The organism is Ruegeria sp. AD11(2025) (assembly GCF_056542405.1).
Genome location: NZ_JBQFZU010000017.1, coordinates 1 through 94,382, shown reverse-complemented (window position 1 = coordinate 94,382; position 94,382 = coordinate 1). Strand labels below are relative to the sequence as shown.

Sequence of the window (94,382 nt, the reverse complement as noted above, 5' to 3'; positions counted from 1 at the left end):
TGCCTTGCCCCATCAGAACTTCAACCTGCCATAACTTCGAGGCAATCTCTTTGGGCTTCGGTCACTTGTTGGCCATCCTTGGCCCTCCGTTTTCCAAACATAACGGTGGACCAGTTCAGTTGGGGAGGCTCACGGTTCATCAAACGTCGGATCAGGCCCATGCCGGGTTACAAGTCTTTCGATTCAGCTGCATTTGTCCTTGCCGGTATCGAACTGGCACGAGTGATCCGCAAAGGTCAATTCACTCCTGGCCGCTCGACATTTCAGCAGTTTGCTCAACTGGCGGAATATACTGCCAAATAGTTCTGTCTATTCTGCTCTGAAGAAATTTTGCGACTTAACCTATTCAAACATATCTGCAGATATGGCGCCGTACCAATTCTCAGATTCTTCGTATGTTGATTTGCGTAGAATAGCGTCTTCGCCGACTTGACTGATAAAACCGTCAACGCGTGCTATTTTCTCTTCGGTCGCCTCATAGGTCGCACCGACTTTGACACCGTCACTGACCGCGATCAATGACCAGCATGTGTTTGCGTATCTTGGCGGGAATATCCGTGACCCGGTCAGCGCACCGCGGACGGCATTTGCGCAGACCTTGGCTTGCGAATTGGCCGAAAAACCGGATTTTGGCATGTCACCCTGTTCACTTGCGTCGCCCAGAACATAAACATCCGGGTCAGCTTTTGAGGACATGTCAGCCGAGTTCACCGGAGCCCACCGGTCATCCGTAACGCCTGCGAGTTCAGCAATGCGTCCGGCTTTCATAGCAGGAATGACGTTGCAAACGTCAACGGTCATTTCATCGCCGTCAATTGTCAGGGTCATCCGGTCCGGGTTGACCGAGACTTCCCCACCGCCAAATTCTTCGCCGATCCAGTCAATCATGCCAGGATAGTGCGTGGCCCAGCCGTCCTCGAATAGCGCCATTTTGGAGAATTTTGGCTTCGGGTCAGCAATGATAATTTTGGCGGTTGGGTTGGTATTCTTCAATACATGGGCGACCATTGAAATTCGCTCGTAAGGACCCGGTGGGCAGCGATAGGGGTTTGGAGGCGCGACCATCGCATACACGCCACCTTCAGGCATGGCATCAATTTTTGCGCGCAGCAGCTGGGACTGAGACCCCGCTTCATATGCGTGGGGCATTTTGTTCTGCGCAGATAGATCCCAGCCTTTGACAGACCCTTCAACGAAATCAATACCTGGCGCCAGTATCAACTTGTCATAGGGCAGCGCCTGCCCCCCCGCCAAAGTTACAGTCTTACCGACCCGATCAACCGCGATGGCCCAGTCATGGATGACATTGATACCGTACTTTGCGGCAAGCGCACCGTAGGTGTGCCCTATATCCTCGATCGTTTTCAGGCCACCAATATAAAGATTGGAGAAGAAGCAGCTGAAATAAACCTGTGACGGCTCGACTAGGGTAACATCAATTGCACCATCGCTATCCTTGGCAATGTAGCGGGCTGCCGTGGCCCCGCCGGCCCCGCCACCTACTACGACGACCCGGGGTTTTCCGCTGCTTTCCGCCAGAACTGCGGGTGCAGACAAAGCTCCTGTCACGGCACCCATAAACTTGCGTCTATTCCACGTCATCTGAACCCCTCCCTGCGGCTCTTGTCACTCCAGCACGTTAAAGTATGCCGCCAACGCTGCTATTTCTTCATCCTTCAGACGCCCGGCCATCATCTGCATGATCGGATGTTCACGCTGTTTGCTCTTATACGCCAGCATCGCATCCACGAAGACGTTGGGATCAAGACCGACAATCTGTGGAATACTGTCCGTCTCGGCATTGACCTGATGACAGGTCACACATTCCGCAGACAGATATGCACCTAGTTCGACATCTCCGTCTTCCTCCTCTGCCGTTGCCTCGGCGATGGACAAAACGCCAAAACAGGCGCAGGTGGCGAGGATGGCCTTCCTCATCGTTGTTCCACAGTTTTTCAACGCCCAAAGCTTGCGAATTCCGCGCGTGATCAGAACCACCACTTTCGCCAGCATCATGATACGACCGAGATCGCGCGGCTGTCGGTGTAGATCGCACCGTCATCGTCAAACCAACTGAAGGTAAAAACACCCGGACCCGGCACAATTGCCTGAAACTCGAAAAATGGGTTGGTCGATATACCGGGGCCGATGTCGAGGTCGACAACTATCTCTCCTTCGAACTCACACAGAAAGCGATGAATGATCGACCGCCGAGTGGGCTGGCCATCTGAATCAAGGCGATGACCGGATTCCATGCGGTGGGTGATCAGGGTCTTGATCGTGACCACGTCACCAGCGCGGGCCTGTTTGGGCAACTTGACGCGGGTTTTGACACCTGTGGCCATGTCACATCTCCTCTGTCATGCGCAACCGCCCACAACGACCGAGACCGCCCGTGTACCACGGCGAACACTGCGGTCTGGCAGACGCGCGAGGGCCAAAACCTCTTGGGATTGTCCCAGACGCATGCGCGTTGAAATGGCGTGCGCGCCAGCCAAAGGCCCGAACCGAGCCCTGAGAACCGGCAAAACCGGATTGCCGGGCGCGATCAACATGACTTCCTCTGCAGAGACAGCGTTAATGGTCACCGGCACGCGATAGCCATCTTCGGCAATGGCTTCCATATCAATGGAAACGCCGCTGTCCTCAATCAGTGCTTCACCAGCAAAACCAGCGATCAATTCTTCCAGCGTCGCGACGTTCGGCAAAGCCACCAAATCCTGCGCGCGCGCAGGCAAGGCAAGGCACATCAAAGCCCAAAGGCTCACCTGTAGTGCATCGCGCCGATTTAAGGACATTGCGGTCCTTTCTCATTGGTCTGACGCCGATATTACCTGCGCCATCACTGTTCGGATACATAACATATCCGTGAACCTTCACATACTTAAGTCGCGGTCGGGCCCAAGACAGGAAGGTTGAGAAACGCGACCCGACATTGCAAGCTGCGGTCAAGCCCCATGGTTCGGGACGGAGGAAGAATGTCAAATACGCGGCACTCGGCAAAAGCCAATCCCGGTCTCGTCGTACGCGAGTTGAGTTTTTATTATGGTGCCAAAGCAGCTTTGGATGCTGTCTCTTTCGAGGTATCAGCAGGAACTTTCTGCGGGCTGCTCGGCCCGAATGGGGCCGGAAAATCGACGCTGGTGTCCTTGCTGACGCGGTTGCTTGTGGCGCCGGATGGTAAAATCAGTGTTGCGGGTCACAATCTGCGCCAAGCCCCCCGCAAAGCGCTAGCTAAGCTCGGCGTGGTCTTTCAACAACCAACCCTGGATCTGGGTTTGACGGTGCGCCAGAACATGACTTATTTCGCCGCCTTGCACGGGTTGCAGCGATCGGAGGTTCCTGCCCGTATCGACACAGCACTGGATCGGTTAAACATGCGGGAACGTGCCGGGGAGCGCGTGCGTGACCTGAATGGCGGTCATCGCCGCCGCATGGAGTTGGCGCGTGCTCTGTTGCATGACCCTACAGTGCTGTTGTTGGACGAGCCAACTGTCGGGCTCGATGCCGCGGCAAGGCAGGCGATAACTGACCATGTGCACGATCTGGCGGCACAGGGACTGTGTGTTCTGTGGGCCACCCACCTGACAGATGAAGTGCGCGACGATGACCAGTTGTTAGTGCTGCATCGAGGTCAGATTCTGGCTCGCGGCCAGACAGGCGACCTGCGAGGTGATCAAACGCTGTCCGATTGGTTCCTGTCGCAAACCGAGGTCCCGGCATGAGCGGATTCTGGGGTGTTGCACGCGCCATCATCGGGCGCGAGTTTCTGCGTTTCATCCATCAACGCGAACGGTTTCTTGCGGCTTTGGTCCGTCCTATGGTGTGGCTATTGATTTTCGCGGCAGGGTTTCGGGCGGCCCTCGGCCTGTCGATCATCCCACCCTATCAGACCTACATCACATATGAGACCTACATCGTTCCGGGCCTCTGTGCGATGGTTCTTCTGTTTAACGGGATGCAAAGCTCGCTCAGCCTTGTCTACGACCGCGAAATGGGCTCGATGCGCCTCTTGCTGACCAGTTCGTTCCCGCGCTGGTGGTTGTTGTTCTGCCGCCTGCTGGGATCAACGGCAATATCCATTATGCAGGTCTACACATTTCTGATGCTGGCTGCGCTGTTCGGAATTGTCCTGCCACTCCCCGGCTACGTAGCGGTTTTGCCGGGATTGGTTTTGGGTGGCCTTATGTTGGGAGCGCTGGGTCTGGTGCTGTCCAGTTTCATCAAACAACTGGAAAATTTCGCCGGGGTCATGAACTTTGTCATCTTCCCGATGTTCTTCCTGTCCTCGGCCCTCTACCCCTTGTGGAGAATGGCCGAAAGCTCCCCTTTGCTGCGCGATATCTGCGCCTTCAATCCGTTTACGCATGTGGTCGAATTGATCCGGTTTCTGTTTTACCTGCAGATCAACTGGGGGGCTCTGTTGTGGGTTCTGGCGTCAACTGTTGTTCTGTGCACGATTGCCGTATGGGGATATGATCCGGCCCGTGGTCTGATGAAGCGGAAGTCATGACGACCAAACCCGAAACCACCAAACGCAGCCTGCTTTTGAAAACCCGTTTAGGCCTCGGTGCGGTTGTGCTTGGATCCGGAACCCTGTTGACGGCGGCTATCCTCTATTTCGGTATGCAAACCGTCGCCAGCCACCTGGAAACGGCGCTTGCTTCGGAAACCCGGATGGCACGCTATGCCGCTTTGTCGACCCAAGCCGCCACCTTTCTGGTGATCGCAACGGAATCGATCCAGACCGGCCAATCCGCCGAAACCCGACTGGATCGCCTTGCCCCAATTCGGGACCAGATCGGGACAACCTTTCTGCAACTTCGCTCTGATGTGGAGGAGGCCGTTGCCGCCGTTCAGTCGCTCGGGCTGGACGAGCAGTCCCGGTACGGTACCCAATCCCTTGGTCTGGCCAGAATGGAGGCGCTGCTAGCCAACACGCTGGACGGGCTTGCTGATACAGAAGCCGATCAGGCACGGCTGCGCGCCCATATCGAATCGTTTGCTTCGGCATTTGATCCCTTGCTCAGTCAGGCCGTGAATACCGAGGTTCTGTTTCGAAATTCCATTTTAGCCGGGATCGAAATGACGCGTTTGACGCTGACTTGGGTGGCATTGGCACTTGCACTATTCGCCTTGCTCAGCACGGCGTGGTTTTACTTTGGGCTGGTGCGACCACAATTCTCTCGTCTGGACCGGCTGCGCAACGCGGCAGTTCAGGTTGGCAAATCCGAGTTTGCAATTTCGCTGCCAGAAACCCGCAACGATGAGATCGGCCAATTGTATGGCGAGACCAATCGAATGGCGGATGCATTGAAAAAACGCCAAGAGGAGGTTGATGCAGAATGGACCGGATTGAACGAGACGATTGCTAAACGCACGCGGGAACTTCGTGCGGCAAACGATACCTTGTCCAAGATTGACGAGAATCGCCGCCGCTTTTTTGCTGATATCAGCCACGAATTACGCACACCGCTGACGGTTATCATGATGGAATCACAAATTGGCCAACGGGATAGTCAAACCGCGCCAGAGACTTTGGCGACGATCGAGTCTAGCGCAGCAAAACTGAACCAGCGCATTGACGATTTGCTGCGTGTTGCGCGATCTGAAACCGGGGAACTGGCTTTGGAACTGCGAAATGTTGCGCTGCGCACGTTAATGCAAACCGTTGCGCGTGACATTAAGCCTGAAATCGACAGCGCCAGCATGCATCTTGAAGTGGGCGAATTCCCGAATTGTACCTTGCATTGCGACCCGAACTGGATGCGTCAGGTCTTGCTTAGTCTTTTGCGCAATGCGATCCGGCACGCACGCGATGGCAAAGCACTGTCGCTTTCGGGTCAATCAGAAGGTGGGATTGTTCATATACAGCTAACCGACAACGGTCCGGGAATTCCCGAGGGTGCGCAAAGTCAGATATTTGAACGGTTTGTTCAGGGCGGAGCGGCGAACAGTCAGGGATTTGGCGTCGGGCTGGCTTTGGCCAGATGGGTCGTCGAGGCACATGAAGGATCGATCTCGATAACCAGCCCGGTCTTAAGTGATCGCGCTCTGGGTGCGAATGCCGGTACAAATGTCTGCATTCGATTGCCGTTGTCAGAGGCTTAGAATGATCCCATGGCCTCGAAACTGTTGATCATAGACGACGACCCGAAAATCACCTCGGCCCTTGTCCGGGGCCTGTCACTACACGGCTACTCGGCCGAAGCAGAGAACCGCGCCGATCAAGGGTTGGCGCAGTTGAAAAGCGGTGCATTCTCAGGTGCAATTGTTGATGTCATGCTGGGCGCCGACAGCGGTATCGAACTGGTCCGGTCTGCGCGCGAAGCTGGTGTCGCGATCCCTATACTGATGCTGTCGGCCCTCTCAGACGTCGACCACCGCGCGGCCGGGCTGGAAGCCGGAGCCGACGACTATGTCGTGAAGCCCTTCAGCTTTGACGAACTTGTTGCCCGGTTGCAGGTACAGGAACAACGCGCGCTTTCGCAACGTCCCGATCCCGCGCGGATATCAACACAGGACAGAACCCTCACCACACGAGAAACACACATTACGCTGACAGAACGCGAATTCGATCTGCTCGTGCTGCTCAACAGCAAAGCGGGAACGCCCATCTCACGCGGGGAACTGTTTGATACGCTCTGGTCGCAGGAGGGATCCAGTAACGAAAATGTGGTCGATGTCTACATTGGGTATCTGCGCAAGAAGCTGGGATCCGGTGATTTTGGATTTGAAATCATAACGATTCGCAATCAGGGCTTTTGCCTTCAAGGGGTGGCTCCATTGTCGGATGACACCTGAGTACCGACCAAAGTCTAAATCCTTCTTATGAATTAAGAGTCGCACGGGCGCATGAGACCTGCCACATTGATCCCTAGCACATCTTAAAGGAGGACCCCGATATGGCTTGGAGCAAACCTGTTATCCGCGAAATCGAGTGCGGCATGGAAATCAACATGTATGGCCCCGATCATGATGATGAGCGTGGCGGCGGCTTGATCTGATCAGACGCAAGCGCCAACATTAGATGACGTTGCGCGCGATAATACTTGGGGCCGCTGCTGGCGGCGGCCTTCCGCAATGGAACTGCGGATGTGAAAACTGCAATCTGGCACGACGCGGAGAAATTCCTGCGCAAACGCAGTCGTCGCTCGCCGTGTCCCCCGATGGCCAAAACTGGGCTGTCCTGAACGCTTCTCCGGATATTCGAACGCAGCTGGGCAATACGCCCCTCCTGTTTCCCACAGGGTTGCGAGAGTTGCCGGTTAAATCGGTGCTGGTGACAAACGGGGATATCGACCATGTCGCGGGCTTGCTCACGTTACGCGAGATGCAGCCATTCACGCTGTTTGCCACCAATAGCATTCATGGCGTCATTGGAGAAAACCCAATTTTTGATGCCTTGAATGCCTCTATTGTGAAACGCATGCCGATTTCGCTGAATGAGCCCTTTGAACTTGTTCCAAACCTAACGGCGACCTTGTTTCCAGTGCCCGGCAAGGTGCCTCTGTATCTGGAAGGGGACCATGTTCAAACCGATCTGGTGGGTGAACAAACTGTGGGTGTGGCGCTTCGTACGCAAAGAAAGACAGCCTATTATATCCCGGGCTGTGCTGCTTTGACGCCCGAGTTGCGCGCTCAGCTTGAAGGTGCCGACCTCTTGTTTTTTGACGGCACGCTCTGGCAGGATGATGAGATGGTGCGCGCAGGGCTGGGGCAGAAAACGGGTAAGCGTATGGGGCATATGTCGATGGACGGCCCCGACGGCTCGATCGCCGGGTTCGCTGATCTGCAGATCGGACGGAAAGTCTTTGTTCACATGAACAACACCAATCCGGTTCTGCGCCCCAACAGTGCCGAGAAAGCTCGGGCGCAGGCCAAGGGCTGGACGATAGGTGAGGATGGAATGGAGATCACGCTATGACCCAAAGCCGCGAAGATTTCGAAGCCCGGCTGCGCCAGATCGGAGCCGAGCGCTATCACGACCTTCATCCTTTTCATCATCGCCTGCACAGCGGCCAATGCACCTCCGACGAAGTCCGCGCCTGGGTTATCAACCGCTACTACTATCAGCATTCCATCCCGATGAAGGACGCCGCCTTCATGTCGCGCGTTGAAGATCCGGCCCTACGTCGCGCCTGGCGGTCGCGGATCGAAGATCATGACGGTACAGAAGAGAACGAAGGTGGCATCCGGCGCTGGTTGCGACTGGCCGAAGCGGTCGGTCTGGATCCGGAATACGTCGCCACATGTGACGGCGTATTGCCTGCCACCAAGTTTGCGGTGGACGCTTATGTACGATACGTCCGCGAAAAAACATTGCTAGAGGCGGTTGCGGCCTCACTCACTGAGCTATTTGCACCCAAGATTCATGCCAACAGGATCGAAGGTCTGCTTCAGCACTACGATTTTGCGGATGACAGCTCACTTGCCTATTTCCGCAACCGCCTGAAAGAAGCCCCCAAGGATGTGGCCTTTGGTCTGGCGTGGGTATTGGATCATGCCGACACCGCAGAAAAACAGGAAGCGGCGTCCAAAGCGCTGATATTCAAGACTGATGTCCTCTGGTCGCAGTTGGATGCCTTGTGGGGTGCCTATGTTGAGCCCGCCCGCATTCCTCCGGGTGCCTGGAAACCGGACACTGGTCTGCTGATGCGGCGGGCATCATGATGCTGGCGCAGGAGGTCCCCTCGCTCCCGCGCGGTGTCCGTATCCATTTCGATTCCGTACGGGAAAAATGGGTGCTGTTGGCGCCTGAACGGGCCGTAACGCTGGATCAGATCGGGCAAGCGATCTTGCACGAAGTCGACGGCCAGCGCAGCTTTGGACAGATCACGGCAATTTTGTCCAAAAAATACAGCGCCCCGGAAGAGCAGATCGCCGAAGACAGTTCAGGTTTTCTGGATGCCCTGCGGGCGCGGCGTTTTCTGGATGTGATTTGATGCAGACAAAGACCCCACCACCCATCGCCATGTTGGCCGAGCTGACGCATCGTTGCCCATTGTCCTGTCCTTATTGCTCCAACCCGGTCGAAATGGCGAAGCTCGACAGCGAGTTGGATACCGAGACCTGGGCTCGCGTTTTCCAAGAGGCTGCCGCGCTTGGAGTCTTACAACTGCATTTGTCAGGCGGCGAACCCGCATCCCGCCGGGATCTGGTCGCGTTAGTCAAAGCCGCGCGCGTAGCCGGGTTATACACCAACCTGATCACTTCGGCGATCGGCCTGTCCGAACGACGCCTGAACGACTTGGATGAGGCTGGTCTGGACCATATACAGTTGTCTCTTCAAGGCACCGATGCAGCGATGGCGGATAAAGTGGGCGGGTACCGGGGTGGGTTTGACCGTAAGATGAAAACGGTCGAATGGATCAATCAAATTGGGTTCCCGCTGACCCTGAACTTTGTCCTGCACCGCCACAACGCGCACCAACTGCCACGGGCGCTGGAACTGGCACAGGAAATGGGCGCTCGGCGGATCGAAGTTGCAACGGTGCAATTCCACGGCTGGGCATTGAAGAACCGGGATGCTTTGATGCCCACGCGGGAACAGGCGCAGCAGGTGACGAAACAGGTGGCCGAAGCGCGAAAAGCACTCAAAGGGCAGTTGGTCATCGACTATGTCCCGGCGGATTATCATGATGACTATCCCAAACGATGTATGGGCGGTTGGGGCACCACCGGGCTGAACGTGGCACCTGACGGTCAGGTTCTGCCCTGCCATGCGGCACAGTCCATTCCGCATCTGACATTTGATCGGATACAGGAAAAACCGCTTGCGGACATCTGGTACAAAAGTCGTGCATTCAATGCTTACCGCGGAACCGACTGGATGTCGGACCCCTGCAAAACATGCGAACGGAAAACCATAGATTTCGGGGGCTGCCGCTGTCAGGCCATGGCCATTATCGGAGACGCAAGCGCCACCGATCCGGTGTGCATCAAATCGCCCCATCATCAGGCTTTGCAGGATCAGGCAAACGAACATGCAGCCAAAGCGGATGCGCCCTTTGTCTATCGCGTCTCACCCGGGGCAGCGACTGAACCTGCGGAGTAACTCCTACCCTAAAACAGCACCGTTTTGCCCGGATATCAGGTTGAGTATCCGGTCGGAAAGTCGTTGCGCTTCGGATTTGGAATGGGTCACGAACAGGGTGGCTGGGCCATGCTGCGCGATCAGACCTTCGGTTAGAGTCAGCATCGTCTCGGATGTTTCGGCGTCCAGAGAAACAAAGGGCTCGTCCATAATCAGAAACTCGGGCTGCCCGGCAAAGGCGCGCGCCAGCGATAACCGACGCTGCTGTCCCAACGACAATTGCCCGGGAAACAAGTCCCCCTTTCCCTCCAATCCAACGTCGGACAGAGCGACGTCAGCATCGGCGCGGGACAAGCCCGGGTGGATCAGGATCAGATTATCAAAAGCAGAACGCCAGGGCAGCAAAGTGGGTTCCTGAAACACAATCGCCAGCCGATCCGGCCGTACGATTTGGCCGTCAAAGTCAGGATCAATACCGGCCACCAACCGGAGCAGAGTGGTCTTGCCGATACCCGATGGTCCGGTCAGCGCGATCGTTTCTCCCGCAGCGATATCAAAGGAGACGGGTCCCAAGACGACATCGTTGCCAAAGCGTTTCTGTCGGATGTCAATGCGGATCATGCAGCTCTCCACCGCCGTGCGTTACGCTCCCATGGTTGTAAAACCAGCCATTCGACGATCAGCATGACCGCAATGAAGGAAAACGCATAGACAAGCACCATCGCCACATCAAATAGCTGAAAATACAAGTGGATTTGAAATCCAACGCCAGATGAACGTCCCAGAAATTCGACCACAAGCACGATCTTCCAGATCAGGGAAAGCCCCGACCTTGCAGCAGCGGCGATAAAAGGGGCCAGCTGCGGCAGGATCACATGTCGCAGTCGCGTTTGCCTCGGCAGCCGGTAGACTTGGGCCATCGCGTCCAAATCCGGGCTCAGCGCTCTGCCGCCTTCGCGCAGGATCGTCGCGACATTGGGAATTTTGTTCAATGTCACGGCTGTGATTGCCGCTGCCTCGGTCAATCCGATCCAGAGATAGCACAGCACTATCAGTACCAACGCGGGCAGGTTTAGGAAAATGACCAACCACGGGTCGAGCCAGCGGTTCAGCGCCTCTGAACGCCCCATGGCCAGCCCAATAGCCGTTCCCAAGGTCATCGCCAACGCAAAGGCCCAGATCACTCGCAACAAAGTCGCACCAAGGCTTCGCAGCAATTCCCCCGAGACCAGTTCCTTCTGAAACCGGGGGATCAGATCCCAGGGCTGCGGCAGAATCTGCGGGTCTGCGGTCAGAAAGGCCGCAACAATCCAAAACGCCACAAGGCCCGCGATGGACATAAGCGGCGTGAGGCGTGTGTCTTGCATCAAATCCTATTCCACGTCAGCAAACAGACCTTGTGGCACTTTTGTTGCTTCACCGACCAGCTCGGCTCCACCCAATTCGGTCATCAGTTCCAGCATCTTGTTGGCGGCATCCGCGTCAACAGGGCTGCGATCAGGAATTCCTGCGATCCAATCGGCTTTGAGCTGTTCAAACTGCGTGTCGGATTTCGCGTTCATACGAGGGCGGATCGCCTCCCATGCAGCAGGAGAATTGGCCAGCAGGTCCTTGGCGTCGCGGCTGGCGGCGAACAGGTTTTGCGCAAGGTCCGGGTTTTCGTTTAGAAAGCGCTCCTTCAGGTAATAGCCCAACAGTGGCGTGTTTAAGTCGAGGCCAAGCGCCTGCCCGGCATCTTCGACCGAAATCAGCTCTTTCATGCCCGACGCTTTCATCTTGGCCAGAAAGTGCCAGAAATTGATCGCCCCCGCGTAATCTCCTCCAAGAGCGGATTTGAAGATCAGTGGCGGAGCGCCGAATACCTGCTCGGTGTCGGCTTTCAGATCCATGCCATATTCCTGCGCTGCATAGGCACGCAGGATCAGCCAGGATTTGTCCAGCGGTCCACCGGCAATGCCTATCTTGCCACCTGCCAAATCCTTCAAACTGGTCGCAGGGCTGTCAGCGGGCACAACCACCCCTCCGACAGCTTTGGAATAAGGGATAAAGACATAGTCTTTCCCAGCAGCCCTTTGACGCGCCACCCAAATCCAGTCAGCGACGGCCAGATCAGCTTCGTCACCTTCGACCGCGATGCGGGTTGCGCCATTGTCGGCAAAAGGCTGAACATCAAGAATGAAGCCATGTTTCCTGTCCAGACCGTTCTGGCGAATGGTCTCCAATTCCCAATTCACCGTCCCGATCTTGAGTACCGCAGCGCGAATGGTTGGTAGGGTATCGGCGTCCAGAGCGCCCGCCGTGAAGACCAGCGCAAGGCAGGCGGCAAATAGTTTGATCATGACTTCATCCCTTCACCCGCTACTCCGCCTTTCTGCTGACTTCATTCAGATCTTTATCCAGCTTGATGTCGAACTGGTTGCCACCCTTACAGATGACGTCGTCCAGATCATAACCGTCGTCTTCAGCTTCGATGTCATCCGGATCCATCTGACATTCGATGGACGCAAGATAGGCTTCGATCTTTTCGACAATTGCCGCGTCAATATCGTCGGCGAACGCTGGTTCCGCTATAAGTCCGGCGATCAACAAAACTCCCGCCATTCTCATCATGCTATCCTTTCTCTATTGAATACTGACTGTGATACGTTGCGAGTCACCTGTAGAACCGGGGATGCGAATTTCATGGCTGCCGGGTTTGATTGCGATAAACGACAGCTCCGCTACGCCAGCCTTGTCGAACTCGATGCTGTCCACCGCCATCGGGCGGATTTCGATCTTGTTGATCACGATCTCATTCATCCAGATAGCGCGAAAGAAAGATGGCCCCTCGATTGCCAATTCCGCGGAACCATCGGCGGTAATCTCAAGTTTGTAATACGCGCCGGATTGCAGAACCACGTCCTCACCCAGCGGTTGCCCCGAAGCGAGCGTCAGCTTGATGGTGTCACCTCGGTTGCATTTCGCCAGAAGACCGGCAAATCCCAGATCATCACAGAGCGGGGCCGCCGAAACTGGCCCGCCTAACGTTGCAACCATCGCGGCAATCATGAGTTTTTTCATTCACGTCCCTCCCAGAACTTCAGTCAATGGTCACCACGCCCCAGGGCTGTTGTCCGACCTGTACCGATTTTATGGCTTTCTCTGCAGCCACATCGATGACCGTGATGTCGTTTGAGTTACCATTTGTGGTCAGCAGGTATTTCTCATCCGGCGTGAAATCGAGCTGCCAGACCCGCTGCCCAACTAGGATGTAATCCAAAACCTCAAGGCTTTGTGCGTCAACGACGGCAACACGGTTTGCAGGCCCCAGAGCAACAAACAGGCGTTTGCCATCCGAGGTTACCTTCGCTCCGACGGGCTGCAACCATTCCGGTTGCACCCCGGGCACCTCGAAGCTGATTTTGCCAACAACTGTGGGCGTTCCGTCCTCGGCTATATCCATAACCGAGACTGTCCCACCGATTTCCGAGGTCACAAACAGGCGATTGCCATCGGCGGTATACTGCGCATAACGCGGGCGCTGATCGACCAGGACGTTGTGCTTGATGGTGTAATCCTCAGTGGAAATGAAATGCGCCATATTGGTGGTCTCAGAGGTGTTGACCACAAATTTGCCGTCCGGGCTCATCCCCATGCCTTCGGGTTCGACGCCGACCGGCACCTCGGCCAGAATTGTACGGGTTTCAGTATCAGTGACCGTAACCAGATTGTCGTCCTCATTGGCGATGTATAGCCGTTTACCCGAGGGTTCCAGGATGAAAAGCTCAGGGTCGGGGCCCGAGGGCAAGCTGGGCAGTTCCTCATAGGTCTCGGTATCAAATACTCGGATGATATTGTCATCCGAGGCACAAACATACAGCGTTCCGCCATCCGGGCTGACGGTGATGCCACGCGGGCGGTTGCCGCCGGGAAATTCGGTGATCACCTCCCAGGTTTCGGTATCCACCACGGTGATGGTGTTACCCCGCTCGTTCGAGACAAAGGCCTTGCCCGCCAGCGCAGGACCAGAGGTCAGCGCGGCACAGGCAACGGTCAACAATAGTCGTTTCATCAAGACCTCCGGTTATTCAAATGCCCGACAACTGGATTCCGCCCGATCCAAACCCATTGTATCGAGCGGTGAGATCTGGTGCAGGAACCCCTCCTGCGGGCTGACACTGACGGTGATCGACCCGTCATACAGAAGGATCGGCTGGCGCAGTTGCCCGTTCCAATCGCGGAACGTCACTTTCTGTCCTTTGAAGGCGGCAAGTTCGAACTGGTCCGACAAGGCATAGTCACGCACGCCGTCAGGTTCTGCCGTACTGGCGCGGGTTACCGCCTCGCCAATCACCCGCAGTGCAAGCCAGGTGTTGTAATCCTCAGGTCGAACATAGCGACCCGTCAGTTCCTCGAAACGGGTTTGGAACTGGGTTGCACCCCATGCCTCATGCGCGCCATGAAATGTTGTCGGGCGCAGGCCACCCGATCCCATCACCGGGCGCGGGGTCCAAAGGTGGTAAGACAGGTAACGCCCGAAGTAATCGGTTTCGTCTGCAGCGATCACCACATCATGATCTCGCACATCTTGTGTATCCAGCGGCAATTGGCGCTGAACCAGCACATGGCCGGAATCCGTCCGCCGAGAGCCTCCGGTATCCGCAAAAGTCCGATCCTCTGCAATCTTCGCACCAAACTTGGTGGCCGCGCGGCGATAGGCATCAGCCGATTTGATATCTTCAGGGTTTGAACCGGCCAGCAAGAACCATTCGTCCCACTTCTTCCAGACCGCAAACTGCGCCACTGCATCAGCTGTCATGGCACGGGACGGAGCAATATGCAGCAGGTTGCCGCGGCAATTTGCATCCCGCAATTCGGTATCCGGTGCCGACGCATTGAAAACCAGTACCCCAGCCTCCGCCGCCTTGTCCGCCAGGCGCAAAACGTCGGGGGCCTCGGCCAGAAGAACGATCAGGCGCACACCGTCTGATAGGATCTGGTCCATTGCAGCGTCGGCCTCTTCTGGTGAAACCGCAACGGTTGCAGTCTCGTAAGTATGTCCAAGAAATCCGCCGGTCGTGCTGTTATCTTCATCCCCGAGCGCGGCACCGGCAAAGCCCAGATCAGTCGGCTTTAGATCATATCGCGAGATCGGCAAAAGCGACGGGTAGTCGATCCGTAGCACCGCAGCTTTCACATCGATCGCCGCCGCGGTCACCGCAGACACACACCAGAACAGCGCCGCAAGCAGCGGCGGCACGCGAATAATCAAGATGCCCTCCCGTTGCCCGAGTGATCAGGCTGGCTCATCAAGGGCGAAACGCCCTAAGAACGGAACCGATACTTTTGGCCATGTTGTAAAACAAATCGTATCAGCTTCATGATTAAGCTCGATTCTTATTTTATAAGAATGCCCGTATGCGGTTGATCTTGCTATGGTTTCCCACGACCCCCTACGGTTTCGCAGGGGGTCGTAAAGGGAGACCTGTTTAGCGTGATTGCACGTCAGTTTTGACCGGGAACACGCGGTCGAGATGCCGTGCCAAATACCGCCAAGCGCATTCAGGGAGGATACTGGATGAATCGACGAACGCTTCTTGCGACAACCGCTGCGTTACTGGTTCCGGGCATGGTCTGGGCCCACGGGCCGACCCGGCAGAAAGTCACGCTGACCGCCGAAGTCGCGGCCTCGCCCGAAGAGGTTTGGGCTGTTGTCGGGAACTTTGATGACATGTCATGGCATCCCGCCGTGTATGCGACTGAAGGCAAAGGCGGCAACGAGATCGACGCGACCCGGTTGCTAACACTCGGTCAGGAAGATGGGCCGACGATTGACGAGATTCTGTATAAATACAGCGACGAAAAGATGAGCTATTCCTACCGGATCACTGAGGTCGCGGTTGAGGTGCTGCCTGTTACCAATTACTCATCGCACCTGACGGTCAAACCGCGCGACGGGGGCGGTTCGATCATCGAATGGCGCGGGGCCTTTTATCGCGGTTATCCAAACAACGATCCACCAGCCGAACTGAATGACGAAGCCGCCATCGCCGCCGTGACAGGGGTGTATCAGGCCGGCCTCGATGCGTTGATCGAGCGTTTTGGTGCGGCAAGCTAGCCGATCCTTGATATTGCTTACGGTGCTCTCTGGCAGCCCGGTGCCAGCAGAGACGGCGTTCATCACTTGCCAAAACGGTGAGGAACTCAGTCGCATTGACCTTTCCGAAATGCAGGAAACGGCCCGCTGGCCGCTGCCGGGCATGCCTGCGGGCGTGGCCGTAGGTTTGGACGGTACGCTGTTCGCCGTGTCCCCGGATAGTAAAACGGTGCGGCGTTTGTCTGCAGAAACGGGTGAGGCGATAGCGCAGGTTATGCTCGATGGTGGTCCCATCGGAATCGCGCTAGACCCTGCACGCGGGCGGGTATTTGTATCTGATTGGTTCAACTCTCGTCTTTGGGTTCTGGACAGCGAAAGTCTGGAGGTTCTGACAGAACTGCCAACAGGCACTGCCCCGGCTGGGATCGCGATTTCACCCGATGGACGTTTTCTGGCATCGGCTGACAAGGACTCCAATCAGGTTTCGGTTTTCGATGCAGAGACTCTACGAACACTTCACATCATAACCGTTGGCACCCGCCCCTTCGGATTGCGCTTTGCCCCTGATGGGCGGCTTTTTGTCGGCAATGTCGGCAGCAATGATGTCAGCGTTGTCGATGTCGAATCCGGCGCGGTCATAGCTACGGTCCCCGTTGGCGAACGTCCTTATGGAATAGCCTTTGCCCACGATCGTGCATTCGTCACGAACCAATATGCCAATACGCTCAGCGTTATCACTCTGGAGACGTTGGAGGACGAAGCTCTGCTTGAGGTCGGGGAATACCCGGAGGGCATCGACGCAACAACCGGCGAGGATCTGGTGGTCGTTGCAAACTGGTTCGACAACACTGTCAGCATCGTGGACCCTAAGTCGCTGTCCGTGGTAGAAACGATAGAAACCTGCGATGGGCCGCGTGCCTTTGGTAGATTTCTGCAAGGAGGAAGACAATGAAGGCTTCTCACCTGATTGCAGCCCTGTTCTGCGTGCTGGTTGCTCCGGCCTGGGCATCGAACGAGGCGTGGGACAATGTCCGCGCGCTTCTCTATGGCGACCGGCCAATGCAGAACGGCGACGCGTTGATCGCGATCGATGCTCCCTATCGCACACCCGATGACACACGGACCGAGCTTGCGGCTCAGGTCGTTGCCCCCAGAGGAACGAATGTAGCGAAAGTGACCTTGGTGTTGGATGAAAACCCGATGCCTGTTTCTGCTGTGTTCGAATTGGAAGAACCGCTACCGAGCTTCTACTTCGATGTGACCATGCGTGTGAACGGCCCGACCCCGATGCATGTCATTGCCGAAACCACGGATGGCCGCCTTTGGGTGTCGGAAACCTTCGTCAAAACTTCGGGCCTTGGGGCCTGCGCCGCACCACCCGGAACTGACCCAAAACTGGCGTTGGAAAACCTCGGAACGATGGAGGCCGAACTTGTCGGTCGTGTACCTGCGCTGGATATGCGTTCACGGTTGTCCAATCTAGGTGCGGATCGCGCCAGCAAGATGGATTTGAACATTGACCATCCGTCGCATTCGGGAATGCAGATGGACCAGATTTCCCTGTTGTTCATACCGATGCGCTACGTGGAAACTGTGGATATTGATCTTGATGGCGCGGGTTATGTTCAGCTGACCGGATCGATTTCACTGTCTGAAAACCCGAGGGTTGGCATATCTGTTCCGAGCCGGGCACAAGCAGTTGATGTAACGATGACGGATACAGACGGCACCGTCAGCCATTTGCACAAGAAGCTGGCGGGTTTTTGAATCATTCGCCCCCAGCGACGGGCTGACCTGGAAACGGCTCGACCCGTTCGAGTGGATACCCCCATAAGGCCCAGCCATCGGTGCCTTCTGGGAACCAATAGACGTTGACGTACCCCCATTCGATTGCGCGTCTGGCGGCATTCCAACTCATCCAGCAGTCTTCGAGGCAGAAGAACACAATACCATGCTCAACGTCGCCATTGGTGCTGGCCTCTAACCCGGACCGAAAATAGTCAGCCGTGACGTCTGCGATTGCACCATAGCCGACATTGGGTAGCCAGATCGTTCCGGGGATACTGTTGCGCGGCTTGTCTCGCCAAAGCGTGCCCTCGGGCAGATTGGCTGGCTTAGGTGGCTGAGGCAAAACGTCGATGAAAGCGGCGGTCTGATCTTGCCAAAGGCTGTGCGCATCTTCCGGGCCGATGGTTGTGCCGTCGGTTATCCGGTCCGGCACCGGCGCACGGTAGTGATCCATGCGGTAGTCACTGGGCTCGGGGACGGTCTGCGCCATCGCGGCGGTTGAGATGAACGCAAGTGCCATGAACGCGCGCATCATTGCGACAGGTCCAGCACCTCAGTCCCCAGATCATTCACAAGTGGAACACCGGCCTCGGCCAACACAGCATTTATCTCATCCTGATTGCGCCGGATCAGAGAATTCAGCTGCCGCTGCCAGACCTTCTCACCCTGCCGTACACCCATGGTGATGCGATAGAACAAACGCGGCGGCAGGTCTTCGTCGACAAGCGGGATCACCTTGAATTCTGGGTAGTCTGCCTTGACCAATGGTCCGCCCAGCGGACCCCAGAGGATGGCCGCATCAATCTCTCCCGATTGCAGGTCATCCAGCATATCGATAGCCGGGCTTTCCACGCGTCGATCGACGAAAAGGTTGTAAGGCTTGGCCTGTCCGATCAGTCCATTCCGCGCCATATGCGCCGCCGGCGGGGTACCCGCCACGATCCCGATCTTTCGGCCCTTAAGCGCGGGGTCATTCAACCGATCCACCTGAGCCAGATCGCTGTCCATCGGCACAATCAACGCATAGGCCGAGGTATAGTAGTGGTTGGTATTCTGCACCAACTCATGACCTTGCGCATAGCCGATCACGACATCACAACGCTTCGCAGCGAGTGTGTTTCGAATGAAGCCTGTCGCTTGCGGAAACCAGACATATTGCACCGGCAGTTCCAGCTTTGCGGCAATCAGTTCGGCCAGCCGGTTTTCATATCCAGATCCATCCTCGGACGATACGGGATAATTGGCAGGGTCAGCGCAAACGCGAAAGGCTGTCTTTGACACCAGATCAGAAGTTTGGGCCTGTGCAGGCTGCGCCTGACCAAGCCAGACGCCAAGCACCGTCAGAACAAGACAGGCCTTAACCCATGCACGCATCTTCATCCTCGCGGATCACGTCGGACTTCGCCTCTTTCTTGGGCGGGCGACCTCGTGGGATCGCACCGGATCCATGAGCTTTCAAATATACATAGATATCATCCAGAAAGCACATCACGTTCGGGTTGTCGCCAAATCCCGGCATCACCGAGTTTTCAGCGGCGTTCACCACCTGTCGACCATTCGTGACGATGTCGACAAAGTCATAATAATCCATATCCAGCGCTGACTCTTTTAGAGCCGGCGCATAGGTCGAGCCCTCACCATCCGGACCATGACAGACATGGCATTCCGCGTGATAGCGCCGGAAGCCTGAAAATGTCATCCAGTCCACAGTTCCATCCTCGGCCACGTTAAATGTCGGGATATCGTCTTCGGTGTAGTACCGCCCATCCTCGGAATAAGAGACCGCCAGATTGTCAGCAATCGCGGCAACGGGAAAGCAGGACAAAAGAACAGATGCCAGAAGACGTACAGAGTGGTTCATGGAAAGCTCGTTTTTTTACAGGTGAAAACCGGCGCGGTCCGGTCGGGTCGCGCCGGTCAGTTCTTTGGCTTAGTTCGGCAGTGCGAACACAGTCAGCTGACCACCCAGCGCAGTATAGTCACTGAGAGCGGCATAGCCACCCACGGCGCCCAGACCGTCATTTGGGTTAGTCAAACCAGCCGCCAGACCAATACCGGCCCAGCCACCAACACCTGACAGGATGCCGATATACTGCTTGCCACCTTGCTCATACGTCATCACGTTGCCGATGATGCCGGACGGTGTTTTGAACTTGTACAGCTCTTCACCGGTTTCAGCGTGAACGGCCTTCAGATAGCCTTCGAGCGTCCCATAGAATACAACATCACCCGCTGTTGCCAGAGCACCGGACCAGACCGAGAACTGCTCGGGTAGCGACCACTTGATGCTTCCGTCGGTGTTGTCCCACGCGATGAAGTTACCCATACCACCATGGCTATCCGGTGCCGGATACATCGCCAGAGTCGCGCCCACATAAGGCTGACCAGCGGTATAGGAAACGCGGAATGGCTCATAGTCCATGCAGACGTGGTTGGTCGGCACGTACATCAGCTGAGTCTTCGGCGAATAGGCCGCAGGCTGTTGGTCTTTGGTGCCCAGAGCCGCCGGGCAGATACCGGTCGAGTTCACGTCCTCGCCGTTCTGTTCCGTCGAATACTGAGCGACCACAGCCGGACGACCATAGGTCTCGCTGTTGGGATCCATGTCGACGCCCGTTGTCCAGTTCACAACCGGGTCGAACTTTTCGGCCACCAGCAGCTCACCCGTGATACGGTCCATGGTGTATCCCAGACCGTTGCGGTCGAAATGGGTCAGCAACTTGCGCTCGGTGCCATCAATTTCCTGTTCCGTCAGGATCATTTCATTGATGCCGTCATAGTCCCATTCGTCGTGCGGGGTCATCTGATAGAACCATCTGGCCATACCGGTATCGATATCACGCGCCATGATGGTCATGGACCAGCGGTTGTCGCCCGGGCGCTGCGCCGGGTTCCAAGTCGACGGGTTACCCGTGCCATAGTACATCAGGTTTTCGTCCAGATCCGCAGAATACCAGCCCCAAGTGGTGCCGCCGCCGATCTTCCACTGATCACCTTCCCAGGTATTTGTACCCGAGTCTGCGCCAACCGGCTTACCCAGATGCGTGGTCTTTTCAGGATCAACGAGGATGTCCGAATCCGGCCCCATGGAATAGGCTCGCCAGACTTGCTCGCCCGAGTTCATGTCATAGGCCGTAACCGATCCGCGCACACCAAACTCACCGCCCGAAATGCCAACAATGACTTTGTCTTTGATGGGCAACACAGTGGCAGTGTTGGTTTCACCAATCGCCGGGTCACCATTCTGGACTTCCCAAACAACGTCGCCAGATTTGGCATCCAGCGCCACAACTTTGGTGTCCGCCTGATGCAGGAAGATCTTACCATCCGCATAGGCCACACCCCGGTTTACGGTGTCACAGCACATCACCGGAATAACGTCCGGGTCCTGCTTGGGCTCGTATTTCCAGACGATCTTGCCGTCATTGGCCAGATCCAGAGCATAGACAATGTTCGGGAACGGCGTGTGAACATACATCATGTCGCCAATCACCAGCGGCGAACCCTCATGCCCGCGCAGAACGCCGGTCGAGAAAGTCCACGCAACCTGCAGATCACCAACGTTGTCGGCGTTGATCTGGTCCAGTTCGGAGTAGCGCTGATTTTTGTAGTCACCCGTTTGGATCGCCCATTGTTTCGAGTTCTCCATCTGGGCAATCAGGTCGTCATTGGCATATGCCGCAGTGGCCAGCGCAATGGCAATCCCGGAGGTCCAAAGCGATAGATTTTTCATTCAATCTCCTCCCTTTCGTGCAGCGTTCTCGCTGCATTACAACACCTCACCCAGGTCGGATTGCGGTGTCTGTTGATGCTCGCCCAGACCGGCCCTTTTGCGGTCACATCGACGGGCGAGCAATGCAATCTCTTACGACCCTGGCTCCTCAAAGGTTGCAAGATATGCGATGATGTTGATGCGATCGTCCTCTTTGCGCAGACCAGCGAAGGTCATCTTGATCCCCTTCGCATAGTCGCGCGGTTTCGTAAGAAACGCGTCCAGCTCCTCGGGTGTCCAGACCAGCCCTTCTTCGGACAACTCGATGAGGGTCGGGGAATAGCCAAACCCCTCAACGGTTGCAGCCTGACGCCCAACGATACCGTTCAGCATGGGACCTACTTTGTTTTCTGCTCCCTCGCCCACAGCGTGACAGGCTTTGCACTTGCGGAAGACTTTCTCACCCGCTTCGGGATCGCCTTCGGCACTTGCAAAGGCGGGTGCTAGCATGAGGCAGGTTGCCGTGATTACCGTTCTGAACACTATCATTCTTTCCTTGCTGTTTTCATTGGCTGAGACGTTCGGCGTGCCATTCGACATGATCACGCGCAAAGCTGTTCACGAAGAAATATGAATGATCATACCCTTCCTGAATTCTGATCTGTCCGGGCTGGCGGCGCTTGGCCATCATGTTGGCCAAAGCTTCGGGTTTGAGCAGATCGAGAAACTGATCATCCGCACCCTGATCGATCAGCAGATCCCCTTTCCAGCCGTGTTCTTCCAACAGCAATGTCGCGTCATGCTCGACCCAGGTGTTTTCGTCGTCACCCAGATAGCTGCTGAGCTGTTTGCGGCCCCAATCCGAACGTGTCGGGTGCGCAATCGGCGCAAATGCTGAAAGAGATCTGAATTTGTCAGCGTTCCGTATCGCGATCGTGATCGCGCCGTGGCCGCCCATGGAATGACCCGTGATCCCGTGACGATCCTGAACCAGAAAATTCTTCACAACTATGTCGCGCAACTCGTCAACGATGTAGTCATACATTCTGAAATGCGACCGCCAAGGATCACGGGTGGCGTTCACATAAAAACCTGCCCCCTGTCCCAGATCATAGGCATCATCATCGGCAACGTTGTCACCACGCGGAGACGTATCGGGAAACACAACCGCTACACCATAGTCCGCCGCCGCCTCCTGAAAACCGCCCTTGGTCATCGCGTTTTCATGAGTGCAGGTCAGTCCGGACAAATACCACAGAACAGGCACCGGCCCAGATCTGGCCTGAGGCGGCAGGTAGATGGCAAAGGTCATCTCGCAATCGCATGTCGCGGAGAGATGGGAGTAGACAGTCTGCTCCCCTCCGAAGCTGCGGTTTTGCGAAATGACCTTTAGATCCATGTCAGTACTCCACCACCGCGCGGATCGACTTACCTTCGTGCATCAGGTCAAAGCCGTGGTTGATCTCATCCAGCGTCAATTTGTGTGTGATCATGGGATCAATCTCGATCTTGCCGTCCATGTACCAGTCGACGATTTTCGGGACATCCGTCCGACCTTTGGCACCGCCAAACGCCGTGCCGCGCCACGACCTGCCGGTGACCAGTTGGAAGGGACGCGTCGAAATCTCGGCCCCGGCGGGTGCGACACCGATGATGATGCTTTCACCCCACCCTTTGTGCGCGCATTCCAAAGCAGTGCGCATCACGCCAACATTGCCTGTGGCGTCAAAGGTATAATCCGCACCCCCTCCGGTCAGTTCGACCAGATGCGCCACGATATCGCCGCTTACATTCGAGGGATTCACGAAATCGGTCATACCGAAATGCGTTGCCATCTCTGCTTTGCCATCGTTCAGATCGACACCAACGATCTGATCCGCGCCAGCCATGCGCAGACCTTGGATCACGTTCAGGCCGATACCGCCGAGACCGAACACAACGCCGCGCGATCCGATCTCGACCTTGGCGGTGTTGATTACGGCCCCGATACCAGTGGTGACGCCGCAGCCGATATAGCAGATTTTGTCAAACGGCGCGTCCTTGCGCACTTTGGCCAAGGCGATCTCGGGCACCACGGTGTGATTGGCGAAGGTCGAACAGCCCATGTAGTGATGGATCGGCGTGCCATCAAGCATGCTGAACCGGGTCGTTCCGTCCGGCAACAGACCCGCCCCCTGTGTAGCGCGCACTTTCTGGCACAGGTTCGTCTTGGGGTTCAGACAATACTCGCACTCGCGGCATTCGGGGGTGTAAAGCGGGATCACGTGGTCCCCAACCTCAAGGCTGGTGACGCCTTCACCGACCTCCAATACAACCCCGGCACCCTCATGGCCCAGAATTGCAGGAAAAATTCCTTCAGGGTCATCGCCCGAACGGGTGAACTCATCCGTATGACATAGTCCGGTTGCCTTGATCTCGATCAGGACTTCACCTGCCTTCGGGCCATCCAGTTCAACCTCCATGATTTCCAAAGGTCGTCCCGCCGCCACAGCAACCGCCGCGCGTGTTCTCATTCTGTCTGTCCTCCCTTGCAGCGGAATCATTCTTAGACCGACTGCTTGGTTAGAGTATGAGGGCCAGCCCCGTGTTCTAACAATTAAGACAATGGTGTGTATTGGGTTGAATGGACTTGGCGCGCAGATTTCATGCATACTATCCGCGTGGAGGAGAGCTGAGATGTCGAACGGCAAGCTAATTGTTATGGCCCTGGTGTGGCTCGGCACGGCTGGACCAAACTTTGCCGCAGATTTTTCCGATCCAACCTGGCCGTGTATTCAACGCAAGGTCGAAGATCTGTCACTGGGTCTTATGTGGCCACACCAGATCGCCGATAGTGAATCCGCCCAAAACGACGCCGACATTGACGAAATTGCCGGGCTGCTGGCCCTGAGACGAATTGAGTTGGAAGACCTTCAGCCCCGCGTTGCGGAATTTGCTGCGCGCTACAATGGGGATCCGGATGTTCTGGGATTGGTGTTTCAGCGTGTCTTCGACTCATTATCGAAACGGCGCAAGCACATAATAGCCGGGATAGGAGAGTTTTCGCTTAACCAGATCGAAATGGCCGAAAAGATTGATCTTGCCCGCGTGGAAATGGAGCAGGCCTTGGCTGCCGACCCACCGGATTATGACCGCGTTGACGCCCTTGAAGAACAGCTGGATTGGGACCAGTTGATCTATACAGACCGTCAGCGCTCGATCACCTATCTTTGCGAAACTCCGCAAATTCTGGAACGCCGTCTGTTTGCGATCTCGCAAATGCTTCAGCAATTGACGTCGGATCAGGGATAATTAGCCGGTCAACAAACGCAGGAGGGACGCATGAAACCCCTACTGATCCTCTTACTAACCCTTGCGCCTCTAACAGCCCTTGGCCAATCACCGCTGAGTGGTGTTGACATGACATTGCCCAAAATGACCGAGGCGCAAATGACCCGTGCCGACGTTGTTGCCCGGCTCGACGCAGCCACAACCGACACCCCCGCCGATTTTACCCGGGTCTGGCTCAACAATCTGGACCTGTCCGGACTGGATTTCAGCAATGCGACCCTGCGAGCGACCTCATTAAACGGCGCCAATTTGTCGGGTTCAAAACTGGACGGCGCAGTTCTGAGCCAGTCCTGGATGATCGGAGCGAACCTTTCAGGCGCATCGCTTGTTGGGGCCGAGTTATTCCAGACCCAGCTCAGCAAGGCGGACCTGACCGATGCCGATTTCACAAATGCCAGAACCGCCGCTGACTTCACCAAGGCCAATCTGACCCGAGCGGTGTTCAAAGGGGCAGATTTTTCCGCCGACATGCGCAACCAATCCATGGGCCTAATGCGTGGCGTCCTGACCTCGGCGTACGGGTCAGATGTGGATTTTGCCAATGCACAAATGTCGCGCGCCGATCTGGAATTTGCCAAACTGCCCAACGCAAATTTCACCGGTGCGGACATGTCGATGACCACATTGGGTGGGGCAGACCTGACAGGGGCCACATTGTCAGGTGCTGATTTTACGGATGCCGATTTGACCGCAACGCGGCTGACCGATGTTCAGGGCGCAGATCAGACCAATTTGAAAGCCGCAAAGAACCTGAACCGCGCCATTCGCTGACAGGGCTATTCCCATTCAAGTTCGGTAAATGCGACCGTGGCGTTGCGCGGGTTATAAGCGTCAAACAATTCCCATTGTTCCGCTTCACTTTGAGCGATTGTTTCAACCGCATCGCCCAGTCGCTGACCCGTGTCGATTGCGGCGCGTGTGTCAGTTTCCAACACATCCAGATAGCGCACCATGTCCTCGGCGCCTTCTGGCCAGGCCAGGATCGGGCCACCATGACCGGGCACGATTTGGGTAATATTCAGCTCGGTCATCTTTTTTAGAACACGCTGCCAGCCGATCAGCTGGCCGTCCAAGGCTGGGGTGTGCCGATGAAACACCAGATCGCCTGCGAACATAACGCCGGTGTTCACATCCTTGACCGTCAGGTCATTCCCGGTATGAGCTCTGGACCAGGCACGCAGGATCAGTTTGCGCCCACCCAGATCAATCTCTTCCTCGGATTCAACAGCGATATCGACAGTAATTGGCCCAACACCCACATAGGCGTCGGAACCGATAACGGCGCTCAGGCTTTCAACGTAATTGCTCAGTCGGTCCAGTAACGCTCTCTCCAACCCCACATGGCCAATTATCTGCGCCCCTGTCAGGGTCAGCGGCGCAGTTCCGAGAGTGTGATCGGGGTGCATGTGGGTCAAAATGACGTGACTGACGGGTTTGTCCGTCTCTGCCCGAACAGCGCGCCAAATGGCTTCTCCCATCCAGGGAGCTGTTCCTGTGTCGATCACTGCAACACTGTCTAGTCCGATGACAAATCCGAAATTCGACACGTCCCCCAGATTGTCCGCGTTAGGCTCTTCAATCAAACCGCGATGCACGAAAAGGCCGGGGGCAACTTCATCAAATTCCAATATCCTCCCAATGGCTTGGCAGACGGGTTCACCGCTGTGACCGTCGGAAAGCGACGGAGGTTGCGCCTTAAGTTTTTGTTCGCACTCAGCTTGATTTTCAGCCTCGTAGCCCGGCAAAAGCTGCTCTCTGCAGGGCTCGGTCGCAGCCTGCGCGCATAGCAAAATCACGGCTTCAAACATGGCAACTCTCCATCCCGAACCTTGGCACAGTTCACTGCCAGAACCACACCGCCTTTCGTCGGCATATAATTTCCTGGGGTTTTGTGGCATAATCCGCAGCACCGGTTGCCGGAGGAAAACACATGGCCAGAGCAATTGCACCCGCAGCGATCCTTTCACTTGCGCTATCCTTGCCCACTTGGGCGGAACAGCCGGTCAAGAATCCGCTAGTCGACAGCGAAACCTGGCACGACCTGCAATACGATGTGGTGGGCGATGTTCAAATAGGGAGTGCGGATACGCTGCTTTCATTGGACGCACCCTATAGGGCACACGACGCGGCAACGGTGCCCATCGTTCTGAAGCAGCTTGATCCAAATGTCAAAATCTCTGCCGCCACTGTGGTGATCGACGAAAACCCCGCGCCAATCGCAGGTGTCTTCACGTTTTCACCTGCCATGGGTGAGTTGGATTTCGAAATGCGAGTCCGCGTGAACCAATACTCGAATGTCCGCGTGATCGCAGAAACGCCGGAAGGTCTCCACATGACGGGCCGGTTTGTCAAAGCCTCGGGCGGCTGCTCGGCACCAGCCAGTAAAGACCCCGAGGTCGCTTTGGCGTCGATGGGTAAGATGAAGCTGCGCAGCTTTGGGCAAGAAGCGCAGATTTCAACACCACGCCGTGAAGCACAGATCATGATCCGGCACCCGAACTATTCCGGCTTACAGCGCGATCAGGTTACGCAATTGTTCATTCCTGCGCATTTCATCGACCACATCGAAGTCTGGCAGGGGGATGAGCTGTTGTTCACCATGGACGGTGGTATCTCGATCTCAGAGAACCCGGCATTTCGCTTTTCCTATAACGACGACGGCTCAACCATGTTGACGGTCAAGGCAACGGATACCGAGGGCAACACATTCGAGAAAGATCTGCCCAAGGCTGCGGCCAGCTAACCGGCTGGTCCCCGTTTCACTCAGAAACAGACAACTTCTGCTTCGGCCTGCGCCCGGCGCAGGTCAGCCACCATGTTTTCGGCCAGTACGGCGCTTTTGAAGAACGCCATTCGCTCGCCCCCGACCCGACGCATCGAAAGGACAGTCTCCGCCTGTTCGTATTGTTCATAAGGAAGAATTGAAGCGATCAGATCGATTGAACATGAGCACCGATCCAGCATCTCGCGGGTCTGGCCGTTGGTCACCATGCATGCGAATACGTAATCCGCGCGCGCAGCGGTAGGGTAATCGTTGAGCCGGTCGGCGACGCTTTGTGCTGACGCTGTGATCGGTGCAACCAGAACAGCCGCGACCATAGCTGTACAGGTCATGCGGATACTTTCCCACCTAAGGTCTAGGGCTTTCATTCGCGACCCTCCTGCACGCCTTCAAACTGCATCTCCGATCGATAGATTGCTGCGCCTTCGCCTTCCGGTGCGGCTTCTGCAACCAGGCGCAGATACCAACCCGGAACCTCCTCTGACACCGTAACGCTGAGGACGAGATCTCCGAACCCTTGCATCCGGTCCCGGTTAGGATCCTCAGCGAAAGGACGCATGAGGATGGTCTGTACGGAGATGGTTTTGCCGTCGACCACAGCCTCACCTTCGACAACCTCGGCAGGTTGAACCAGCGCATCTTTGACACGGTTTCGGATGTAGAATGGGCTGCCTCCGGCGGATTCAGCCATATCCCGGATGGCGCTTTCGTAAAAAACCATGATCATCGGATTCCCGACGCTGGCCGGGAAAACGCCCATAGCGCGGTGTTTGTCGTTTTGACGAAACTCCAGATGCGCCATTTCGGCCCCGTCTTCCCTGAAACTGAGAGCGATATCGCCGGTATCACGTTCGGCTGCATCGGGCCTGATCTGGTTCGTGACGGTGCGCTGGTAGATCAGTTCCTTATCCCTTGCGATAGTGTCCAGAACCCCATCCTGAAACAGCAATTCATAAGCCTGTTCTGCATCAATCGAGGCCGCAGACGCTGGATTTAAACTCCAAATCGAAATTGCGAGCCCGTATAGAAACACTCTCATGATCTTGTCCTCCCATTGAAGAGAGTATGGGCTAATCGCCCCATGTCACCGCCGACTTTTGTCGGTGTCGAGCGTCTTGGTAACGATGGCGCGCTGAGTCTTCCATATGATCAAAGACCGGAGCCGAGGCAGTTTTACCGGTTTCGTCATGACCGAAATCTCAAGCTGTAATCCGTCTTTGCGCAAGGCTTCACTGCGATCCGCGGTGATTAAGATTGCCGGAACCTGGGTCTGCGTCATTTCGCGTATCTGACGAATTGCGTTCACTCCGGTTTCACCATCATCCAGTTGATAATCCGCCAGAACGATATCGGGCGGCATTCCGATATCTCTTATGAATTGCAATGCCTCCTGCGGCGACCGGGCTGGCATAACGCTGGCACCATTTTGTTCCAGCCACTGCGTCGTGCCAAATAGAACATCACGATCATTTTCGATCACTAAAACGATGAAATCGAGCGGCACATCGCTCGTGTTCGCAAGAAGATCAAGGGGTTCAACGGCACTTTGTCCTGCTTCGACCCTGTCCATTTCAATGCTGAACACAGATCCAATACCAGGTTTTGACCGAAGCGACAGCTTATGGCCCAAAAGTCGGCAGGCGCGGTCTACCACTGACAACCCCAGTCCCATGCCAGACCCCAATGGCACATTGTCGGCCCGTGTGAATTCTTCGAAAACGCGTTCCTGATCTTTGAGCGCAATACCAATACCCGTGTCCCAGACTTGCAAGATGACCTTATGGCCACGCCTGCGACAGCCCACCAGAACTCGACCTCCGGGTTCGGTATATTGGATCGCATTTACCACCAGGTTCTGGATCGAGCGAAACAGATAGACCGGATCTGAGTTTACAGTTTCCGAGCACGGAACAACATCAAGCCTCACGTTCTTGGTCTCGGCAACCAGCGTCTGATCGCCTTGTATCCCCTCAATCATCGACGCAAGACTGACATCCGTGGGTGAAACCGTATCCGGATCAGTAGTTTCTAGCCTTGAGATATCCAGCAATGAATGCAACAACTGTTCGGTAGAGCCGAATGCACCGTCCAGCCGCTCCATCATCTCATACAGCTCGGTCTCACGCGTGATCTCCAGCAAGGTAGAAATCATCAGCTTTGCCGCGTTGATCGGCTGAAGCAGATCATGGCTGGCCGCTGCAAGGAATCGTGTCTTGGAAGATACTGCGGCTTCAGCTCGTTCCTTCGCGATCCGCAGTGCCTCTTCCACCCGCGCTTTTTCTTCGTACTCCTGAACCAGCTTGGCGTTTGCATGGGTTAATTCAGCCGTGCGTTCCATGACCCGGTTTTCCAGAGTTTCTGTCGCACGCGCTTCCAGTGTCACGTCTTTGAGTTCGACCAGAAAACCACCATCTGGCAGTTGGTTGACTTGTATGTCCAGAACCCGATCCGATCCGTCGCGCACACGTTTGCGCAGCCAACCCCGACTTTTTAGTTCGTGCTGCCACTTACCGATCCTGCGTTCATCATCGGCCTTGATCAGCCCGCGCGTCCGCATCAGATCCAAGAGCGTTTTCACAGGTACGTTTCCCTGCAACAGAGAGAGCGGCAGGTTCAGAATCTCTCGAAACCGCGCATTGTGCATCATGATCTGGGACTCTGACGAGAAAGTGCATACGCCAGAGCTCATGTTTTGAAAAACCGCCTGAAGGTAGTCTTCCTGTCGGTCAATCAGAGTCTCTTTCTCATCGCGGTTTCGACGCACAACCGAAGTGATATCGGTCAGCAAAATAACCACGTTCTGCGATGACGTGTATTGCGCGCTGAGTTGATACCAACGGTCGCCACGCAATTCGATCACGTCGCTTGACACCATGCCCGTGTGGCAATTGCGCTCCAGCGTATCCAACATGTTCGAGATACCATGGTCGGACGAAACGAACTCAGGGCTGCTTTGCACCAATAGAAAGAACCGTCCCAAGCTGAGACCCGGCCCGACAATGTCCGACATGTCCGGGAAGATCGCCTGAAACAGCTCGTTACACAGGTTCAACTCACCATCGGTGAACAGCGCAAACCCTTCTTCCATGGAAGACAGCGCTTTGACGAGACTCTTGCGGGTTTGCTCACGTTCGTATCTGGCGCTTTCAAGTTCGGTGGTTGCGCGCGCCAGATCACGGCTCTGCTCCATCACCTGCTGCTGCAACTCAATCGCGGACTGAAACGCTTGGAAGGCAGACGGACCTACATCTTTCTGGCGATTGGCGCGCCGTATAAGCGCATCAATTATCTTGGCTTGTTTCGAGACCTGGATCTCGAGCGGATCGTCTGGATTCAGCATGGTCAGCTCAGGTCCCGCTTCTCTGGTTCAAAGAAGGCGACCCCCACAAAGGTCTGGTTCATGTGTACACCGGATTGTTGCTCTCCGTAGGTGTTGAAACCAACAACCCGGTGGGATTGCAAAACGTCAGAGACCTGCTTGCTCAGCTGTTTCTGTTCGATTTCCAGTTTGCGCAGAATACAGTCAAACCCAAGGATGAAATCAGGTGCCGATCCGGCATTGTCACGCACATCAAGCCCGGCCTTGAGGGTTTCGATGATCTCCTTCCCGCGTCCCAAAGTCATGATTAGGCCATCATCAATCGCCGCGAGAAAGGACAGTGAGCCCCCCTCCATCGGTTCGCGAATGGCGCGCACGTAGTAGTTCAAGTTTTGCCGCAAAAGCAGCGGGTTTTCTGCAAAGACCAGCGGCGAAAGATCCTCGGCCGCGCAGCCGACTAGCCGCGCATATTCCTGTGCGGCCGGAGCGCCATTGATTTCATAGACCACGCGCTCTTCCGGATTGGCATCGGTGATAATGATCTCCGACCCGATTGGCAGGAAATGGTCAAAGCCGATGCCTTGAAAACCAAGGTTGGTCTCAATCAACAACAGGACGGCTGCATTGCTGTAGGCACTGCCGCCATGTAAAATAAACGTTTCTTCATATTGAAGGCCATCTCCGGCAGAGCCGCCAAAAATCGGCAATCCATCAAGAACCGTTTCCAGAGTTGAGACCAGCAGGTCTTCTTGCTTGGACAATCCATCTGAAAACACCAGCGCCAATCTGTTCCATCCAGCCGTATGACGAAACCTCTCGGCCTGACGTTGCGCGGTGGCTGCAATTTCCGTCGAGTCCAGCGGTCTGAGTTCCTCGAACAGAATGGAGGAGCATCGAAAGTTGGACTTGGGAAAGGCCAGCAACAACAGCGCATCCGATTCATAACCCGATCGCGTTATTTGCCCCGCAGTAGTGCAACCGAAAACTGGAACGCCCGCAAGCTTCCAGTTCAGGCGACGCGATATTTCCGCAGGATCATGGTTGCTGGGAACAAAGGCCAAGACGAAGCAAGATGAGAGACAATCAATGCCCGCGCAGGCTTCTTCAACGGCGATTGTCGGGTCCGAGCTAGTGGAGCGGCCAATAGCAATAAAACTCGGTCCATGTTCCAAATCCCGCATGCAAGCCCCCTAGTGTTGAAGAAAGGATTTGACCTCCGGCTCATGTCGCGCATGACGGGCGACAACCGAGTCGACCAGAACAGCAGCTTGGGTCCGATTGCGCACACCAAGGCGACGCAGCAAAGCGGTGATATGCGCTTTGACCGTCGCCTCGGCCAGCGACAGCTCATATGCGATCTGTTTGTTGGATTGGCCCACGCATATCAGCTTGAGAATTTTGACTTGCTGCGGTGTGAGCGACGAAAGTTCGGGACTGGATTGATAGACAATGCTTTCTGCTGGCTTTGTCTCTTCAACTCGGCTGAATTCGACAGGCACATACTTACGGCCAGCCGCAATCTCCTGGATCGCAATCTTGAGTGTTTGCGCTGGCGTATCCTTGGGAAGAAACCCCATCGCACCGTGATCCATCAAAGAGCGCACAAGCTCTCCGGATGCAAGCGACGAAATAACCAGAACCGGCACCTTCGGACAGCGCTGTCGGAACTGTTGAAAACCCGAAATACCTGTGACATCCGGCAATTTGAGGTCAAACATGATCAGGTCAGGTTTGAAGCCCTCGCCAAGTATCTCAAATGCCTGCGCAAGCGTGTTGGCTTTTTCAATCCGGCAATTCTCGAAATTCAGTTGCAACGCCGCAGCCAATGCGTCGCTAAACAGCGGATGATCATCAACGATAAGGACGCTGGACACTTGGTCTACCGGTTCAGGGCATCCCGCAATATGCATGGTTTCTCCTCCAATGGGAAAAGTACAGCATTTCCTGATCAGTTCAACTGTTTCATTTTGATACGAGCGAAAGTTGCCTTAGGTAACAAAAGCTTGATGACTCCGAGAGCCTAATTGTTGAGGAACTTCCTGGCAAATTCATTCAAATCAGGTGCTGCCGCCTTGGGATCGAATACCTGCCGGTCAAAGTCTCGTATTTGCTCAAGGCGTCCGGATGAGGATCCGTCACGACGTAAGATAGCAACAGCAGCTTGTCGCAGCCCGTCCGCACGACCGGCCTTGGCGCAACCCCGCAATTCTCGGACCAGTGGATCGAACACTCCAAATCGCTGCAATGCCCTTGAAGCGGCCACTTTGTGCCCCGACATGCCCAATACCAGAACAGCCAGAGAGACGACAACGGCGATTGCGAATACGGGCCATTCCAGCAACGTCACAGGGCGCGCTACCTCCTCGGGGCTGTCAGAGGGCACCGCTCCGGTGACCGTGCCGTAGGCAATGCGTTGAGGTGAAATCGTGACCTCGCGAGCTTCGCGCGCGAAGGTGTCGAAATAGCTGAATCGCAGGGGCACAACGATGCCCGACGTGTCGTTAGACGGGCGAATGGTCCAGCGCCAGAATGCGTAGGTCACTGGTCCTTCCGGTGTCAGTTCGACAAGACGTTTCTCAGGATGCGCAAAAATCAGGGCCGAAGGTGAGGTTAACTCCGGCATCGGCGGTATCATCTCTGGGGTGGCGCCCAACGCTTCCAGCCGGATAACGCGCAGGACACCCTCACCCGGAGCAAGTTGATCCGGGGCATTCGACCACTGGTCCGAGATTTGCAGTTTGCGCACCGGAAACCACCAATCCTTCGTTGTAGGGGCTTCTGCCACCTGAATGGTTAACGGCTCCGATTGAATCTCATGTTCGAACCAGTCGTCATTTTCGTCAGTCAGGGTCAGCCGGTGAATGAATGGACCAATCGCAAGCTCGCCAGCTTCGACCGGGTAGACCGCCATGCGTCGGGTAAACACTTTGTATTTCCGACCATTGATCCTTTCTTCGGACCAACTGTCCGGCCCCAGCTGCGCCCAACTGAACCCCTCAAAATCGGGTTGGACAAGTTTTTCCCGAGTGATGTGCCGACGGTAGACACCTCGGATCGTCAAAAGCACCATCTCACGAGTGAAGGGAACAGAGGTGTCGTCTTCGATGGTGACCTCTATCGATGCCTCGGACGGCAAAACAGTCTTTGACTGCGCCAGCACATGAACCGGGAAAGCGATAAGAAGTAAGACCAACCACTTCATTCCGGGCTCTCCGCTTCGGGAGGCGAAAGACCCAGCTTCACCCTGCGCTTGTGTTCCTGCGCAATCCGTGCCGCCATAAACTCACCAGGAACATCGGACAGCTGATTGAGCCATCGTTGGTCTGCAACCATGAACTTGTCATCAAAGATGCGCCGCACACCCAGTCGCCCGCGGCTGTCTAATTCTGCCAATCCCAGCATCGTGTTCGAATTCGTGACCTCACTCCCCGTTCCAGCCGCGCGCGCGTTCCCACGGGCCACAAAGCTTTCCGCTTTGGGACCTGACTTGCGTTCCGGAAAAAGGCCCAATGCCTCTGGATCGATCTGCTGCCCCGCGTAATAAGCGGCCAACACATCGAAATTCGCCTGAGCGTCCGGAATACCTTTGGCAATGGCCTGATCATAGGCCTCCAGCGCGGCAGCAAATTGACCATTTTGGGCCTCGGCATTGCCGAGATTGTATCGGTTGCCGGCGCTCATGAAAGCTTCGGCGGCTTTTTCGAATTCCCCAGCACGATAGAAGGCGACACCTTGCCAGTCCGAATTGGAGAACAGGTTCGCCGCCATCGGATATAGACCAATAGCCAATGCAACGCGCCCAAAGGGGGCAGCTCCTCCCAAGACAAAAGCAAGAGCAATGCAAGCAGCACCTGCGATCGCGAACCACCTCATGCGCGCTCCCTCCAAAACATCAACAAGAGGGGGAGCAGTGCCAAAAACAACAAATACCGCCCCAGATCGTGCCAAAACAACACGGGGTAGTCTGCCCGTTCCAGCCTGGTTGCGGCGTCATCAGCCAACCAAAGCGCCAGGTCATCTGTCTGGTCTAATGTGAACACCGCGCCACCGCCGACACCGGTATGCGTTTGCATCTGCGCCGTCGGAGTCTGCAACGACACCACAGACACGCGCGCCCCGCGCGACGCAAGAGACGCGACTTGTTGCAGCGAAGTTGAGCCCAATCCGTCACCATCTGTGAATATCACCACGTCCCCGGCAAGGATCCCCGCCTCCTCCAATCGCTGAAGCGCCAAAGCCAGTGCACGTACCGGGCGAGATCCTTTGTCCGGCACGGTCTCGCCATTGATGAGAGAGAAAGTTTGCCCCAATTGGCGGTGATCCGTCGTCATGTCCGTCGCGACATAGGCATCACCTGCAAATACAATGATACCACCGGGCCGGGATCCAATAGCGCTGATGCCAAAACGCCCCATGCTCAGCATTTGTGGCCAGCGGTTGTCTTCCACCACGCTGTCTGACGCGTCCACAAGGAACAACACGCCATCCAGATTGCGATAGGTTTGCGCGTCGCGCCGTTCGATGGCCGGGCCAGTCAGAGCAACTGCAATGATCCCACTGGTCAGCAGTAAGGCAACTGGCGTGAGCGGGAACGAACCACCTTCGATCCTGCCAATCGCCGCCATCGCTTTCATTAGCTGAGGATCGGTAACCTTGTCCCAGGCTCCGAACCCGCCGGTGCGGGGTATAATCCACCAGCTGACCGCGCATATTAAGATCACGGAAAGCCCCCAATACGGCCTGAGCAGAGTGAAATCCAATTCACTCATTGCGCCTGCCTCCACGCCGCCATCAGGGCAAGTGCCGCTGCCATTGCTGCGGGCCATGTCCAATAGGACTTGTGGACCTCAGCCGTAAGGCCCGCACTATCTGTCGCTTCTAACCGATCCAGCGCTTGCGTCACGTCGATCAGATCATCGGTGGTTTTGACGCGAAAAGCCTCACCCCCTGATACCTCGGCTATAGTGCGCAGGGTGGCCGCATCAACCACGCCGCGTTCACCTACCTCTGCGCTTTGCAGGTCTTTGGGACCGAGCGCTATTGTGTGAACCCGCACGCCTATTTCAGCCGCCAATTCCGCCACGCCTCGGGGGTTCGTGGCCCCCGCGTTGTTCACCCCATCCGACAACAGGATCACAACGCGGGACGCCGCCTGACTGTCAGTGAGACGCTTCAAAGCGAGGCCCAGACCATCGGAAATGTTGGTAGCGCGGCCCGATATACCTATCGTGGCCTCTTCGATCCGTCGCGCAACTGCCTCAGTATCGAATGTGAAAGGCGTGGCGAAATAGGCTTCGGACCCGAACACTATCAATGCCACTCGGTCGCCAGCGCGGCGTCTGGCGAACTCGGACCCGACACTTGTCACCGCCTCCAACCGGGTGATTTGGCGCCCATCGAGATAAAAATCATCCCGCACCATCGAACCTGAAAGATCCAAAACGATCGCAAGGTCCCGCCCTGAAACCTTCAAGGCGCTGACGGGTTGCAACTCACGAGGACCGGACAAAGCAACGACAATCAGCGCCCAAACGGCCCACAAAGCAAGGCGATCTGCCAAGGGCCGGTTCGCGGCGTTGACCCGAGGACTTGCCGCCAGCAGCATCCCGCCAATGCGATCCGGAACCGGGAACCCGCGTTCAAAAACTGGCCGTGGTTTGATCAGACGAACGATCACTAGAGGCAACGGCAACAGAAGCAAGACCCAGGGATCAGCAAGTTCAAACACGACCCGCAACCTCATCTTGCAGAGTCTCCAGATCGGGGCCTCCGCCGGGTTTATACAGCTCACCCCTCAGTTCCGCATAACGCGTCGGGTTCTGAGCGCGTAGCCTGTGCAAAAGCGCCACCTTGCGCCGATCCGCAGACCAACCCGGTTGAACTGCAAAGTGATCGAGAGGTTCCATCGGTTTGTTTGCGGCAGTCTTGACACTCAGAAATCGCAGGATGCTGACGCAACTTACTGACGCCAAAACCGCGATACCAAAGACAACCGCATATTCTGCAATCACCCCGCCTGCAGCCTCAGCAGGTAAATGGATGTCCCGCAGACTGGCCAGCATTGTGGCCTCAGAGAGGGCCGTCTCGCTCATGACACGTATCTTGACGCAAAGGCTGACGAAATGCGGCGAGACGTTTGCTCAACCGGGTCGCTGGCATTCAAAACAAGCGCCGTATGTGCGGCAACCATCTGATATATAGCCACATCATCAGGCGCCGCCTCACTCAGATAAACGCGCCTTTGCTGCCCATCTGAAAGTTGGATCGGATACCAGCCGCTTGGCATCTCATGTGTTTTGCTTTCAGTCACAAGGACAAGACGTGGGTTTCGGCGATGATCAAGCCGGTCCAGCAGGTCAGAAAACCCATCACCCTGCTGATCAAAGCCAGACGCGATGATGATCTCGGACCCGGTGGGCGTCAGGCGTTCAACACCGGCAAGCGCGTGTTCCAGCGTCCAGCCCACATCCTCACCCTTCTGCAGGCTATTCAGACTGCGCACATGGGCCTGAACCAGACCGCCAATCACATCCAGCATCCCCCGCGTTTTTCCGCGCGGCGGCACAATGATGGATGTGTCGGTCGTAATCGCCAGCAGACCCACACGCCCGCCACTTTCAACCATGTGCCATCCGATCAACGCCAGAGCCTCAGCTGCGGCAACCGAGAGAAAGGCGCGCTTCAGGCCCCAGAACATCGACGCGCGGAAATCGGCAACCAACAGGGCAACCCGATCCCGCTCCTCTTGAAACTGTCGGATATGCAGGCGTCCTGTGCGGGCGGTTGTTCCACGATCCAGGTGGCGAATATCATCACCCGCCACATACTCGCGCACATCTGCAACCTCGATACCCTGCCCGCGCTTTCGGGTCAGAAACCCTCCGGGCAAGGCCGCCATTGCCGAGTTCTCGTGTTCAGTCAACGCAACATGCCGCAAGGCGATCAAGGCATCAGTTGTCAGGCTGACGCCCGCATGAGCCAGCACGCCCGTCACAGCGGCTCGACCACATTCAGAATGTCCGCCACCAGTTCGCGGGGCTTTTTGCCATTCGCGATGGCGCGCCATGTCAGCACCATGCGATGGGCAAGCGCATCGGGCGCAACTGCCGCCACATCCTCGGGCAGGGCAAAATCGCGACCTCGCAAATAGGCGCGCGCGCGCGATGCCGAGGCCAAAGCCAGCGATCCACGGGGCGAGACCGCATGTTCTACTTGTTCAGCAATCGGGCCCGTACGGGTCGCGGTCACGAGGCGCACAATATAGTCGCGCAATTCCGGGGCCACATGCACTGCCTGCGCTTCGGTACGCGCAATCATTAATTCCGCAAGCGTCATCTTCTGAACATCTGGCGGACCTTCCTGCGTTTCAGCAATCACCAAGTCGAGAATCTGACGTTCCGTTTCCAGATCCGGCAAAGCTAGCACGACGTGCAGCAGGAATCTGTCCAGCTGCGCCTCAGGCAAGGGAAAGGTTCCGTCATGTTCAATCGGATTTTGGGTGGCAATGACCAGAAACGGATCCGGCAGTGCGTGTGTTTCGTTGCCAACCGTGACCTGATGCTCTGCCATGGATTCCAGCAGGGCGGACTGCACCTTTGGTGGCGCGCGGTTGATCTCGTCTACCAAAACAAGCGTGTGAAACACGGGCCCCGGAACAAATTCAAAACGGCCTTCATGGGGCTGGTACACAGGCGTTCCGGTCACGTCCGAGGGCATTAAGTCGGGCGTGCACTGGATACGGGCAAAACTGCCCTCGACAGCGTTCGACAGCCATTTAACGGCGCGAGTCTTGGCCAGCCCGGGCGGCCCTTCCACAAGAAGATGGCCGCCTTCCAGCAGGGCGATCAGCAAGGATTCTACCAATCGCTCGTGGCCAACAAGCCCCTGCGACAAATACCCAGACAATCCCGCAATCGTGCGCGGCGGGTTTTCAGGCCTTGTGTCCATAATTCCTCCCATAGACCCTGAGGCGCAATGCCTGCACTCAGGCTACCCGGAGTCACCGGTTCAGCAAAACACAGCAGATGGTATTACCTGGGCACACGAACGGATGTGGAGCAGCCTTCGTCAAACAAGGCCGCAAACTGTGGATCAGCCAGAGTTTCATCCGCCTGAGCCCAAAGGCGATCATATTGCTTATCAATGTAGTCGATAAAGCCTGAGTCAATGGTTTGATCCGCTGGAGATTGCGCAACGGCATGCATCATGAAGATGTCAAACGCACACAGACCGCTGGGGTTCGAATTCAAGAGTGCGCGCATAAAATCATGCGAGCTCCATGGCAGGCGCTGCAGGTTCACCGGCGTTTCCTGCAGCTTGGATAAGAACCCCGTTGACTTATCATATAGCAGGATGTCCATGCCAAATGTGAAGGACTGATACAGCTCTTCCAATAAAATCGATTTGTGAAAGTCTTTCTCAAGCTTGCCAACGCGATCATGAACCGGTTGCTTGACCACGATATGGGTCCCCTGCCCCCGACGACCAAAGAAAGTCTGCGCCATCGCCGGAGACGTCACCACGTAGGCGCGACCCTCAGGTAATCCAAGCTGATGCACGTCGCTGAGCCAGTCGATATCCGCTGACAGATCGCGGTTGGGAGGGTGTCCGGAGTATAACCGCAAAATCACGGTTCGGCCGGTTCCGCAGTCCCGCGCCGAAGGGCCGGCGTACCGCATCGGAGTCGGGTGCCCAAAACTGTGTTTCAGCAATTCTCGAAAGGTATTTAAAACTTCCAAAGTTTCGGGATGCGGCCTTTCGCCTACAAGGCATAGGGCTGCACCCACCAGATCACGCCCGTTTATGTGAACGGGGATCGCCATATCGCGCCCCAACATGGTTGAGCGCAACTCATAACCCCATCCTTGCTGCGCTAGCTCGATATAGTCGCGTTTTTCCGCATGGAGCGCGCTTGCCAAGAAAACAAACATGGTGATTTGCATCAGAAGATAACGCATGCAATCCCTCGTGATGTGAAGTGCATCATATCTAAAGCCCATACACCATCCAAGGGTTGTGTCGGAATCTGTTGCTGAGTTTTGGCCATTTGCGGTCGCGCGGTCTGAGGGATCTGTTGCAAGCTTTTTGCGATTGACGCTGACTCTGCTGTCGACTGATTGGCTGCAAAAAGCAATTAGTCGAAAGTCTATACATGATCTCTTTCAAGGGTGCTCAATATCCGAAGGACGTTAACCTGTTCGACATGTTTTTCTGTGTCCGGTACGGCGTGTCATACTAGGACCTGGAAGAGATCATGGGTGAACGAGGCGTAACGGTAAATCACACCACGCGGAACCGTTGGGTCACGCGATACTCTCGCGCCATTGCAGAAACTGCGCGGCGCTGAAAGAAGTCAGCAGCCACGAAAGTCTTCGCTCGCATGATCGAGATAAACCCATTCACCCTTCACTTTCATTTAAGTCTATTCCATGCGCCAAGTTCGATCCGCAGCATGCCGTCGAAAACTCGTGGCTTAAGCCACGAGCCCGGTATGTTTTCCTATCAATCGGTTCAGCGTCGAACGATCCAAGTCAACACCGCTTTCGGCCATGATTTCTACCAAATCCCGGTACGAGACACCGTAATGCAGGTAGAAGAAGACCGCGTGTAAGATTACATCCTTTGGAAACTGCGCACCTTTGAATGAAATCGTCATCGTCCGCACGTCTCTACCGAATTTCGGTCCGCCGATATCACAAACGTTTCGGTTCAAACAGAAAAACCCACAAGTAGGCGGCACGTCCCCAGGATCCACCTCCTGGTGAATGCCGCTGGGTTGCCGAGGAGAACTGACATCACACCCGGCCAGACATCGGACTTTTTCGGCCTTTATATTGCCATGGATGACAACCTGCCGGAGCCATTCGTGCTGCTGGCCGAAAAAAGCGAAGATACCGTCCGCATTTGCACCGAACTGCCCAGTCGCAGGATTTGACCGGTGATCCCAATGCGAAAGTCTCGAAAGAGGTGCATTGGAGTGGATTGTCCTCTCTACCGGCTGTGAAACCTGATCCGGAGATGCTTCAACAAACTGAAGAGTGCTCGGCGTGCGGCAACCCGATGTGACAAGACAGTCGAAAGCTAACTCGGCTTCGTAGATATCACTTCAATCCGTCTCTGGATCCGCCATTTGTCAACATGACCTAGGTATTTGTTGTAACCCTTTCGAAACACCCGCTCAGAAGGGTTACAGCATTGTTACGGAATCCCGGTTGTTTCGAGCCTTGAATTATTAAGAGTCGATGAGGGAACTCAAATTGGCATCTGAACGAACTTACTGCAGATAATAACCTGAGTTTGAGGGACCGCTTTACCTAACCTTTTGAAACCCAACGGACTTAACCTAGTCGTATGCCGCAGTGACAATCATCTCGACCTTTAGTATGTCGCGCGCCAGCTTAGCTTCGCCACAAGCGCGGGCCGGCGCGTGGCCTTCCGGTACCCAAGCATCCCAGACGGCGTTCATCTCTGAGAAATCCGCCATGTCGGCCAACCAGATCACACATTGCAATATGCGGGTCTTGTCGCTGTCCGCCTTATCCAACAGATCCTCGACCTTAGACAGGATGTCGCGGGTCTGATCCGCAACTGTAGCGGCATCCGAGGTCTGGCCGCACAGATACGCAACGCCATTGTGCTTGACGATCTTGCTCATGCGAGTAACGGTTTCAATACGTGTGATTGCCATGTTTGACATCTCCTTTACAGGACCTTGCGGTCAAATCGGTCGATACGGAAAGATGACAGATTGAAACGACCTTGACCGCCAGTCACCAAATCCGCCAGAACCTGCCCCACGACAGGTCCCATTTGAAATCCATGCGCAGAAAACCCGAACGCGTGGAAGGCACGCGGAGCGTTTACTGCAGGGCCTATAACAGGAAGATTGTCCGGCATATAGGCTTCTAACCCGGCCCACATCCGGTTGATGCTGGCCTTGCGCATGATCGGAAAAAACTCTGCTGTAGTGCGGCACGCAGCAGCGAGTTTAGCGTAGTCCAGCCGTGTGCGGTTGTTGGCGCGGTCCGCAAAACCCTTGGCACCACCGCCGATCAATACCGTGCCGTTTTCGAACTGCTTGAAGCTGAGCTGGCGGCTGATCGCACCAACGACCGGCTTGGCAAAACGCGGCATCCGGGCAGTGATCATCAGCATCGGTGCAGAGTGGCTGAGGGGGACGTTGTCGCCGATCATCAGCGCAATTCTATCCGCCCAGGCACCGGCACAATTGACGACAGTTTCGGCCTCATATGTGTGCCGTACACCCTGCGCCAACCACGTTTCTCCAACGCGCCGAAGGCCAAGTACCTCTTCGCCTTCGACAATCTGTGCGCCCAGTTTTTCCGCTGCCAGACGAAATGCCGACGTCGCCTTGTAGGGGATGGCGTATCCATCCAGTTCCGAGATCACACCACCAACGCAGTCGGGATTCACATAAGGTAAGCGTTCCCTGAGTTCAGCCTGATCGATAATCCGTTCATGTGTGTATCCGGCGCTTTGCATCTTGGCCTCGCGGGCCTGCATGCTGGCCAGATCCGCCTCATCCACCGCAATGTTGACCAGTGTCTGGCGGCGAAATCCGGTGTCATGACCCAGATCCTCATCCAGTGTCTGCCACATCTCCATGGATGCTTTCGACAATGGGACTTCGACCATATCTCGGCCCAGCAGCCGCACCCCACCAGCGTTGACGCCCGAGGCATGTCGTCCGGAGTAGTCCTTTTCAATTACGATCACCGAGGCATCCTTGCGGGCCAGATGGTATGCGGTTGCGCAACCTTGGATACCGCCGCCAATAATCAATACGTCCGACTTCATTCGGCAGACTCCGCCGACACCATGCCGTACCGGCCAAGCTCATCCACAGACAGTAGGCGCTGAGGGCTGCGCAGGCGGTAATACCCAACGGTTTCGGGACTTTCTTCACGCCACTGCGCCAATAGGCCTGTCACCATATGGCCGCATTGCCTACCCTGGCATGGCCCCATTCCGCATCGGGTCAAAGATTTCAGTGCATTGGGGTCGCGCGCGCCTTGTTCAAACCCCTTGCGCAATTCGCCCAAGGACTGTTCTTCGCAGCGACATACCAAAGTCTCTGCGTGTCTCGGCAATCTCAGCGCCTCGGTCGGGCGGTAGAGACAATCGATGAACTGGCGAAAAGGTATCAAGGCGGACAAATAGTTCAGATCAGCGCGTGTCTTTTGATCCCTGTCGGCTTGGGCAATCCGACCAAGGCGATGCAGGATATTCTGCGCTGCCACGCGCCCGGCGGCACGCGCACCGTTGGCACCCACAATTCCGGCTCCATCGCCAGCGACCGAAATATGCGCGACCGAGCTTTGGCCAAATGCGTCAACCGTGGCCTGCCAACACGTTTGTATGTTGTTCCAATGATGCGCAAGCCCTAACGCCCGGGTCATGTTCAGATTGGGCTGGACGCCATGATGCAGAAACACGGTATCGGCCAAGACCTCGAGTTGCCGACCCGATGACACAAAACGCAGCCCTTTGGCCCTATCATCGCCGATCACCTCCAGATTTTCGGCGTATCGGTAAGGGGTAACACCCGAAGCGCGAATTTCCCGCAATAAAGACAAACCCTTGCGAAGGTCCCCAACCTGCCGCAAAGCACGCGGAATCAATGGGGCGGCATCCAAATAATGCTGTCGCGGCGTGGTGTCGACGAGAGCGGCCACAGGCACGCCAAGGCGCAGATACTGCACCACAATCAGGTACAACAGAGGGCCCGATCCTGCAAAGACGGCTCCATCCGCAACAACTGCATCCGATTTCAGCATCACTTGTGCGCCACCGGCCGTCATGACGCCGGGCAAGGTCCAGCCGGGGATCGGCATGGGTCGTTCCATCGCCCCGGGGCACAACAGCATTTCTCGGCTATGCAATTCGCGGGTGTTGCCCTTATGGGAAAAGAGAATTCGACCATCATCCCCAAGATGCCAAACGTCTGCACCAGCAAGATGTATTGCCCCCGATTGTTCAAACTGGGTGATCAGATCGGCTCCGGCCGCGTAGTCCGGCCCAAGACTGGCAGCGTCCGGCAATGGGCTATCTGCTGCGGAGCGATAAATCTGCCCCCCTGCCCGTTCCGCGCGGTCCAGCACAGCCACATCAACTCCGGCCCGCGCCAATTCAATGGCGGCAGACATTCCAGCTGGGCCAGCCCCGATGATCGTGCAGTCAAAGGCCTTCATCGGGCGCCTCTGTGTCTTCGGTAATGTCTTGTGTGATGACTTGCATTCCATCAGCCACGCGACGCAGGCAGGCTTGTTGATTGGGAAGGCCATCGATTTCGACCATGCATTCGAAACAGACGCCCATGGCGCAGTATGCGCTGCGTGCTTCTCCCGATAGGGCCGCCTTGCGGGTCACGACCTGACCGGTCACAGCCATCACGGACCAGACCGACTGGCCACTGCGCGCATTAACCGGTTGACCATTGACGCTCAAAGTCACCAAATCGTGGTCATCGTCTTGCAAGGATCTGAACATAGGCTGATCTCCATAGGCTGGCAGGGCAAGGCGCGGGGAGAGGCACGCCTTGCCCAATCGTGGGGCCTGACCGGTTACTCGCCGATCTTGTCAAGGATGGACTGACCCCAGTCCTGACCAACATCCTCCAGGACCTGAGGCCAGACTTGCGCGCGCACATGGGCGGCAGTGGCAGCAAGCTCTTCGTCCGTCAACGAGACGATAGTTGCGCCATTGTCAGCCAGCTTCTGCTCGAACGCGCCTTGATCGGCCTCTGCAGTGTCCCAGCGCTTGGCTTCGAACTCCAGCGCGGCCTTTTCCAACGCCGCACGATCTTCGTCGCTCATGTCGGCCATCGTGCCTGAGTTGATGATCATGTACCAAACCTCGAAATGCGTGTTGACGGGCACATAAGCGGTGGTCACATCGCGGAATGAGGCATAATAGCCCTCGGCCCCCGATCCAACGACACCGTCAACAACGCCAGTCTGAACCGCAGTGAACGCCTCCGAGAATGGTATTGGCGACGAGATGTATCCCAGAGCATCGGCAGTCAGCTGAAAGCTCTTGATCCCCGGAACGCGTACTTTGATACCTTTCGCGGCGGTCGGGTCGCCCGCGCTCACGGCGTCAGTGTTCAGAGCAACGCCACCGAAATACACCGGATAGGCGGCCAGCATGGTGATGTCCTGTTTGGCATAGAGATCTTTCATCGCAGCGTGAATCGCTCCGCCGGGGCCGTAGATCTTTTTTGCCTCTTCCCAGTTTGCGGCCACATAGGGGAATGCCGAGATCTGCATGCGGCGATCAACAGCCGTGGCAGCGGGTTGAACGGCCATGTCAATGGCGCCAACCGAGATGCGTTCCTGAACCGAGGTGTAGTCGCCCAGAGCAGAGGCCGGGAACAGGTTCAGTTCAAGAGAACCGTCAGTGGCGGTCTTCAGATCGTCTGCAAAGACGCGCAGCTCATTGTCGATGGTGGCACCCTGGGGGCGGATATGGCTGATCTTCAGCGTGTCGGCGGCGGCGATGCCCGCGATTGCCACAACGGTCGCAGCCAGACAGGTGGATTTCAGAAAGTTCATCATGGAAAAGTCTCCTCCGTGGATGATGAAGTGGGCGGCTTAGTAGCCAAAGAAGCGAGGCAGCCACATCGACAGGTCTGGCCAGAAGCTGGTCAAAAACACGACGGGTAAATAACCCAGCAGGATCAGGGTCATGGCGGGTCGGATCACCTTGGTGACAGGCACCTGGCCGATACGCGCACCGAGGTACAGGATCGAGGCGTAAGGCGGTGTTACACCTCCCATCGCGGTGTTGACGCCCATAATCGCAGCAAACTGGATAGGGCTGACACCGATTGCCTGCATCAATGGCAGCAGTAGCGGTGCGATCAGAATGATAGCGGTTACGTCATTGACCACCATGCCGACCAGGAACAACAGGACATTGATGAGGACCAGCAGCAGCGCTTTGTTCTCGGTCACCGAGAAAATTGCCTGCACGATGGCCTGCGGCACGCTTTCCAGCACAAACATCTGGCTAAGGATCATCGAGAACAGGATCATCAGCATGATCGCCCCGACCGACGTTGCGGCCTCTTTGCCCGCGCCGAAGAACGTGCATACATCCAGTCCCTTGTAGATCAGAAAACCTACCGGGATCGCATAGATCACGGCCACTGCGGCGGCCTCGGTCGGGGTCATGATGCCGCCATAGATACCACCCAGAATGATCACCGGCATCAACAGGGCGGGCGTGGCCTTGAACCCGCGTTGGGTTGCTTCGGACATGAAGGCCGTGCCTTTGAGGGGCTCATTTAGTTGCAGTGGAAACTTGCGCGCCATCCGGATATTCACCGCCGAAAAGCTCGCCATGATCAGCAGGCCGGGTCCGAGCGTCGCCAGGAAACAGGCCAGGATCGATGTATCAGTCACCCAACCATAAACGATCATCGTCACGGAGGGTGGGATCAACAGGCCAAGAAGTGATGCATTCGCGATCAATGCCGTTGCATATTCACGTGGGTAGCCCTGCTTCTCCATTTCCGGAATCAGCAGCGGACCGATCGCAGCAACACCGGTCAGACCCGAGCCCGAGATCGCACCGATCAGCGCGCAGGACACCGTGGCCACAACACCAAGCCCACCGCGCAAGTGACCGATAAAGATGTTGACGAAATTGAGAAGACTTGCCGCAATGCCGGAGACAGACATGATCGTCCCGGCCAGAACAAACAGCGGAATGGCCAGCAGCACCGGGTTACCCAACTGCTGGAACCCCCACAGCATATTGCCCTTCATGACCACGTCACCGGCGAAATACATCACCATCAGACCGGCACCGAAGCAATAAGGTAGCGGAACACCCAAAGTCAGCAGAATGACCAGAACCAGTACCGCGAAAAGTGCGATCTCAATCATTTTAGACCTCCTTCGACGGCGGGTTCGGCAAGGGGGGAAAACAGCGCGCGCAGATGCACCAGCAGGTGCCAGGCTGTAAAGATCATCATCAGGACCAACCCGACAAACAAAGCGGCATCAACATAGAAGGTCGGCAGGTACAGCGTCGGGCTTTCGCGCCAAACACGCATCGAATATTTGGTGAAGTCCCAAGCCCAGATGGTCAGCCAGATACCAACAATCAGGCTGATGACCTCACCTATGACCGCAAGTACCTGATGCTGGCGTTCGGTAGAGAGAAAAATCTCGAGCACATTGGCCCGAATATGCGTGTTCTCGCGCGAGGCATTGACCGCCCCCAGCATGTACAGCCACAGAGTGGGGTAAAGCAGGCTTTCTTCCAGCCCCATAACCGGGATTTCCAGCACATAGCGTGTGATCACCTGCACAAATTGCCCAAGAGCAACCAGGCAAATCAGGACTGTCAGCAAGACGCTAGCAAAGCGTGTCATTTCCCCCTCCGTCATTGCGAATGCATGCGGCGCATTCGTGGCGGGAAAATCACGAGTTGAGCATATCAAGTCAAAACGATTAAATTGATTGCTGAATAAAGTTAGTTTATGAGGTGACGAAAAGTTAAGGATTAACAAAGACGCATGAACCTCAGCTTTCGCCAATTGCAGGCCTTTCGAGAGGTTATGCGGACAGGATCTGTATCTGACGCCGCCCGAATCCTTGGCCGAACTCAGCCTGCTGTGAGCGCGCTGATCGCAAATCTCGAGGCCGAATTGGATATCGCTCTGTTCCGCCGACAGCGCGGGAAAATGGCCCCCACCCCCGAGGCGCAATACTTCCTCACCGAGGCCGAGGCGATTCTGGATCGCCTGTCGCTTTCAACCCGAACGATGCGCGAAATTGGGGCGCTGACGAAGGGGCGCCTGAACATTGCCTGTATGCCAGCCGCCTCCGGCCTTTTAATGCCGCAGCTTCTGGGTGAGTTCTTGTTAGACAAACCAGACGTAAAGGCTTCGTTGATGATGCGTGCGTCCCCGGTGATCGAGGAGTGGGTTGCATCTCAGCAATACGATATTGGATTGGGGGAAACCCCGAGACCCACTGCTGCAATTGATACGGTCGATTTTGACATGAAATGCGTATGTGCGATCCCTGCGGGTGATCCACTGGCTGAACTTGAAACAGTCCAGGCTCACCACCTGTCGGGTCGTCCGATGGCCGGGTTGCAGGAAGGGCACCCGAACCTGATTGCAACCCAGAGAGCATTCACCAACCAAAAAGCCAATTTCGAACAACGGTTCGAACTCAGGACCTTTCACCCGGCGTTAACTCTGGTTGAAAAAGGGCTCTGCTACTGTGTCTGCGATCCCATTACCGCAGCTGGGTACGCCAACATGCGACCCGAGCCGAGACCCATCGTCTTTCGGGCGTTTCACCCCCATGTAGTTTTGAACGTCTCAATTATGCAACCGGCGCATCGTCCTCCATCTGCATTGGCCAGTGAATTTGTTCTGCATTTGGAGGCGGCTCTGGAACGCGTTAACAATCAGTTTTGAGAGGATCTGTTGCAAAGTTTTGACCGTTGTGGCTCACCAAGGTAGCCAGTGAATGGCTGTCAGTATTTTTCTTCGAAAGACGATTCATGATCTCTTTCAAAGGCGCACAGTATCCAAATGACGTGATCATGTTCGCGGTCTTCTTTTTTGTTCGGTTTGGCGTGTCGTATCGTGATCTGGAAGAGATCATGCATGGGTGAGGCGTTGCGGTGGATCAAACTACGCGGCAACGCTGAGTGCCACGTTACGCACGCGCAATCGCTGAAGCAGCGCGTCATCGTAAGGGACTGTGCGACCGCTCCTGGAGAATGGATGAAACGTATATCAAAGTGAATGGCAAGTGGGTCTATCTCTATCGCGCTGTAGATAGACACGGCAATACCCTGGGTTTCATGCTTTCAGAGCGGCTTAATTTGCCGGCTGCCAAAAGGTTCTTCGCCCGGATGCTTGACGTCAACGGTCTTCCACTAAAATTCGTTATCGGCAAAAGCGGCGTTAACACCGGGGGCGTCAAGGCAATTAACAAGATGCTTGCGGGCTTTGGTTGCCCGATCCCGGTGAAGATGGTCAGGCGGAAATATCTGAACAACATCGTGGAACAGTACCATCATTTCGTCAAAAGACGAACTCATGATCGGCTCAGAATACCTGTGGTATGGGCGGTTTCATGCGTGATTGCGATTTTCACCCGCCAATATGCGCGGATCGTACGTGATAGGGTGATGTCAATTGAGTTGGGGGCGAGCACTTACGACACACCTTCAATACACGGACAAAAGTGACACAGATCTACAACAAGACCGGCAAACTGCGGGCGGAGCAACTCTTGCTCGGCCATACAAAGAAGGACAGCACAGTTCGGTATCTCGGTTTTGAGCTTGAGGACGCATTGGCAATAACTGAAGCTATTGAAATTTAACGCTTCCGGGCCGCTTTTCATGGGCGGTCCATTGCGAAAATTTGACCGAGTTTCATTATGCTGCGTTACGGCCCGCCAAACCTGCCATTCACTAGGAGCGTAAAAAAAAACGACTCGTTGAGCTAGCGGTTCGCGGGCAATACTGACGTTCCCTTTGCCGCTTCAATTGATCACCTTGCTTGTATGCTCGTAATTCCAAAAGGTCAGGGCAACTATCGAGAAACATTGCCTTGCAGGCTGTGGGTGTCGGCTCCTTCTCCGCTTCTGGAGATACTATCCGACCGTCCCATTTCGACTTCCAGTCCCAAGTACTTTTACTTCTAACCAGTGGAACCCCAAAGCGATCACACCCGCTACGATAATATAAAACACGGCTAACAGGATCAGCGGCTCGTAAATAATGAACGTGTCCGAACGTACCCGCGAAGACACAGCGTAGATGTCGACAACAGTGATGGTCGCAACCAATGGGGTTGCCTTCAATTGCAGGATGGTTTCACCTCCCAGTGTAGGCAGAACGTTGCGGATCGCCTGAGGTAACCAGATACGACGAAACATGGTCAGCCTTGGCATGCCAAATGATTTCGCTGCTTCAAGCTGCCCCTTAGCGACCCCCTTGAAGGCACCACGCATGACCTCGCCTTCGTAGCCGGCATAAGACAACGTCAGCGCCAGCACTGCATAAGGCCAAGCCTGTCGCAAATAGGGCCACAGCTCTGAAGAGCGTATCCATGGGAACTGCGGAAACAGAGACCCAAGCCCATAATACAATAACCAAAGCTGCAGCAGCAGCGGTGTGCCGCGGATGATGGTACAAAATGCCTTTGCAGGGGCGGCAAGATACCAGGGCCCGACCGCCTGCGCCAGTCCAAGCGGAACTGCGAGAAGGAAACCAAGAACAACGGTGACAACCAACAACCAGATAGTTGTCCAGATGCCCTGAACGGCGAGCGGTGCGTATTTCGGTATCCATTCCCACTGAAGCGAGACGGTGCACCAGACGACGATCCCGGCAAATATCAGCATCATCACGATGCGATGTGGCTGCATCAACGATCTGGAATCGATCATCTGCTCCCTCCCTTTAGAGAGGGTTGGCCGCGACGGGCCCATTTCTCAATCCGGGCGAAGATACCGCCAGAAAACAACGTGACCATGAGATAGAGAAAACCCGCTGCTAGAAAGAAGGTGAAATAGGCGCGCGTACTGCTGGCGGCCTGTCGCGTTTCCAGCGTCAACTCGTTGAAGCCCACGACCGCAAGCAGTGCCGTATCTTTGGTCGCAATCAGCCATAGGTTCGCCAAACCAGGCACCGCAAAGCTCATCATGGCGGGGATTGTGACACGCCGCATGGTCATGAAGGCAGGCATACCGTAGGATTTGGCAGCTTCGATCTGACCGGGTGGAACTGCCTGAATGGCACCGCGCAGAATCTCGGTCGCGTATGCGCCCTGAACGACGCCCAGCACCCATATGCCTGCGCCAACGCCGCTTACCTCGACCCGGCCACCCCCCATGGCGGCAGAGATTTTGTTGATGATGTCAGATCCCACATAATACAGGATCAGAATCAGCACCAGTTCCGGTACGGCCCGGATGACAGTCGTGTAAATGGCGAGGAGATCGCGCGTAACCTTCCCGCCGTATAGTTTGCCGTAAGCTCCGAACAATCCGATCACGAGGCCGAGCGCATATGCGCCAAAAGCGATCTGCAATGAGTGGGACAATCCGCGCAGCAGATTGCCCCCCCACCCCGGTGGCGAGAGCGACAGCAACTCTGCGCTCTGCGCCAATCCAAGTGAATCCAACAGTCCGGTCACGGCAGCAGCTTAGTAGATGCTGGCCGAGAAATAGTTCGAAGTGATTTCCTCGTGCGTACCATCGGCGAGAATAGCAGCGATGCCCTTGTTCAGCGCCTCGCGCAAATCATCCTGCCCTTTGCGGACGCCAGCACCTACACCGCGTCCCAGAATAGCGGGGTCATCTGCAACGGCACCTTTGATTTCGCAGCAGGCCCCAGCATCAGAATTCACAAAGTCAGCCATGGCGATGCTGTCCGCCTGTGTGGCATCAATGCGGCCTGCGAACAGGTCCTGGTTGGCCTCATCCTGAGTCTGGTAGACGCGCAGTTCGGAATCTTTGAAGTATTCCTGTGCATAGGCCTGATGGATGGTCGAAGCTTGAATGCCAACAACTTTACCTGCAAGCGACTCTGGGGTCGCTTCGATATCCATCGATTTATCCGCGACGATGACGGCAGGTGTGTTGTAGTAAGGATCGCTGAAATCAATGGTTTTCAACCGCTCTTCGGTGATCGACATGGAAGCCATGATGGCGTCGATTTGCTGCCCGGTCAGCGACGGGATGATACCGTCCCAAGCCACCGGTGTGATGACACAGTCAAGCTCCGCAGCGGCGCAAACAGCATTGATGACATCGATCTCCCAACCAACCCAGTTGCCTGAGCTGTCCAGCGAAGCGAATGGCGGATATGGCTCGGCCGCGATGCCAATCTTGACCTCTTCAGCACTGGCAACACCAGCCGAGAGGATAGCGGCGGTAAGCCCGGACGCGAGCAATTTCTTGACGTTCATTTTGTTACTCCCTTTAGGTTCATTATATTGTTTTTACTGGATCAGGCGACCGAGCTGAGAAACTGCTTCAACCGCTCTGATTTTGGATTACCGAAGACCTCGGCAGGTGGCCCCTGCTCTTCAATACGGCCTTCGAAGAGATAGACAACGTGATTAGCGACTTCGCGCGCAAATTTCATTTCATGGGTGACAAGCAGCATGGTGCGCCCTTCCGCGGCAAGATCACGGATCACGGTCAGAACTTCGCCTACCAGCTCGGGATCAAGCGCCGACGTCGGTTCATCAAAAAGCATCACCGAAGGATCAACAGCAAGCGCCCGGGCGATGGCGGCGCGCTGTTGCTGACCACCCGAAAGATAGGCCGGATAGGTGTCAGCCTTGTCGCCAAGACCTACCCTTTCTAGCAATTCATGCGCCCGTGCGATGGCCTCTGCTTTTGGTACCTTGAGAACATGCACCGGCACCTCGATCACGTTCTCCAGAAGCGTGCGGTGTGTCCACAGATTGAACTGCTGGAAAACCATGGCCAGCCGCGTACGGATACGCTCGATCTGGCGGCGGTTGGAGGGGCTGCCATCGTCGTGCATCTCAACCAGTTCGCCGCCGATGGTGATCTTTCCCGAACTCGGGGTTTCCAAGAAGTTGATGCAGCGCAGCATGGTGGATTTACCAGAGCCTGATCCCCCGATGATGGCAACAACATCCCCCTTGTTAGCTGTCAGGGACACACCCTTCAAAACCTCCAGCGTACCAAAGGATTTGTGCAGGTCCTCAACCTTTATCGCCTCATCGGACGTGGTTTCATCGAATGTGGGTGATGCTGCTTTGGCTGTGTCCATATCCAACAATCTTCTGATTTCAGCTTGCAGTAAGCCCCGAATCTCGCAATTATGCAAGTGTATAATAACTCCATGCCATGGATGACCCGGACGTGCAGGACGACAGCCGCAAATTTACACGTGAGTCTGCTGAGTTTCGCCGCGAAGCGCTGATACTGGCAACTTTGGACCTTATCGCTGAGATGGGCGTTCGCGGTGCCACGGTGCGTGAGATTGCAGCCCGTGCAAACGTGACCCAAGGGTTGATCCGGCACTACTTCTCATCCAAGGAAGAGCTTGTGCAGGCAGCGTATGAGCATCACATGAATACGCTGACCGATCAGACAGCCGCCTCATCAGGGAAAGGCAGCGCGGTATCTCAGCTGACCAACTTTGTTGACGCGTCGCTGCGACCACCAATCGTTGATCCAAGCGCTGTGGCCTTATGGGCTGGCTTCCTTAACAAAGTGCAGCATGATCCGAAAATGCAACGCATTCACCAGCAAACCTATAATTATTTCCGGGATCACCTTGAGAAGTTGATCGTCGCCGCATTGCAAGAATCCGGGCGCTCAGTCGTACCGACGGAAGCAACGCAACTGGCCATTGCCAGCAATGCGGTGATCGACGGCCTTTGGTTGGAAGGCGGTGCGCTTCCGGATGCTTTTTCCGATGGCCAACTGGCGCAGATCGGGTTGGATTCTGTCAGCGCCATCGTCGGGATTCGATTAACCAAAAAGCTGGAGCAGCCATGAAGACCACATCTGTGACTGAACGGTTGGCAGGCTTGGGTGGCGCCAAATGGGGCGTACACCTGAAAGCGCGCGACCTTATCAAAACTGGAGCGGATATCGTCGAAATGACGATTGGAGAGCCGGACGTGCCCGTTCCGGACGCGTTGATTGAAGCCACCGTAAACTCGTTGCGGGCTCAGCGGACAGCGTATTCCAATGGGCGCGGTGAAGCCGGGCTGCTTGACGCACTTGCTGCACGCTATTCAGCCTCTCGCGGGCGGGCTTTTGTGCCTGAGAACTTTCTGTGCTTTCCCGGAACTCAAACGGCCCTGTTCGCGGCCATGGCTGGGGTTGTAGAGGCTGGTGACGAAGTTCTGGTCGGTGATCCGATGTACGCAACCTATGAAGGGGTCGTGCGTGCATCCGGGGCGGAAATGGTGCCCGTACCACTGCGGCCTGAACACGGGTTTCGCATGCAGGCCGAGGATATCGCTGCATGCATCACTCCGCGTAGCCGCGCCATTCTTCTGACAACGCCGCACAACCCGACGGGTGCGATCCTAACCGCCACGGAAATTGCCGAAATTGGCCAGCTCGCGATGGCGCATGATTTGTGGATCATCTCGGACGAGGTCTATGAAGAACTGATCTTTGACGGGGCCGGATTTGTTTCACCATTGGCAGACCCGGGACTGGCGGATCGTGTCATCGGTGTATCATCCATCTCAAAATCACATGCCGCCCCGGGGTTCCGCAGTGGCTGGTGTGTTGGACCCGCTGCGTTTTGCGAAGCGCTGCTGCCTTACTCTGAGACCATGCTCTTTGGCAATCAGCCTTTCATCGCGGACATGACGGAAAAGGCGATCCGAGACGGGTCCGAGGTTGCCCCCGGCATGGCTGCCCGATTCTCTGGACGCGCCACGTTACTGGCCGATCGACTAGAAGCGGAAACGGATCTGACCGTTCACCGGCCCGAGGCAGGAATGTTCGCCCTCATCAATGTCTCTGCCACCGGGATTGATGGCGAAGCTTATGCCTGGGACCTGCTGCAGGCCGGGGTAGCTGTTATGCCGGGATCCGCCTTTGGGGACAGCCTGAAAGATTGGGTTCGGGTAGCACTGACGATTAGCGAAACCGATTTTGCCACTGCGGTCTCTCGCATCATCGATCACGCCAACCGCAAATCACGTGAGGTTGCATGAGCGGAATGACAATCGGTGAAGCTCTGGTTTCCCAGCTTCGCCAAAGGGATGTGACCTGCGTCTTCGGAATTCCGGGCGTTCACACGATTGAGTTGTACCGCGGGCTTGCGGCCTCGGGTATTCGTCATATTACACCCAGGCACGAACAGGGTGCGGGCTTTATGGCCGATGGCTATGCGCGCGTGTCGGGCAAACCGGGTGTGGCCTTTGTGATCACCGGCCCCGGATTGACCAATACGCTGACCCCGATGGCCCAGGCGCGCGCAGATTCAGTGCCAATGCTGGTAGTGTCCGGTGTCAACAAAACCGCGTCGCTCGGCAAGGGCTTGGGACATCTGCATGAATTGCCAGACCAACAGGGGCTGGCCAAAACAGTTGCGTTGGTGTCTGAACAAGTCTCCTATGCCAACGCACTGGACCCGGTCTTGGACCGCGTTTTTCACAGCCTCACCAACGGTCGCCCCGGGCCGGCGCATATCGAGGTTCCGTTGAATATTGCAGCGATTGAAAACCAGGGAACACCAATTGAGACGCTCGGTTCAGAGCCACCGGTTGACCCGATATTGATTACACAAGCCGCAAAGCAACTGGCTGAAGCGAAGAAAGTTGTCATTCTGGCGGGTGGCGGCGCAAAACGTGTTGAAACTGGACTACAGGCACTGGCCGAAGCTCTGGATGCCCCCGTGGTGCAAACCGTCAACGCGCGCGGCCTGCTGCACGGGCATCCACTGACCGTTCCCGCCAGCCCCAGCCTGAACGCCGTACGCGCACTGATCGAAAGTGCCGATTGCGTACTGGCCTTGGGAACCGAGCTGGGGCCGACCGACTATGATATGTATGCCACCGGTCAATTTGCGGAAATGTCCGGCCTGATCCGAGTTGATCGGTGCAGTGATCAACTGACCCGACACGAGGCAACGCTCGCCATTCAAGGTGACGTTAACGTGGTTGTGCCGGCGCTGTTTGAGGCATTGCCGCAAAAGACAAAGCAAAGAGATGGTGCGGAACGTGCCAGCAAAGCACGCGACGCAGCGTGGGAGGAGCTTAGTCCGGACTATCGCCATCAGGTAGAAATCCTGAATGCAATACGCTCTGGGGCTCCGAATGCGCTGATGGTCGGAGACTCCACCCAACCAATTTACGCCGGCAATCTTTTCTACGACCACGACCGGGCCGGAGGTTGGTTCAACGCAGCAACGGGCTATGGCGCGCTCGGCTATGGCATACCTGCAGCCATCGGCGCATCGATCGCCGATCCGACGGCACGGGTGGTCTGCATTACCGGCGACGGCGGCGCGCAGTTTTCATTGCCGGAAATCATGGCTGCAGTAGACGAAAATCTGCCAGTCACCTTCCTAATCTGGAACAATCATGGATATCGGGAAATCGCCACGTCAATGCAGGATGTGGGCGTGACAGTCATAGGATGCGATCCCTCACCCCCCGATTTTGCAGCAACGGCCAAGTCATTTGGCATCTCATTCACCACGGTTCCCGCGGAACCACAGGCTGTGGCGCAGGCGTTGCGCGAAACCACCGCACTGAATGGGCCGACAATGATCGAAGTCACCGCTCCGAAATACGAGCCTCAGAAAGATTGAAACATGTCAGACCCGACCTTTGAGTTTTCCCGCGCCATCACCCGTCGTCCGGCCCCAACCATTGCTGGCGGATTGCGTGCAGAAGATATCGGAAACCCGGATTTCGACGGGATGATGGCGGCGCATAAAGATTACGTGGCTGCGCTGAGAAGCACCGGGGTTGAGGTGATCGAACTTGATCCCCTCGACGCGTTCCCTGATGCGCAGTTTGTCGAGGATACGGCCCTTTGCCTGCCGCAAGGCGCTGTGCTGATGCGGCCCGGCGCACCATCGCGAATGGGTGAAGTGGCCGAAATGGCTCCGACACTTCGCGCCTGCTACGAAACGGTCCTTGAAATCAAGGGCCCCGGCCATGTCGAGGGTGGAGATATCCTTGTAACCGGCCGCGAAATTCTGGTGGGCCGGTCAGACCGCACGGATGCTGAAGGTGTCGCCGAGCTGGCGAAAATCACCACTGAGTGGGGGTATAAACTGCGCGAGGTGTTTACGCCGGTTGGCGTTTTACACTTCAAAACAGATTGTTCACTGATGGATGCCGAGACAATCCTGTCGACCCGACGGTTGGATGCATCGGGCTGCTTTGAGGGCTACCGCGTGCTGCACGTCGCCGATGGGGAAGAAGCTGCCGCCAATGCGATCCGCTTCAACAATCTGGTGTTGATGGCCGCGGGCTTCCCACGCACCGCAGAAATGCTGGATCGTGAAGGGTATGAGATCGTTGAGGTAGACAACACCGATTGTGCAAAGCTGGATGGTGGCATGTCATGTCTTTCGCTAAGGTTTTGAGGGGTTTGTCACTAACTTTTCGTCATTGGCGTTCTTGAAGCTAAACAAGCGTGGAACCGTCGTCATGGACTCCACTGACCAGACATTTGTAGATCATGCGGCAATCGACATATTGGGCTCACTGCCGCCACCGGAGCAAACGCAACATCTGCACAGGAAACGCATTTTGCTCCTGGGAAGCAGCCCAGAGCTGACGTTGGTCCACTGGCACCGTTGCTACGATGCCGCCTGTTACAGGAGACACTCGCTGCGATCGTCTTATGATTGAACGCAGGCATCTTGCTGAGCCTCTATAACGAGAAACACGAACTATTACCTGAATGGCCGGCAGAGATTTTCCTGATGGGTGATTGAACGATAAAGCCCAACCCAGAGGCTCCCACACGCCATGCAGAAACCATTGCGAAAGCTAGCTTTCAAAAAGCTTTGCAAGAGCGTCTTGGTCAGCGTCGTTATGCAGCAATCCAATCATGAGAAGTAGGCGAGCTTTGGCAGCAGGAAGATCTCCGGCCAAGATGCAACCGGCCTTCTGTAGCGTTTCACCGCCACCTGGATCTCCATAAATCGGTTCAACGCTACCATGATAAACCCGGGTCGCGACCACGACTGCGATGTCTTTTGCCAAGGCGTATTTGATCGCCTCAAATACGTCTGAATTGACATTGCCCGCCCCTACTCCGTTGACAACAATACCCTTGGCACCGGTATCGACCGCGTGGCGTAACAATCTGCCATCAGACCCGGCATAGGCCATGATCAAAGGCACATCTGGCAAAGTGTCCGGAAGAGGTTTTGGCAACGGAACCCGCACCCGATGCAGCCGATCATTGAAACGCTGCACCTGTTTGCCGAACACGTAACCAAGATAACCCTTTTCACCCGAGTTGAAGGTCTGAATATTCGTGGTTTGCGTCTTGCGCACGTGACGCGCTGAGTTGACGTATCGATTGAGAGTTACCGTAACACCCCAGTTCCGGGCTTGGGGTGACAGCACTTGAACCACAGCATTGTATATGTTCCCCGGACCATCTGGATTTGGGGTCGAGGCATCGTTCATGGCACCGGTGAAGACGACCGGCTTGTCGCTTTTCAGCGTAACATCCGCAAAGAACGCCCCATCTGCCATTGTGTCCGTTCCATGAGTAACAACGGCTCCGCTGATATCTTCCCGAGAAAGAACCTCGTCCAGCTTGGCGCTGAGCTGCGCCCAATCCTTGGGCGTCATCTGAGATGAGTCAATATTGCTAAATTGCAGGACACCAATGTTCGCAATGCCTGACAATCCGGGCACAGCCGCCACAAGGTCTCTGGCCGAAACAGCGGGAACAGCACCACCGGTCGTAGGATCCGTCTTCTCTGCGATTGTCCCTCCGGTGGCGATGATCGCTACTGATGGTAGATTGTCGTTACGGGATGCAAATTCCAATTCCGAATTCTGTTGATCAGCTTCTGCCGCTCCGAAGAAAAATAACGCCAGGCAGGCCAACGCTGACATCGAATTTCGAATACAACTCATGGCTGACCTTCCAAATCCTACAAAAAAACCGTACGAAATGCGCCGGTATTCGTTTCGCGAAACATGCTGCACGTTGTCGAGGCTGGCAAGCTACTTGTTCAAACCTTTTGGAAACACGACCGACACATCCATCCGGAATGCAAAGCCATCCGGCCCACCCTGCGGGCTATCGGCCCAATAGGTCACGCAGCCCATTATCTGAACCGGAACCTCGGGGAACTGCACCAGTTATCCAACTTCTGCGGTCTACCGGAACCCATCATTCATCTGCGGTCCGATCGTATTCGCTCTCGGTGAAGCTCTGGAAGGTCCATTGCGACGCGTTGGTGTAAGCCACAAACGGCTCAAGGAAAGTTGTGTTCACATTTGGGACGTTATTCCGCGTCTCACAAACGCCCCATTGACAGGTGACCAACCCGCCATAGGTCCAGCCGTTCTTTTGCACCAAAGCGGCGGCTGTAGGATCAAGCGCCATAGTGCCTTCCCCAAGCAATGAATCTGTACTGGGCGGCCACGTCACCTGTACCCCAGCTCCCAAAGAGAGATCGCCAAGTTTCGTTTACTTGGCTTTGGATGCGAAAAAGAACCCCTGCTCAAAATCGCCGAAGCCAAACTGACTGCCGGACGATCCGATGATGTCGTTCTGCTGGACCAGCGGTATGGTTGTCCGGATCGTCAGATTGAGATTTGAGCTCAAGTGCAAAGGGTAAATCGGCTGAAAACTGAGAGAGGTTCTGTAGCCATCCTCAGATCCGATATTGGGCGTGTATTCCGGGATTAAAGGCAACACAATCAGATCCGCGAATGGATTGGCGAGGTCCTTGGCGATTTCTGCAGCCGCGTCGCTACTTTGACCCGACGCAACTCCTGCGATTGAAACCAACCCGATTGAAAACATGATTGCAAAAGGTGACATGTTATAGACCCTGAGAATTGATCACCCCTGGCATTATTTGTGGCGCAAGCTCTGGACTTGCATCTTTGACAGGCAATGCGAGGACTCCATTCGCAAAAAGAAGCGGTATCACACTGCATTGGATGGGTCGTTGTGAAGGAGCCCCAAAATGACCCGTTTTTTTTTGGTACAGCTCAAACCTACGAAAGACGAGTTACCTTCACCTGATTTGGAAGAACCTCAAAAGATTGCCAAATGGCTTGCAGAAAAAACCTGGGTCAGAGATCGAAGACAGGGTAGGTCGCGCGGTCCAAGGCTTATCGCGAGATCAAGTGCAATTTTTCAAAACACAGAAATAATGGAATTGAAAGGGAACTAACTTGTAACGAAAACCGGGCCAGAAGTTGATTAAGCTCTGGCCCGGTTCTTTGTGTATTACACGGAAATCAGAACGACCACCTCAGACCCGCCTGGAAAAACGGCCCCTGAGCGTCGCTACCGATTTCCTGTTCCGCATTCGCTTCGAATTGCATGTTGGGAACGAACTCGTGTTCATACCCGATCAGCACACTGGCGCCGGTGAAATCCGTTGATGGGAAAGACAGCGACTGCGTGGTCGAGAATACTGTCACGTTCGTGTCATTGTCCCCCAGATCACGCCGCAGAACTCCCGACAGCTGTCCGACAATAACACCGCCGGTATTCAGCGCCTTCTCGGCCTCGACACCCAGACGGGCTTCGATCACTTCGGTGGTGCTGTCTCCGACCGTGGCATTCGCGGATGACCCGGTTTCGGTATAACCGTCATCGTCCTGACGGGTATAGCGGACATCGCCAAAGCCCAGCAGTCCGAAAGCGTCACTGACGTCGAATGCTCGCTCGACACCCAGATAAGCCGTCAGCAGGGTGCTGTCGTAATCGGCATCCGCGTCTGCGCTACCGGTGATCTCGCGCGACCGTTCGGTCGACAACAAGCCATAGCCCAGCCCGGCTTCGATCGTGTATGATCCGATCTGGCGACCCAATGAGGCGTCCAGATAGAATCCATCGGTGTCGAAATCCGTGGTGTCGGTGTCACCGTTGGACCGGAACACACCCAGCCCCAGTGCCAGCGCCAATCCGTTGTCCAATTGCCCGGAAAACCCGGCGCTGCCGTTGAAAATCGCGACATCAGTATCAACCCCGGGCACGTTTTCGATTTGGCGTGCGGCACCGTCAACCGCCACGTAGGGACGGAACGGGCCGAATGTCACGCCTGCGATACGACCCGTGGTCGAATTGCGCGTCACCTGAGCCTGCGCCCCATAGCTCAGCGCATTCGTCGAACCGCTGATGGTGCTGCCATAGAAGGCTACGACATCGCCCGAGGTCAGCACCTCGGAAGAATCAACGCTGGCATAAATCGGAGCCGCGCCGCCTTCGTCCTGCACGAACCAGGCCGAACGACCATCTGACACTGTCGTTGTAAAGGTTCCGGACCCCGTTGCGGCGTCTTCGAACTCGAAAATCGCGCTGCCACCATTTGCATCCAGGTTAACGTTGTGATCCTGAACGCGGATCAGACCATCAACCTTATCGGTGCTGACAAGGTTCAATGTCCCTGTGCCTGTCCCAAGGAAGATCGCATAGGCATCACCGGTGTCAGAGGTCGCGGAAATCTCACCAACTTCTGTGATCACACCATCGAAATTCTCAAAATACAGGCCATAGGCATTGGATTCTGCCGCGCCCGATGCCGTGGCGGTGATCACACCACTGTTCGAGAACGTCCCCTGTACGTCATCGGCCTGAACACCAACTGCAGTCCCCTGAAAGAAGTCTGTGTCATTGGTGATCGTAGCTGAGGCTGTCAAGGTGCCGGTGTTCGTAAAGCTGCCTGTAAACGTATCGTCCAGGAAAACCGCCTGCGCCTCGGCTTCGGTCGAACCTGTGGCAGATGCCTCAACACCACCGCCGTTGAGGATCGTCCCGTCGGTTCCGTTGCGCATATAGAGACCCCGAGCTAACGCCTCTTCGGTTTCTGACGTAGCGGTGGCGGTGATCACACCGGAATTAGACAGCGTCCCGTCAAGTTCGGAAACAGTGACGCCATAAGCCGTCGCAGAGGCGCTGGTGTTTCCACGGGCCGTCACCTGAATCGTACCAGTATTCGTCACGTCACCAATTGTCGTGCCACTGGAATAAAACCCGTAGGCTTCTGCCGAACTGGTGTTATCCGTAACTAGAACTGTGATCGAGCCTGAGTTGGAAAAATCACCGTCCAGACCACTGGTAATGTAAATCCCAGCACCCGTGCCTTCCGAAAAGCCATGGGCCTCAATGTCGATGGAGCCGGAGTTCAGAACATTCCCGGTCATGCCACCGCTGACATACAAGCCATAAGCCTCGGCTTCTTCGGTCTGATCGGTGGCAATCGCAGTGATGGTACCAGTGTTGGTGAAATCACCGTCCAGTCCGCTCGAAATATCAAAGGCGTATACCGTCGCCGATGAATATCCATCACCTCTTACGAAGATAGTGCCGGTATTGGTGATGTTGCCGGTCATACCGCTGCTGACATCAAGGACATATGCCTCGGCTTCCTCGGTTTGGTCCGTGGCAATCACGCTGATGGTGCCGGTGTTGGTGAAGTCACCTTGCAAGCCGCCCGAAATGTCAAACGCGTAGACCGACGCGGACGAGTACCCGTCACCGCGTACGGAAATAGTCCCAGTATTGGTGATGTTGCCGGTCATACCGCTGCTGACGTCAAGAACATAAGCCTCGGCTTCTTCGGTCTGGTCGGTCGCTATAACGCTGATGGTGCCCGAATTGGTAAAACTCCCCTGCAAACCACCAGAAATATCAAACGCGATTGCTGTGGCGTCCGAATATCCATCACTTCGCACCAGAATATTGCCGGTGTTGGAAATGTCTCCAGTCATCCCACCGCTGACATCCAACAGGTATGCGTAGGCTTCGTCATCCTCCAGATCGGTGGCATGTACAGTGATCGACCCGCTATTCACGAAACTGCCGTCGAGGCCGCCACGGATTTCAAACGCCGTTGCAGTTGCAGAGGAAACCCCGTCAGCGAGGACCGAGATAGAGCCGCTATTGGCAATATCTCCGGTCATCGAGCCGCGGACATAAAGACCGACGGCTTCGGCTTCTCCAGCTGTTGCGTTCGCGGCAACTGAAATCGTTCCGGAGTTGTCGAAACTTCCGTTCAGGTCGCCCGACAGATAATAGGCCGACCCTGAGGCGGACTCGGAGGCGCTGCCAATGGCAACTATAGTTCCAGTGTTGGTAATATTGCCGGTCGTGTCACCCTCGACATAGACAGCTGCACCGTCCGCGCTGCTAAACGTGGTGTCGGCGATGGCGCGGATGGTCCCGGTGTTGGTGAGGCTTCCGGTTTGATTGCCTTCAACGTGATACCCCCAGGCAACTGCATCACTCGCCGATCCCTCGGCCCTGGCAACAATTGTGCCAGCATTGTTCAGCGCACCATTTGCGTCGCCCTCAACGCGAACACCTACGGCTTCGGCTTGACCGGCAGTCTGAGACGCTGTGGCCTGGATTGTGCCGGTGTTGTCAATGTCACCGTTCAGATTATCGGTTACCAGAATGCCGATTGCTTCCAGTGTGCTCGCGCCTCTGGCAGCTGCCGTGATGGTTCCATCATTGACGATATTCGTGTCCATGTCTCCGTCGGAAAGCAACCCGATGGCTGTTGCGTTGCTTGCACCCGACCCGCTGGCCCTTGCCGTGATCGAACCTGAGTTGGAAAATGATCCGGTTGCGTCGATACCGCCCGTGAAAAGAACGGCAAGGGCGGTTGCATTGGTAGAAGTCGCGCTCGCCTGGGCGGTGACTGTCCCGGTGTTCACGAAATCACCGGCAAAGTCCCCACCCATAAGGTAGCCAAGCGCCGCCGCAAATGACGAGGCATCGACGTTAACGTTGACTGTGCCGTTGTTGATGATCTGTCCGGTTGCCAACAAATCGTCGGTCAAAAGCACGCCAAACCCGACAGAACTGGATGCGGAAGGACCAGAGATCGTACCATTGTTAGTGAATGTGCTGGAATAGTCAGTATCAATGACGACTGCCGGACCACCACCAGTGGTCAGGGTGACCGCGCCGGTGGCCGTGATCGTGTTGTCTTCGTCATTCAAAAACACCTGTCGCGTGTTTTGCGGTGCCGATACCACCTCGGCTGTTGCAATCCCGACAGACAACGCCGCGACAGACACGGACGCTAGGAAAACCGATGGCGCAACACTGGCCACCCGCCCTTTCCATTTCACAACACGACCCCCACGCGCCACACGTTCCCGTGTGCGCTCAGTTGCGCAACCTTTCATTTATGAAGTCCCTTCCTTAGGAGATAACTCGTTAACTTTTTGTTCATTTTGCTACCTAGGAGCGAAGCAGGGCGCAAATATGACCACCAAAAAAATCTTTCGAATATTTCGTGGTATTGCATCAAGAACACACAATATATCGTATTGATACTTGGGAATACTTGACCCAGCCAACGGATGGACGGCAGGGAAAGAATGTTCTACCACAAGTGCGCCAGCGCTATAAATAAGCGGTTCTCAATCAGATCTGCGCTGGTCGGCAGGAGGCATTCTCATGGCAGAACAGCAGCAGATTTCGGTGCAGGAAGCATTCGCCCGGGCGATGTCGCATTATGAAAAAGGGCAGTTGAAGCAAGCCGCCGCTCTTTTGTCGGAGATTGTCAAAGCCGCTCCGCAACACGCGGACTCACACCACATGCTGGGCCTAATCGCATTTCGGGCCGGACAATTTGACCCTGCGGTGAAGGCTGTTGGCCGCGCCGTTAATTTGCGACCGGACTACGTGGTTTTTTTGACCAATTTCACCGAAATATTGCGTGCGTCCGGGCAACTGGAAAAGGCCCGCACCATTGGTGAGCGGGCAGTGCGGCTGGCACCCGGCCACGCGGCGGCCCATTCGAATTTGGGCCTTGTTCATTATGATCTGAAAGAGCTTGAGCTTGCGCGCACATCGCAAGACCGTGCGCTGGCCCTGTCGCCGGACTTTGACCGGGCCCTCAACAATCTGGGCAGTATCGCCCGCGATCAGGGTGATCGTGATAAAGCTGCGGACCTGTACCGACAGGCCCTACGGATTAACCCGGCATCTTCCGAGACCGCGAACAACCTGATCTCGGTTCTGATTGAGTCCGAAGACATCTTCGCCGCCCAATCCGTTGCCGAAACCCACGCCAAGCAAGCGCCGCGCGATGCAGAGTTGCACCGGAACTTTGGCAGGATATTCATGCTAGAGAACGATCTGGACAAGGCGGAGAACGCCTTTCGAAACGCGATCTCGCTGAACGGTCAAAAGGCCGAAAGCTATGTTGGCCTGTCTCAGGTTCTGTTTGAAAAGAACCACCCCAAACTGGCCCAGATCGAAGCGGAACACGCATTACGTCTGGATCCCGAAAATGCCGCCGCCTGCCATCAGATGGCGCTAGTTAAGGCGCATCTTGGCGACACGGACACGGCGCAAACCCTGTATGCCAAAGCGATTGAGCTCAAACCCGACCTAACCGCAAGCCGCCTGGCCCTAGGACATCTAGCCATGGAACAGGGTGACTTTGACAAAGCGCGCCAATTGTTCAACACGGCTGCGACCTCGGCGGATGATCCGTTCAGCGCGCAAATCTCATTGGCGCGGCTGGACGCGATCACCAAAGACAGCCCGGTCTTTCATGCGCTTGAGGCTGCCCTGCCCTCAGCCGATAAGATGTTGCCGCAAAAGGCTGTTTCCTATCGTTTCGCAATGGGTGATTGCTATGAAAAGTTAAAACGTCATGACGAAGCTTTCGCGCAGTTTCAAAAAGGCGCAGCCTTAAAAAGATCGCTGATCACATATGACCCAGCTGAAACGGACAAGCTTACGGATGATTTGATTTCGACATTCGATGCCGACAGGATCAAGCAACTCGGCCAATGTGCGATCCCGAGTGAAAAACCCATCTTTGTTGTCGGAATGCCCCGTTCAGGCACCACGCTGACGGAATCCATCCTCGACGCCCACCCGCAAGTATTCGGGGCCGGAGAGCTGAACGATTTGCAGAACCTGTTCGGGCGTCAGGCCGATGGCCGTACGAATGTGCCACAGGCGACGGCCTCGGCTTCCTACGATCAGCTAAAACGGCGGGCCGAGGACTATGTTGAAGTTCTGTCGCGCCTTGGGGGGGATTACCCGCGCGTGGTGGACAAGATGCCGGCAAACTTTCAGATGATCGGGCTGATCCACGGTCTGATGCCAAACGCCCGAATTATCCACGTCACCCGTGACCCCCTGGATATCTGCCTGTCTTGCTACACGCGCCTGTTCGAACGCAGCCAGTTGCACAGCTATGATCAGGTCGAGTTGGGGCGCTATTACAACAATTATGTCCGGATCATGGAACACTGGCAGAATACCCTGCCCCAGGGTGCATTCCACACGATCCGGTACGAAGCGCTGGTGGACGATATCGACACCGTCGCGCGCGGCATTGTTGACTATTGTGGGCTGAACTGGACCGAAGCCTGCCTAGAGTTCTATTCGGGCAAGCGCCGTGTCCGCACCGCTAGCGTCCAACAAGTTCGCCAGCCACTTTATTCGACATCCAAGGAAAAATGGCGGCGGTATGAAAAACACCTGCAACCGCTGATTGACACGATCGGTGATAACCGCACTAGGTGACTTAGGAATCCCGCGTGGAACCGCTTTTCTTCAGGTTTCGGGCCATCTTGCTAAGATCCGCATAGAGGTCACCCGCGGAGGGATACCATCGGGCCACGTCAGCACCCTGGCTGGAAACGACCATGTCGTCCCCCCTGGCCGCTGGACCGGTTAAGGCCTGTTGCGGGCCAAACGCAGCCACGTTTTCTGCCGTACTGTTCAGAAGCTTGGTGTTGAGTTGTTGCGCCACTTTGTCGGCAACGCCTGCTTCGGCCCAAGCCTCACGTGCGATGGCCTGCAATACCACTGTGAAGTTATTCGAGATCACCGCGGCGGCGTGATAAAGACTTTTGCTTTCTGACCGGATGGAAAAACACTTGGCGCCTATATTTTCCAACAAGGGCACAATAAACTCCTTGGCATTTGTGTCCCCTTCCAGCCCGCAAAGCGCGCCTTTGAACTGATCCCGTGCCGTCAGAGGATCGGCAAAGGACAAAACGGGATGCACGCTTGCAAGATGCCAATTCAGTTGACGCAACGGTGCCATCTGCTCGGCCGGGAAATAGCCGCTGCAATGGAAGGCGACCGGTGGTTGGCCATTCGATATTTGATCCCTGAAAACCCTTTCTAGCTCAGACGCGGCAGCAAAGATTTGAGTGTCAGGGACAGAAATGATCCATAGGTCGGCAGGCTGCAGCCCTGAATACTCTTCCACAGCCCGCCCATTTGCGGTCAGTTGGACTGCCTCTCGCGCGGATTGAAACCTGGCACTCAGTACGTCCTGCACTGAATAGTCATCGAGAGTGTCCAGCAAGTGGATCAGGGTTTGGCCCACCCGCCCGGCTCCAATGACATTCACTTTGAAAGGGCACATATTCGAACCTCTTTATTGCGACAACCTCTCTGTCCACCAGCATTTGTCCAGCCTACAAATGGGGCAAGGCAATTTAGATCCTACAATCTCCAGCCAGCGCTTCTTTCGAATTGCGCAAAAACCTCATCTTGGCGTTTAAGCTTTTCATAACAGTTGCCCATCACAAAATGATAGGAAACGTGTTTGTGCGGCAACATCTTGTCGGTTGCAGGGTCAAAACACCCCATTGTCATTCACCTTCGCAATGGTCATCACAAGATCGCCAGCGTCATCTTTGACAAAAATCTTCAAAGCGGCAGCATTGGAAGCAAATCCCTTCGAATACGTGTCGTGAATTCCAAGCGCGTTGTCTGACCAACAAACTCAACTGGATACTGGGTAGTTCCGGATGGTGGATTGGCATTGGACAACCAGGATCATAAACGTGCTTTCAACGCTACTTTTGCGCTCTGTTCAGGACCAAATCTTGCTCGGTCGTAGACCGATACGGCAAAGCTGAGCGCCCCGGATAGCCCAACAGAAATCAAGGCGAGCAACGCCAGTGCAATCAGTAGCTCGAAAAGGCTGAGGCCGGATCGCGCGTTCATTCCGGCACCCTAATTCAGTAGCCTGAAAAGCACTTTGCCCACCATATCTTCAACCTCAATCGCCAATTGCATCAGATCAAAACTTGAACCTGTTCCAGTATAGGGATCGAAGCGTTGACACAGCGTCCAGCTTCCAATTCTTTTAGTTCTTTCACCTATGGTCAGAGGCCGCGTGATACCCAGTTCACTCAACCCGGAATACGCAAATTCCGCTGCAACGGTCTTTTGGGATCTGGAGGCAGAGCCTTCTAGAAACTCCGCCTGACGTGGCAAAACCACAGCGTGCACCATCATAATAACCGCAAATGCGATCAGTACCTCAAACAATGGATACCCTGCCCGTCTATTCATCGGATGAAGCTCTCGAAAACTGTTCGAAAAAGGTGACAGAGTTAGAGTTTCCTGGCGTGCATCGACCTCCAAGCAAATCTCGTCACCCTCCGCCGTCACATCAGGCATGAATCTCAAATTCAACGTTTCATTGTCACAGTCGGTTATTGCGATGCCGATCATCTGGCCCGATCTGATTGCACGAAGACGTGCTTCGCTGACCCGCGAAGCAAGTTCTGAAACCCACTGGCCTAATTTCGTTCCATCTGGAGGTCGGCGAAACCCTGTAGCAGAAATAACGACGGCCATCCCAAGGACTGAAAGAGAAACTAACAGTTCGAACAAAGAATAGCCTGCTGCATACTGCGCGAGTGCTGACGAAAAGGAGTTATCGAAAGAATGCAACATCGTTCTATGACTTGATGGCAGAAATGATGATTCCTCCAACGCCAAACCCAATGGCAAGGGTGAGCATGGGAGCAATCAAGCGGACGGATTGCCCGCGTATCTAAGCGCTTCGCAGGCGAAGGTCAGCGACGAGGCGATCCTGAACCTGAACCATTTGGTCCGATACGGTTCCGTCGCTAACTTCTAGATGACAGAGCATCGGTGGAATTGCTGAGCGGTTTACCCTGCCAGTTGGTCGCACTGCTGAAACGGACGGTGTCCGGGCGTGAATTGACCTTTGCGGAGCATGTTATCGAACTCTATGCCTGCCAGGACAGATGCGGTTGAAGCGAAAGATTTGAATCCCGGCATGGGTCTAATCCGTCGTTTGATGAAACGGTGATCCTGTTCAATGATGTTATTGAGGTCTTTTCGCCTTACCATTTCGATCGGGATCGGGCAGCCAATGCTTTTGAGCATCTTGTTGATCGCTTTGATGCCAGCTGTATTGGCCCCGCTTTTGTCGATGACGATCATGCGCGGTAGACCGTGCACTTCAAGCGCGCGCGTAAAGAACCTCGTCGCAGCGGCTTTATTCCGGTGCTTGGGCAACATGAAATCCAGGGTCTTGCCGTGTTTGTCGATCACTCGATAAAGATAAACCCATTCGCCTTTCACTTTCACATATGTCTCATCCATGCGCCACGAACGGTCAACGGGATGCTTTCTGTACCGAGCCGCTTCAGCAATGAGGCCTGCATATCGGCTGACTCAACGGTTTAGCTTTGCATGATCCAGATCATCGCCACGTTCGGCCATGATTTCTTCCAGATCCCGATATGAAACACCGTAGCGCAGATAGAAGGAAACCGCGTGCAAGATCACGCTTTCCGGAAAATGCGTGCCCTATAATGAGATCGTCACAGCCTGCTCCTGTCTTGTTCGAGTGCGCGCGACCAGACATGCCCTCGACCTGACAGGTAGGGTCGATGTCTGCGACAGAACCCTTTACCAAGCGTCTTCAAGCATCAGAGAAATTTGTGACAGAACCACGTTGAAATACAGAACGCGGATATGACGGTTCTGTTGCGTAGCTTTCGCTGATTGAATTGGCAACGCGGTTCCAGCGGCTTACGCTCCAAGTTCCGAGAATGTGGCGTCTACATCTTCGGAACCGAGTATTGTCAGAATCGGGCTGACTGCCGTATCGAAGCCGCAGCATATTCACAAACTTCCCAAAAGCTATCGGCGATGTCTGAACTTGGTATTTTGTTGGAAAGCATCACAGAACAAATCTACCGGGAGTCCGACTGGGGTTCGCCGGCGGGGTACATACGCGAATTGGCCGAAGTCGACCCAGAGCAATTTGCAATATGTGTTTGCACGCCTGACGGTGAGACGAATTGGGCTGGTCGCGCCCAACAGCCGTTTTCGATTCAAAGTGTTTCAAAAGTCTTCGCCCTGATTGCCACGTTGGGGCGCATTGGCGGTCAACTCTGGAGCCGCGTCGGGAGAGAGCCATCAGGAACATCGTTCGATTCGGTCATTTTGCTGGAAAGCGAGCGCGGCCGTCCGAGAAACCCATTTGTTAACGCTGGGGCTATCGTTACAACCGATGCCCTTCTTTCGGGCCGCGAACCAAAGTTTGCCTTGGCAGAAATCCTGAATCTTGTCCGAGCCGGGGCCGAAGACGACGACATTCACATCAATGCGGCGATTGCAAAGTCGGAACAGGAAACCGGGTCCAGGAACAAGGCACTGGCGCATTATCTGGCCTCATATGGCAACCTGGACAATCCACCGGAACTGACGCTTGGAACGTATTTTCATCAATGTGCAATCGAGATGACCGCGATTCAACTGGCTCGCGCCGGGCGCTGCCTGGCTGGCTTTGACGATGCGCCCAATATTGTCTCGACCCTAAACGCGCGTCGCGTGAATGCGCTTATGATGACCTGTGGTCATTATGACGGGTCTGGGGATTTCGCCTTTCAAGTTGGTTTGCCTGGAAAAAGTGGTGTTGGAGGCGGGATATTGATTATCGCCCCAAAGGTCGCCTCGATCGCAATCTGGTCGCCGGGTCTGAACACATATGGCAATTCTAAGGCTGGCACACGTGCAGCAGCAATGCTCACGGAAAAAACAGGTTGGTCGGTATTCTGACAAAACGGCGCAGCGGCTTGTTCCAGGGCGAAAAGGTTTAACCGCGCCTAGGCCAGAGCCTTTCGGCACTCTGTGACATAACCTCGTCGGCCAATGGTGCAGAGGCTGAAAAGCCAGCAATGTCGAGTTACCTTGGAAAGTTCTCGGTTCGGCCTCTTACAAAGATGCCGCTGCGCGCGAAGCTTGGTCATACAGGCCCGACAAATTTCTAAGCACTTTTGCAACATGACTGATCTCATCAAAATCCCGGTCAGCCGCCACAGCGGTGTCGAGAAGGCATGCCTGGCGTACCTTGCCATATTCCAGGCAGACCTCTTGTCCACGTTCTGTGGTTTTATAAAAGACTTCTTTTCCGATTTTCTCGCCTTCGACCAACTGGGTTTTGATTAGCTTCTTGACCGCGTAATTGACCGTATGCGTGTCCTCGATATTAAGCATAAACGATATGTCCGCGAGCCGCTTCTCTTTCCCGCGGTGGTTGATATTGTGCAAGATAAGGATATCGAGCGGATTGAAATCCTTGTGCCCAACAGATTTCATGCAATGCATCATCCAGCGTGAAAAGGCGTTGTATGTCATCGTCATAGCATATTCCAGCTCGCTGAGCTGCCAGCCAACCGGGGAGTCCGCAAGATGGGACGATGACACAATGGCAGTTTCGCTGCCGCCAGTTCCGTCTGGATTGTTTTTTTGTGTCACTGCCAGCCTCACTTTACTTTGTTCTCCCACATGTTACTGCGCAGCAGGCAAACGCACAAGAAACGCTGTCGAAACATTTGCATTTTGCCAGCGAAGCGGCGCATTTGCCTAGTGTGGCAAGAACAGCAGAACAGTTGTGTTGCGCAGCATATACTGAATCATCCTGCAGAACCGGAAAACGCTTGAAAGAGTAAGCCATAATAACGCCCTACATGTTGTTTGGCAGAAAAGTGACGATGCCGGGCACAGCCACAATGATCGCCAGCGCAATAATCATCAGAATGAAGAACGGCAGCGCCGCCTTGGCGATAACAAGGATGTTTCGGCCTGTTAGAGATTGCAGAACAAACAGATTGAACCCCACGGGGGGCGTGATCTGGGACATTTCGACCACAATCACCAGAAAGATACCGAACCAAAGAGGATCGACGCCAACCTGCTGCACCATTGGCATCACAACAGATGTGGTTAGAACGACAACAGAGATCCCATCCAAGAACATCCCCATTATGATGAAGAAAACGGTCAATGCGGCAAGGAGAGCATATGTCGACAAGTTCATGCCGCCGATCCACTCTGCAAGTACGCGGGGAATACCGGTGAAGCCCATAGCGACTGTCAGGAACGACGCACCAGTCAGAATGAACGCAATCATACAGGACGTTTTTGTCGCGCTCATCAGACCTTCTACAAAGCTATTTTTATTGAGAGAACCAGAGTGCCAGGACAGAACCAATGCCAGCACAACCCCAACGGCGGCGGCGTCTGTTGGAGACGCGATACCCGCATAGATCGAACCAATCACGCCACCTATCAGCAAAATGACGGGGACCAAGCGTCGAGACCGGTACATTTTTTCACGAAACGAAAACTCGAAAACCTCATCCGGCAGATTGTCACGGTTCAGAAGGGCCCAAATCGCCACGTAGCCGACGAACAGGGCCACGAGCAAAAGTCCTGGCAAAACTCCGGCCACGAACAGGCGAGCGATGGATTGCTCGGTGGCAACGCCATAAACGATCAAGATGATCGACGGTGGGATCAACAATCCCAAAGTGGCCGCGCCTGCCAGGGTGCCGATCATCAGGTTCTCTGGATATCCGCGCTGCGACAGTTCCGGGATTGATAATTTGCCGATGGTGGCGGCCGTTGCCGCCGAGGAACCCGAGACAGCTGCGAAAATACCGCAACCGAAGATATTCACATGAAGAAGCCGGCCGGGCAGTTGATTCATCCAAGGTGAGAGCGCAGTGAACATGTCATCGGACAGCTTGGAGCGGAACAGAATTTCCCCCATCCAGATGAAAAGAGGCAGGGCCGCCAGAGCCCACGAGTTACTGTGGCCCCAAATTGTTGTCGCCATCACCAGGCCAAGCGGTGCATTTGAAAATAGCGCCATGGCAGCGATGCCCACGCCCATCAAGGCGAAGGCGACCCAAACTCCGGCCCCAAGCATAGCAAACAAGAGGACAATTAGGATGACAGAGAGAATTCCGACAGTCATGTTGCGCTCCTATTCGCTCAGGAGGTTTTCGCCCTGACCCTCATAGGTCGGAGCCTTGCCACGCACGACAAGAAAGAGTTCGTCGGCCAGTGCGATTGTCAAAACCGCCAGACCGACCAGTACAGGCACCTGCGGAATCCACACCGGGATCGACAGCATGCCCGATGTCATGTCCCTGAACTCAATGGATTCTTCAACAAGACCCAGCATGTAGAACGTGGCATATCCCGTCATTGCCAGACCAATCAAAAGAGCCATGGCTTCGAAGCCGCGTTGCAGTCGCGCCGGCATCAGCCCGGTTACAAGCGTCACGCGGATATGGCCCCCAGATCGAAGCGTGTAGGCAAGCGCCAGAAACGATGCTGCTGCCAGGAAGAACCCTGTGAAATCGGAATAAGATGGGATTGTCAGTCCAAGTGCGCCGCCTGTCAGGGCCGAGTAGATTTTATCGGTCAAGTTCAGACAGACTTGCGCGAATACAATGGCCACGATGGCGCTGATGAAAATCGCAGCTGCTACACCGCTATAAAGGTAAAGGGCGTCCAGTACGCGTCGCATAGTTAGTTCCTCCCCTAACTTGCGGGGGTGCGATCACGCCCCCCACCAGTGTATTTTGCGGTCTTACTGATTGTAGGCGTCAAGGATTGCTGCACCCGCCTCGCCGGACGATGCGGTCCATTCCTCAAGCATTTCGGTGCCAATGGCTTGCAAACCGCTCATCAGTTCGTCGGTCGGCTGCTGCACGTCGATCCCGTTCTCAGAAAGGGCCGCAGTTTGTGCGTCGGTTTCTGCACGGCTCATCTCCCAGCCGCGGGCTTCGGCAGCGGCAGCAGCTTTCAAAACACTCTGTTGGGTTGCTTCGTCCAGGCGACGGAAGGCGCGTTTGTTGACGACAACGATGTTCTTGGGAATCCAGGCCTGAATATCGGTGTAATTGGACAGAAAATCCCAAGCCTGTGAGTTTACACCTGTGGATGGCGACGTGATCATCGCTTCAACTCGGCCCGTGGAAAAAGCCTGCGCGATGTCAGGAGCCTCGATTTGGGTCGGAGCGGCGCCCGCCATGGATGCAAAGGTTTCCAAGGTCGAGTTATATGTGCGGAACTTTAGCCCCGCCAGACCTTCGACTGTTGGGATTGGCTTGGTTGTGTAAAGACCTTGCGGCGGCCATGGCACAGCGTAGAGAACCATAATCCCCTGCTCGTCCAAAAGGCTCTCCACAACCGGCCGTTGGGCCGCCCAGAGACGTTTAGCGTCATCGTAGTTCGTCGCAAGAAACGGCAGCGAGTCAACGCCGAAAGCGGGGTTGTCGTTGTTCAAAAGCGAAAGGAAGAACTCGCCGGCTGGAACCTGTCCGCTGCGAACGGCCTTGGAGATTTCCGGGTGCTTAAACAGCGAACCCGCCGAATGCACTTTGATGTCTAGCGCACCATCCGTCGCTTTTGCCACGTCAGCGGCAAACTGATTGATGTTTTGGGTATGGAACGTGGCATCAGGATACGGCGTTGCCATGTCCCAGGTTTCGGCAAGAAGGCTTGTCGACGAAACGGAAAGCGCAATCGCGGCACCACTCAAGAACTTTACAAAACTCATTTGGTTTCTCCCTGTTTTTGAGCTTATCGCAATATACTGATGTTACGTTGACACTTTGTCAATGTTTTACTATCGTAATTCCTGACGTGCCAATCCTGACATGTGCATCTGTCAGGAACTCGCTACCGCAAACCCAGGGAGAGACTTCGATGAATTCAAACGATAACAGAGCGTTATGGCAGTTCTGGGTGGACCGTGGCGGCACATTTACCGATATTGTTGCGCGTAAACCTGACGGTTCACTGCAATCGCATAAGTTGTTGTCAGAGAATCCAGAACGCTACAAAGATGCAGCTGTTCAAGGGATTCGCGAGCTTCTGGAACTGGAATCTGACGACGAGATTCCCGGTGGTATCATTGAGGCCGTAAAAATGGGGACCACGGTTGCCACCAATGCGCTGCTTGAGCGTAAGGGTGATCGAACAGTTTTACTGATCACCAAAGGAATGCGTGATCTGCTTCGGATCGGCTACCAGAACCGACCCAAGCTTTTCGATCTGGAAATCGTGCTTCCTGAGCTTCTCTATGATGAGGTGATCGAAGTCGAAGAACGGCTGGATGCGGATGGCACCATCGCGACGCCGTTGAATTTGTCACAGGTGCGAACGGCGCTCAGCGCCGCATATGGCAAAGGCTTCCGCTCTGTGGCCGTCGCCTTGATGCATGGGTATCGCTTTCCCGAACATGAAAAGAAAATCGGTGATATGGCGAAACAACAAGGTTTCAGCCAGGTCTCACTCAGCCATGAAGTCAGTCCGCTAATCAAGCTGGTTTCCCGCGGCGACACTACAGTTGTGGATGCATATCTGTCCCCCGTCCTGCGCCGGTATGTCGAACAGGTCAGCGACACCTTAGGAGCCGGTCGAGGTGGCTGCAACTCGTTGATGTTCATGCAGTCGAATGGCGGCCTGACTGATGCGGGTCTGTTCCAGGGCAAGGACGCCATTCTATCGGGACCCGCCGGAGGTGTCGTCGGTATGGTGCGCACCGCGGAAGAGGCAGGCTTTGACAAACTGATAGGCTTTGACATGGGCGGCACCTCGACGGACGTTTGTCACTATGCAGGTGAATACGAGCGGTCTTTTGAGACAGAAGTTGCTGGCGTGCGAATGCGTGCCCCCATGATGAGCATTCATACGGTTGCTGCTGGCGGAGGATCGATCCTCAGTTTCCGACAAGGCCGGATGCAGGTCGGGCCGGAAAGTGCCGGTGCCAACCCCGGACCTTCCAGCTACCGTCGCGGCGGACCTTTGACAGTTACCGATTGCAACGTTCTGCTTGGAAAAATTCAGCCGAGTCAATTCCCAAGCGTGTTCGGCCCGGAGGGAAACGAACCGTTGGATGTGGCAGCGGCCCGTACCAAGTTCGAAGAGCTTGCAGCCCAGATTTCGGTCGAGATCGGCGAAGCGCCCAAAACACCAGAAGAGCTGGCCGAAGGCTATCTGCGCATCGCAGTTGAGAATATGGCCAACGCGATCAAAAAGATCTCTGTGCAGCGTGGGTATGACGTCACCAAATACACCATGAACTGCTTTGGTGGGGCCGGTGGGCAACACGCGTGTCAAGTTGCCGATGTGCTTGGTATGGAAAGCATTTACATTCACCCCTTCGCGGGCGTTCTGTCCGCCTTTGGGATGGGGTTGGCCGATATCCGGGCAATCCGCGAGCATCAGTTCGCCAGCTCGATTGCCGACCATGTGAAGGCCGGGAAAGTACTCGCCGGCCTTGGTGCAGCCGCACGAGACGAAGTGCTGCAGCAGGGCATTGACCCTTCGAAAATTAAGCTGATGTATACCGCACAAATTCGCACCCCTGGCTCACATCAGACGTTGCTGGTTTCGTTTGGCGATCAAGAAACGATGCAAGCTGCGTTCAATGACGCCCACCAACAACGCTTTGGGTTCGTGCCTGTATATGATGATCTGGTCATTGATCTTTTGACGGCCGAAGCTGTTGGTGCAACCGGTGAAAGTGTGGCCCCGTCGCAGAACGGCACGACTGAATTCGGGAACCATACCGCCCGCATGTTTACCAAGGGCGCGTGGCAGGATGTGCCACTGGTCATGCGAGAGACAATCCAGCCTGGTGATAGGGTATCCGGTCCAGCAATTATCGTTGAGCCAACCGGCACCAATGTTCTGGAGCCGGGTTGGAATGCCGAAGGTCTTGCAGGTGGAGGGGTGATCTTGCGCCGTGTCGAAGCCATCAGCCGAGAAGAAGCCATCGGCACGAGCGTCGATCCAGTGATGCTGGAAGTGTTCAATAACCTGTTCATGTCGATTGCCGATCAGATGGGCGCGACGCTTGCCAACACTGCCTACTCTGTGAATATCAAGGAGCGTTTTGACTTTTCTTGCGCAATTTTCGACGCCAATGGCGACTTAGTCGCCAATGCGCCGCACGTTCCGGTTCACCTGGGCTCTATGTCTGAAAGTGTACGGACGATCTTGCGTGAGAACGAAGGCAAAATCCGACCTGGCGACGTGTTTATGATGAACAACCCCTATAATGGGGGGACACATTTGCCCGATGTTACCGTGATCACGCCGGTTTTCGATGATCGCGGTGAGAAGATTATCTTCCTGACGGCGTCTCGCGGACACCATGCGGATATCGGTGGCAAGACACCCGGATCGGCACCGCCTGACAGTCGCCACATTGATGAAGAAGGTGTGCTGATCGATAACTTCCTGCTGGTCGAACGCGGTACGCTGCGTGAGGATGCGACGCGCGCGCTTCTAGCATCGGGACGTTATCCGTGCCGCAATATCAATGAGAACATGGCCGACCTGGCGGCACAGATCGCGGCCAATGCCACCGGCGCGATGGAGCTTGGCAAGATCACCCGTCAGTTTGGACTGGAAGTTGTGCAAGCCTATATGGGCCACGTGCAGGACAATGCCGAAGAAAGCGTGCGCCGGGTTCTGGATGTCCTGAAAGACTGCGAATTCACCTATCCGTTGGACAGCGGTGCGCAAATTGCTGTCAGCATCAAAGTCGACAAAGATACGCGCAGTGCCTTAGTCGACTTTGAAGGCACCTCATCGCAGGATCAGTTCAACTACAATGCTCCGTTTTCAATCTGCCGCGCGGTTGTCCTCTATGTTTTCCGGACGCTTGTTGGTGCAGACATCCCAATGAACGAGGGCTGCCTGAAGCCGATGGACATCCGCGCCCCAATAGGGTCGATGATCAACCCGAACTATCCGGCGGCTGTGATCTCGGGCAACACTGAGGTCAGCCAAGCTATCGCGGATACGCTTTTTGGTGCACTTGGGGTGATTGCCGGATCGCAAGGGACCATGAACAACTTCGTCTATGGCAACGCGCGCCTGCAAAACTACGAAACCATTTGTGGGGGTACTGGCGCCGGAGACGGCTTTGCCGGGGCAAGCGCGGTTCACAGCCATATGACCAATACCCGAATGACGGACCCAGAGGTTCTGGAAAGCCGTTTTCCCGTACGTATCGAAGAGTTCTCGATAAGGCAGGAATCTGGCGGCAATGGATACTGGCGGGGCGGCAACGGGATTACCCGCAAGCTTCGTTTCTTTGAAGAGATGACGGCAACCGTCTTGTCCTCACACCGGCAGGTTCCACCACATGGAACCGCAGGCGGGGAGCCTGGCAAATCTGGGGAGAACCATGTCGAACGCAAGGATGGAACCATTGTCCCACTTCGCGGGAATGACGAAGCGCTGATGGCTCCGGGTGACATCTTTGTCATGAACACCCCGGGCGGTGGTGGCTATGGACAAAAAGGCGCCACTAAATGAGCAGTTTCCTATCTGACGTTGGCGCGATGTTTGATTCGGCCGCTGGTTCGCTGGACCTTCCCGATGGTCTGGCCGAGAAAATCCGGGTCTGCAATGCCACCTACGTCACCCGTTTCGGGGTCCGGCTGAGAGGCAAAATGCACACCTTCACCGGCTGGCGTGCTGTGCATTCCACGCACAACAACCCAGCGAAGGGTGGTATTCGCTACTCTCTCCAGGCCGACCAGGAAGAGGTCGAAGCCCTGGCTGCGCTGATGACGTATAAATGTGCCCTGCTCGGCCTGCCGTTTGGTGGGTCGAAAGGCGCGTTGATGATCGACCCACGCGATTGGGAAGAGCACGAGTTGGAAAAAATCACCCGCCGGTTTGCGCAAGAACTGATCCGGCACGGTTTCCTGAATTCAGGTATGAATGTGCCGGCTCCTGACATGGGCACCAATGATCAAACCATGATGTGGATTGCGGACGAGTATCGTCGCCTCAAGCCGGATGACATCAACGGGATGGGTTGCGTGACCGGCAAACCACTTGGGGGCAATGGCATCGAGGGTCGAACCGAAGCCACCGGCCGTGGAGTCCAGTATGCAGTGCAGGTTTTCTTTGAGACGGCTATAGACGCTCAAAAAGCAGGATTTGGCGGCAATGATCTGGCTGGTCGGTCCGTTGTCGTACAGGGGCTTGGCAATGTTGGTTATCATGCCGCCAAGTTCCTATCCGAGGAAGACAAGTGTCGGGTCACGTCGGTTATCGAACGTGACGGTGTTATTCGCAACCCGAGAGGTCTCGACATCGAGCGCCTGAAATCACATGTCATCGAAACGGGTGGCGTTCAGGGATTTGCAGGTGGCCACTTTGATCACGACGGAACCAAAGCCCTGGAAGATGACTGCGACATTCTCATCCCTGCCGCGCTTGAACGTGTAATCCACAGCCGCAATGCCGGAGCAATTCAAGCACGCTTGATCGTCGAGGCCGCCAATGGCCCCGTAACCTATGAAGCAGACAAATCGCTGCGCGAGCGCGGCGTGGTCATCATCCCCGATCTCTTCGCCAATGCAGGCGGAGTTGCAGTCAGCTATTTTGAATGGGTCAAGAACCTGACCCACATCCCTTTTGGCCTGATGGAACGCCGCTATGACGAGAAGGGCCACCGCACTCTGGCCCGCTCGCTGGAGATGATGACGGGGCAGGCTTTTCCCAAGGAGGCCGAAGCCGAGTTCTTTCATAGTCGCCGCGAAATCGACCTGGTTCGATCTGGTCTGGATGACATGATGCGGTCAACCTATGCAGAACTTTCGCGCGGTTGGAACAGCCCGAACAATCCTTCGACAGATCTGCGCACTGCCGCCTACAGCCTTGCAATCAATCGGATAGCCGAGGCCTACAGAGCCATCGGCATCTGACGTGGAGAGAGTGGTTTTCTCCAACCACTCTCTTCTCAACAGTGTTCTCCGCAGTTACCTCGGTTGGAGCCCGCAACGAACCTATGCCTTCGAAAGGCAGTAGGTGGCATGATCCACGTGCTTACCGCTAAGAAATCCGGCACCGCGTTTGGTGCGTTTAAACACAAACCCCAGCCGTTCAGCTGAAGCGCGACTCTTTTGCTTCTCAATGGCAATACCAAGCGTCAACTGCTGGATTCCATCAGTTGCAAATACCAGCGCAATCAACTGCGAAACGCTGGCGATTATAAGTCCTTTGCCCTGTAAATCTCCTGCCAGCCAGTGACCGATCTCAGCCGATCCTTTTTCAGCATCAATCTCCTTCAGGCCAAGCACACCCAACAAACAGTTTTCGGCGAAAAGCCCAAAGTTGCAGGCCCGCGCATCGGCTTTATCCCGTTTGGAGTTCTGTATGAAGCTATAGGTGTCCGCCAGACAGGTCATGTGGGATACCCAGGGTAGCCAGAGACCAAGCTGAGCGCGGTTTGCATCCAGCAAAAGCGGGGCGATCACAGCTGGCATCAAAGGCATCAACAAAACGCTGAAGGGGATTGGTTGCCCGATCCCGATTGAGATGGTTGGGCGGAAATGCGACTTTGCACGTTCGCAGGAGGACTGAATTGATGCTTTATTACGAACCCGTACCAAGGGGCCCTGCTATCTCAATCGAACTATCGTGCCAGCTCGGGTTGAAAATTTTTTCAAGGAGATTGCAGCCGAGCGGAGAGTGCGTCGCCCAACCAGGTTTGGTGCCCCTGCCTATGGCGCAGACACCGATTCTATTGTGTCTAAGAACAAAATTGAAAAGTGTAACTTGGCCGGCGCAAATCAAGGATTTCGGCAGAAATACGCGAATTCCGCAGCTTTCTTTTTGGCAAGAAACGGAGTTGCAACAAAAACTACCTTCTGATAGGTAGTCTTTGAAAAACACGATTACTGACGGAGATGCACAAATGAAGATTTATGATACTGAAGGATTCCCAAACCCTGCCCGTATCCGTATCGCTTTGGCCGAAAAAGGCGTGACGGACAAAGTTGAGTTCATCCCTGTTGACGTAATGGGCGGCGAGCATCGCACGCCGGAATTCAAAGCCAAGAACCCTGATGCCGTTGTTCCTTGCCTCGAACTGGCTGATGGGTTCCACATCTCGCAGTGCAACGCGATCACCGAATACATTGACGGTGAATTCGAAGGCCCATCTTTGACCGGGAAAACTCCGAAAGAACGTGCCCGCATCTCGATGATGAACCTGCGTGCGGAGAACGGTTTGTTGAACGCAGTGGGCACCTATTTTCACCACGCCACACCCGGGCTGGGTCCCGATCTGGAGACCTATCAATGCGCGGAATGGGGCAAAAAGCAGAAAGAGGTTGCCGGTAACACAATGGCCTATCTTGACTCAGTTTTGGCTGAAAATGAGTATTTGGCTGGTGACAGTTTTTCGATGGCGGATATCACCGCTTTTGCCGGGTTGGCTTTCGCCGATTTCGCAAAAGTTGAAATTCCTGAGAGCCTGACCAACCTTCAGGCCTGGCGTGCTAAAGTTGCCGCGCGCCCATCCATCGCCGCCTGATCGAACTCTGCCATCTAAGTCGAAAGGATATCCCCCATGGAACTCAACTCGGACTTTTCCACCCGCGTCGTTGTTCACTCTGACCAGCTTGAGTGGCAGGCCTCGCCCATGAAGGGTGTGGACCGCCGCATGCTGGATCGAATTGGTGGCGAAGTCGCCCGCGCAACCACGATTGTGCGTTATGCACCGGGCAGTAAGTTTTCGGCCCATACCCACACGGGCGGTGAAGAATTCATCGTACTGGACGGTGTGTTTCAGGATGAGCACGGCGATTTTCCCGAAGGAACTTATGTGCGCAATCCGCCAACCACCCAGCATACACCCGGGTCGGAACCCGGCTGCACGATCTTCGTCAAACTCTGGCAGTTCGACATGGACGATCGCAACCAGTTCCGCAAAACCATGGCCGATGAACTAGCTGCACCGGTGAACGGCGTCGCCACTGCCACGCTGCACAAAGATGACCGCGAGGTTGTCACCTACAGCCATCTGGACGCCGGGGCTCAGATGACATCAAACGCTCCGGGCGGTATCGAGCTTCTGATGATCGGGGGATCGCTTACGTCGGGCGAGGACGTTTTGCAAAAGAATGACTGGCTGCGCCTGCCCGAAGGTGAGCCTTTAACCGCCATCGCCGGGCCGGAGGGCGCAAAGGTCTGGATGAAATCCGGGCATCTGCCATTTGCGCAACCACCGGCGGTATGACACATGGATACCTCTAAGTCTCTGGCGCTTGTCGCCGGTGCGGGGGCTGGCCTTGGCCAGTCTCTAGTCTCGCGGTTTCAGGCTGGCGGTATGACAGCCGTTGGCCTCGGGCGCACCCGGCCTGAAAATCCCGTTGGCAGCTTTCATGAACTTGATCTAAGCGACCCTGAGGCCGTCGGCCCGGTCATATCTGATCTGATCGCTACCTATGGCCCACCGAAAACTGTCGTTCACAATACGGCCGAACTGGTGATCGCACCCTTTCCCGAAACCACGTTGGAAGACTACCAGCGGACATGGACATCTATGGTGCAATCGCTTGTCATTCTAGGCCAATGCGTTTTGCAACCGATGGTGCGCGGCGGCGGTGGCACATTGATCGTGTCGGGGGCAACGGCGTCTCTGCGGGGTGGGCCGCGCTTTTCGGCCTTTGCATCGGCCAAGTTTGCTTTGCGTGGGCTAACGCAATCTCTGGCACGGGAATATCAGCCCGCAGGCGTGCATGTGGCCCATGTCATTCTGGACGGTATCATCGACACCCCCCGGTCGCGTGACATGCACAGCCTAGACGCGTCAAAAATGATGAAGCCTGACGAGATTGCCGAGGCGTATTGGCAACTGGCGCATCAACCGCAATCCACATGGACGCATGAGCTGGATCTACGCCCGGCCTCAGAAGGGTTCTGACCGGTGCAGACGCAGACTCTGATTATTGGTGCGGGGCTATCCGGGCTCAGCCTGGCAACGCAATTGGACGAGCAAGACCACGACTATCTGCTGGTAGAAGCACGGAACCGTCCGGGTGGGCGTGTCCTGACCGAGATGTTTGAGGGCGGCTATTTTGATATGGGTCCGGCCTGGTTCTGGCCCGGACAACCGCGCGTCGCTGCTCTGATAAAACGGTTCGGGCTGGATTGGTTTGAACAATACTCGACAGGGGCGTTTAGTTTTGAAGATGAAAACAGCCATGTAGAACGCGGTCGTGGATGTGCCTCGATGCAGGGATCCTATCGTCTCAAAGGCGGTCTGAGCGCCCTTACGGATGCACTGACCGCCGAGCTGCCTGACAATCGCCTTCTGCTATCTACACCCATCACTGCATTGGAAAAGTCGGCTCACGACATCAACGCAACCACTCAATCGGGGCAAAAGATCCTTGCGCAAGCAGTAGTGTTGGCCCTTCCGCCTCGTATCGCAAGCCGGATCGCGTTCTCGCCAGCTTTGCCAAAAGAAACGCAAGCTGCCATGACCGGCATCGCGACATGGATGGCAGGTCAGGCCAAGGCCATGGCCATTTACGATTGGCCATTCTGGCGCACAGCCGGGCTGTCCGGTGACGCCATGAGCCGTGTAGGACCGATGGTGGAAATCCACGACGCTTCACCTGCCGATGGCGGACCTTACGCGTTGTTCGGCTTCATTGGCATCAATTCAACAGCGCGCCAAGACGAACACCGCCTGCGGCAGGCTATCAAGGAGCAGCTTTCACGGCTGTTCGGCCCTGAAGCAGCAGAGCCAAAAGCACTTTTTGTCAAAGACTGGGCCTTTGACCCCTTCACCTCTATCGAAGAGGATCAACAGCCGCTATACGCTCATACGCAATATGGGCTGCCGCAGGCAATGACTCGCCTCTGGGATGGTCGACTGATCTTTGGGGGAACCGAGGTCGCGCGGCAGTTTGGAGGATACATCGAGGGTGCCCTTGAAGCCGCAGGCAAAGCGGTAGCCTTGGTCAAGACAGAAAAGGTTTGAACGCGCATGACGGTTGATACCAAAACTGCCTTGCTGGATGTTGCCGAACGTGCGGCGCGTGCGCGCGGAGTTGATGGATTCAGTTATGCCGATCTGGCCGAGGCTGTGGGTATTCGCAAAGCGTCAATCCACTATCACTTCCCAACGAAAGCCGCCCTTTCAGCAGCCCTCATGGATCGCTATCACACGACACTTGAAGCAGCGTGCGAGCGTATCCGGGTGGATTATGAAACCGGGGCTAAGCAACTACTAGCTCTGATCGCGCTGTACCGGGATGCTTCGAATGATGGCAAGACACTGTGCCTTTGTGTGTCCCTGATCAGCAGCAGAGAGAGCTTGTCCGACGAAGTCATAGAAAAGATCCGCAGATTCCGCGCCATGATGGTCAGCAAGATCGAAGCGATTCTGAAGCTTGGCCAAGCGGATAATTCGATATCTGGGACCACTGATCCTGCCGCCGAGGCAAGGGCCGTTCTCGCATTATTGGAAGGCGCGCATCTGACCGCACGCGCAGAGGAGAATGTTGAGACATTCGATGAAGCTCTGGGTGTCTTAAAGTCACGCTGTTGATGTTGTGCGAAACTTGGCAACTCAGCTGTCACTGTGCCCACAGTTCCCGGACGCAGACATACTTGAGGTGGAATATCGGGGTTTTGTGCCCTTAATGTTGGGATATCCACAACCGACCACGAAGTGATCGCGCATTAACTAGCCGTATGAAAAATGGGCCATTTGCCCAATTCACGTATGGCCGCAACACAGTTCTTCCACAGGATATACCGTCTTAATTTGGGGGCACAATCCGTCAATTGATGACACAGTCCAGAAATTGAAGGCACAAGTTCTTGTTTTGCTCAACTTTTTGAAGCGAGTTTCCAGCAATTAAGGACACCGTGATACTCAGCTCGCGCAACGTCTCGGTGGAAAAGTCGCGATGGTTGCACTTGCTCCCCGCATCGCTTTCATCCGCCATCGGACTTGGGTCGACGGCTCCGTATTTCAGCCCGGCGCCGCTTCGAACAAGGGAATTTGAGACATATGTAGACGCCAAAAACGCAAGAGGTAATTTGATGGGTCTTTAGCATCGGTTCGGGTACTGACATGTGTTTGGCCTATTGCGCGGCCTAAGTAAATGCCGCTGGCCCGTATGGTGTTGGCGGATTCGGGCGAACTCAAAACCACGTGCTCGAAGCTCTCTGTCGCAAGCTGGTTTTCCCGACCCGGTCTCACGACCCTTTTGCCGTACCGCCCATTGTCCTCTTCCGTTTCCGCCGCCGCGCAGCTGCACACGCTTTAGGCGTGGGCAGCCGGAGCCCGGTATCCCGGCGCGGCGATCGTCATTTTCGAGAATTTCTCTATGAGGCTGCCACCGTTATCCCGATCCACAGTTCAGCCGATTGTGACTGGGACCTCAAACTCCGTGAGAAGAACGGCTAATACCGCGCGGCGTTTTCCGTCGCGCACAAGCTGGCCGTCACAATGCATGCCATACTCGAAACCGGCAGGTTCTTCGAACAAAGTGCCGAAACGGCAGCGTGACGATATCACGGCTCGCGTTTAGCGTATGATAACACTTTGACGTCCTCAGCGAGACATGAGCAGAGCCATTCCGCTGAAGGTGTTGCACCGCTGGATCAGCTGATTGCGCCATCTACATTTGGAAGGCGCCCCTCCCAGAACTCTATCATGCGGTGACCGATGTTTACCGCGAAAACAACCTTGCACCCGGCAACCGTTATTCAAAACGCAAAGTGACTGAATCTAGGCTGTGCGATTAGACAACACCCTCACAACCCACTCCGGTTCGCTGTCAAAGGGAACACGATTGTGTGGCACCTTGGACGAGCAAGATGATCTAAAATGTCTCTTTCGGCACTAGCCCTGCTCAAGGCTTTCGGTTCCATCGGTGAATCGCGAAAACTTTGAAGCAGCAGTTTTCAGGACGTTGACAAAATCCTCCAGTAGCTTTGAGGAAGGCAACCCCTCGGGCCGAGCGATCGTATAGGAATACTCAATACTGGGTTCAAAGCGTCGGGTGACTACTCCGTTGGCACGCCAGGGACCAGCGCCAAAGGGTTCGATAATACCAATTGCCAAGTTCTCCGAGATCATTGAATAGCCGGTATGCGAGCTCTGGATGCCAATATCGGACTTGTATCGAACGCCAGCTTCGTCGAGCACAATATATGTATCGTCCCAATTGACCTGTTGCTCCGGCAATATCCGCAGCACGTTTTCGCCTTCCAAATCCTCAGGCCTGATCACGTCACGCATCGCCAGTGGGTGTGTTTCGTGCATTGCGCAGACGTGAGCGGCTTTGATCAATGACTCTTTCTGCATGCCCGGTAAGTCCGGAAACCCATGCGCAATTCCAAGAGTCGCCTGATGCGTTTGGAGTTTGAGTGCAATCTGCGTAAATGAGCCGGTCTCGATCTGGAAAGCCACAGAGGGGTGAGATTCGCGGAATTTTTTGACCGCCATGGGAATGACACTGGTTGATAAGGCGGGTGTCGCACAGATTTTTAAGTCACTCGGCCGCTCCTCCCGAATTTGTTTCGCCGCGCCATCAAGCTCTTCGATGCCAATATAAAACCGTTCAACTCCATCGTAGAAACGAAGCGCTTCTGGCGTTGGAAACAAACGTCCCTTGGTACGTTCGAACAGTTTGAAATCTAGGTAGATTTCGAGATCGGCAATCAATCGACTTACCGCCGGTTGGGTCACAGACATCAAGTTTGCAGCTTGGGCCGTGGTCCCGGACTGCATGACACTACGGAAGGCTTCAATTTGACGGTGTTTCACTGTGGAAATTTCTGGTATAATATTTAGGCATAGATCAATGTATTAATATGACTTGAGATTATCAAGGTCGTTCGTCCATGGTTTCTGAAACTGAAAACCAAGGAAGTACGAATGGCGCATCAGCCGAAGATATTGGTGGCGGGTTATGGTCCCTGGGCTAAAGCGGAAAACAACCCGGCGGCACAGACCGTGGAGGAGCTGCGTAAGCGTGTTTGGCATGACTGCGATCTGAGCCTGCACGTCCTTCCTGTGTGCAGCACGAGCCTGACAGATAATGTGAAAACACTTCTTGAAGAGCAGTGCCCGGACGCATGGCTTGGGCTCGGAGTTTCGGACGCAGGAATCATCGAGGCTGAAATGGTCGGCATCAATTGGCGACATTTCTCTGTTCCTGATGTGGCGGGCAAAAGCTATGAAAGAACCCCGATTATGACCTCTGGACCTGACGCCTACAACGCGACGCTTCCCAACGAAGAAATGGTCGATGCGATCAATAAAGCGGGCATACCTGCGGCGCTGTCCTTTCACGCGGGCACCCACCTTTGTAACCAGATGCTCTACACTACAGCGCATTTGGTTCACCAACGGGGCATGCCTACTTGGCACGGGTTCATTCATGTGCCCCAGACCCCCGCAAACATCGCCATGACAAAACGCCGTGAGGCGAAAGTACCCTCGATGAGTTTGGCCATGATCACCGATGCCGTCGCGATCTGCATCGGTACGCTGAGCCGTCAGCTCTCCACACAGCGATCGCTCTTCGTATAAGGATCACGGCAATGCCAGACAGCTCTACAAACGTCACCCCTCTGCTTTCCGTTCGCGGTTTAACAGTCGAATTCGGCTATGGGGATTTCGCGGTTCGGGCTGTCGATGGCGTGTCCTTCGATCTTGAGCACGACAAAACCTTGGCCATCGTTGGTGAATCCGGTTCTGGCAAATCGATCTCATCGCTCGCGATCCTGGGACTGCTGCGACACATCGGAGGCCGTGTTCCAGAAGGCAAATTACTTTTCGGAAGTGAAACTCTGGGGCGGCGTGTGGACCTCGCCCAGCTTTCTGAGCGCGAGCTTCGCAAAATCCGCGGCAATGAAATCGCGATGATCTTCCAGGAACCTATGACGTCCCTGAACCCGGTGTTCACGATCGGGGGGCAAATGGGCGAGACGCTGGTCTTCCACCAGGGGTTGAGCAAACGCGATGCTCGCGCCAAGGCACTGGAGTTTCTGGACCTTGTGCGCTTGCCCAACGCCGCGCGCTTGCTGGACAGCTATCCACACCAATTGTCCGGTGGTATGCGCCAACGTGTCATGATCGCCATGGCACTTTGCTGCCAGCCAAAAATCCTGATCGCGGACGAGCCGACAACGGCACTCGACGTGACCATTCAGGCACAAATTCTTCACATCATTCGTGAACTGCAGGCCGAGATGGGAACCTCCGTGATTTTCATCAGCCATGACATGGGTGTCGTCTCCGAGATGGCTGACAATGTTCTGGTGATGAAGGCCAGCAAGTTCGTCGAAACCGGATCGGTGGAAACCGTCTTGGGGACTCCGAAAGAAGCTTACACGCAGGCGCTATTGGCAGCGGTGCCGCGCATTGGCAGCATGACCGGCACCACGCGACCGAAACTGTTTGACATTCCGGGTCGAACACCGATCCGCGACCAGACCCCGGCCAAGGCCGTGGATCGCAGCCAGCCATTGCTTGAAGTTGAAGACCTGACGACACGATATGACATCCGTGGCGGGCTCTTGAACCGCGTGACGCACCGAGTGCACGCGGCAGAGAAAATCTCATTCAAAATCTATCCCGGTGAAACGCTTGCTCTGGTCGGGGAATCCGGCAGCGGCAAATCCACGGTCGGGAAAACCATTCAACAGCTGGTGGAACCGGTATCAGGCGCGATGCGGTACAACGGTCAGGACATCTTTTCTCTGCCAGCGGGACAGCGCAAATCGTTCCGCAAGCAAAGCCAATATGTCTTTCAGGACCCCTATGGCTCGCTGAATCCGCGCAAGACTGTCGGCGAAAGCCTAATTGAACCTGCAAAAGTCCACGGGTTGGTGTCATCCAAAGAGGAAGCCGAGGCAAAGATTGCAGATCTGCTGACCAAAGTCGATCTGCCCGCAGCCCATTCCACCCGATACCCGCATCAGTTCTCGGGTGGTCAGCGACAGCGTCTCTGCATTGCCCGCGCTCTGGCCTGCGACCCTAGCCTGATCATTGCTGATGAGGCGGTCTCTGCGCTTGATGTGTCCGTGCAGGCGCAGGTTGTGAATCTCTTGATGCAGCTGCAGGCTGAACAGGGGTTATCCTACCTCTTCATCACCCATGATATGGCAGTGGTAGAACGGATCAGCCATCGCGTGGCAGTGATGTATCTGGGCCAGATCGTCGAGATCGGTAGCCGTCAGCAGATCTTTGAGAACCCTCAGCACCCCTATACGAAAAGGCTTTTGTCCGCTGTTCCGGTTCTAAGTCCGGGTCACCGCCCCTCCCGGCCACCATTGGAAGGGGAAATTCCAAGCGCAATGCGCCCTGTCGGCGACGGGCCGGCGCTTGTCGATCTTCAACCCGTCGAAGACGGCCATTTCTACGCTGCGCAATCCACCGAGGAAATGGGGGTTTCGCTGCACTAGCCCGCCACCCAATCAGCGCAACAACAAGGGCGAATGCCCCGTTCACAAATCACCGACTGGAGGACTTATGTCTAAACTCTCACGATATCTCACGGCCAAGAACGCGGTCCGTTCGACACTTTTGGCATCATGCCTCACTTTCGCAACGCCCATGATCGCGTTTGCAGAAACCACATTGAACGTCGCACAGGGGCGTGATCCGCAAAACCTCGATCCGATCGACACTTTCCGCCTAGCCTGGGGTTCGATCGCAAGCAATGTCTTTGACGGGCTGGTTTTCCGCGGTGAAGACTTGCAACTGCAACCGGGTCTCGCCACCAATTGGGAATTCCTGGATGACGAAACCCGTATTCGGTTCACCCTGCGCGAAGGTGTCGAATTCCACAACGGTGAACCCTTCAATGCAGAGGCGGTGAAATACACCTTTGATCGTTTACTCGGCGAAGAAGGTGCCAAGGGTCCGCAGCGCGGCAACTACACATCGATCCGTGAAGTTGTGGTTGTTGATGAGCACACCGTAGATTTCATGATGGAACGTCCCGATCCGGTCCTGATCACCAAGCTGTCCGGCTACGGCGCGATGATCGTTCCGCCGAAATACATCCAAGAAGTCGGGGAAGAAGCATTCGACATGAAACCGGTCGGCACCGGTCCGTTCAAGGTCGTTGAATACACCCCAACCGTTGGCGTAAAGCTTGAGCGGTTCGACAATTATTGGAACGGCGAAGCCAAGCTCGACAATGTAAACATCCGTTTCATTCCAGAAGACGCGACACGCATGGCGGAGCTTCTGTCCGGCGGCATCGACATCTCTCTGAACATTCCGACGCCATCGGTTGAAACCATCAAGCAAAGCGATGTCGTGGACCTTGTCGCCGTCGATGGCCCGTCCGTTGTCATCACGCGTTTCAATACGGAAAACGGTATCACCACTGATCCGCGTGTGCGCAAAGCAATCTCAATGGCAGTCGATCGTGAGACCATCATTGAGGCGCTGCTCGGTGGACTCGCAAGCCCGATATCCAGCGCTCAGGGCGAGAAATCCTTTGGCAATGATACGTCACTTCAGCCCTATCCATACGACCCGGAAGGTGCAAAAGCGCTGTTGCAAGAGGCAGGTGTTGCGCCGGGGACCGAAATCACGCTGGATATTCCAAGCAACAATGAAACGTTCCGCGAAATTGCACAGGTCATGGCAGCTTATCTTGAACAAGTTGGCCTGAAGTTAAAGGTTCGCACCCACGAGACCAGCGTCTTCTTCAACGAGATCGTGACCAACGGCAAATCCGGCGAGATGTTCTACTTTGGCTGGGGTGGTTGGACTTTTGACTTCGATAACACGGCCTATCTGCTGTACCATACAGGTGAACGCAATAACCCCTACATCGATGATGCAAAGCTGAATGCGCTGCTCGAAGAAGAACGGGCGACCTACAACGCCCAAGTGCGCCGGGACGCGTTGCAGAAAGTGGCCGCTTATGCGCACGAGCATGCGCTCGATCTGCCTCTCTACAACCTATCCACGCTCTATGGTGTGAACAATCGTGTCGAAGGCTTTGTTCCGGCGCCAGATGACCGCGTCCGCTACATGAACATCACCCTGAATTAAACCAATTCCGGCTTCCAATCCTGCTGGCTTGGGAGCTGGTTGCCATCAGCATTGGCCGCTGGGAGGAGATCTCGTGCCCGTCTTTCGCTTCATCCTGCAACGTGTCTTTCAAGCGGTACTTGTGATGCTTGCTGTGACCCTCTTTGTTGCTTTTGCCATCCGCCTGACTGGTGATCCAGCGATCATGATGACCGCTGAATCAAGCAATGTTACAGAAGAAGACCTTGCCCGCATCCGCGAGGCTTTGGGTCTGAACCGTCCGTTCTTTGTTCAGTATTTAGACTTTGTCAAAAGCCTTCTGACCGGTGATCTCGGGGATTCGTTTTTTCGCGGCTCGATCCGCGATCTGATCGGAATAGCCATGCCCGCAACCCTGCTGCTGGCGGTCGCTTCCCTTGGGGTGTCGATCCTTGTTTCGATCCCTTTGGGAATCCACTCGGCGCTCCACAGAGGCGGTCTGTCTGATCAGGTCATCCGGGTGTTATCGTTGGTGGGGCTTTCTTTCCCGAACTTCTGGCTTGGGATCATGTTCGTGCTTCTTTTATCGATCACCTTCCCGCTCCTGCCGGCGTCGGGCTTTGAAAGCTGGTCCGCACTGATCCTGCCCGCCATGACAATCGGGATCATCCTGACGGCGACGAATGTTCGTCTGGTTCGCACCCAGATGTTGGAGACGTTGTCGGCCCAATATGTGATGGTGGCCCGCGCCAAGGGCATGACCGAGGGAGTAGTGATTTACAAGCACGCCCTGCGCAATGCGGCAATAGCAATTGTAACCTTCCTCGGTCTGCAGTTTGGCAATCTGATCGGCGGGCTTGTGGTGGTCGAACTGGTGTTCAACTGGCCCGGGATGGGCACGCTGTCCATCGAGGCCATAGCGCAACGCGATTACCCGCTTCTGCAGGCAACCGTTTCCATTCTGGCGATCATGATTGTCGCCGTTAACCTTGCTGTCGATTTGGTTTACGGCCTGATCGATCCGCGTATCAGGGTGGCTTAAATGACTGATCAAAAGCGACAAAAACCTGTGCGTGCCGTTCCGAAGTTTCTGATGAGCCGCTACTTCAAGTTCGAGTTCATTGCGGGCGCTTTGCTGACCGGAGCTCTGACCCTACTGGTTCTGTTTTCCGGGGTCATCTATCCCGACGGGGGGGCTACAGTTGACCTTCTGGCACGTTTGACGCCGCCTTTCCTATCGTCTGAGCACCCGTTGGGGACAGATCCGTTGGGCCGGGATATTCTGGAACGCATTATCCACGGTGGGCGTGTTTCACTGTTGGTCGGCGTGCTCTCTGCCGTCGGGTCGGTGGTGCTGGGAACAGTGATCGGGCTCTTTGCGGGCTACTATCGCGGATTCCTGGATACCTTTGTCATGCGGTTTGCCGATGTCCAGTTGGCCTTACCATTCATCCTGATGGCGATCACTGTCATTGCCATAGTGGGTCCCGGGATCGATCGGATCATCGTCCTGATGATCGTTTCGCAATGGGTGCAATATGCGCGCCTGGTTCGGAGCTCAGTACTGAGCCTGCGAGAGCGGGAGTTTGTACAAGCCGCACGGAGTTATGGCTTGCCGGATGTGAAAATCATCTTTTCGCACATTCTGCCGAACGCCATGGGTCCGCTGATCATTCTGCTGACACTGAATGTGGCTAACAATATCCTTCTTGAAAGCAGCCTGACCTTCCTTGGCCTCGGCGCAGACCCGCAGACGCCAAGCTGGGGTGGCATGCTTTCTGAAGGGCGCAGCTACATCCAAACTGCCTGGTGGGTTACCGTTTTCCCAGGTGTCGCCATCATGCTGACGGTGCTTGGCCTAAACCTGCTTGGAGATTGGCTAAGGGACGAGCTGGATCCATTGGGGCAAACCCGCTGATCTCAAAAAAATGCAAGCTGAAAACGGTCCGCAAACGCGGACCGTTACTTTTTCAAGAGACATAGCCAACATGATTTCGTTTTTATTGCACCTTTGATCACGTCGGGTTTGCCGTAACGCTTCGTCCGCTATGCACCCGCGACGCTGCATCTTTGCTCGCTTTGTCGATGACAATCTTTCATGGCAGACCGTTGACCTCCAGCATACGAGCGAAGAATTTGACGGAGGTCAGTCTGTTACGGCGCTGCGACAGCATGAAGTCCGGCGCATTGCCATGTTTGTCAACGGAGCGATAGAGGTTGCCCTTAACCTTGATGTAAGTTTCACCCATTCTCCAAGAGCGGACACACAGCCCTTTGCGGCGACGAGCGTTCTCAGAGATTGCACCGGAATACCGTGTCACCCACCTGTTCAGCGTGGTGTGGTCCACAGAAACGCCTCGTTCGTGTATGATCTCTTCCAGATCACGGTATGACACGCCGTACCGGACATAGAAGAAGACCGCGAACAGGATCACATCCTAAAGATATTGTTCGCCTTTGAATAAAATCATGAGCCGACTTTCGACCTAACTATTAGAAGGACAATACGCTCGCTACATCCACGCGCGACAATGGTCAAAACTCTGCAACAGAACCATTAGAAGAACACAGCGCACAAGACCACGTCCCTGGGGAAGTGGCCGTATTTCAAAGACGGCCATACTGAAACCTGCTCGCAATTGTTTTTAAGCCAAAAAAGCCAAGACACGTGATTTGGTCAACCAATGCCCAAAGTTTGCGACATGTATGGACATCCCCCTTTGGGCAAGAAGAATCTTTGGCTGGTAATTCGCGTAGCCAGGTGCTGACATGTATGCGGCCTCATAGTGCGGCTTTCCCATGCCGCGGGCCCGTATGGAGTTCTCAGATCAAGTCCAATTCAGAACCACGTGCTCCAGAACCACGTGCTCCAGGCACTGTGTCGCAAGCTGGTTTTCCTGATCTCGTCTCATCGACTGTTGCGCCTTACCTTCCGTTTGACCTTCCCACGCCTCCGGGATCAGATCGTTTGCACGGCTCTAACGTGTAACGATTGATCCCGGTATTCTTCGCCATGTGCCATCAACGCCCAGACAATCCGTGCCATTTTGTTAGCCAGTGCTACCCTGACCAACATGGGTGGCTTGCGCTCCAGCATCCTTGCGAGCCAGGAGCCAGGCGTGGCCCCCTTATGCTCGGCCCATCTAACCACGGCGCTGGCGCCAATAATGAGGAGGCGCCGTAACGTTCTGTTGCCCATCTTTGAGGTGCGCCCCAGGCGCTGCTTGCCGCCGGTCGAATGCTGGAGTGGGGTTAAGCCTACCCATGCCGCAAAATCGCGCCCCCTTCTAAATGTCGAGGGTGGTGGCGCAAGCGCGGCAAGCGCTGTCGCAATAATCGGGCCAACGCCTGGTATCGCGGTCAACCTCTGACATGTTTCATCTTCCTTGGCACGCTGTGCAATTTGCGCCTCCAACTGTCTGATACGGCCATTTAAAGCGTCAAGCGTATCGACAAAAATGCTCAGGAGAGGACGGGACATCGCCGGCAGTTCAATGGTCCCATCTTCGACCGCAGAAACAAGTTTACGGACATGTGTTGGGCCTTTCGCAACCACAAAACCGAACTCGGATAAGTGACCGCGCAAGGCATTGATGATCTGCGTGCGTTGCCGGACCAACAGATCCCGAGCTTTGAAAGCCAGGGCTGCAGCCTGATTGTCTTCGCTGCGGACCTGCACAAACCGCATAGTTGGTCGCAGGGCTGCCTCGCAAATGGCTT

The 94,382-nt window shown here is 55.4% G+C and carries 93 protein-coding genes and 8 pseudogenes; 40 read left to right on the top strand and 61 right to left on the bottom strand.

The features are described 5' to 3' along the window. Positions 1–132: 132 nt before the first annotated feature. Positions 133–303 (top strand): annotated as a pseudogene (locus tag ACR1XY_RS16430) (IS6 family transposase); the annotation flags it as partial. A gap of 39 nt (positions 304–342) precedes the next feature. On the opposite strand, the gene ACR1XY_RS16425 reads toward ACR1XY_RS16430, so the two are convergent. Genes ACR1XY_RS16425 through ACR1XY_RS16410 form a run of 4 tightly spaced genes read right to left on the bottom strand, consistent with a single transcriptional unit; the run spans position 343 to position 2,798 of the window. Continuing rightward, on the bottom strand, positions 343–1,602 hold the full coding sequence (locus ACR1XY_RS16425) for an FCSD flavin-binding domain-containing protein (RefSeq protein ID WP_480594692.1): 1,260 nt from the start codon (positions 1,600–1,602) through the stop codon (positions 343–345). 24 nt (positions 1,603–1,626) lie between these two features. Continuing rightward, a complete protein-coding gene (locus ACR1XY_RS16420; protein ID WP_480594691.1) occupies positions 1,627–2,016 on the bottom strand; it encodes a c-type cytochrome in 390 nt (129 codons plus the stop codon). Then, on the bottom strand, positions 2,013–2,345 hold the full coding sequence (gene soxZ / locus ACR1XY_RS16415; protein ID WP_480594690.1) for a thiosulfate oxidation carrier complex protein SoxZ: 333 nt from the start codon (positions 2,343–2,345) through the stop codon (positions 2,013–2,015). Before soxZ ends, ACR1XY_RS16420 begins: the two co-directional genes overlap by 4 nt. 15 nt (positions 2,346–2,360) lie before the next feature. After that, complete coding sequence (locus ACR1XY_RS16410) at positions 2,361–2,798, bottom strand: thiosulfate oxidation carrier protein SoxY (protein ID WP_480594689.1); 438 nt, start codon at positions 2,796–2,798, stop codon at positions 2,361–2,363. Positions 2,799–2,978: 180 nt separating this feature from the next. On the opposite strand from ACR1XY_RS16410, the gene ACR1XY_RS16405 reads away from it, so the two are divergent. The 9 genes from ACR1XY_RS16405 to pqqE all read left to right on the top strand — a co-directional run bounded on the left by ACR1XY_RS16405 (position 2,979) and on the right by pqqE (position 10,057). Continuing rightward, positions 2,979–3,725: an ABC transporter ATP-binding protein gene (locus ACR1XY_RS16405; protein WP_480594688.1), complete on the top strand. Its 747-nt coding sequence runs from the start codon at positions 2,979–2,981 to the stop codon at positions 3,723–3,725. Then, positions 3,722–4,513 carry an ABC transporter permease gene (locus ACR1XY_RS16400; protein ID WP_480594687.1) on the top strand — a complete coding sequence of 264 codons (792 nt, stop codon included), beginning with the start codon at positions 3,722–3,724 and terminating at the stop codon, positions 4,511–4,513. The genes ACR1XY_RS16405 and ACR1XY_RS16400 overlap by 4 nt, the downstream gene beginning before the upstream one ends. Next, positions 4,510–6,111 (top strand): sensor histidine kinase, encoded by a 1,602-nt coding sequence (locus ACR1XY_RS16395; protein WP_480594686.1) that lies wholly within the window; start codon positions 4,510–4,512, stop codon positions 6,109–6,111. Before ACR1XY_RS16400 ends, ACR1XY_RS16395 begins: the two co-directional genes overlap by 4 nt. Positions 6,112–6,120: 9 nt before the next feature. Next, positions 6,121–6,804 (top strand): response regulator transcription factor, encoded by a 684-nt coding sequence (locus ACR1XY_RS16390; protein ID WP_480594685.1) that lies wholly within the window; start codon positions 6,121–6,123, stop codon positions 6,802–6,804. A gap of 101 nt (positions 6,805–6,905) precedes the next feature. After that, positions 6,906–7,007 carry a pyrroloquinoline quinone precursor peptide PqqA gene (pqqA, locus tag ACR1XY_RS16385; protein ID WP_085823998.1) on the top strand — a complete coding sequence of 34 codons (102 nt, stop codon included), beginning with the start codon at positions 6,906–6,908 and terminating at the stop codon, positions 7,005–7,007. Positions 7,008–7,030: 23 nt separating this feature from the next. Beyond that, the gene (pqqB, locus tag ACR1XY_RS16380; RefSeq protein WP_480594684.1) at positions 7,031–7,927 is read left to right on the top strand and encodes a pyrroloquinoline quinone biosynthesis protein PqqB; all 897 of its coding nucleotides are present in this window, start codon (positions 7,031–7,033) and stop codon (positions 7,925–7,927) included. Next, the gene (pqqC, locus tag ACR1XY_RS16375; RefSeq protein ID WP_480594683.1) at positions 7,924–8,673 is read left to right on the top strand and encodes a pyrroloquinoline-quinone synthase PqqC; all 750 of its coding nucleotides are present in this window, start codon (positions 7,924–7,926) and stop codon (positions 8,671–8,673) included. The genes pqqB and pqqC overlap by 4 nt, the downstream gene beginning before the upstream one ends. Continuing rightward, the gene (gene pqqD, locus ACR1XY_RS16370; RefSeq protein WP_480594696.1) at positions 8,673–8,945 is read left to right on the top strand and encodes a pyrroloquinoline quinone biosynthesis peptide chaperone PqqD; all 273 of its coding nucleotides are present in this window, start codon (positions 8,673–8,675) and stop codon (positions 8,943–8,945) included. The genes pqqC and pqqD overlap by 1 nt, the downstream gene beginning before the upstream one ends. Beyond that, positions 8,945–10,057 carry a pyrroloquinoline quinone biosynthesis protein PqqE gene (gene pqqE, locus ACR1XY_RS16365; protein ID WP_480594682.1) on the top strand — a complete coding sequence of 371 codons (1,113 nt, stop codon included), beginning with the start codon at positions 8,945–8,947 and terminating at the stop codon, positions 10,055–10,057. The genes pqqD and pqqE overlap by 1 nt, the downstream gene beginning before the upstream one ends. Before the next feature lie 3 nt (positions 10,058–10,060). Here pqqE and ACR1XY_RS16360 read toward each other — a convergent pair whose 3' ends face one another. The 7 genes from ACR1XY_RS16360 to ACR1XY_RS16330 are packed head-to-tail and all read right to left on the bottom strand — an operon-like array spanning position 10,061 to position 15,281. Next, positions 10,061–10,657, bottom strand: coding sequence for an ABC transporter ATP-binding protein (locus ACR1XY_RS16360; RefSeq protein WP_480594681.1), 597 nt, complete (start codon positions 10,655–10,657; stop codon positions 10,061–10,063). Continuing rightward, the gene (locus ACR1XY_RS16355; RefSeq protein ID WP_480594680.1) at positions 10,654–11,403 is read right to left on the bottom strand and encodes an ABC transporter permease; all 750 of its coding nucleotides are present in this window, start codon (positions 11,401–11,403) and stop codon (positions 10,654–10,656) included. Before ACR1XY_RS16355 ends, ACR1XY_RS16360 begins: the two co-directional genes overlap by 4 nt. A gap of 6 nt (positions 11,404–11,409) precedes the next feature. Then, entirely contained in the window at positions 11,410–12,375 is a 966-nt protein-coding gene (locus tag ACR1XY_RS16350; protein WP_480594679.1) for an ABC transporter substrate-binding protein, read from the bottom strand. A 19-nt stretch (positions 12,376–12,394) separates the two neighbouring features. Then, positions 12,395–12,637: a PepSY domain-containing protein gene (locus ACR1XY_RS16345; protein WP_480594678.1), complete on the bottom strand. Its 243-nt coding sequence runs from the start codon at positions 12,635–12,637 to the stop codon at positions 12,395–12,397. 21 nt (positions 12,638–12,658) lie between these two features. Beyond that, complete coding sequence (locus ACR1XY_RS16340) at positions 12,659–13,096, bottom strand: cupredoxin domain-containing protein (protein ID WP_480594677.1); 438 nt, start codon at positions 13,094–13,096, stop codon at positions 12,659–12,661. 19 nt (positions 13,097–13,115) lie between these two features. Continuing rightward, complete coding sequence (locus ACR1XY_RS16335) at positions 13,116–14,087, bottom strand: YVTN family beta-propeller repeat protein (protein WP_480594676.1); 972 nt, start codon at positions 14,085–14,087, stop codon at positions 13,116–13,118. Between the two features lie 12 nt (positions 14,088–14,099). Then, positions 14,100–15,281, bottom strand: coding sequence for an ABC transporter substrate-binding protein (locus ACR1XY_RS16330; protein WP_480594695.1), 1,182 nt, complete (start codon positions 15,279–15,281; stop codon positions 14,100–14,102). A gap of 312 nt (positions 15,282–15,593) precedes the next feature. Here ACR1XY_RS16330 and ACR1XY_RS16325 point away from each other — a divergent pair, with 312 nt between their 5' ends. From ACR1XY_RS16325 to ACR1XY_RS16315, 3 genes are read left to right on the top strand one after another with little or no spacing between them, the layout of a single operon-like run. Then, positions 15,594–16,133, top strand: a complete 540-nt coding sequence (locus ACR1XY_RS16325; RefSeq protein WP_480594675.1) for an SRPBCC family protein — start codon at positions 15,594–15,596, stop codon at positions 16,131–16,133. A gap of 40 nt (positions 16,134–16,173) precedes the next feature. Further along, on the top strand, positions 16,174–17,064 hold the full coding sequence (locus ACR1XY_RS16320; protein ID WP_480594674.1) for a beta-propeller fold lactonase family protein: 891 nt from the start codon (positions 16,174–16,176) through the stop codon (positions 17,062–17,064). Beyond that, a complete protein-coding gene (locus ACR1XY_RS16315; RefSeq protein ID WP_480594673.1) occupies positions 17,061–17,879 on the top strand; it encodes a quinoprotein dehydrogenase-associated SoxYZ-like carrier in 819 nt (272 codons plus the stop codon). The genes ACR1XY_RS16320 and ACR1XY_RS16315 overlap by 4 nt, the downstream gene beginning before the upstream one ends. A gap of 1 nt (position 17,880) precedes the next feature. On the opposite strand, the gene ACR1XY_RS16310 is transcribed toward ACR1XY_RS16315, so the two are convergent. From ACR1XY_RS16310 to ACR1XY_RS16280, 7 genes are all read right to left on the bottom strand, one after another. Next, positions 17,881–18,435, bottom strand: coding sequence for a PQQ-dependent catabolism-associated CXXCW motif protein (locus ACR1XY_RS16310; RefSeq protein WP_480594672.1), 555 nt, complete (start codon positions 18,433–18,435; stop codon positions 17,881–17,883). Continuing rightward, a complete protein-coding gene (locus ACR1XY_RS16305; protein ID WP_480594671.1) occupies positions 18,432–19,274 on the bottom strand; it encodes a substrate-binding domain-containing protein in 843 nt (280 codons plus the stop codon). Before ACR1XY_RS16305 ends, ACR1XY_RS16310 begins: the two co-directional genes overlap by 4 nt. Further along, on the bottom strand, positions 19,258–19,761 hold the full coding sequence (locus ACR1XY_RS16300; RefSeq protein WP_480594670.1) for a c-type cytochrome, methanol metabolism-related: 504 nt from the start codon (positions 19,759–19,761) through the stop codon (positions 19,258–19,260). The genes ACR1XY_RS16305 and ACR1XY_RS16300 overlap by 17 nt, the downstream gene beginning before the upstream one ends. 69 nt (positions 19,762–19,830) lie before the next feature. Beyond that, positions 19,831–21,633 (bottom strand): lanthanide-dependent methanol dehydrogenase XoxF5, encoded by a 1,803-nt coding sequence (gene xoxF5, locus ACR1XY_RS16295; RefSeq protein ID WP_480594669.1) that lies wholly within the window; start codon positions 21,631–21,633, stop codon positions 19,831–19,833. Between the two features lie 132 nt (positions 21,634–21,765). Continuing rightward, positions 21,766–22,161, bottom strand: coding sequence for a c-type cytochrome (locus tag ACR1XY_RS16290; protein ID WP_480594668.1), 396 nt, complete (start codon positions 22,159–22,161; stop codon positions 21,766–21,768). Positions 22,162–22,177: 16 nt separating this feature from the next. After that, positions 22,178–23,011, bottom strand: a complete 834-nt coding sequence (gene fghA / locus ACR1XY_RS16285) for an S-formylglutathione hydrolase (protein WP_480594667.1) — start codon at positions 23,009–23,011, stop codon at positions 22,178–22,180. A gap of 1 nt (position 23,012) precedes the next feature. After that, positions 23,013–24,125 (bottom strand): S-(hydroxymethyl)glutathione dehydrogenase/class III alcohol dehydrogenase, encoded by a 1,113-nt coding sequence (locus tag ACR1XY_RS16280; RefSeq protein WP_480594666.1) that lies wholly within the window; start codon positions 24,123–24,125, stop codon positions 23,013–23,015. 163 nt (positions 24,126–24,288) lie between these two features. Here ACR1XY_RS16280 and ACR1XY_RS16275 point away from each other — a divergent pair, with 163 nt between their 5' ends. Both ACR1XY_RS16275 and ACR1XY_RS16270 read left to right on the top strand, forming a co-directional pair. Then, complete coding sequence (locus ACR1XY_RS16275) at positions 24,289–24,903, top strand: hypothetical protein (protein WP_480594665.1); 615 nt, start codon at positions 24,289–24,291, stop codon at positions 24,901–24,903. Between the two features lie 30 nt (positions 24,904–24,933). Continuing rightward, a complete protein-coding gene (locus tag ACR1XY_RS16270) occupies positions 24,934–25,713 on the top strand; it encodes a pentapeptide repeat-containing protein (RefSeq protein WP_480594664.1) in 780 nt (259 codons plus the stop codon). Positions 25,714–25,718: 5 nt separating this feature from the next. Here the strand turns inward: ACR1XY_RS16270 and ACR1XY_RS16265 are convergent, their stop codons facing one another. Further along, positions 25,719–26,750 carry a quinoprotein relay system zinc metallohydrolase 2 gene (locus ACR1XY_RS16265; RefSeq protein ID WP_480594663.1) on the bottom strand — a complete coding sequence of 344 codons (1,032 nt, stop codon included), beginning with the start codon at positions 26,748–26,750 and terminating at the stop codon, positions 25,719–25,721. 122 nt (positions 26,751–26,872) lie between these two features. Here ACR1XY_RS16265 and ACR1XY_RS16260 point away from each other — a divergent pair, with 122 nt between their 5' ends. Continuing rightward, positions 26,873–27,685: a quinoprotein dehydrogenase-associated SoxYZ-like carrier gene (locus tag ACR1XY_RS16260; RefSeq protein WP_480594662.1), complete on the top strand. Its 813-nt coding sequence runs from the start codon at positions 26,873–26,875 to the stop codon at positions 27,683–27,685. A gap of 20 nt (positions 27,686–27,705) precedes the next feature. Here ACR1XY_RS16260 and ACR1XY_RS16255 read toward each other — a convergent pair whose 3' ends face one another. The 13 genes from ACR1XY_RS16255 to ACR1XY_RS16195 form a co-directional block, all read right to left on the bottom strand. Next, positions 27,706–28,041 carry a hypothetical protein gene (locus ACR1XY_RS16255; RefSeq protein WP_480594694.1) on the bottom strand — a complete coding sequence of 112 codons (336 nt, stop codon included), beginning with the start codon at positions 28,039–28,041 and terminating at the stop codon, positions 27,706–27,708. A gap of 47 nt (positions 28,042–28,088) precedes the next feature. Beyond that, entirely contained in the window at positions 28,089–28,763 is a 675-nt protein-coding gene (locus ACR1XY_RS16250; RefSeq protein ID WP_480594661.1) for a hypothetical protein, read from the bottom strand. Between the two features lie 45 nt (positions 28,764–28,808). Next, on the bottom strand, positions 28,809–31,064 hold the full coding sequence (locus ACR1XY_RS16245; protein ID WP_480594660.1) for a hybrid sensor histidine kinase/response regulator: 2,256 nt from the start codon (positions 31,062–31,064) through the stop codon (positions 28,809–28,811). Between the two features lie 2 nt (positions 31,065–31,066). Further along, on the bottom strand, positions 31,067–32,224 hold the full coding sequence (locus ACR1XY_RS16240; protein ID WP_480594659.1) for an FIST N-terminal domain-containing protein: 1,158 nt from the start codon (positions 32,222–32,224) through the stop codon (positions 31,067–31,069). 9 nt (positions 32,225–32,233) lie between these two features. Further along, a complete protein-coding gene (locus ACR1XY_RS16235) occupies positions 32,234–32,953 on the bottom strand; it encodes a response regulator (RefSeq protein WP_480594658.1) in 720 nt (239 codons plus the stop codon). Positions 32,954–33,063: 110 nt separating this feature from the next. Next, positions 33,064–34,245, bottom strand: coding sequence for a hypothetical protein (locus ACR1XY_RS16230; RefSeq protein ID WP_480594657.1), 1,182 nt, complete (start codon positions 34,243–34,245; stop codon positions 33,064–33,066). Next, on the bottom strand, positions 34,242–34,916 hold the full coding sequence (locus tag ACR1XY_RS16225; protein WP_480594656.1) for a hypothetical protein: 675 nt from the start codon (positions 34,914–34,916) through the stop codon (positions 34,242–34,244). Before ACR1XY_RS16225 ends, ACR1XY_RS16230 begins: the two co-directional genes overlap by 4 nt. Beyond that, positions 34,913–35,812, bottom strand: a complete 900-nt coding sequence (locus tag ACR1XY_RS16220; protein ID WP_480594655.1) for a vWA domain-containing protein — start codon at positions 35,810–35,812, stop codon at positions 34,913–34,915. Before ACR1XY_RS16220 ends, ACR1XY_RS16225 begins: the two co-directional genes overlap by 4 nt. Continuing rightward, positions 35,809–36,786, bottom strand: coding sequence for a VWA domain-containing protein (locus ACR1XY_RS16215; protein ID WP_480594654.1), 978 nt, complete (start codon positions 36,784–36,786; stop codon positions 35,809–35,811). Before ACR1XY_RS16215 ends, ACR1XY_RS16220 begins: the two co-directional genes overlap by 4 nt. Next, on the bottom strand, positions 36,764–37,135 hold the full coding sequence (locus tag ACR1XY_RS16210) for a hypothetical protein (protein WP_480594653.1): 372 nt from the start codon (positions 37,133–37,135) through the stop codon (positions 36,764–36,766). Before ACR1XY_RS16210 ends, ACR1XY_RS16215 begins: the two co-directional genes overlap by 23 nt. Next, on the bottom strand, positions 37,132–38,109 hold the full coding sequence (locus ACR1XY_RS16205; RefSeq protein WP_480594652.1) for a DUF58 domain-containing protein: 978 nt from the start codon (positions 38,107–38,109) through the stop codon (positions 37,132–37,134). Before ACR1XY_RS16205 ends, ACR1XY_RS16210 begins: the two co-directional genes overlap by 4 nt. Next, positions 38,034–38,990: an AAA family ATPase gene (locus ACR1XY_RS16200; protein ID WP_480594651.1), complete on the bottom strand. Its 957-nt coding sequence runs from the start codon at positions 38,988–38,990 to the stop codon at positions 38,034–38,036. The genes ACR1XY_RS16205 and ACR1XY_RS16200 overlap by 76 nt, the downstream gene beginning before the upstream one ends. 83 nt (positions 38,991–39,073) lie before the next feature. Continuing rightward, positions 39,074–40,000 (bottom strand): hypothetical protein, encoded by a 927-nt coding sequence (locus ACR1XY_RS16195; protein WP_480594650.1) that lies wholly within the window; start codon positions 39,998–40,000, stop codon positions 39,074–39,076. 194 nt (positions 40,001–40,194) lie between these two features. Here ACR1XY_RS16195 and ACR1XY_RS16190 point away from each other — a divergent pair. Next, positions 40,195–40,386, top strand: a pseudogene (locus ACR1XY_RS16190) (IS6 family transposase); the annotation flags it as partial. A gap of 81 nt (positions 40,387–40,467) precedes the next feature. Here the strand turns inward: ACR1XY_RS16190 and ACR1XY_RS16185 are convergent. Continuing rightward, positions 40,468–40,698, bottom strand: a pseudogene (locus ACR1XY_RS16185) (IS6 family transposase); the annotation flags it as partial. Between the two features lie 90 nt (positions 40,699–40,788). Here ACR1XY_RS16185 and ACR1XY_RS16180 point away from each other — a divergent pair. Further along, positions 40,789–41,127 (top strand): annotated as a pseudogene (locus ACR1XY_RS16180) (transposase family protein); the annotation flags it as partial. A 258-nt stretch (positions 41,128–41,385) separates the two neighbouring features. On the opposite strand, the gene ACR1XY_RS16175 reads toward ACR1XY_RS16180, so the two are convergent. From ACR1XY_RS16175 to ACR1XY_RS16145, 7 genes are all read right to left on the bottom strand, one after another. Beyond that, positions 41,386–41,730 carry a RidA family protein gene (locus tag ACR1XY_RS16175; RefSeq protein ID WP_480594649.1) on the bottom strand — a complete coding sequence of 115 codons (345 nt, stop codon included), beginning with the start codon at positions 41,728–41,730 and terminating at the stop codon, positions 41,386–41,388. 14 nt (positions 41,731–41,744) lie between these two features. Beyond that, entirely contained in the window at positions 41,745–42,860 is a 1,116-nt protein-coding gene (locus tag ACR1XY_RS16170) for an NAD(P)/FAD-dependent oxidoreductase (RefSeq protein ID WP_480594648.1), read from the bottom strand. Beyond that, positions 42,857–44,254: an FAD-dependent oxidoreductase gene (locus ACR1XY_RS16165; RefSeq protein ID WP_480594647.1), complete on the bottom strand. Its 1,398-nt coding sequence runs from the start codon at positions 44,252–44,254 to the stop codon at positions 42,857–42,859. Before ACR1XY_RS16165 ends, ACR1XY_RS16170 begins: the two co-directional genes overlap by 4 nt. Further along, positions 44,241–44,552 carry a (2Fe-2S)-binding protein gene (locus ACR1XY_RS16160; protein WP_480594646.1) on the bottom strand — a complete coding sequence of 104 codons (312 nt, stop codon included), beginning with the start codon at positions 44,550–44,552 and terminating at the stop codon, positions 44,241–44,243. The genes ACR1XY_RS16165 and ACR1XY_RS16160 overlap by 14 nt, the downstream gene beginning before the upstream one ends. Positions 44,553–44,626: 74 nt before the next feature. Next, positions 44,627–45,619 (bottom strand): TRAP transporter substrate-binding protein DctP, encoded by a 993-nt coding sequence (dctP, locus tag ACR1XY_RS16155; RefSeq protein WP_480594645.1) that lies wholly within the window; start codon positions 45,617–45,619, stop codon positions 44,627–44,629. 36 nt (positions 45,620–45,655) lie between these two features. After that, positions 45,656–46,954 (bottom strand): TRAP transporter large permease, encoded by a 1,299-nt coding sequence (locus tag ACR1XY_RS16150; RefSeq protein ID WP_480594644.1) that lies wholly within the window; start codon positions 46,952–46,954, stop codon positions 45,656–45,658. Continuing rightward, positions 46,951–47,445 (bottom strand): TRAP transporter small permease, encoded by a 495-nt coding sequence (locus tag ACR1XY_RS16145; protein ID WP_480594643.1) that lies wholly within the window; start codon positions 47,443–47,445, stop codon positions 46,951–46,953. The genes ACR1XY_RS16150 and ACR1XY_RS16145 overlap by 4 nt, the downstream gene beginning before the upstream one ends. Before the next feature lie 144 nt (positions 47,446–47,589). Here ACR1XY_RS16145 and ACR1XY_RS16140 point away from each other — a divergent pair, with 144 nt between their 5' ends. After that, positions 47,590–48,504, top strand: coding sequence for a LysR family transcriptional regulator (locus tag ACR1XY_RS16140; protein ID WP_480594642.1), 915 nt, complete (start codon positions 47,590–47,592; stop codon positions 48,502–48,504). 86 nt (positions 48,505–48,590) lie between these two features. Further along, a pseudogene (locus tag ACR1XY_RS16135) lies at positions 48,591–49,286 on the top strand (IS6 family transposase). Positions 49,287–49,696: 410 nt separating this feature from the next. Here the strand turns inward: ACR1XY_RS16135 and ACR1XY_RS16130 are convergent. From ACR1XY_RS16130 to ACR1XY_RS16115, 4 genes are read right to left on the bottom strand one after another with little or no spacing between them, the layout of a single operon-like run. After that, a complete protein-coding gene (locus tag ACR1XY_RS16130; protein WP_480594641.1) occupies positions 49,697–50,494 on the bottom strand; it encodes an ABC transporter permease in 798 nt (265 codons plus the stop codon). Then, positions 50,491–51,243 carry an ABC transporter permease gene (locus tag ACR1XY_RS16125; protein WP_480594640.1) on the bottom strand — a complete coding sequence of 251 codons (753 nt, stop codon included), beginning with the start codon at positions 51,241–51,243 and terminating at the stop codon, positions 50,491–50,493. The genes ACR1XY_RS16130 and ACR1XY_RS16125 overlap by 4 nt, the downstream gene beginning before the upstream one ends. Positions 51,244–51,252: 9 nt before the next feature. Next, entirely contained in the window at positions 51,253–52,017 is a 765-nt protein-coding gene (locus tag ACR1XY_RS16120; RefSeq protein WP_480594639.1) for a transporter substrate-binding domain-containing protein, read from the bottom strand. 41 nt (positions 52,018–52,058) lie between these two features. After that, the gene (locus tag ACR1XY_RS16115; protein ID WP_480594638.1) at positions 52,059–52,856 is read right to left on the bottom strand and encodes an ABC transporter ATP-binding protein; all 798 of its coding nucleotides are present in this window, start codon (positions 52,854–52,856) and stop codon (positions 52,059–52,061) included. 77 nt (positions 52,857–52,933) lie between these two features. Between ACR1XY_RS16115 and ACR1XY_RS16110 the strand changes: the two genes are divergently transcribed. The 4 genes from ACR1XY_RS16110 to ACR1XY_RS16095 are packed head-to-tail and all read left to right on the top strand — an operon-like array spanning position 52,934 to position 57,158. After that, a complete protein-coding gene (locus ACR1XY_RS16110) occupies positions 52,934–53,590 on the top strand; it encodes a TetR/AcrR family transcriptional regulator (RefSeq protein WP_480594637.1) in 657 nt (218 codons plus the stop codon). Further along, entirely contained in the window at positions 53,587–54,771 is a 1,185-nt protein-coding gene (locus tag ACR1XY_RS16105; protein ID WP_480594636.1) for a pyridoxal phosphate-dependent aminotransferase, read from the top strand. The genes ACR1XY_RS16110 and ACR1XY_RS16105 overlap by 4 nt, the downstream gene beginning before the upstream one ends. Continuing rightward, a complete protein-coding gene (locus tag ACR1XY_RS16100; RefSeq protein WP_480594635.1) occupies positions 54,768–56,372 on the top strand; it encodes a 5-guanidino-2-oxopentanoate decarboxylase in 1,605 nt (534 codons plus the stop codon). Before ACR1XY_RS16105 ends, ACR1XY_RS16100 begins: the two co-directional genes overlap by 4 nt. Before the next feature lie 3 nt (positions 56,373–56,375). Beyond that, entirely contained in the window at positions 56,376–57,158 is a 783-nt protein-coding gene (locus ACR1XY_RS16095; RefSeq protein WP_480594634.1) for a dimethylarginine dimethylaminohydrolase family protein, read from the top strand. A 409-nt stretch (positions 57,159–57,567) separates the two neighbouring features. On the opposite strand, the gene ACR1XY_RS16090 is transcribed toward ACR1XY_RS16095, so the two are convergent. From ACR1XY_RS16090 to ACR1XY_RS16075, 4 genes are all read right to left on the bottom strand, one after another. Then, positions 57,568–58,674 (bottom strand): asparaginase, encoded by a 1,107-nt coding sequence (locus ACR1XY_RS16090; protein ID WP_480594633.1) that lies wholly within the window; start codon positions 58,672–58,674, stop codon positions 57,568–57,570. 90 nt (positions 58,675–58,764) lie between these two features. Then, positions 58,765–58,899 carry a hypothetical protein gene (locus tag ACR1XY_RS16085; protein ID WP_480594632.1) on the bottom strand — a complete coding sequence of 45 codons (135 nt, stop codon included), beginning with the start codon at positions 58,897–58,899 and terminating at the stop codon, positions 58,765–58,767. 34 nt (positions 58,900–58,933) lie between these two features. Further along, positions 58,934–59,149, bottom strand: coding sequence for a hypothetical protein (locus ACR1XY_RS16080; RefSeq protein ID WP_480594631.1), 216 nt, complete (start codon positions 59,147–59,149; stop codon positions 58,934–58,936). An 84-nt stretch (positions 59,150–59,233) separates the two neighbouring features. Next, a complete protein-coding gene (locus tag ACR1XY_RS16075; protein ID WP_480594630.1) occupies positions 59,234–59,590 on the bottom strand; it encodes a hypothetical protein in 357 nt (118 codons plus the stop codon). Positions 59,591–59,738: 148 nt separating this feature from the next. Here ACR1XY_RS16075 and ACR1XY_RS16070 point away from each other — a divergent pair, with 148 nt between their 5' ends. Then, entirely contained in the window at positions 59,739–59,948 is a 210-nt protein-coding gene (locus tag ACR1XY_RS16070; protein ID WP_480594629.1) for a hypothetical protein, read from the top strand. Between the two features lie 67 nt (positions 59,949–60,015). On the opposite strand, the gene ACR1XY_RS16065 is transcribed toward ACR1XY_RS16070, so the two are convergent. After that, positions 60,016–63,918 (bottom strand): beta strand repeat-containing protein, encoded by a 3,903-nt coding sequence (locus tag ACR1XY_RS16065; protein WP_480594628.1) that lies wholly within the window; start codon positions 63,916–63,918, stop codon positions 60,016–60,018. A 274-nt stretch (positions 63,919–64,192) separates the two neighbouring features. On the opposite strand from ACR1XY_RS16065, the gene ACR1XY_RS16060 reads away from it, so the two are divergent. After that, entirely contained in the window at positions 64,193–66,283 is a 2,091-nt protein-coding gene (locus tag ACR1XY_RS16060; RefSeq protein ID WP_480594627.1) for a tetratricopeptide repeat protein, read from the top strand. A 1-nt stretch (position 66,284) separates the two neighbouring features. On the opposite strand, the gene ACR1XY_RS16055 is transcribed toward ACR1XY_RS16060, so the two are convergent. The 4 genes and pseudogenes from ACR1XY_RS16055 to ACR1XY_RS16040 form a co-directional block, all read right to left on the bottom strand. Continuing rightward, positions 66,285–67,136: a Rossmann-like and DUF2520 domain-containing protein gene (locus tag ACR1XY_RS16055; protein WP_480594626.1), complete on the bottom strand. Its 852-nt coding sequence runs from the start codon at positions 67,134–67,136 to the stop codon at positions 66,285–66,287. 416 nt (positions 67,137–67,552) lie between these two features. Further along, the gene (locus tag ACR1XY_RS16050; protein WP_480594625.1) at positions 67,553–67,723 is read right to left on the bottom strand and encodes a prepilin-type N-terminal cleavage/methylation domain-containing protein; all 171 of its coding nucleotides are present in this window, start codon (positions 67,721–67,723) and stop codon (positions 67,553–67,555) included. A gap of 9 nt (positions 67,724–67,732) precedes the next feature. After that, on the bottom strand, positions 67,733–68,398 hold the full coding sequence (locus tag ACR1XY_RS16045) for a pilus assembly FimT family protein (RefSeq protein ID WP_480594624.1): 666 nt from the start codon (positions 68,396–68,398) through the stop codon (positions 67,733–67,735). 282 nt (positions 68,399–68,680) lie between these two features. Next, a pseudogene (locus ACR1XY_RS16040) lies at positions 68,681–69,325 on the bottom strand (IS6 family transposase). Between the two features lie 366 nt (positions 69,326–69,691). Between ACR1XY_RS16040 and ACR1XY_RS16035 the strand changes: the two are divergent. After that, positions 69,692–70,603 carry a glutaminase gene (locus tag ACR1XY_RS16035; RefSeq protein ID WP_480594623.1) on the top strand — a complete coding sequence of 304 codons (912 nt, stop codon included), beginning with the start codon at positions 69,692–69,694 and terminating at the stop codon, positions 70,601–70,603. A 156-nt stretch (positions 70,604–70,759) separates the two neighbouring features. Here the strand turns inward: ACR1XY_RS16035 and ACR1XY_RS16030 are convergent, their stop codons facing one another. From ACR1XY_RS16030 to ACR1XY_RS16015, 4 genes are all read right to left on the bottom strand, one after another. Continuing rightward, positions 70,760–71,302: a winged helix DNA-binding protein gene (locus tag ACR1XY_RS16030; protein WP_480594621.1), complete on the bottom strand. Its 543-nt coding sequence runs from the start codon at positions 71,300–71,302 to the stop codon at positions 70,760–70,762. Positions 71,303–71,510: 208 nt separating this feature from the next. Continuing rightward, complete coding sequence (locus ACR1XY_RS16025) at positions 71,511–72,806, bottom strand: TRAP transporter large permease (protein ID WP_480594618.1); 1,296 nt, start codon at positions 72,804–72,806, stop codon at positions 71,511–71,513. A 9-nt stretch (positions 72,807–72,815) separates the two neighbouring features. Further along, positions 72,816–73,364 carry a TRAP transporter small permease gene (locus ACR1XY_RS16020; RefSeq protein ID WP_480594616.1) on the bottom strand — a complete coding sequence of 183 codons (549 nt, stop codon included), beginning with the start codon at positions 73,362–73,364 and terminating at the stop codon, positions 72,816–72,818. Between the two features lie 63 nt (positions 73,365–73,427). Next, positions 73,428–74,399 carry a TRAP transporter substrate-binding protein gene (locus tag ACR1XY_RS16015; RefSeq protein WP_480594614.1) on the bottom strand — a complete coding sequence of 324 codons (972 nt, stop codon included), beginning with the start codon at positions 74,397–74,399 and terminating at the stop codon, positions 73,428–73,430. Positions 74,400–74,548: 149 nt separating this feature from the next. On the opposite strand from ACR1XY_RS16015, the gene ACR1XY_RS16010 reads away from it, so the two are divergent. Both ACR1XY_RS16010 and ACR1XY_RS16005 read left to right on the top strand, forming a co-directional pair. Further along, entirely contained in the window at positions 74,549–78,175 is a 3,627-nt protein-coding gene (locus tag ACR1XY_RS16010) for a hydantoinase B/oxoprolinase family protein (RefSeq protein ID WP_480594612.1), read from the top strand. Beyond that, positions 78,172–79,578, top strand: a complete 1,407-nt coding sequence (locus ACR1XY_RS16005) for a Glu/Leu/Phe/Val family dehydrogenase (RefSeq protein ID WP_480594610.1) — start codon at positions 78,172–78,174, stop codon at positions 79,576–79,578. The genes ACR1XY_RS16010 and ACR1XY_RS16005 overlap by 4 nt, the downstream gene beginning before the upstream one ends. Before the next feature lie 81 nt (positions 79,579–79,659). On the opposite strand, the gene ACR1XY_RS16000 is transcribed toward ACR1XY_RS16005, so the two are convergent. Next, on the bottom strand, positions 79,660–80,139 hold the full coding sequence (locus ACR1XY_RS16000) for a GNAT family N-acetyltransferase (RefSeq protein ID WP_480594693.1): 480 nt from the start codon (positions 80,137–80,139) through the stop codon (positions 79,660–79,662). Between ACR1XY_RS16000 and ACR1XY_RS15995 the strand changes: the two are divergent. The 6 genes and pseudogenes from ACR1XY_RS15995 to ACR1XY_RS15970 all read left to right on the top strand — a co-directional run. Beyond that, positions 80,114–80,206: pseudogene (locus tag ACR1XY_RS15995) on the top strand (IS6 family transposase); the annotation flags it as partial. The gene ACR1XY_RS16000 and the pseudogene ACR1XY_RS15995 sit on opposite strands and share 26 nt — an antisense overlap. Positions 80,207–80,570: 364 nt before the next feature. After that, positions 80,571–81,191: a glutathione S-transferase family protein gene (locus ACR1XY_RS15990; protein WP_480594609.1), complete on the top strand. Its 621-nt coding sequence runs from the start codon at positions 80,571–80,573 to the stop codon at positions 81,189–81,191. Between the two features lie 36 nt (positions 81,192–81,227). Continuing rightward, on the top strand, positions 81,228–81,896 hold the full coding sequence (locus ACR1XY_RS15985) for a cupin domain-containing protein (protein WP_480594608.1): 669 nt from the start codon (positions 81,228–81,230) through the stop codon (positions 81,894–81,896). A gap of 3 nt (positions 81,897–81,899) precedes the next feature. After that, the gene (locus ACR1XY_RS15980; protein WP_480594607.1) at positions 81,900–82,583 is read left to right on the top strand and encodes an SDR family NAD(P)-dependent oxidoreductase; all 684 of its coding nucleotides are present in this window, start codon (positions 81,900–81,902) and stop codon (positions 82,581–82,583) included. Between the two features lie 3 nt (positions 82,584–82,586). Continuing rightward, entirely contained in the window at positions 82,587–83,648 is a 1,062-nt protein-coding gene (locus ACR1XY_RS15975; protein WP_480594606.1) for a flavin monoamine oxidase family protein, read from the top strand. Positions 83,649–83,654: 6 nt separating this feature from the next. Beyond that, on the top strand, positions 83,655–84,218 hold the full coding sequence (locus ACR1XY_RS15970) for a TetR/AcrR family transcriptional regulator (RefSeq protein WP_480594604.1): 564 nt from the start codon (positions 83,655–83,657) through the stop codon (positions 84,216–84,218). Between the two features lie 1,305 nt (positions 84,219–85,523). On the opposite strand, the gene ACR1XY_RS15965 is transcribed toward ACR1XY_RS15970, so the two are convergent. Continuing rightward, positions 85,524–86,450, bottom strand: coding sequence for a LysR substrate-binding domain-containing protein (locus tag ACR1XY_RS15965; protein ID WP_480594602.1), 927 nt, complete (start codon positions 86,448–86,450; stop codon positions 85,524–85,526). Positions 86,451–86,561: 111 nt separating this feature from the next. Between ACR1XY_RS15965 and ACR1XY_RS15960 the strand changes: the two genes are divergently transcribed. The 5 genes from ACR1XY_RS15960 (at position 86,562) to ACR1XY_RS15940 (ending at position 92,580) form a co-directional block, all read left to right on the top strand. Further along, entirely contained in the window at positions 86,562–87,218 is a 657-nt protein-coding gene (locus tag ACR1XY_RS15960) for a pyroglutamyl-peptidase I (protein ID WP_480594601.1), read from the top strand. A gap of 11 nt (positions 87,219–87,229) precedes the next feature. After that, positions 87,230–89,095 carry an ABC transporter ATP-binding protein gene (locus ACR1XY_RS15955; RefSeq protein ID WP_480594600.1) on the top strand — a complete coding sequence of 622 codons (1,866 nt, stop codon included), beginning with the start codon at positions 87,230–87,232 and terminating at the stop codon, positions 89,093–89,095. Positions 89,096–89,246: 151 nt separating this feature from the next. After that, a complete protein-coding gene (locus ACR1XY_RS15950; RefSeq protein ID WP_480594599.1) occupies positions 89,247–90,704 on the top strand; it encodes an ABC transporter substrate-binding protein in 1,458 nt (485 codons plus the stop codon). Positions 90,705–90,777: 73 nt separating this feature from the next. Then, positions 90,778–91,704: an ABC transporter permease gene (locus tag ACR1XY_RS15945; protein WP_480594598.1), complete on the top strand. Its 927-nt coding sequence runs from the start codon at positions 90,778–90,780 to the stop codon at positions 91,702–91,704. Then, a complete protein-coding gene (locus ACR1XY_RS15940; protein WP_480594597.1) occupies positions 91,705–92,580 on the top strand; it encodes an ABC transporter permease in 876 nt (291 codons plus the stop codon). Between the two features lie 181 nt (positions 92,581–92,761). Here the strand turns inward: ACR1XY_RS15940 and ACR1XY_RS15935 are convergent. After that, positions 92,762–93,097: pseudogene (locus tag ACR1XY_RS15935) on the bottom strand (DDE-type integrase/transposase/recombinase); the annotation flags it as partial. A gap of 524 nt (positions 93,098–93,621) precedes the next feature. After that, positions 93,622–94,382: IS110 family RNA-guided transposase (locus ACR1XY_RS15930; protein WP_480594596.1), on the bottom strand; the 761-nt coding region annotated here is incomplete at its 5' end.

Coding starts and splice junctions, on each gene's coding strand:
- ACR1XY_RS16335 (WP_480594676.1), bottom strand. CDS start 14,087: ATGAAACGACTATTGTTGACCGTTGCCTGTGCCGCGCTGACCTCTGGT.
- ACR1XY_RS16005 (WP_480594610.1), top strand. CDS start 78,172: ATGAGCAGTTTCCTATCTGACGTTGGCGCGATGTTTGATTCGGCCGCT.
- ACR1XY_RS16110 (WP_480594637.1), top strand. CDS start 52,934: ATGGATGACCCGGACGTGCAGGACGACAGCCGCAAATTTACACGTGAG.
- ACR1XY_RS16060 (WP_480594627.1), top strand. CDS start 64,193: ATGGCAGAACAGCAGCAGATTTCGGTGCAGGAAGCATTCGCCCGGGCG.
- pqqB (WP_480594684.1), top strand. CDS start 7,031: ATGACGTTGCGCGCGATAATACTTGGGGCCGCTGCTGGCGGCGGCCTT.
- ACR1XY_RS16225 (WP_480594656.1), bottom strand. CDS start 34,916: ATGAGGTGGTTCGCGATCGCAGGTGCTGCTTGCATTGCTCTTGCTTTT.
- ACR1XY_RS16420 (WP_480594691.1), bottom strand. CDS start 2,016: ATGATGCTGGCGAAAGTGGTGGTTCTGATCACGCGCGGAATTCGCAAG.
- ACR1XY_RS16130 (WP_480594641.1), bottom strand. CDS start 50,494: ATGATCGATTCCAGATCGTTGATGCAGCCACATCGCATCGTGATGATG.
- ACR1XY_RS16075 (WP_480594630.1), bottom strand. CDS start 59,590: ATGTCACCTTTTGCAATCATGTTTTCAATCGGGTTGGTTTCAATCGCA.
- ACR1XY_RS16290 (WP_480594668.1), bottom strand. CDS start 22,161: ATGATAGTGTTCAGAACGGTAATCACGGCAACCTGCCTCATGCTAGCA.
- ACR1XY_RS16350 (WP_480594679.1), bottom strand. CDS start 12,375: ATGATCAAACTATTTGCCGCCTGCCTTGCGCTGGTCTTCACGGCGGGC.
- ACR1XY_RS16035 (WP_480594623.1), top strand. CDS start 69,692: ATGTCTGAACTTGGTATTTTGTTGGAAAGCATCACAGAACAAATCTAC.
- ACR1XY_RS16020 (WP_480594616.1), bottom strand. CDS start 73,364: ATGCGACGCGTACTGGACGCCCTTTACCTTTATAGCGGTGTAGCAGCT.
- fghA (WP_480594667.1), bottom strand. CDS start 23,011: ATGGATCTAAAGGTCATTTCGCAAAACCGCAGCTTCGGAGGGGAGCAG.
- ACR1XY_RS16105 (WP_480594636.1), top strand. CDS start 53,587: ATGAAGACCACATCTGTGACTGAACGGTTGGCAGGCTTGGGTGGCGCC.
- ACR1XY_RS16140 (WP_480594642.1), top strand. CDS start 47,590: ATGAACCTCAGCTTTCGCCAATTGCAGGCCTTTCGAGAGGTTATGCGG.
- ACR1XY_RS16065 (WP_480594628.1), bottom strand. CDS start 63,918: ATGAAAGGTTGCGCAACTGAGCGCACACGGGAACGTGTGGCGCGTGGG.
- ACR1XY_RS16250 (WP_480594661.1), bottom strand. CDS start 28,763: ATGAGAGTGTTTCTATACGGGCTCGCAATTTCGATTTGGAGTTTAAAT.
- ACR1XY_RS16305 (WP_480594671.1), bottom strand. CDS start 19,274: ATGCGTGCATGGGTTAAGGCCTGTCTTGTTCTGACGGTGCTTGGCGTC.
- ACR1XY_RS16055 (WP_480594626.1), bottom strand. CDS start 67,136: ATGTGCCCTTTCAAAGTGAATGTCATTGGAGCCGGGCGGGTGGGCCAA.
- xoxF5 (WP_480594669.1), bottom strand. CDS start 21,633: ATGAAAAATCTATCGCTTTGGACCTCCGGGATTGCCATTGCGCTGGCC.
- ACR1XY_RS16345 (WP_480594678.1), bottom strand. CDS start 12,637: ATGGCGGGAGTTTTGTTGATCGCCGGACTTATAGCGGAACCAGCGTTC.
- ACR1XY_RS16325 (WP_480594675.1), top strand. CDS start 15,594: ATGAATCGACGAACGCTTCTTGCGACAACCGCTGCGTTACTGGTTCCG.
- soxZ (WP_480594690.1), bottom strand. CDS start 2,345: ATGGCCACAGGTGTCAAAACCCGCGTCAAGTTGCCCAAACAGGCCCGC.
- pqqE (WP_480594682.1), top strand. CDS start 8,945: ATGCAGACAAAGACCCCACCACCCATCGCCATGTTGGCCGAGCTGACG.
- ACR1XY_RS16340 (WP_480594677.1), bottom strand. CDS start 13,096: ATGAAAAAACTCATGATTGCCGCGATGGTTGCAACGTTAGGCGGGCCA.
- ACR1XY_RS16355 (WP_480594680.1), bottom strand. CDS start 11,403: ATGCAAGACACACGCCTCACGCCGCTTATGTCCATCGCGGGCCTTGTG.
- ACR1XY_RS16095 (WP_480594634.1), top strand. CDS start 56,376: ATGTCAGACCCGACCTTTGAGTTTTCCCGCGCCATCACCCGTCGTCCG.
- ACR1XY_RS16215 (WP_480594654.1), bottom strand. CDS start 36,786: ATGAGGTTGCGGGTCGTGTTTGAACTTGCTGATCCCTGGGTCTTGCTT.
- ACR1XY_RS16315 (WP_480594673.1), top strand. CDS start 17,061: ATGAAGGCTTCTCACCTGATTGCAGCCCTGTTCTGCGTGCTGGTTGCT.
- ACR1XY_RS16230 (WP_480594657.1), bottom strand. CDS start 34,245: ATGAAGTGGTTGGTCTTACTTCTTATCGCTTTCCCGGTTCATGTGCTG.
- ACR1XY_RS16265 (WP_480594663.1), bottom strand. CDS start 26,750: ATGTTTGAAGCCGTGATTTTGCTATGCGCGCAGGCTGCGACCGAGCCC.
- ACR1XY_RS16400 (WP_480594687.1), top strand. CDS start 3,722: ATGAGCGGATTCTGGGGTGTTGCACGCGCCATCATCGGGCGCGAGTTT.
- ACR1XY_RS16205 (WP_480594652.1), bottom strand. CDS start 38,109: ATGGCGCGCCATCGCGAATGGCAAAAAGCCCCGCGAACTGGTGGCGGA.
- ACR1XY_RS16300 (WP_480594670.1), bottom strand. CDS start 19,761: ATGAACCACTCTGTACGTCTTCTGGCATCTGTTCTTTTGTCCTGCTTT.
- ACR1XY_RS16310 (WP_480594672.1), bottom strand. CDS start 18,435: ATGATGCGCGCGTTCATGGCACTTGCGTTCATCTCAACCGCCGCGATG.
- ACR1XY_RS15955 (WP_480594600.1), top strand. CDS start 87,230: ATGCCAGACAGCTCTACAAACGTCACCCCTCTGCTTTCCGTTCGCGGT.
- ACR1XY_RS16275 (WP_480594665.1), top strand. CDS start 24,289: ATGTCGAACGGCAAGCTAATTGTTATGGCCCTGGTGTGGCTCGGCACG.
- ACR1XY_RS15990 (WP_480594609.1), top strand. CDS start 80,571: ATGAAGATTTATGATACTGAAGGATTCCCAAACCCTGCCCGTATCCGT.
- ACR1XY_RS16240 (WP_480594659.1), bottom strand. CDS start 32,224: ATGCGGGATTTGGAACATGGACCGAGTTTTATTGCTATTGGCCGCTCC.
- ACR1XY_RS15980 (WP_480594607.1), top strand. CDS start 81,900: ATGGATACCTCTAAGTCTCTGGCGCTTGTCGCCGGTGCGGGGGCTGGC.
- ACR1XY_RS16245 (WP_480594660.1), bottom strand. CDS start 31,064: ATGCTGAATCCAGACGATCCGCTCGAGATCCAGGTCTCGAAACAAGCC.
- pqqD (WP_480594696.1), top strand. CDS start 8,673: ATGCTGGCGCAGGAGGTCCCCTCGCTCCCGCGCGGTGTCCGTATCCAT.
- ACR1XY_RS16425 (WP_480594692.1), bottom strand. CDS start 1,602: ATGACGTGGAATAGACGCAAGTTTATGGGTGCCGTGACAGGAGCTTTG.
- ACR1XY_RS16070 (WP_480594629.1), top strand. CDS start 59,739: ATGACCCGTTTTTTTTTGGTACAGCTCAAACCTACGAAAGACGAGTTA.
- ACR1XY_RS16395 (WP_480594686.1), top strand. CDS start 4,510: ATGACGACCAAACCCGAAACCACCAAACGCAGCCTGCTTTTGAAAACC.
- ACR1XY_RS16410 (WP_480594689.1), bottom strand. CDS start 2,798: ATGTCCTTAAATCGGCGCGATGCACTACAGGTGAGCCTTTGGGCTTTG.
- ACR1XY_RS15970 (WP_480594604.1), top strand. CDS start 83,655: ATGACGGTTGATACCAAAACTGCCTTGCTGGATGTTGCCGAACGTGCG.
- pqqA (WP_085823998.1), top strand. CDS start 6,906: ATGGCTTGGAGCAAACCTGTTATCCGCGAAATCGAGTGCGGCATGGAA.
- ACR1XY_RS16175 (WP_480594649.1), bottom strand. CDS start 41,730: ATGGCAATCACACGTATTGAAACCGTTACTCGCATGAGCAAGATCGTC.
- ACR1XY_RS16195 (WP_480594650.1), bottom strand. CDS start 40,000: ATGCGTTATCTTCTGATGCAAATCACCATGTTTGTTTTCTTGGCAAGC.
- ACR1XY_RS16000 (WP_480594693.1), bottom strand. CDS start 80,139: ATGCCAGCTGTGATCGCCCCGCTTTTGCTGGATGCAAACCGCGCTCAG.
- ACR1XY_RS16260 (WP_480594662.1), top strand. CDS start 26,873: ATGGCCAGAGCAATTGCACCCGCAGCGATCCTTTCACTTGCGCTATCC.
- ACR1XY_RS16100 (WP_480594635.1), top strand. CDS start 54,768: ATGAGCGGAATGACAATCGGTGAAGCTCTGGTTTCCCAGCTTCGCCAA.
- ACR1XY_RS15940 (WP_480594597.1), top strand. CDS start 91,705: ATGACTGATCAAAAGCGACAAAAACCTGTGCGTGCCGTTCCGAAGTTT.
- dctP (WP_480594645.1), bottom strand. CDS start 45,619: ATGATGAACTTTCTGAAATCCACCTGTCTGGCTGCGACCGTTGTGGCA.
- ACR1XY_RS15985 (WP_480594608.1), top strand. CDS start 81,228: ATGGAACTCAACTCGGACTTTTCCACCCGCGTCGTTGTTCACTCTGAC.
- ACR1XY_RS16360 (WP_480594681.1), bottom strand. CDS start 10,657: ATGATCCGCATTGACATCCGACAGAAACGCTTTGGCAACGATGTCGTC.
- ACR1XY_RS16255 (WP_480594694.1), bottom strand. CDS start 28,041: ATGGTCGCGGCTGTTCTGGTTGCACCGATCACAGCGTCAGCACAAAGC.
- ACR1XY_RS16270 (WP_480594664.1), top strand. CDS start 24,934: ATGAAACCCCTACTGATCCTCTTACTAACCCTTGCGCCTCTAACAGCC.
- ACR1XY_RS16050 (WP_480594625.1), bottom strand. CDS start 67,723: ATGAACGCGCGATCCGGCCTCAGCCTTTTCGAGCTACTGATTGCACTG.
- ACR1XY_RS16145 (WP_480594643.1), bottom strand. CDS start 47,445: ATGACACGCTTTGCTAGCGTCTTGCTGACAGTCCTGATTTGCCTGGTT.
- ACR1XY_RS16115 (WP_480594638.1), bottom strand. CDS start 52,856: ATGGACACAGCCAAAGCAGCATCACCCACATTCGATGAAACCACGTCC.
- ACR1XY_RS16170 (WP_480594648.1), bottom strand. CDS start 42,860: ATGAAGTCGGACGTATTGATTATTGGCGGCGGTATCCAAGGTTGCGCA.
- ACR1XY_RS16280 (WP_480594666.1), bottom strand. CDS start 24,125: ATGAGAACACGCGCGGCGGTTGCTGTGGCGGCGGGACGACCTTTGGAA.
- ACR1XY_RS16390 (WP_480594685.1), top strand. CDS start 6,121: ATGGCCTCGAAACTGTTGATCATAGACGACGACCCGAAAATCACCTCG.
- ACR1XY_RS16080 (WP_480594631.1), bottom strand. CDS start 59,149: ATGGCGCTTGATCCTACAGCCGCCGCTTTGGTGCAAAAGAACGGCTGG.
- ACR1XY_RS16220 (WP_480594655.1), bottom strand. CDS start 35,812: ATGAGTGAATTGGATTTCACTCTGCTCAGGCCGTATTGGGGGCTTTCC.
- ACR1XY_RS16015 (WP_480594614.1), bottom strand. CDS start 74,399: ATGAGTTTTGTAAAGTTCTTGAGTGGTGCCGCGATTGCGCTTTCCGTT.
- ACR1XY_RS16235 (WP_480594658.1), bottom strand. CDS start 32,953: ATGCATATTGCGGGATGCCCTGAACCGGTAGACCAAGTGTCCAGCGTC.
- ACR1XY_RS16120 (WP_480594639.1), bottom strand. CDS start 52,017: ATGAACGTCAAGAAATTGCTCGCGTCCGGGCTTACCGCCGCTATCCTC.
- ACR1XY_RS16010 (WP_480594612.1), top strand. CDS start 74,549: ATGAATTCAAACGATAACAGAGCGTTATGGCAGTTCTGGGTGGACCGT.
- pqqC (WP_480594683.1), top strand. CDS start 7,924: ATGACCCAAAGCCGCGAAGATTTCGAAGCCCGGCTGCGCCAGATCGGA.
- ACR1XY_RS16210 (WP_480594653.1), bottom strand. CDS start 37,135: ATGAGCGAGACGGCCCTCTCTGAGGCCACAATGCTGGCCAGTCTGCGG.
- ACR1XY_RS16165 (WP_480594647.1), bottom strand. CDS start 44,254: ATGAAGGCCTTTGACTGCACGATCATCGGGGCTGGCCCAGCTGGAATG.
- ACR1XY_RS16025 (WP_480594618.1), bottom strand. CDS start 72,806: ATGACTGTCGGAATTCTCTCTGTCATCCTAATTGTCCTCTTGTTTGCT.
- ACR1XY_RS16150 (WP_480594644.1), bottom strand. CDS start 46,954: ATGATTGAGATCGCACTTTTCGCGGTACTGGTTCTGGTCATTCTGCTG.
- ACR1XY_RS16160 (WP_480594646.1), bottom strand. CDS start 44,552: ATGTTCAGATCCTTGCAAGACGATGACCACGATTTGGTGACTTTGAGC.
- ACR1XY_RS16405 (WP_480594688.1), top strand. CDS start 2,979: ATGTCAAATACGCGGCACTCGGCAAAAGCCAATCCCGGTCTCGTCGTA.
- ACR1XY_RS16200 (WP_480594651.1), bottom strand. CDS start 38,990: ATGGACACAAGGCCTGAAAACCCGCCGCGCACGATTGCGGGATTGTCT.
- ACR1XY_RS15960 (WP_480594601.1), top strand. CDS start 86,562: ATGGCGCATCAGCCGAAGATATTGGTGGCGGGTTATGGTCCCTGGGCT.
- ACR1XY_RS16090 (WP_480594633.1), bottom strand. CDS start 58,674: ATGAGTTGTATTCGAAATTCGATGTCAGCGTTGGCCTGCCTGGCGTTA.
- ACR1XY_RS15950 (WP_480594599.1), top strand. CDS start 89,247: ATGATCGCGTTTGCAGAAACCACATTGAACGTCGCACAGGGGCGTGAT.